Origin of the sequence: Fulvivirga maritima (assembly GCF_021389955.1) — a bacterium.
GTDB classification, from domain to species: domain Bacteria; phylum Bacteroidota; class Bacteroidia; order Cytophagales; family Cyclobacteriaceae; genus Fulvivirga; species Fulvivirga maritima.
Map to the genome: position 1 here is coordinate 2452790 of NZ_CP089980.1, position 115343 is coordinate 2568132.

The 115343-nt window shown below is 37.2% G+C and carries 117 protein-coding genes and 1 pseudogene (2 of these 118 running past the window's edge); 87 read left to right on the forward strand and 31 right to left on the reverse strand.

Annotated features, from left to right (window positions below; all coding sequences use genetic code 11):
• Both LVD15_RS10390 and LVD15_RS10395 read left to right on the forward strand, forming a co-directional pair.
• Window positions 1-790, forward strand: partial view of a pyridoxal phosphate-dependent aminotransferase gene (locus LVD15_RS10390; protein ID WP_233780232.1) — the 3' portion only. Its footprint begins 422 nt before the window's first position; 790 of the gene's 1212 nt are visible here — the last part of the coding sequence; the start codon falls outside the window, past its left edge; it ends in the stop codon at window positions 788-790.
• Between the two features lies 1 nt (window position 791).
• Entirely contained in the window at window positions 792-1784 is a 993-nt protein-coding gene (locus LVD15_RS10395; RefSeq protein ID WP_233780235.1) for a bifunctional heptose 7-phosphate kinase/heptose 1-phosphate adenyltransferase, read from the forward strand.
• A gap of 177 nt (window positions 1785-1961) precedes the next feature.
• Here LVD15_RS10395 and LVD15_RS10400 read toward each other — a convergent pair whose 3' ends face one another.
• On the reverse strand, window positions 1962-3179 hold the full coding sequence (locus tag LVD15_RS10400) for a carboxypeptidase-like regulatory domain-containing protein (RefSeq protein WP_233780237.1): 1218 nt from the start codon (window positions 3177-3179) through the stop codon (window positions 1962-1964).
• 222 nt (window positions 3180-3401) lie between these two features.
• Between LVD15_RS10400 and LVD15_RS10405 the strand changes: the two genes are divergently transcribed.
• Both LVD15_RS10405 and LVD15_RS10410 read left to right on the forward strand, forming a co-directional pair.
• A complete protein-coding gene (locus tag LVD15_RS10405; protein WP_233780239.1) occupies window positions 3402-4514 on the forward strand; it encodes a sensor histidine kinase in 1113 nt (370 codons plus the stop codon).
• 24 nt (window positions 4515-4538) lie between these two features.
• Entirely contained in the window at window positions 4539-5288 is a 750-nt protein-coding gene (locus LVD15_RS10410) for a LytR/AlgR family response regulator transcription factor (protein ID WP_233780241.1), read from the forward strand.
• Here the strand turns inward: LVD15_RS10410 and LVD15_RS10415 are convergent, their stop codons facing one another.
• Window positions 5289-5834, reverse strand: coding sequence for a hypothetical protein (locus LVD15_RS10415; RefSeq protein ID WP_233780243.1), 546 nt, complete (start codon window positions 5832-5834; stop codon window positions 5289-5291).
• Between the two features lie 193 nt (window positions 5835-6027).
• On the opposite strand from LVD15_RS10415, the gene LVD15_RS10420 reads away from it, so the two are divergent.
• Window positions 6028-7734: an alanine/glycine:cation symporter family protein gene (locus LVD15_RS10420; protein WP_233780245.1), complete on the forward strand. Its 1707-nt coding sequence runs from the start codon at window positions 6028-6030 to the stop codon at window positions 7732-7734.
• Between the two features lie 3 nt (window positions 7735-7737).
• Here the strand turns inward: LVD15_RS10420 and LVD15_RS10425 are convergent, their stop codons facing one another.
• Both LVD15_RS10425 and LVD15_RS10430 read right to left on the reverse strand, forming a co-directional pair.
• Window positions 7738-9081, reverse strand: a complete 1344-nt coding sequence (locus LVD15_RS10425) for an energy transducer TonB (RefSeq protein WP_233780247.1) — start codon at window positions 9079-9081, stop codon at window positions 7738-7740.
• Window positions 9071-9646, reverse strand: coding sequence for an RNA polymerase sigma factor (locus LVD15_RS10430; protein WP_233780249.1), 576 nt, complete (start codon window positions 9644-9646; stop codon window positions 9071-9073). Before LVD15_RS10430 ends, LVD15_RS10425 begins: the two co-directional genes overlap by 11 nt.
• A 102-nt stretch (window positions 9647-9748) precedes the next feature.
• Here LVD15_RS10430 and LVD15_RS10435 point away from each other — a divergent pair, with 102 nt between their 5' ends.
• A complete protein-coding gene (locus LVD15_RS10435) occupies window positions 9749-11578 on the forward strand; it encodes a vWA domain-containing protein (RefSeq protein WP_233780251.1) in 1830 nt (609 codons plus the stop codon).
• Between the two features lie 360 nt (window positions 11579-11938).
• A complete protein-coding gene (locus LVD15_RS10440) occupies window positions 11939-13450 on the forward strand; it encodes an ArnT family glycosyltransferase (RefSeq protein WP_233780253.1) in 1512 nt (503 codons plus the stop codon).
• Here LVD15_RS10440 and LVD15_RS10445 read toward each other — a convergent pair.
• The gene (locus LVD15_RS10445; RefSeq protein ID WP_233780255.1) at window positions 13439-14149 is read right to left on the reverse strand and encodes a lipopolysaccharide kinase InaA family protein; all 711 of its coding nucleotides are present in this window, start codon (window positions 14147-14149) and stop codon (window positions 13439-13441) included. The two genes, LVD15_RS10440 and LVD15_RS10445, sit on opposite strands and share 12 nt — an antisense overlap.
• A gap of 232 nt (window positions 14150-14381) precedes the next feature.
• Between LVD15_RS10445 and LVD15_RS10450 the strand changes: the two genes are divergently transcribed.
• The 5 genes from LVD15_RS10450 to LVD15_RS10470 all read left to right on the forward strand — a co-directional run bounded on the left by LVD15_RS10450 (window position 14382) and on the right by LVD15_RS10470 (window position 19121).
• Complete coding sequence (locus LVD15_RS10450) at window positions 14382-14963, forward strand: sigma-70 family RNA polymerase sigma factor (protein WP_233780257.1); 582 nt, start codon at window positions 14382-14384, stop codon at window positions 14961-14963.
• A gap of 8 nt (window positions 14964-14971) precedes the next feature.
• Window positions 14972-15265: an anti-sigma factor gene (locus tag LVD15_RS10455; protein ID WP_233780258.1), complete on the forward strand. Its 294-nt coding sequence runs from the start codon at window positions 14972-14974 to the stop codon at window positions 15263-15265.
• Between the two features lie 3 nt (window positions 15266-15268).
• A complete protein-coding gene (gene gmk, locus LVD15_RS10460) occupies window positions 15269-15838 on the forward strand; it encodes a guanylate kinase (protein WP_233780260.1) in 570 nt (189 codons plus the stop codon).
• Between the two features lie 16 nt (window positions 15839-15854).
• Window positions 15855-16427, forward strand: a complete 573-nt coding sequence (nadD, locus tag LVD15_RS10465; protein ID WP_233780262.1) for a nicotinate (nicotinamide) nucleotide adenylyltransferase — start codon at window positions 15855-15857, stop codon at window positions 16425-16427.
• 90 nt (window positions 16428-16517) lie between these two features.
• Window positions 16518-19121: a DUF5686 and carboxypeptidase regulatory-like domain-containing protein gene (locus LVD15_RS10470; protein ID WP_233780264.1), complete on the forward strand. Its 2604-nt coding sequence runs from the start codon at window positions 16518-16520 to the stop codon at window positions 19119-19121.
• Window positions 19122-19192: 71 nt separating this feature from the next.
• Here the strand turns inward: LVD15_RS10470 and LVD15_RS10475 are convergent, their stop codons facing one another.
• The 5 genes from LVD15_RS10475 to LVD15_RS10495 form a co-directional block, all read right to left on the reverse strand.
• Complete coding sequence (locus LVD15_RS10475; protein WP_233780266.1) at window positions 19193-20692, reverse strand: RagB/SusD family nutrient uptake outer membrane protein; 1500 nt, start codon at window positions 20690-20692, stop codon at window positions 19193-19195.
• Between the two features lie 3 nt (window positions 20693-20695).
• Window positions 20696-23908 (reverse strand): SusC/RagA family TonB-linked outer membrane protein, encoded by a 3213-nt coding sequence (locus tag LVD15_RS10480; RefSeq protein ID WP_233780268.1) that lies wholly within the window; start codon window positions 23906-23908, stop codon window positions 20696-20698.
• 372 nt (window positions 23909-24280) lie between these two features.
• Window positions 24281-24844 carry a ribosome recycling factor gene (gene frr, locus LVD15_RS10485; RefSeq protein WP_233780270.1) on the reverse strand — a complete coding sequence of 188 codons (564 nt, stop codon included), beginning with the start codon at window positions 24842-24844 and terminating at the stop codon, window positions 24281-24283.
• A gap of 24 nt (window positions 24845-24868) precedes the next feature.
• Entirely contained in the window at window positions 24869-25573 is a 705-nt protein-coding gene (gene pyrH, locus LVD15_RS10490; RefSeq protein WP_233780272.1) for a UMP kinase, read from the reverse strand.
• 78 nt (window positions 25574-25651) lie between these two features.
• The gene (locus LVD15_RS10495) at window positions 25652-26146 is read right to left on the reverse strand and encodes an acyl-CoA carboxylase biotin carboxyl carrier protein subunit (RefSeq protein ID WP_233780274.1); all 495 of its coding nucleotides are present in this window, start codon (window positions 26144-26146) and stop codon (window positions 25652-25654) included.
• A 374-nt stretch (window positions 26147-26520) separates the two neighbouring features.
• Here LVD15_RS10495 and LVD15_RS10500 point away from each other — a divergent pair, with 374 nt between their 5' ends.
• From LVD15_RS10500 to rodA, 9 genes are all read left to right on the forward strand, one after another.
• The gene (locus LVD15_RS10500) at window positions 26521-28965 is read left to right on the forward strand and encodes a TonB-dependent receptor (RefSeq protein ID WP_233780276.1); all 2445 of its coding nucleotides are present in this window, start codon (window positions 26521-26523) and stop codon (window positions 28963-28965) included.
• A gap of 67 nt (window positions 28966-29032) precedes the next feature.
• Window positions 29033-29914: a geranylgeranylglycerol-phosphate geranylgeranyltransferase gene (locus LVD15_RS10505; protein WP_233780278.1), complete on the forward strand. Its 882-nt coding sequence runs from the start codon at window positions 29033-29035 to the stop codon at window positions 29912-29914.
• Window positions 29915-29916: 2 nt separating this feature from the next.
• Window positions 29917-30483 (forward strand): phosphoribosylglycinamide formyltransferase, encoded by a 567-nt coding sequence (gene purN / locus LVD15_RS10510; RefSeq protein WP_233780280.1) that lies wholly within the window; start codon window positions 29917-29919, stop codon window positions 30481-30483.
• Window positions 30484-30528: 45 nt separating this feature from the next.
• A complete protein-coding gene (purH, locus tag LVD15_RS10515) occupies window positions 30529-32055 on the forward strand; it encodes a bifunctional phosphoribosylaminoimidazolecarboxamide formyltransferase/IMP cyclohydrolase (protein ID WP_233780282.1) in 1527 nt (508 codons plus the stop codon).
• 85 nt (window positions 32056-32140) lie between these two features.
• On the forward strand, window positions 32141-33166 hold the full coding sequence (locus LVD15_RS10520) for a rod shape-determining protein (RefSeq protein WP_233780284.1): 1026 nt from the start codon (window positions 32141-32143) through the stop codon (window positions 33164-33166).
• Between the two features lie 64 nt (window positions 33167-33230).
• Window positions 33231-34121, forward strand: coding sequence for a rod shape-determining protein MreC (gene mreC / locus LVD15_RS10525; RefSeq protein WP_233780285.1), 891 nt, complete (start codon window positions 33231-33233; stop codon window positions 34119-34121).
• Entirely contained in the window at window positions 34111-34632 is a 522-nt protein-coding gene (locus tag LVD15_RS10530) for a Rod shape-determining protein MreD (protein ID WP_233780286.1), read from the forward strand. Before mreC ends, LVD15_RS10530 begins: the two co-directional genes overlap by 11 nt.
• Window positions 34629-36440 (forward strand): penicillin-binding protein 2, encoded by a 1812-nt coding sequence (gene mrdA / locus LVD15_RS10535; protein WP_233780288.1) that lies wholly within the window; start codon window positions 34629-34631, stop codon window positions 36438-36440. The genes LVD15_RS10530 and mrdA overlap by 4 nt, the downstream gene beginning before the upstream one ends.
• A complete protein-coding gene (rodA, locus tag LVD15_RS10540; protein WP_233780290.1) occupies window positions 36440-37711 on the forward strand; it encodes a rod shape-determining protein RodA in 1272 nt (423 codons plus the stop codon). Before mrdA ends, rodA begins: the two co-directional genes overlap by 1 nt.
• A 78-nt stretch (window positions 37712-37789) precedes the next feature.
• On the opposite strand, the gene LVD15_RS10545 is transcribed toward rodA, so the two are convergent.
• Entirely contained in the window at window positions 37790-38782 is a 993-nt protein-coding gene (locus LVD15_RS10545) for a DUF8457 domain-containing protein (protein ID WP_233780292.1), read from the reverse strand.
• A 49-nt stretch (window positions 38783-38831) separates the two neighbouring features.
• On the opposite strand from LVD15_RS10545, the gene LVD15_RS10550 reads away from it, so the two are divergent.
• Genes LVD15_RS10550 through LVD15_RS10570 form a run of 5 tightly spaced genes read left to right on the forward strand, consistent with a single transcriptional unit; the run spans window position 38832 to window position 43418 of the window.
• Window positions 38832-39158: a 2Fe-2S iron-sulfur cluster-binding protein gene (locus LVD15_RS10550; protein ID WP_233780294.1), complete on the forward strand. Its 327-nt coding sequence runs from the start codon at window positions 38832-38834 to the stop codon at window positions 39156-39158.
• Window positions 39159-39200: 42 nt separating this feature from the next.
• Window positions 39201-39794, forward strand: coding sequence for a thymidine kinase (locus LVD15_RS10555; RefSeq protein ID WP_233780296.1), 594 nt, complete (start codon window positions 39201-39203; stop codon window positions 39792-39794).
• Window positions 39794-42055: a type IX secretion system anionic LPS delivery protein PorZ gene (porZ, locus tag LVD15_RS10560; RefSeq protein ID WP_233780298.1), complete on the forward strand. Its 2262-nt coding sequence runs from the start codon at window positions 39794-39796 to the stop codon at window positions 42053-42055. Before LVD15_RS10555 ends, porZ begins: the two co-directional genes overlap by 1 nt.
• Window positions 42056-42085: 30 nt before the next feature.
• A complete protein-coding gene (gene recO / locus LVD15_RS10565) occupies window positions 42086-42748 on the forward strand; it encodes a DNA repair protein RecO (protein WP_233780299.1) in 663 nt (220 codons plus the stop codon).
• 40 nt (window positions 42749-42788) lie between these two features.
• Window positions 42789-43418: a hypothetical protein gene (locus LVD15_RS10570; RefSeq protein ID WP_233780301.1), complete on the forward strand. Its 630-nt coding sequence runs from the start codon at window positions 42789-42791 to the stop codon at window positions 43416-43418.
• Between the two features lie 64 nt (window positions 43419-43482).
• Here LVD15_RS10570 and LVD15_RS10575 read toward each other — a convergent pair whose 3' ends face one another.
• Entirely contained in the window at window positions 43483-44718 is a 1236-nt protein-coding gene (locus tag LVD15_RS10575; RefSeq protein ID WP_233780303.1) for an NAD(P)/FAD-dependent oxidoreductase, read from the reverse strand.
• 140 nt (window positions 44719-44858) lie between these two features.
• Here LVD15_RS10575 and flxA point away from each other — a divergent pair, with 140 nt between their 5' ends.
• From flxA to LVD15_RS10855, 56 genes are all read left to right on the forward strand, one after another.
• Window positions 44859-46397, forward strand: coding sequence for a flexirubin biosynthesis tyrosine ammonia-lyase FlxA (gene flxA, locus LVD15_RS10580; protein WP_233780305.1), 1539 nt, complete (start codon window positions 44859-44861; stop codon window positions 46395-46397).
• 78 nt (window positions 46398-46475) lie between these two features.
• Complete coding sequence (gene flxB / locus LVD15_RS10585; protein WP_233780306.1) at window positions 46476-47201, forward strand: flexirubin biosynthesis SDR family reductase FlxB; 726 nt, start codon at window positions 46476-46478, stop codon at window positions 47199-47201.
• 14 nt (window positions 47202-47215) lie between these two features.
• On the forward strand, window positions 47216-48436 hold the full coding sequence (locus tag LVD15_RS10590) for a beta-ketoacyl-[acyl-carrier-protein] synthase family protein (RefSeq protein WP_233780308.1): 1221 nt from the start codon (window positions 47216-47218) through the stop codon (window positions 48434-48436).
• Window positions 48437-48451: 15 nt separating this feature from the next.
• Entirely contained in the window at window positions 48452-48700 is a 249-nt protein-coding gene (locus tag LVD15_RS10595) for an acyl carrier protein (protein WP_233780310.1), read from the forward strand.
• On the forward strand, window positions 48700-49584 hold the full coding sequence (locus tag LVD15_RS10600; protein ID WP_233780312.1) for a lysophospholipid acyltransferase family protein: 885 nt from the start codon (window positions 48700-48702) through the stop codon (window positions 49582-49584). The genes LVD15_RS10595 and LVD15_RS10600 overlap by 1 nt, the downstream gene beginning before the upstream one ends.
• Before the next feature lie 3 nt (window positions 49585-49587).
• Window positions 49588-50058, forward strand: coding sequence for a hotdog family protein (locus LVD15_RS10605; RefSeq protein ID WP_233780314.1), 471 nt, complete (start codon window positions 49588-49590; stop codon window positions 50056-50058).
• A gap of 3 nt (window positions 50059-50061) precedes the next feature.
• On the forward strand, window positions 50062-50481 hold the full coding sequence (locus LVD15_RS10610; RefSeq protein WP_233780315.1) for an acyl-CoA thioesterase: 420 nt from the start codon (window positions 50062-50064) through the stop codon (window positions 50479-50481).
• Between the two features lie 4 nt (window positions 50482-50485).
• Entirely contained in the window at window positions 50486-50671 is a 186-nt protein-coding gene (locus tag LVD15_RS10615; protein WP_233780316.1) for a hypothetical protein, read from the forward strand.
• Window positions 50634-51635 (forward strand): beta-ketoacyl synthase N-terminal-like domain-containing protein, encoded by a 1002-nt coding sequence (locus LVD15_RS10620; protein WP_233780317.1) that lies wholly within the window; start codon window positions 50634-50636, stop codon window positions 51633-51635. The genes LVD15_RS10615 and LVD15_RS10620 overlap by 38 nt, the downstream gene beginning before the upstream one ends.
• Window positions 51625-52242 carry a beta-ketoacyl-[acyl-carrier-protein] synthase family protein gene (locus tag LVD15_RS10625; protein WP_233780318.1) on the forward strand — a complete coding sequence of 206 codons (618 nt, stop codon included), beginning with the start codon at window positions 51625-51627 and terminating at the stop codon, window positions 52240-52242. Before LVD15_RS10620 ends, LVD15_RS10625 begins: the two co-directional genes overlap by 11 nt.
• A gap of 3 nt (window positions 52243-52245) precedes the next feature.
• Window positions 52246-52500, forward strand: a complete 255-nt coding sequence (locus LVD15_RS10630; protein WP_233780319.1) for a phosphopantetheine-binding protein — start codon at window positions 52246-52248, stop codon at window positions 52498-52500.
• Between the two features lie 7 nt (window positions 52501-52507).
• A complete protein-coding gene (locus LVD15_RS10635) occupies window positions 52508-53704 on the forward strand; it encodes a beta-ketoacyl-[acyl-carrier-protein] synthase family protein (RefSeq protein WP_233780320.1) in 1197 nt (398 codons plus the stop codon).
• Window positions 53701-54699, forward strand: a complete 999-nt coding sequence (locus LVD15_RS10640; RefSeq protein WP_233780321.1) for a beta-ketoacyl synthase chain length factor — start codon at window positions 53701-53703, stop codon at window positions 54697-54699. The genes LVD15_RS10635 and LVD15_RS10640 overlap by 4 nt, the downstream gene beginning before the upstream one ends.
• On the forward strand, window positions 54696-55460 hold the full coding sequence (locus LVD15_RS10645; RefSeq protein ID WP_233780322.1) for a polysaccharide deacetylase family protein: 765 nt from the start codon (window positions 54696-54698) through the stop codon (window positions 55458-55460). Before LVD15_RS10640 ends, LVD15_RS10645 begins: the two co-directional genes overlap by 4 nt.
• A gap of 2 nt (window positions 55461-55462) precedes the next feature.
• Window positions 55463-56095: a flexirubin biosynthesis/transport protein LolA2 gene (lolA2, locus tag LVD15_RS10650; protein WP_233780323.1), complete on the forward strand. Its 633-nt coding sequence runs from the start codon at window positions 55463-55465 to the stop codon at window positions 56093-56095.
• Entirely contained in the window at window positions 56076-56675 is a 600-nt protein-coding gene (gene lolB2, locus LVD15_RS10655; RefSeq protein ID WP_502798029.1) for a flexirubin biosynthesis protein LolB2, read from the forward strand. The genes lolA2 and lolB2 overlap by 20 nt, the downstream gene beginning before the upstream one ends.
• Window positions 56676-56677: 2 nt before the next feature.
• Entirely contained in the window at window positions 56678-57046 is a 369-nt protein-coding gene (locus LVD15_RS10660; protein WP_233780325.1) for an ApeI family dehydratase, read from the forward strand.
• A gap of 52 nt (window positions 57047-57098) precedes the next feature.
• Window positions 57099-58256, forward strand: a complete 1158-nt coding sequence (locus LVD15_RS10665; RefSeq protein WP_233780326.1) for a DUF2062 domain-containing protein — start codon at window positions 57099-57101, stop codon at window positions 58254-58256.
• Window positions 58257-58381: 125 nt separating this feature from the next.
• Window positions 58382-62164 (forward strand): 1-acyl-sn-glycerol-3-phosphate acyltransferase, encoded by a 3783-nt coding sequence (locus LVD15_RS10670; protein ID WP_233780327.1) that lies wholly within the window; start codon window positions 58382-58384, stop codon window positions 62162-62164.
• Window positions 62165-62167: 3 nt separating this feature from the next.
• Complete coding sequence (locus LVD15_RS10675; protein WP_233780328.1) at window positions 62168-63700, forward strand: phytoene desaturase family protein; 1533 nt, start codon at window positions 62168-62170, stop codon at window positions 63698-63700.
• Complete coding sequence (locus tag LVD15_RS10680) at window positions 63697-64380, forward strand: YdcF family protein (RefSeq protein ID WP_233780329.1); 684 nt, start codon at window positions 63697-63699, stop codon at window positions 64378-64380. Before LVD15_RS10675 ends, LVD15_RS10680 begins: the two co-directional genes overlap by 4 nt.
• A 6-nt stretch (window positions 64381-64386) precedes the next feature.
• Window positions 64387-66060: a C45 family autoproteolytic acyltransferase/hydrolase gene (locus tag LVD15_RS10685; RefSeq protein WP_233780330.1), complete on the forward strand. Its 1674-nt coding sequence runs from the start codon at window positions 64387-64389 to the stop codon at window positions 66058-66060.
• Between the two features lie 18 nt (window positions 66061-66078).
• Entirely contained in the window at window positions 66079-67365 is a 1287-nt protein-coding gene (flxY, locus tag LVD15_RS10690; protein ID WP_233780331.1) for a flexirubin biosynthesis putative acyl-CoA ligase FlxY, read from the forward strand.
• A 174-nt stretch (window positions 67366-67539) separates the two neighbouring features.
• Entirely contained in the window at window positions 67540-68172 is a 633-nt protein-coding gene (gene rplC, locus LVD15_RS10695; protein ID WP_233780332.1) for a 50S ribosomal protein L3, read from the forward strand.
• Window positions 68172-68801, forward strand: a complete 630-nt coding sequence (gene rplD, locus LVD15_RS10700) for a 50S ribosomal protein L4 (RefSeq protein WP_233780333.1) — start codon at window positions 68172-68174, stop codon at window positions 68799-68801. Before rplC ends, rplD begins: the two co-directional genes overlap by 1 nt.
• 2 nt (window positions 68802-68803) lie before the next feature.
• Complete coding sequence (gene rplW, locus LVD15_RS10705; RefSeq protein WP_233780334.1) at window positions 68804-69091, forward strand: 50S ribosomal protein L23; 288 nt, start codon at window positions 68804-68806, stop codon at window positions 69089-69091.
• Window positions 69092-69103: 12 nt separating this feature from the next.
• The gene (rplB, locus tag LVD15_RS10710) at window positions 69104-69934 is read left to right on the forward strand and encodes a 50S ribosomal protein L2 (RefSeq protein WP_233780335.1); all 831 of its coding nucleotides are present in this window, start codon (window positions 69104-69106) and stop codon (window positions 69932-69934) included.
• Window positions 69934-70212, forward strand: coding sequence for a 30S ribosomal protein S19 (gene rpsS, locus LVD15_RS10715; RefSeq protein ID WP_202244617.1), 279 nt, complete (start codon window positions 69934-69936; stop codon window positions 70210-70212). The genes rplB and rpsS overlap by 1 nt, the downstream gene beginning before the upstream one ends.
• 2 nt (window positions 70213-70214) lie before the next feature.
• Window positions 70215-70637: a 50S ribosomal protein L22 gene (gene rplV / locus LVD15_RS10720; protein WP_233780336.1), complete on the forward strand. Its 423-nt coding sequence runs from the start codon at window positions 70215-70217 to the stop codon at window positions 70635-70637.
• Window positions 70637-71374 carry a 30S ribosomal protein S3 gene (gene rpsC, locus LVD15_RS10725; RefSeq protein ID WP_233780337.1) on the forward strand — a complete coding sequence of 246 codons (738 nt, stop codon included), beginning with the start codon at window positions 70637-70639 and terminating at the stop codon, window positions 71372-71374. Before rplV ends, rpsC begins: the two co-directional genes overlap by 1 nt.
• 50 nt (window positions 71375-71424) lie before the next feature.
• Window positions 71425-71847 carry a 50S ribosomal protein L16 gene (rplP, locus tag LVD15_RS10730; protein ID WP_202244614.1) on the forward strand — a complete coding sequence of 141 codons (423 nt, stop codon included), beginning with the start codon at window positions 71425-71427 and terminating at the stop codon, window positions 71845-71847.
• Between the two features lie 5 nt (window positions 71848-71852).
• Window positions 71853-72047 carry a 50S ribosomal protein L29 gene (gene rpmC / locus LVD15_RS10735; protein WP_233780338.1) on the forward strand — a complete coding sequence of 65 codons (195 nt, stop codon included), beginning with the start codon at window positions 71853-71855 and terminating at the stop codon, window positions 72045-72047.
• Between the two features lie 7 nt (window positions 72048-72054).
• Window positions 72055-72312 carry a 30S ribosomal protein S17 gene (rpsQ, locus tag LVD15_RS10740; protein ID WP_202244612.1) on the forward strand — a complete coding sequence of 86 codons (258 nt, stop codon included), beginning with the start codon at window positions 72055-72057 and terminating at the stop codon, window positions 72310-72312.
• A gap of 2 nt (window positions 72313-72314) precedes the next feature.
• A complete protein-coding gene (gene rplN, locus LVD15_RS10745) occupies window positions 72315-72683 on the forward strand; it encodes a 50S ribosomal protein L14 (RefSeq protein WP_202244611.1) in 369 nt (122 codons plus the stop codon).
• Window positions 72684-72685: 2 nt separating this feature from the next.
• A complete protein-coding gene (gene rplX / locus LVD15_RS10750; RefSeq protein WP_233780339.1) occupies window positions 72686-73033 on the forward strand; it encodes a 50S ribosomal protein L24 in 348 nt (115 codons plus the stop codon).
• Entirely contained in the window at window positions 73026-73577 is a 552-nt protein-coding gene (rplE, locus tag LVD15_RS10755) for a 50S ribosomal protein L5 (RefSeq protein ID WP_233780340.1), read from the forward strand. Before rplX ends, rplE begins: the two co-directional genes overlap by 8 nt.
• 6 nt (window positions 73578-73583) lie before the next feature.
• Window positions 73584-73853: a 30S ribosomal protein S14 gene (rpsN, locus tag LVD15_RS10760; RefSeq protein WP_233780341.1), complete on the forward strand. Its 270-nt coding sequence runs from the start codon at window positions 73584-73586 to the stop codon at window positions 73851-73853.
• 94 nt (window positions 73854-73947) lie between these two features.
• On the forward strand, window positions 73948-74346 hold the full coding sequence (rpsH, locus tag LVD15_RS10765; RefSeq protein ID WP_233780342.1) for a 30S ribosomal protein S8: 399 nt from the start codon (window positions 73948-73950) through the stop codon (window positions 74344-74346).
• Window positions 74347-74356: 10 nt separating this feature from the next.
• A complete protein-coding gene (gene rplF / locus LVD15_RS10770; protein WP_233780343.1) occupies window positions 74357-74914 on the forward strand; it encodes a 50S ribosomal protein L6 in 558 nt (185 codons plus the stop codon).
• A 7-nt stretch (window positions 74915-74921) separates the two neighbouring features.
• Entirely contained in the window at window positions 74922-75269 is a 348-nt protein-coding gene (rplR, locus tag LVD15_RS10775; RefSeq protein ID WP_233780344.1) for a 50S ribosomal protein L18, read from the forward strand.
• A 6-nt stretch (window positions 75270-75275) separates the two neighbouring features.
• A complete protein-coding gene (gene rpsE / locus LVD15_RS10780) occupies window positions 75276-75794 on the forward strand; it encodes a 30S ribosomal protein S5 (RefSeq protein WP_202244604.1) in 519 nt (172 codons plus the stop codon).
• Between the two features lie 5 nt (window positions 75795-75799).
• Complete coding sequence (gene rpmD / locus LVD15_RS10785; protein ID WP_233780345.1) at window positions 75800-75979, forward strand: 50S ribosomal protein L30; 180 nt, start codon at window positions 75800-75802, stop codon at window positions 75977-75979.
• Window positions 75980-75991: 12 nt separating this feature from the next.
• Window positions 75992-76438, forward strand: coding sequence for a 50S ribosomal protein L15 (gene rplO, locus LVD15_RS10790; RefSeq protein WP_233780346.1), 447 nt, complete (start codon window positions 75992-75994; stop codon window positions 76436-76438).
• A gap of 2 nt (window positions 76439-76440) precedes the next feature.
• On the forward strand, window positions 76441-77754 hold the full coding sequence (gene secY, locus LVD15_RS10795; protein WP_233780347.1) for a preprotein translocase subunit SecY: 1314 nt from the start codon (window positions 76441-76443) through the stop codon (window positions 77752-77754).
• Between the two features lie 6 nt (window positions 77755-77760).
• Window positions 77761-78534, forward strand: coding sequence for a type I methionyl aminopeptidase (gene map, locus LVD15_RS10800; RefSeq protein WP_233780348.1), 774 nt, complete (start codon window positions 77761-77763; stop codon window positions 78532-78534).
• A 3-nt stretch (window positions 78535-78537) separates the two neighbouring features.
• The gene (gene infA, locus LVD15_RS10805; protein WP_202244599.1) at window positions 78538-78756 is read left to right on the forward strand and encodes a translation initiation factor IF-1; all 219 of its coding nucleotides are present in this window, start codon (window positions 78538-78540) and stop codon (window positions 78754-78756) included.
• A 5-nt stretch (window positions 78757-78761) separates the two neighbouring features.
• A complete protein-coding gene (gene ykgO, locus LVD15_RS10810) occupies window positions 78762-78878 on the forward strand; it encodes a type B 50S ribosomal protein L36 (RefSeq protein ID WP_002695078.1) in 117 nt (38 codons plus the stop codon).
• A gap of 3 nt (window positions 78879-78881) precedes the next feature.
• A complete protein-coding gene (gene rpsM / locus LVD15_RS10815) occupies window positions 78882-79259 on the forward strand; it encodes a 30S ribosomal protein S13 (RefSeq protein WP_233780349.1) in 378 nt (125 codons plus the stop codon).
• Window positions 79260-79303: 44 nt separating this feature from the next.
• Window positions 79304-79696, forward strand: coding sequence for a 30S ribosomal protein S11 (gene rpsK, locus LVD15_RS10820; protein ID WP_202244597.1), 393 nt, complete (start codon window positions 79304-79306; stop codon window positions 79694-79696).
• A gap of 22 nt (window positions 79697-79718) precedes the next feature.
• Window positions 79719-80324, forward strand: coding sequence for a 30S ribosomal protein S4 (rpsD, locus tag LVD15_RS10825; RefSeq protein WP_233780350.1), 606 nt, complete (start codon window positions 79719-79721; stop codon window positions 80322-80324).
• Between the two features lie 69 nt (window positions 80325-80393).
• Window positions 80394-81383 (forward strand): DNA-directed RNA polymerase subunit alpha, encoded by a 990-nt coding sequence (locus tag LVD15_RS10830; RefSeq protein WP_233780351.1) that lies wholly within the window; start codon window positions 80394-80396, stop codon window positions 81381-81383.
• 5 nt (window positions 81384-81388) lie between these two features.
• Window positions 81389-81922: a 50S ribosomal protein L17 gene (rplQ, locus tag LVD15_RS10835; protein ID WP_233780352.1), complete on the forward strand. Its 534-nt coding sequence runs from the start codon at window positions 81389-81391 to the stop codon at window positions 81920-81922.
• 96 nt (window positions 81923-82018) lie between these two features.
• Complete coding sequence (gene carA, locus LVD15_RS10840; protein ID WP_233780353.1) at window positions 82019-83125, forward strand: glutamine-hydrolyzing carbamoyl-phosphate synthase small subunit; 1107 nt, start codon at window positions 82019-82021, stop codon at window positions 83123-83125.
• A 30-nt stretch (window positions 83126-83155) separates the two neighbouring features.
• Complete coding sequence (eno, locus tag LVD15_RS10845; protein WP_233780354.1) at window positions 83156-84442, forward strand: phosphopyruvate hydratase; 1287 nt, start codon at window positions 83156-83158, stop codon at window positions 84440-84442.
• 76 nt (window positions 84443-84518) lie between these two features.
• On the forward strand, window positions 84519-84809 hold the full coding sequence (locus LVD15_RS10850; protein ID WP_233780355.1) for an FtsB family cell division protein: 291 nt from the start codon (window positions 84519-84521) through the stop codon (window positions 84807-84809).
• Window positions 84806-85327 carry a hypothetical protein gene (locus LVD15_RS10855; protein WP_233780356.1) on the forward strand — a complete coding sequence of 174 codons (522 nt, stop codon included), beginning with the start codon at window positions 84806-84808 and terminating at the stop codon, window positions 85325-85327. Before LVD15_RS10850 ends, LVD15_RS10855 begins: the two co-directional genes overlap by 4 nt.
• Window positions 85328-85346: 19 nt before the next feature.
• On the opposite strand, the gene LVD15_RS10860 is transcribed toward LVD15_RS10855, so the two are convergent.
• The 16 genes and pseudogenes from LVD15_RS10860 to LVD15_RS10930 all read right to left on the reverse strand — a co-directional run bounded on the left by LVD15_RS10860 (window position 85347) and on the right by LVD15_RS10930 (window position 104549).
• On the reverse strand, window positions 85347-86582 hold the full coding sequence (locus LVD15_RS10860; protein WP_233780357.1) for a hybrid sensor histidine kinase/response regulator: 1236 nt from the start codon (window positions 86580-86582) through the stop codon (window positions 85347-85349).
• A gap of 72 nt (window positions 86583-86654) precedes the next feature.
• Window positions 86655-86738, reverse strand: a pseudogene (locus LVD15_RS27270) (hypothetical protein); the annotation flags it as partial.
• A 10-nt stretch (window positions 86739-86748) separates the two neighbouring features.
• Entirely contained in the window at window positions 86749-88107 is a 1359-nt protein-coding gene (locus tag LVD15_RS10865; RefSeq protein ID WP_233780358.1) for a PAS domain S-box protein, read from the reverse strand.
• Window positions 88108-88154: 47 nt separating this feature from the next.
• On the reverse strand, window positions 88155-89501 hold the full coding sequence (locus LVD15_RS10870; RefSeq protein WP_233780359.1) for a sigma-54-dependent transcriptional regulator: 1347 nt from the start codon (window positions 89499-89501) through the stop codon (window positions 88155-88157).
• A complete protein-coding gene (locus LVD15_RS10875) occupies window positions 89501-90565 on the reverse strand; it encodes a glycosyltransferase family 4 protein (RefSeq protein ID WP_233780360.1) in 1065 nt (354 codons plus the stop codon). The genes LVD15_RS10870 and LVD15_RS10875 overlap by 1 nt, the downstream gene beginning before the upstream one ends.
• An 11-nt stretch (window positions 90566-90576) precedes the next feature.
• Entirely contained in the window at window positions 90577-91788 is a 1212-nt protein-coding gene (locus LVD15_RS10880; RefSeq protein ID WP_233780361.1) for a DUF1972 domain-containing protein, read from the reverse strand.
• Between the two features lie 131 nt (window positions 91789-91919).
• The gene (locus tag LVD15_RS10885; protein ID WP_233780362.1) at window positions 91920-92999 is read right to left on the reverse strand and encodes a glycosyltransferase family 4 protein; all 1080 of its coding nucleotides are present in this window, start codon (window positions 92997-92999) and stop codon (window positions 91920-91922) included.
• Window positions 92968-94230 (reverse strand): glycosyltransferase family 4 protein, encoded by a 1263-nt coding sequence (locus tag LVD15_RS10890; protein ID WP_233780363.1) that lies wholly within the window; start codon window positions 94228-94230, stop codon window positions 92968-92970. The genes LVD15_RS10885 and LVD15_RS10890 overlap by 32 nt, the downstream gene beginning before the upstream one ends.
• A gap of 1 nt (window position 94231) precedes the next feature.
• Window positions 94232-94945 (reverse strand): acyltransferase, encoded by a 714-nt coding sequence (locus LVD15_RS26990; protein WP_305038982.1) that lies wholly within the window; start codon window positions 94943-94945, stop codon window positions 94232-94234.
• Window positions 94945-97410 carry a hypothetical protein gene (locus LVD15_RS10900; RefSeq protein ID WP_233780364.1) on the reverse strand — a complete coding sequence of 822 codons (2466 nt, stop codon included), beginning with the start codon at window positions 97408-97410 and terminating at the stop codon, window positions 94945-94947. Before LVD15_RS10900 ends, LVD15_RS26990 begins: the two co-directional genes overlap by 1 nt.
• 117 nt (window positions 97411-97527) lie before the next feature.
• Window positions 97528-98811: an O-antigen ligase family protein gene (locus LVD15_RS10905; protein ID WP_233780365.1), complete on the reverse strand. Its 1284-nt coding sequence runs from the start codon at window positions 98809-98811 to the stop codon at window positions 97528-97530.
• On the reverse strand, window positions 98795-99928 hold the full coding sequence (locus LVD15_RS10910) for a glycosyltransferase family 4 protein (protein WP_233780366.1): 1134 nt from the start codon (window positions 99926-99928) through the stop codon (window positions 98795-98797). Before LVD15_RS10910 ends, LVD15_RS10905 begins: the two co-directional genes overlap by 17 nt.
• A complete protein-coding gene (locus LVD15_RS10915; protein ID WP_233780367.1) occupies window positions 99913-101157 on the reverse strand; it encodes a lipopolysaccharide biosynthesis protein in 1245 nt (414 codons plus the stop codon). Before LVD15_RS10915 ends, LVD15_RS10910 begins: the two co-directional genes overlap by 16 nt.
• A complete protein-coding gene (locus LVD15_RS10920) occupies window positions 101154-103301 on the reverse strand; it encodes a GumC family protein (RefSeq protein ID WP_233780368.1) in 2148 nt (715 codons plus the stop codon). The genes LVD15_RS10915 and LVD15_RS10920 overlap by 4 nt, the downstream gene beginning before the upstream one ends.
• Window positions 103298-103945 carry a polysaccharide biosynthesis/export family protein gene (locus LVD15_RS10925; RefSeq protein ID WP_306416978.1) on the reverse strand — a complete coding sequence of 216 codons (648 nt, stop codon included), beginning with the start codon at window positions 103943-103945 and terminating at the stop codon, window positions 103298-103300. The genes LVD15_RS10920 and LVD15_RS10925 overlap by 4 nt, the downstream gene beginning before the upstream one ends.
• 115 nt (window positions 103946-104060) lie before the next feature.
• On the reverse strand, window positions 104061-104549 hold the full coding sequence (locus tag LVD15_RS10930) for a response regulator (RefSeq protein ID WP_233780369.1): 489 nt from the start codon (window positions 104547-104549) through the stop codon (window positions 104061-104063).
• A gap of 213 nt (window positions 104550-104762) precedes the next feature.
• On the opposite strand from LVD15_RS10930, the gene LVD15_RS10935 reads away from it, so the two are divergent.
• From LVD15_RS10935 to LVD15_RS10950, 5 genes are all read left to right on the forward strand, one after another.
• A complete protein-coding gene (locus tag LVD15_RS10935) occupies window positions 104763-107342 on the forward strand; it encodes a WG repeat-containing protein (RefSeq protein ID WP_233780370.1) in 2580 nt (859 codons plus the stop codon).
• Between the two features lie 66 nt (window positions 107343-107408).
• Window positions 107409-109031: an alkaline phosphatase PafA gene (gene pafA, locus LVD15_RS10940; protein ID WP_233780371.1), complete on the forward strand. Its 1623-nt coding sequence runs from the start codon at window positions 107409-107411 to the stop codon at window positions 109029-109031.
• Window positions 109032-109112: 81 nt separating this feature from the next.
• The gene (locus tag LVD15_RS10945; RefSeq protein ID WP_233780372.1) at window positions 109113-110612 is read left to right on the forward strand and encodes a sodium-dependent transporter; all 1500 of its coding nucleotides are present in this window, start codon (window positions 109113-109115) and stop codon (window positions 110610-110612) included.
• Window positions 110609-110740: a hypothetical protein gene (locus tag LVD15_RS26835; protein ID WP_255763390.1), complete on the forward strand. Its 132-nt coding sequence runs from the start codon at window positions 110609-110611 to the stop codon at window positions 110738-110740. The genes LVD15_RS10945 and LVD15_RS26835 overlap by 4 nt, the downstream gene beginning before the upstream one ends.
• 225 nt (window positions 110741-110965) lie before the next feature.
• Complete coding sequence (locus LVD15_RS10950) at window positions 110966-113287, forward strand: DUF5723 family protein (protein WP_233780373.1); 2322 nt, start codon at window positions 110966-110968, stop codon at window positions 113285-113287.
• A 67-nt stretch (window positions 113288-113354) separates the two neighbouring features.
• Here the strand turns inward: LVD15_RS10950 and LVD15_RS10955 are convergent, their stop codons facing one another.
• The 3 genes in view from LVD15_RS10955 to hemC are tightly spaced (at most 8 nt apart) and all read right to left on the reverse strand, a layout consistent with a single transcriptional unit that may run on beyond the window.
• Window positions 113355-114254 carry an SDR family oxidoreductase gene (locus LVD15_RS10955; RefSeq protein WP_233780374.1) on the reverse strand — a complete coding sequence of 300 codons (900 nt, stop codon included), beginning with the start codon at window positions 114252-114254 and terminating at the stop codon, window positions 113355-113357.
• A gap of 3 nt (window positions 114255-114257) precedes the next feature.
• Window positions 114258-115118 carry a peptidylprolyl isomerase gene (locus tag LVD15_RS10960; protein ID WP_233780375.1) on the reverse strand — a complete coding sequence of 287 codons (861 nt, stop codon included), beginning with the start codon at window positions 115116-115118 and terminating at the stop codon, window positions 114258-114260.
• Window positions 115119-115126: 8 nt separating this feature from the next.
• Window positions 115127-115343: the end of a hydroxymethylbilane synthase gene (gene hemC / locus LVD15_RS10965; RefSeq protein WP_233780376.1), read on the reverse strand. The gene runs 716 nt beyond the window's last position; only the last 217 of its 933 coding nucleotides appear in the window; its start codon lies off the right edge, out of view; the stop codon is at window positions 115127-115129.

Genomic DNA, 115343 nt, shown 5'->3' on the forward strand with positions numbered 1-115343 from the left:
AGAAGGTAAGCCCGTGTTTATTAAAGGAGGAATAGAAAATGAATTTAAAGCCTCTGCTCAGCAATTAAGAGAGGCTATTACTGATAAAACAAAAGCGGTAATCTTTTCATCTCCATGTAACCCTACAGGTTCTGTATTTACCAGAAAAGAGCTTGAAGAAATGTCTCAGGTTATACTTGAGCATGATAATATCATGGTTATTGCTGATGAAATTTATGAGCACATCAACTATACTGAAGAGAAAGTGAGCATCGCTTCTCTACCTGGTATGGTAGATAGAACTGTAACTGTAAACGGTTTTGCTAAAGGTTTCGCTATGACCGGCTGGAGAGTAGGTTATATAGGAGCACCTGCATGGTTAGCTAAAGGCTGTACTAAAATGCAAGGACAGTTTACTTCTGCTAACTGCTCTATAGCTCAGAGAGCTGCACTTACTGCACTTACTAGTGATCTAGGTCCTACTTTTGAAATGAAAAAGGCCTATGAAGAGCGTAGACAATTAGTATTTGATCTGCTATCTGATATACCTGGCATTAAAACTAATATGCCTAAAGGAGCTTTTTACTTCTTTCCAGATGTAAGCAGCTATTTCGGTAAATCAGCTGATGGCGTTCAAATAAACAATGCTTCAGAGCTTTGTATGTACATTTTAGATAAAGCGCATGTTTCTTTAGTTACAGGAGAAGCCTTTGGAGATCCTAACTGTATCCGTTTATCTTATGCAGCATCTGAGGCAGAGTTGAAAGAAGCTCTTAAGAAAATTAAAGAAGTGTTGAGCCTATTATCATAAAATGTCGTACCGCTCAGTAGAAGAGATATTCGAGTCATTTAATAAACTAAAGGTATTAATTATAGGCGATGTTATGGTAGACGCCTATATATGGGGAGTGGTGGAGAGAATTTCTCCTGAAGCTCCCGTGCCTGTAGTGAGAACCACAAAGAGAGATTTTAGACTGGGCGGTGCAGCTAATGTGGCGCTGAATGTTCAATCATTAGGTGCCACTCCTTTATTATGTGCCGTAGTAGGTGATGATGATAGTGGTAAAAGATTTATTGGCCGGCTCGAAGAAAAGGTTATTTCTGCAGAAGGAATAGTAGTGAGCAGTAGCCGACCCACTACCGTTAAGACCAGGGTGATGAGCGCTCACCAGCACGTAGTGAGGGTAGATGAGGAGACAGACGCCTTACTTAATAAAAAAGAAGAAGCCGCTGTAGCGCAAAAAATTGAAGAGCTAATGCAGCAGGCCGATGTGGTGATCTTTGAAGATTATGACAAGGGTGTGCTCAGCAAAGGGCTTATTAGTAAGACCGTGGAGCTGGCTCGTGCCAAAGGAATACCTACCGTGGTGGACCCAAAAAAGAGAAACTTTCTGCACTATAAAAAGGTCACATTCTTTAAGCCTAACTTAAAGGAGCTGAAAGAAGGTCTGAAAGTGGATTTTGAAAAGCATGATCAAAAGGCCATTGAAAAATCTGTAGAGCAGCTCACTCAAAAACTTGAGAGCGAAGGTAGCCTGATAACACTTTCTGAAAGAGGTGTTTTTATATCCTATAAAGGCGAAAAACACTTAGTGCCTGCTCATATGAGAGAAATATCTGATGTTTCTGGTGCCGGTGATACTGTAATAAGTATAGCAGCTATGTGTGTGGCTCTGGGTTTACCACCATTTTTAATAGCCGCATTATCTAATCTGGGTGGAGGCTTGGTGTGTGAGCACATAGGTGTAGTGCCCATTAATAAAACTTCCCTTTTAAAAGAAGCTTCAAAACAAGGCTGGATCTAAAGCCTTTGTTAAAACCAATGGATTTAAAACAAAAAACATCCGCGGCCCTTGGCTCACGGATGTTTCTGTTGTCTATAGTTGGCTTTAATTGATACTAAGTACGTGTTTTCCTTTCAAACAGGGAAGTACTGATCGTCGGAGTGATTTTTTGTGACGTCGAGTGGCTGTATTTACCGATCAATAATCGAATTGATCTTCCAAATCCCCCTGTTTTTCTAAATCGGCCATTATTTCTTTATCCAGCGGTGTATCCTTAATTACGTTGTAGTTTTCCCAAAAGCTTTTGTTATACTTTTCGTCCTGATACTGGAGGCCGTATCTTCTCATCTTTTTAGTATTCGCTATGCGATGCTCTGGCGAGGTATGGATTTTATTGATGAGCAGTTCCTGATAGAGCTCCGTTTCAAACTTTAAAGTATCTGTTTTAGCATCATACCAGTTAACTTTAGAGATTAGCTTCATATAGTTGAGGTACATTTTACCTTCATATTCCTTAAAGTCAATCACCTTTTTATCACTGATGTATTTACTTACCGCTTTGTTTTTTCTTTTTATGATGTAGTCTTTAGGGTAGCGCTGATCCAGCTCCAGTCTTATGATAGCATATGACTTGGTATCGATATAAAGTTTTAAGGTATAATCCTTATTAGCAGCCACCACAAAAACCCGATGTCCATTATAATAGGTAATCCGTTCTCTTTTGAAATTCTTATAGAAGCCCTCGGTTTCAGGGAATTGACGATATCTTATATTGTTATTGAGTAGCAGATCTTCTAAAAGATTGTTTTGGTCAAAATAGTTAGTGAACTTATTATTATATCCAAAACTTTTTCTCACTTCTATAAGTGCCACGCGTTCTCTAAGGCGGTATTTATTTCTGGGTTCTTTGTAATCTTCATCATAAATTTTCACGGCAGCTTCCAGTAATGAATAATAAGTGCCTCCAATTTTTTTCAGGTCACGGTAAAAACCGTCCAGAAGAAAGGGCGTGGTGGGGTAGTTCTGATCTATTCTGGAAAATGCGATGCCTACAATATCACCACCACTGAGAGAATCCTGAATAACAATTTCATCTAGTAGCTGTACTGCTTTTTTGAGCGCAAATATTATTGTATCTTGTTGAGGAAGGCTACGGATATTGGTTTCAACATTTTCATACCCGAGCATTCTTATAACCAATAATTTATTTTTATAATCTGCAGGTATATGGAAGTCAAACTCACCCAGTGCGTTAGAAACCGTGCTAATAGATTCTCCTTTAATACCTACAGAGGCAAAGACGAGAGGATCATTGGTCTCTTCGTCTACTATTTTACCAGATATGGTTATAGTAGCCTGAGCTTGAGCTAGAACGGGTGATAAAAGTAATAATATTAGAAAGCAAAGCAGGCGCATACGATTATTTGCGATAGAACTTAAAGCCACATGTGACAAATATCAAAACGAAACCACAATTAATCAATATATAATCTCCTTATATTAAATCAAAATGATTGGTTTGCAAGTTTTTAATTATAATGATGTATTATAAAAAACGTCTTGAATAGATAAAGTTATATCTTTGAGTTTAACTTTAATTCTTTTTATTGAATTTATATTGAATAAAAATATTCCATCTTGAGAATTATAGAGAAGATACCCAGGATTTGGAAGATTGCCTATTTACTGATATGCGCCTGGTATGCTATTAATTATACCATAGGCTCTATTATGAAATGGCAGATACTGCAGCCATATAATAATGCAGTGCTGTGGAATGGGTTTTATCTTTTTGAGGCTATTTGTATTCTTATAGCCCTGACTTTTATCTATAGTAATTGGCTTTTTAAATTTCGTCTGCCTTTTCAGGTAGCAGGGCATATGTGCGGACTGGTCGTGTATTTTATGATCATAAGCTATTTTTCCTACTACTTTGATTATTATTTAGACGGAAGAGTTTATTTAGACGACTGGAAAGAGTACATGCAGGATCTGCTCAGCTTTGAAGCTATGCGGTTTTATGATCAGTACTTAATTACAGTGGCCGTGTATTACGTTATCCGGTATTTTGAAAGCCTGCAGAGGAAAGATCAGGAGAAGAGTGAGTTAGCCTTAAAAAATAAGGAGATGGAACTTTCTTTACTGAAATCACAGATTAATCCGCACTTTCTTTTTAATACGCTGAACTCTATCAGTACGCTAATCAGCTCAAATAAAGAGAAAGCAAGGAAAGTGATCACCCAACTTTCTGATGTTTTCAGGTATGCTTTGGATTCACATTCAGGGCAGAATGTCAGGCTTATTCATGAGCTGGATTTTATTGAAAATTATTTAAAGATACAGCAAGTGCGATTTGGCGAAAGATTACGTTATGTAACTGATGTTGAATCTACTTGTTTAAGTGTGGAAATACCGCCGATGGTATTGCAGCCGTTAGTAGAAAATTCAGTGAAGTATGGCATAGGTCCTAAAGAAGATGGAGGTACCATTTGGATGATTGTAAAACGGACTGAATTTGGAATCTACTTTGAAATTACTGATGACGGACTTGGGATTAATGCAAAGAAGGTGCTTGATGGGAAGTCATCAGGAGTAGGTCTCAAAAATTCTGATAAGAGATTGCAGAGTACTTTTGGGAAGTCTGCTTGTCTGCATATTAATGCAGGTAAATATGGTTATTCTGTTAGCTTTACTTTACCCTCTAACTGGGAAGAAGTGAGAGATAAACAGAGAAAACTGGAAGCGGTGTAAAGAAATTATTAAATTGAAGAACTTATGAAGATAGATTGCTTAGTTATAGATGATGAAAAATTGGCCCGGGATTTATTATTAGAATTTCTGGAGCCATACCCTGAAATAGAGGTGATAGCCGAGTGCTCTAAGGGCCAGGAGGCGGTAGAGAAAATAGATAAGCTAAAGCCTAAACTTATATTTTTGGATGTTCAAATGCCAGGTATGAACGGTTTTGATGTGCTTGAGGCTATTACCCACAAGCCATATGTGATCTTTACCACGGCATATGATCAGTATGCGATACAGGCGTTTGATAAAAATGCAGTTGATTATGTGTTGAAGCCTTTGGATGAGGAGCGGTTTAAGCTAGCCATAAAAAGAGCAACTGACAGAATATCAGCAGAGAAGTCAAATGTGGAAGACATATTGATGAACCTGCAAACTAATAAAAAGGAAGACGAGCAGTATAGCAGCCATCTCTTTGTGCAGAAATCTGAGAAGTTACTTAATCTGGATGTAAATGATATTGTGCATCTTGAAGCTTCAGGTGATTATACTGTGCTTACCACTAAGAATGATCAGTATTTGAGTTCTTCCGGTATTGGTAAGTTGGAAGAAAAGCTGGATCCTAATAAGTTCATAAGAATACACCGCTCTACCATTATTAACCTTAGCTATCTGAAAGAAATAGAGAAGCACTTTAATGGAGGCTTAATTGTGAAGATGGAGAATGGAAAGAGCTTCCCTGTAAGTAGAACTTATGCTAAGCAGATAAGGAAAAAAGTAGTCTGATTACTGACTACTTAGTTTATCTTTTATCAAAGTAGCCTCATCAGCAGTACTTACTTCTGGTGAGGACATATAGGTTACTATATAATCTACGATATCCTGACCCAACTCCTTTACATTGAGTTGGTCTAGATTTGCCATAATCACTTTTTTATCTTCCTTTATATTCTTGCTCATGCCCATGTAGCTGGGTATACTTCTTTGAATATAAAGTCTTAAAAAGCGTATTTCCAAATTATCATCATCTTCAGAAACGGCTTCAGAAAGTAAAGATTCACTTTCTCTTAGGTAAGAATATTTGCTAACCGGGTTCCAGCTGTATTTGGCAATCAGGGCTTCAGAAGCTGCCAGATAGGCCTTTATCACTGGCGATTTAGAATCCATATCTTCTATGGTATCATGAAACTCCCAGCATTTGTCCAGATCAAAGTCTGAATAGAAAAGGTCTTCTCTAATAGACTTAATATCACCATCTTTAGGCTGTGCGTAGAGGTGATGCGAAGTGCACAGAAGCACTAGCGCAAGGATGAGTGATAGGTGTTTTTTCAACTTTACAAATACTTAATAATTTTTTAAAACGGCCTTCATTTTAGAAAGTTTGCAACTTTAGTGATTTTTTGATTTACATCATACACATTATTTTCAGTTTGTACCTCATACGGCTCCGCATGCATAAAAAAACTTTGTTGTCTTGATTTATTTATTAGATTTGCCAACCTATCCTAAACTATAAACTTAAAGCATGCAGACACTTAACGATTTTCTTGTTCTAATTGATAGCTACATAGGTAGTGCTTGGTGGTTTCCATACGCCTTATTAGGAACAGGACTTTTCTTCACTCTTTACCTTGGTTTTCCTCAAATTAGATATTTTGGCCACGCCCTTCGCATAGTTACCGGTAAGTATGACAAAGACGGTGATCAGGGAGATGCCACTCACTTTCAGGCATTAGCTACCGCACTTTCTGGTACAGTAGGTACGGGAAATATAGGAGGGGTAGCACTGGCTATTCACCTTGGCGGTCCCGGAGCTCTGTTTTGGATGCTCATCACAGCCTTCTTAGGTATGACCACCAAATTTGTAGAAGTAACACTTTCTCACAAATACCGAGAAAAGGATGAAACAGGCAGAATTGCTGGTGGACCTATGTATTATATGAAGAATGCAGAGTTTAAGATGTTCGGTAAGAAATTTCACTTAGGATGGCTCGGAGGTATATTCGCATTCGCAACTATTCTTTCTTCTTTCGGTACAGGTAACTTACCTCAAATTAACCAGATAGCCAGTTCTATTTTTGCTTCTTTTGGATTAACACAATGGATCACAGGAGCTGTGTTATCCGTGATTTTGGCTTTGGTAATATTGGGCGGTATTAAAAGGATTGTTAAGGTTACTGAAAAGTTAGTGCCTGGTATGGCTATACTATATTTCTTAGGCGCATTAGCAGTTATATTCACTAACTATGAAAATATAGTGCCTTCATTTATCTCTATTTTTGAAGATGTACTTACCGGTTCTGCAGCTGCAGGAGGTTTCTTAGGGGCTAATTTTGCCTTTGCCTTTAACAGAGGTGTAAACAGAGGCCTTTTTTCTAATGAGGCTGGTCAGGGTTCTGCGCCTATTGCTCACGCCGCAGCCAAAGCGCATGAGCCTGTATCTGAAGGTATGGTAGCTATTTTAGAGCCATTTATTGATACTATTATTATCTGTACACTTACTGGTTTGGTGCTATTGTCTTCTGGCGCATGGAAAGATAAAGTTCACAATCAGTTTGAATATACAGAACTTGATATCCTCACCTCTAAGTTTGATGAAACTAAACCTGAAGATCGTAAGAAGCTTTATGACTACTTAGTGAATGATCAGGAAATGACTAAGTATACTGGTGATTTGGAGATTAAGGATGGTGAAATAATTAGTGATGTTACTTTAGTGCATTCACGTTCATTTGCTGACAATGTAGAGGTGCTTGGTGCTGATGGTCCTTACACTGGAGTATTGAAAGTAGAAGATGGAGATGTGATAGATCCGGACAGGTCTATAGCTTTCTGGGGAGAGTCGCTTGTACACAGTGCACCACTTACCGCGGAGGCCTTTAGAAGAAGCTTCTTAGGTAAATACGGAGAGTATATTGTAACCTTTGGGTTGCTCTTGTTTGCCTTCTCTACCGCTATTTCCTGGTCTTATTATGGAGATAGAGCTACTACCTTCTTATTCGGCAGTAAATACATAGTAGTTTATAGAATATTGTATATAGTAGGGTTCTTCCTGGCGTCGTTTGCTGATACCACTATAATATGGACGCTCTCAGGTATTACCATCGCGCTCATGACATTACCTAACTTAATAGGAATATTGCTTTTGAGCAAAGAAATGAAAACTACGGTAAAAGAATACTGGGAGGACTTTAAAACAGGTTGGCCTGATGATAAAGATTCTAAAAAATAATATTTAAGGCGTGGGGTTAAATTTGATTTTAACCTTCACGTTTTCCTTTTCAGAAACAGAATTGCGGCTAGCCGGTTTCCAGGCTGGCCCTTCTTTTATCAGGCGTATGGCCTCATCATCATAAGCTTTGCCTAGGCTCTTCTTTATTTCAAAATTAGATAGCTCACCATCGGCTACTACATCGAAGGTGATCACTACATTGCCTTTTAAGCTGTCTTTTGGGTACTGAATATTTTCTTCAATATATTGTTCAAAAGCATCCATGCCGCCTTCGGGCTCTACTTTGCTATACGATTTTGCTCTTTTTGTCTTACCATAGCCAGTAACCACTACTTCAGAAAGTTGTGCTATCTCATTCTTAAGTTCTACATCTATCTCACTTTGATCATCAATGGAGATCTCCTTAGAAGTAAGACCTATAGAGCTAAAAATCAGTGATCTGGACTGAATGTTATCAGGAGAGACAATGGTATATTCTCCGTTAGTGTCTGAAATTGTGCCGGTAGAGGTGCCCGCTATAATTACATTAACACCGGCCAGTGGAGATCCATTCTCATCTTTTATGACTCCTGTGATTACTTTAGGGAAGTTTTCTTTAGGAGTTTTATTAGGTAAGGGTTCTTTCACATCGGCGGAGGCCTTTACTAATTCATTACTTGGGATGCGTGTGCCGGTGAGCCTGCCTTGTAAGTTGGGAGTGGGAGCTATGAGGGTGTCAGCTTCAAAAGCAATTTCTGAAAGCTCAGCTTCTTCAACATCTAGCGTACTTACTTTAGGAGGTGCTGGTGTAGCTTCATCTTTTGATAATATTCTTTTTCTGGCTTTGATGGCTGGTTGAGAAGCAGCAGCAGGTGCTTGTGGCTCTATGCTTTCTTCTTCTATAGGTTCAGCGGCTAACGGCGTCTTTTGTAAGGCCAGTAAGGAATCGCTATTATCTTGTTCTGAAGTGTTTTGAGCAGGCTCTTGGTCTTCTGTTGTTTCCTTTTTTTCTAGCGAAGAATCACTGTTTTGGGCGGTGTTTTCTTGAGTAGGTACCCCTTCATATTGAAAAACGAAAGTGAGGGCAACTGCTATCAGAAGGAGAGAAGCGGCTACTTTTAGCCAGATAGGGAAGGTTTTTTTCTTGGTTTTAATGCGCGAATCTAGCTGTTGGTTAAGCGCTTGGAGGTCATTAGGCATATTTCCATCATACTGCTCAAAGCCTTCCATAGCTTCGGCTTCAAAGTCATTATTGAGCATAAGTTTTTCCACCCTGTTTCTTTCCATATGAGAAAGCTCATCATTGAGGTATTTCTCCATGAGTTCAGGGGTGAGTAAATCTTCAGTATGGTGATTATTATCTTTCACTATTCTTCTCCATGCATATTTTTAAATTCCTTTTACCGTTTTGAATATAGCTTTTTACCTTTTTTAAATCATAGGCTGTGGCTACTTCTACTTCTTTATATGATTTGTTTTCAAGATAAAACAATTCTATACACCTTTTCTGTTCATTTTGAAGTTCTTCTATACATTTTTCTAATTCCTGAAGATTATCCTCCAAAAGGGGCTCATCATTATGATGCACCATTAGGTCAGATTCCACATGAGTGGTGTCAATATCTTTGTTAGTTTGTTGATTTTTATATTTAGCAGACCTAAGCTGCATTAAACAGTGATTTTTGGTAAGCACATAAAGCCAGCTTTTAAAATTATCCACTTCCTGAGTTTGTAATTTCTCCACCAGCTTCTCGAAGATCTGCATAACCGCATCCTGACTTTCTTCTCTGTTTTTGAAATACTTAAGGCAGACACCATATACCAGATGCATATATTTTTTAAATAGCACGCCAAGAACCTGCATATCTCCTGAGTTTTTATACTCGAGAATAAGCGGAGCATCTTCATGTATGTCGGCTATTTGTTTTGGCATGTATTTGATCTTGCAGCTTTAAACTTAAAAAAAATCATTGGCATTTATGGAAAATTTTATGGCGCTGCATCCTAGGAGTAAGTTTCATTTAAATGTAGAGTCATGAAGAATATTATTATTGTTTGTTTATTGCTGATGAGCAGTATGCTTTACGGGCAGAAAAAAGTAACCGGAGAGGTGATAGATGCTAATGATGGTAGCCCTATGCCTGGTGTAAGTGTAATAATTAAGGGTAATACAGTTGGAGTTTACACAGATGTAGCCGGAAGATATGAGATAGAAGTGAACTCAGAAAACGAGCTTGTATTTTCTTTTGTGGGATATAAAACTAAAGAAGTGCAGGTAGGAACCAAGTCAGTAATTAATGTGGCTTTAGAAACCGATGAAGCTGAGTTAGAAGAAGTGATTGTTGCCGGTTATAGTCAGAAGAGCAAAGGGGTGACCAGGGCAATTAGCGGTGTGTTTAAAAGAAGGTCTCCAGCTCCTGCTTATGAGCCACAGCCTGTTGAATATAATACTGAAGGGTACAGTGCAATAGAAGAAAATGTATTTAAAGACGCATTTAAAAATCCATTATCTACTTTTAGTATTGATGTAGATGCGGCATCTTATAGTAATGTGCGTCGGTTTTTAAGTAATGGGCAGATGCCACCTAAAGACGCAGTGAGGGTTGAAGAGATGATAAATTACTTCAATTATGATTATACCGAGCCTACAGGAGATGATCCTTTTTCTATAAACGCAGAAATATCTTCGGCGCCATGGAATGACAAGCATAAGCTAGTTCATATTGGCTTGCAAGGGAAGAATATACCGGTAGATGATTTGCCGGCCGTCAATCTCGTGTTTTTAGTAGATGTTTCTGGTTCTATGAGTAGTGCTAATAAATTGCCTTTACTTAAATCATCTTTTAAAATGTTAACGCAGCAATTGCGCCCTCAGGATAGGGTAGCTATTGTAGTGTATGCTGGTGCTGCAGGCGTGGTACTTCCTTCTACTGCCGGTGATCAGAAAGATAAAATATTGAAAGCTCTTGATGGCTTGGAGTCAGGAGGTTCCACAGCGGGTGGTGAAGGTATAAAACTGGCCTACAAAGTGGCAAAAGAGAATTTTATTGAAGATGGCAATAATAGGGTGATTTTAGCTACCGATGGCGATTTTAATGTGGGGGAATCTAGTGATGCTCAGATGCAGCGCCTGATAGAAGAAAAGCGAGAGGATGGTATTTTCTTAACAGCACTAGGCTTTGGAATGGGCAATTATAAAGATTCCAAAATGGAGACTTTGGCGGATAAGGGCAATGGTAATTATGCTTACATTGATAATATACTAGAAGCAAAAAAAGTACTGGTAAGCGAGTTTGGTGGTACACTATTTACCATAGCCAAAGATGTGAAAATACAGGTGGAGTTTAACCCCGCAAAAGTAAAAGCATATAGATTAATTGGCTATGAAAATAGGCAGCTTAATGATGAAGATTTTAATGACGATAAAAAAGATGCAGGTGAGCTTGGTGCGGGACATACGGTTACAGCCCTATATGAAGTTATTCCGGCGGGAGTTAATAGCGAATTCTCTCCTATTGATGATCTAAAGTATCAGAAAAATGAATTATCTCAAAGTGCTGAAAGTTCTGATGAATTACTAACGGTAAAGCTGAGATACAAAGAGCCAAAGGGAAGCAAAAGTAAACTGATATCCACTGCCTTGAAAGATGAACAAATGAAATTAGAGGATACTTCTGATAATTTTAGATGGTCTGCGGCTATAGCTGGTTTCGGTATGTTGCTAAGAGAATCTGAATATGCTAATGATTTGAATTATCAGGAAGTTTTAGATATGGCCAAGTCAGCCAAAGGAAATGATGAAGAGGGCTACAGAACAGAGTTTATTCATTTGCTGAAAAGCTGTATGCTAATGGCTAGAAAGTGATATAAAAAAAGAGCATCTGACCGCTAGATGCTCTTTTTAGTTACCTAAATAAACTAATTTGAGTTTTTTGACCTATTGCTGTAGCAATTTTGAGTTTTTTGACCTTGTTGTTGTGTTGATTCATCTTATACTAAGAGTGTGCCAAAAATTGAAAATCTGCTTTAGATGACACTAAGGGCTTTTAGCCTGATTGTATAGTCGAGTTTTGTTCAAATATGAACACTTAGGTGACCGGAATTATCTGATGAAATTTAAGGTGGTAAAATCAGTTAAGGGATTGTTAATAATTGGATTAATCCGTAGTTAATTGTAATTTGTAAGCATATTTTTAAAGAAATCCTAAAACCTTACCTATTCTTAATGACTGCCAATTTTATTGCACATGCTCATGTGTTTAACAAGCGGTTTATCAGTGGCATCGCTCTGCTTTTATTCTCTATTTTGCTAATAAGTTTATACCATAGATATATTCAACAAGATGAACCTTGGTTTGGAGAGCAAGCCTATTGGTTGCTAAAGGAGGGTCAGGTTAAGCTTAAGAGTATGCCTGGCATGTTTAATTGGGATTCGCATATGCTAATCTATCATAAGTTATTTGTGTGGATTGGAGCTGTTATAATCTCTGTGTTTGGGTGGTCTCTGTACCTGTTTAAAACATTTATATTTCTTAGCTTTATAGGAACCCTGTATTTTGTGAGGAGATATTTGCTTAAGGTTGAGAACGGAGCAAGTTTATTGTTTTGGTATACCATTCTGGTTTTAATTACCATCCCTGAATTGATTCATAGAAGCTTTATGTTTCGGCCTGAGGTGCTGATCATGTTCTTTGGTTTTTTATCATTTTACTTTACTAGTGTGGGATTGAAAAGTGAAAAAACATATGCTATAATCTTGTCAGGGTTATTTGCCGGACTAGCTTTTCTCACGCACCTCAATGCCTTACTTTTTCCTGTAGTCGGCTTTTTATTCTTGCTTTTTAATAAGGAATGGAAGGCACTTATTTATTATTCTATTGTTTGCTTTGGCGTGTGTTTGTTTTACACCCATGAGTTATGGAATGAGGCTAATATAGAAACCTTTCTTTATCAGTTAAAACATTGGCCTACCCATCAGGAAACTTTTGGTGAGAAGGTTGATGGAGGCATTTTTATGGCTGTTTGGAATAATATTCTTCGCGTATTAAATGAACATAAACGATATTTTTGGGATCAGGATGTATGGGGCATTAGTGCGCTGTTCCTTTTAACATTGATAGCCCAATTTAAATACCTATGGAATAATTATAAAAGCCTCACTATTTATACGCTTTTGCTGATGTTTTTTCTGGCAGTACTTAGCAGTAGTCATGGAGCCAGATATCTGGTATATTTAATGCCCTTTATGTCTATTATTATAGGTTTGGGTGTTTATAGAGTAATGGCAAATGTCGGATTTAAGCTTTTAAAAGGAGTTTATGGCTTATTGTTTTTAGCACAATTCATTTTTGTAGGTATAACCTATAATTCCATTTTTAAAAAGAACTATGATCATGTAGAGGAACATGAAAAGTATCTGTCTAAGGTGGAGAAAGGTGCTCGTGTATTAGGCCCATGGGAGTTTATCTATAATGAAATAGACCAATACCATATTTTTTCATTTAAAACTTATGAGTACATCGAAGATCGAGAGCAAATAGAGCTTACTCAGCAGCAACTTTTAGAAAAGGCGGCATTAGATTTTAAAATGGATTACATCATTTTAAATGAAGAGAGGAAGAATAGTAAAGAATTCCCTTGGTTTAAAAACTGGGAAATTGTTCCTAATTCATATTATAAGGAAGTATTTAGAGATGAGAAGTATTTGATTCTGAGGAGACAGAACTCATCGGGATAAACCGATGAGCTTTTTCAATTTTCTCCTATTACGCACAAACTTCCTTTCATAAATGTCATAGTAATAGGCTAATTTATAAAGCCACCAATCATTAATAGCTCCGAAATATTTTTCTATACCAGGAGCACTTTTTCTTAAATAAGCAAATTCATAGGCCTTTGAAAAGTTAAACAGACCGGCAGGTTTAGGATTACTGTCAATTACATATACTTCATCCTCTTCTGCTTCATAGAGGAAGTTTCGTATTTGAGAGTCTCCATGTAAATAGCCTTTGTTATGTATTTGCTGGAGCTTATCTATTACACGCGGGTATAGCGGTTCATTATCCAAGCAAGGCTGGCCGTCTAGATATTCATAAAGTAACCAGGAATCTACTACCATTCCTTTTTGCCTTTTTTCAGCGGCCATAACGGGCTTGGTAGAGGGTATTCCTATTTTTTGATAGGTGAGCATTCCTTTAATATTCTTAAACGCTTCTCCATCTCTAAAAAGGGTGGTAAACCTAATCCACTTCTTTTTATTTTTCTCACGTGGTATCTTCAATACATATTTTTGATCACCTATTTTAACTACCCGAACCTTGCTCCTGTGGTTCTTTTTTAAGGTGCCTCTTTTTTTATATCTCTTTTTTTGTATCTCCTTGAATAAGTGTAAATCCTCGGGCTGACAGAGTATATTCCACTTTTTTTTCTTGTGCACATCCATGAAATACAAAATTACACTATAAAATTTATTTCCTTTTGATAAGACTTATTTTAACCAATCTATTAAATTGTTGTTTATAAAATAACTGTTCGAAAAAGCGGGAAATACGGAGGTGTAAATAAAATAAGTGCAAATAATAGCACCTATGCCTTTGGTTTTTCGTAGAGTAAGTTATTAAAGCTAGATAAGCTATTAATTAAAATGTATAATTATTACTTTTGAAGCAATGTCCGATAGCAACAGACAAAGTTATTCTCAGCGTGAAAAGGAAAAGACTTTTGAACAAGAGTTTTTACCCCACATTGACTCTATGTATAACTTTGCCTACCGGCTTACATTTGATGAAGATGATGCCAAGGATCTGGTACAGGATACTTACCTGAAAGCTTACCGTTTCATCCAATCATTTGAAAAAGGAACTAATGCAAAAGCATGGTTGTTTCGGATACTGAAAAATAGCTTTATTAACGACTTTAGAAAGAAAAGTAAGCAGCCTGCCAAGGTAGATTATCAGGAGGTTGAAACTTTTTATAATTCTGAAGATGTTGATAAGTCTATAACCACAGATTTAAGAATAGAGACTGTTCAGGATATGATTGGTGATGAAATCTCCAATGCCCTGAACTCACTGGATGTGGACTTTCGAACAGTAATTATTCTGTGTGACCTGGAAGGTTTTAAATATGATGAGATGGCTAAGATATTAGACATCCCAATAGGTACTGTACGATCCAGATTGCATAGAGCCAGAAACCTTTTAAAAGAAAGGCTTAAGGAATATGCACAAAAAATGGGTTATAAAAATTAATAGTTTATATGTCATTATCCTCTACAAATTCATTTGAAAACAGTCCGGTTGAAAAACCGACTGAAGGAACACCTGATCATAGTGAGTGTCTCAAAGTATTAAATCTGGTATTAGATCAGGAAGCTACAGATGAGGAGCAAGCTTACTTCAAACAGCATATAGAGAACTGCATGCCTTATTATGAGATCTACAATGTAGATAAAGCCATTAAAAGCATGATTAAAGATAAGTGTCTCAATCAGAAAACGCCTTCTGACCTGGTAGAAAGTATAAAATCAAAAATCTATCAACAGGCAGATTAAAACATGCATCAAGGGAAAGCTATTATATTTTCCGCTCCATCCGGATCGGGAAAAACTACTATTGTTAAACATTTATTAGAAACTAATCCTAAGCTGGGCTTTTCTATCTCTGCTTGTACCAGAGATAAAAGAGGACGAAAAGAAGAGCATGGCAAAGATTACTACTTTCTTACTCCAGATGAATTTAAGAAAAGCATCGATAATGATGAGTTCATAGAGTGGGAAGAGGTGTATGCCGGAAACTTTTACGGTACTCTTAAAGCTGAGGTAAACAGAATATGGGCTGAAGGCAGACATGTTATTTTTGATGTGGATGTAAAAGGAGGACTACACCTTAAAAACTATTTTGGAGATAAGGCTTTGGCTGTTTTTGTGAAGGTACCTTCATTAGAAGAGCTAAAAGAAAGGCTTCATGATAGAAAAACAGAAACAGAAGATAGTCTCTCTCAAAGAATATTCAAGGCAAAGTTTGAAATGAGCTTCGAAGATAAGTTTGATACTACTTTAGTAAATCAGGATCTTGATGAGTCTTTAAAGAAAGCAGAAAAGCTTGTAAATGACTTTATAGGCTAGCAAATTTCAAAGCTCAATGACAGTAGGTTTATTTTTCGGTTCATTTAACCCTATTCATATTGGTCATCTCATAATAGCCAATGTAATGGCTGAGGCACCAGAGATCTCTCAGGTTTGGTTTGTGGTTTCTCCGCAAAATCCTTTCAAGCAGAGAAAGTCGCTGCTGCATGAGTTTGACCGATTAGATATGGTAAATGCGGCTATTCAGGATAACTTTAGCCTTAGGGCCTCAGATATTGAGTTTAATATGCCCAAGCCTAGTTACACCATAGATACGCTTACTTACCTTACGGAAAAACATCCTGACTATACTTTTAAGCTCATCATCGGTCAGGATAATCTGAAGAGCTTCCCTAAATGGAAAAATTCTGATCAAATACTCTCCAAATATGGCCTTTACGTATACCCCAGGCCAAACTCTCAACCATCCGATTTGTTAGATCATGAGAATGTGAAAGTAATAGATTCACCAATGTTAGATGTTTCTGCTACTTTTATTAGAAATTGTATCAAAAAAAATCAATCTATAAGGTACCTTGTGCCTGCTGAAGTAGAAAAAATAATTCTAAGTAAGAAGTTTTATTTGTAACACTTTGGTGCTATAGTTCGTCATTTTTGAACTGTAATTATATTTTATGGTTGATAATTGACGTTGATTATTTGATCTTTCCCTTTACTTATGAAACAGTTTTTGTTGTTAATCTTTATCCTTTCAGCTTACTGTAGCTATGCAGGAGGTGTGAGAGGAGTGGTGAGAAATGAAAAAGGCGAACCTTTGCCTTATGCTACCATTTATGTGAAAGAAACGGGTAGTGGTACCACTACTAATGATCAGGCTTATTATGAAATCAATCTTGAGCCGGGTAATTATCAGCTAATTTTTCAGTTTGTGGGATATGCATCTTTAACTAAAGAAGTAATAGTAGAAGATGGTTTTGTAGAGCTAGATGTAAAGTTAGAGTCTCAGGTGATTATGCTGAAGGATATAGAGGTGAGAGCCGGAAAGGAAGATCCTGCTTACACCATTATGCGAAAAGCTATTGCTAAGAGTAAATTTCACACCCAGCAGGTAGATAAATATACCGCTAAGGTGTATATGAAGGGTACAGGAAAGCTAAAGGATTATCCTTTTTTAATGAAAGGCCAGATCAAAAAGGCAGGAATAGACCCTGACCGCGTTTTTATAACAGAGTCAGTAAGTGAAGTGGAGTACATTAGGCCTAACACCTATAATGAAAAGGTAATATCTATTTACACCACGGGCGATAATAGAAATACTATGCCTAATGCCTATATCAATGGATCTTTTTATGAGCCCGAGTTGGCTAAGTGTGTTTCCCCCTTATCTCCAAAGGCCTTTTCTTATTATAAATTCAGGTATGAAGGCACTTATCAGGATCAAGGTGTTGAGATAAGTAAAATCAGAGTAATACCACGATCAAAAGGTGATAATGTATTTAGAGGGACAATAAATATTGTTGAGGACTATTGGAGTATCTATAGCTTAGATTTACATGTGACCAAATTTGGCGTTGATTTTCATATAAAACAGGTTTATAAACCTATAGAGGAAGGTGTTTGGCTTCCTGTTACACATAAATTTCATGTAGAAGGTAAGGTTCTTGGTTTTGAGTTTGAAGGAGATTACCTGGCTACCGTTAGTAATTATGATGTTGAGACAAACCCTGATCTCGACATGGAAATAGAGGTGATAGATGAAAAGGTGGAAGAGGAGTTAGCCGAGGAGCTGGAAGATCAGGTGCAAGATGAAGATGAAAAGGAAATTCAGGAAATATTAACTTCCGGCAAGGAGGTGACGAGGAAGCAGCTAAAGAAAGTTCTAAAAGCCTATGAAAAGGATGAACTAAGAGAGACTGATAATGTAGATATTATATCCAATCGTACTTTTGAGATTGATTCTAATGCTTATTCACATGATTCTCTATATTGGGCGCAGATAAGACCGGTGCCGCTAAATAGGGGAGAGAAAAGAGGTTATGATATCTTGGATAGTCTGAATCAGGTAAGAGAAAGAGAGGAAAATGGAGATACGCTTCGTAATACAAAGAGAAAGGGTTTTCATGTTCAGGATTTGTTAGTAGGCAATAGTTATGATGTGGGAGATAAGGCCTATTTGAAGATTAGGAGTCCTTTTTTGGGATTTAATTACAACACAGTAGAAGGTTTTAATCTGGATTATAAACTTACCTATTCTAAAACCTTTAGTAAGAAAAGCTGGCTTAGTATTAGTCCGTTGCTGAGATATGCTTTTTCAAGAAAAAAGGTATCAGGTACATTAAAAACACATTATGGGTTTGGTGAGAATGACTCACGTAATAATTTGACAGTAACCGCCGGTAGGTATGTCAATCAGTTTAATAGAGATAACCCTATCCATCCTTATATAAATACTTTCATGAGCCTATTTACAGAGCGTAATTATATGAAAATATATGAGCAAGACTTCGTGAATTTGACCTATGAGAAGAACTGGAATGAGGAGGTGAGTCTAAAACTGTATTCAGAGCTAAGTAGAAGAAGACAGCTTTATAATAATACAGATTTTACAATTTTTGATTGGGACGGCGACCATTTTACGCCTAATGCGCCTGTTAATTTAGAACTTCCTGATACATCCTTTCCAGAGAATAATGCCTTGATAGTAGGGGGAGATATAGAGTATAAACCATTTATTAAGTATTCAATCTATAACGGTAGAAAAATAGAGATTAAAGACTCTTCTCCAATATTTGGAGTTTCATATAAAAAAGGAATTTCTTCAGTGTTCAATAGTGATGTAGATTATGACTTATTGGAGGTTAGCTACAAAGATCAATATAAAATAGGTATTAGAGGTTTAGTAGATGTCTATTTGAAAGCAGGAACTTTCCTCACTTCAGAGAAGATGTATTTTACCGATTATAAGCACTTCCTTGGTGGCAGAACGCCTTTCACTACATTAGATCCGGTAGGAAGCTTTCGCTTGCTAGATTACTATGCTTATAGTACCAATGAAGAGTATTTTGCTGGCAATTTACACTATCAATTCCGTCAGTTTTTAGTGACTAGAATCCCTATTGTACGACTTTCAGGAGTGAGAGAAAACCTTTTTGTAAACTACTTAGCTAATGATGTTTCATCTAACTATACTGAATTGGGATATGGAATAAACTACATATTTAGAGTATTTAGACTAGAAGTAGTTACCGCCTTCAAAGATGGCAAATATGAAGACTGGGGAGTGAGGGTAGGTATAGCTAGTAATTTAGCTAGTATATTTTAGGTAACAAGATGAAATGTATAAAAAAGGCTTACTTCAAGTAAGCCTTTTTTATACTAAAAATATTGAGTTTATTAGTTTATGAAAGGATTATTTTGAATTTCTGATTGTGGAATTTCAAAGCTTAATCTGTCATCATTATAATTGATTTCAAGGTTAGGGTATGTTAAATGATTAGAGCCAAGTTCTATAGTAAGCTTATTTCTTTTCATTGATAAATAACTTTTTCCTTCTCCCCATAATTCTATGCGAGTTTGAAGTATAGTCTCATCGATTAGTTCTTGTCCTGTCAGGCTACTAATGTATGAAGTGTCATCTGTTCTTTCTTCTAAAAGGGATCTCAATGCAAATTGAGCTTCAGTATCTCTTCCTAATTTCGCATTAGCTTCAGCATTAAGTAAATACATCTCTTCTATCCTCATATAGACATAATCCGTTTCAATATTTCTCTGTCCTTGAAGTTGTTTTGCCGGAGCAAAAAATTTGTTGGCAGGGAAGTAGTTACCTTGTCTAATAAGGCTATCCGGGTATTCAATAAATTGTCCTTTTCTAGAGTCAGAAGCGGGAATAGTTTCATAAAGATCATTATTAATAACCTTTCCATCACCAACAGAGGCATAACTATAAGTGTATATATCTACCTGCCCCCACCATGATACTAAGTCAAGGCTCATATTTAAGTCTATATTAAGACCCCACATCCAATTTGATGAAGATACATCATTAAAACCATTGGTGGTTACTTCCTCTTTCTCTAAGATAGAAAAAGGTGATTGATTGATTATTTCCTCAGTTATCTCTGCTACTTTCTCGTTTTCTCCTTGAGCAGCATAAGTGTATGCTAAAAGGCCTTTAGCTACATTGGCATCTATTTCATATTTGTAATCTCTAGAATAGTTCTCTAAGTATGATATAGCTGTTAATAAATCCTCTTCTATCAAAGTATAAACAGCAGCAGTAGTGCTTAAAGGTTTATTTGAATCACTTACACCTGTGTAAATGGGAAGTATTTCATCCGTTGGGATATAGTCAGTTGTTAACAGATTTGCTAGATAAAAATAGGCATAAGCGCGCATTGCTTTTGCTTGAGCCATAAACACTTTTGACTCCTCAGTTTCTGGAGTGGCATCTGTACCTCCTAATATATCAATAACATTATTAGCTGAATTAATTATTTTAAAATAATATGTCCATACTATGCTACTGTTTGGGGAGGTGTAGTCAGTAGTCGATTGTAAATCTGAAACATTACTATACCAGCCATAAGTTTTAGACTCCAGCACCATGTCAGATGAGAGTAAATCGGTGTAAATATCTATCCCTTTTTGACCAAAGTCATCGTGATCATAATCACCGGGATCAGTGCTTGGTGCAGTGCCACCTGCTCCTGGGGTAGACATAAGAGAGTAGATGCCTTTCAGAGATGCACGAATTGCGTTAGCATCTATTTCTCCGAGTTTTTCAAGACGATCTGATGAGATGTACTCTGTGGGCTCAGATTCTAAAAAATCATCACTACAAGCAAATAAAATTCCTGAGAGTAATGATATATATATATAATTTTTAATATTCATAGTTTAAAATTTAACGTTAGCTCCTATTGAAACTGTACTTAAAGGACTGTAGCTATAAGTGCTTGATGAACCGTCTATACTGGTTGATGGGTTGAAACCGTCTCTTTTTGATGATAACCATAGGTTGTCTCCAGATACAAAAATATTAAGAGTTTGAATTCCGATTTTGTTAATTAATTTTTCTGGCACAGTGTAGCCTAATCTAACATTTGAGAGGTTAATGTAATCTGCCTTCGTTAGGAACCTGGTTGATCTTGAATTAACGTGCAGGTCGCTGCCATTTGAAAGACGTGGCACATCTGTCTCATCATTTTCGTTTTGCCATCTATTGAGCATGTCTTTATGCCAGTTATTGCTACCAATCTGATCACTTCCCATTAAGCCTGCGTATACACCATCATAAGAATACCCGCCTATGCTATACAAGAATAATATACTCAAATCAAAGTTTTTATAACCTGCTGATAAGCTGATACCACCTCTAAGGTCAGGTATGGCTGACTTATTAACGAATTTCTGAGTAGCATTAGAATAAGTTGTTGTAGTGGTGTTAAGAATACTTTCTGAGCGGTTGGGGTTCTCTGCCAGGTAATCCGTTATAGATTTTATTTCTTCCCCTTCATCATATTGATTGTTTCCATTCAAATCATCATAGTTCATATTCCATAAAGCTTGACCGGTTTCTGAATCTACGCCAGCATATTCTCTTAAATAAAAATCATAAATAGAATGACCCGCTGCCCTACCATATACTCCTGATAAGTTTAATAGTTTTTCGGTATTGGTACTTGGGTCTATTGGTAAACTTTTTAATTCATTATTAATAATTTCCCCATTTAATCTTAGGTCGATGTACGCATCATTTGTGTTTAATAAATGTCCGGTAAGGTCAAATTCAATACCGGTATTGCGCAACATTCCTCCATTTACCATAACAGAAGAATAACCTACTGATGAGCCTACTTTTCTGTTGAAAATCAAGTCATCTGTGTTTTTTAGGTAATAATCAACAGATCCGTCTATATAGTTACCGATAGTGAATTCTGCTCCAACTTGAAACATTTTGGATGTTTCCCATGTCAAATCCGGATTTCCTTTAATTAAGAAAGATGCTGATGGTGTTCCACTTACAGGAATTACTTGATTTAGATCATGACCGGGGTAGTATCCAACACCTGCCTGGTCACCAGTGATACCGTAACTAGCTTTAAGTTTAAAATAAGTAAGGATATTGTTGTCCTTTAGAAAGCTTTCATTGCTGGCCACCCAAGCTGCGCCAAGAGCTCCGAATGTGCCCCACTTTTCTTTCAAGAATCGAGATGAACCATCTCTTCTTATAGAAGCGGTTAAATAGTAGGTGTCTTTGTAATCATAGTTTACCTGTCCAAAATAACTTTCAATAGAGTAGCCCTGAGAGTATGAATTTAATGATGTGGTTACTGATCCATTATTAAATTCAGTGGCAAAAGGGTCTAGTAGTTGACTTCTTGATCCGCTTAAGAATTTTTCTTCCCATTTATTATTTTCATGTGCAATTAGTGCTTCAATGGAGTTTGCCCCATATTGCTTACGGAATCTTATCAGATTGGTGAAGTTATAGGTGAAAATTTCAGTTTTTGCTTTGTAAATTGAGCCGTTTGAGCTTGCAGATGAACCATAGTAAGCTGAGCCTAATTGGTTGTTGCTGCTGTTTGCATATTGCCAGCCGTATCTGGTTTCGAAGCTTAACCAGTCGGTAAAGTCTACGGTCAAATTAGCATTTCCATTCAAATCATGTCTGATCGTTTCGTTTGTACTATTAGTGGCATCGCCGATAGCGTTGGTCTGTGAGGCGAAACCCCTTCCGTCACCATAATCAAAAATAGATCCTCCGTAATATGGGTCTTGAATTTTATTTCCATTTTCGTCTCTTAGGAAGAGTGGGTATATGGAAGGTATATTATCAACGAACCAGAATATACTTCCTGAGTCATTAGATTGTCCTGCATTATTAGATTCTGATCTTGCATATCCTAGGTTTACTCCTCCCGATAACCATTCTTTCACCTGATGGTTTACGTTTACTCTTGCAGAGTATCTTTCGTAGTCAGAATTGATTGAATAACCTATGTCATTCAGGTATCCAAATGAGGTGAAATAATTCACTTTTTCACTACCACCTCCCATTTTTACAGTTCCTTCAACTCGGTTGGAGGCTTGGAATGCATAGTCTTCCCAATCTTCAGGATTATATTTTCTAGTAACTCCAGACCTTACTTTTCCTGTAGTAGGGTCAATTAGTTCTCCTCCATTATTTACATTCCACAGGTTGTATTTAGTCGAAATTCCATTTCTGCCGAATAAATTTTCGTTAGCGTATGTTTCTGGAGAAGCATTGCCATTTATTAAACCTTGGTTGTAAAGTGATTCCCAGCCTAATTCAGCGTATTGCTCAGGAGAGGAAATGGTATTGTATCTAGGCAGAAGGTTGAAGTTTTGCCCATATTTAGCATCTACTTGAACAAAGCTCTCGCCTGCTTTTCCTTTCAATGTATTGATAAGGATAACACCGTTTGCTCCTCTGGATCCGTATATTGCAGTTGCAGTTGCATCTTTTAATACTGTTACAGAAGCTATGTTAGATGGGTTAATTGCATTGATACTTCCAAAATAGGGAACGCCATCTACCACATATAATGGGCTGCTATTGCCATTAACCGAACCTATCCCTCTAATTCTTACATTGGCCTCTGTGCCCGGCTGTCCGGAGCTATTTACTATGCGTACGCCCGCAACTTCTCCAGCTAAAGCCTGAGATACGTTAGATACACTCTTTTTTGATATTAGTTCAGCATCAACCTGTTTCATTGACCCTGCAAATGATTCTTTAGTGGTGGTGCCATAGCCAACTACTACTACTTCTGATAGTTGCTTTGCGTCATCAGACATTTCAACATTGATTGTTGAGCGGCCTCCAATTTCTATTTCTTGCGTGGCTAGTCCAATGAATGAAAAGACTAGAACGTTGCTTTCATTGGGAACAGATACAGTATAGTTTCCATTTATATCTGTTACTGCCCCTCTTGAAGTTCCTTTAACCATGACGTTTACACCCGGAAGGCTGCTCCCGTCGGTTGTTGAGGTAACTTTGCCTGAAATTGTGGTTTCTTGAGCCCATGTTTCATTCGATATGAAAGAGAACATCAGCAAGAAACTAACTAGTAAAAAGTTCTTCATGTGATCTTATTTTTTTAGAAAAATTTTAGAGCGCCAAACCTAAATCAAAAAAGTTTGATCACATAATATTTATGTAAGATAAATCTGTTTTAAGTATAAAAAGAGAAATATAATTCGGTGTAATCGATAGTTGAGTTGGATGGATATCTTAATTCTATTAAAGAAATGTGTTTATTTTTAGTTTATGTATGATATGATGAGAAATTAATACAAGTCAATATTATATTCTAATAAAAGATACATGTGTAATAAAAAAATTCTTTTATTATTAAAAAATAAGACTGAAAATTTGGTTTTGATTTTAAGTCAATTCAAAAAAAAGCAGCATTTTCTAAATGCTGCTTCTTGGTTTTGATCTTTATATCATAACAATTACACTGTCATGATTTCTTTTTCTTTTTTCTCGAGTAGTTCGTCGATTTTTTTGGTGAAATCATCAGTTAAGGCCTGTACTTTGTCTTCAGCTCTTTTGATTTCGTCTTCTGAAGCTCCATCTTTTTGAAGTTTCTTAAGGTTATCATTAGTCTCTTTTCTTACGTTTCTAATGCTAATTTTTCCTTGTTCGCCTTCACCTTTAGCTTGCTTCACAAGATTTTGACGTCTTTCTTCAGTAAGCTGAGGGATGCTTATGATCACTTGCTCACCATCATTTTGAGGGTTAAGACCTAAGTCACTATTAATAATAGCTTTCTCAATCTCAGGAATCACGTTTTTTTCCCAGGGTTTGATCATGAGTGATCGAGCATCAGGTGCTGTAATAGAAGCTACCTGATTGATAGGAGTGGGGTTGCCATAATATTGTACCATCAGACCTTCTAAAATGGCCGGGCTGGCTTTTCCTGCCCTTATTTTTACAAGTTCACCAGTGAAATGCTTTATTGCTTTGTTCATTAAGTCCCTGGCTTCATCCAGGTACATATTAATTTCTTCTTCCATGGGTGTTTCAGTGTTGTTAAATGATTAATTAATAAGTGTTCCAGCGTTATCTCCTTTTACTATTTTCATAAGGTTGCCAGGCTTGTTCATGTCAAACACGATTATGGGAAGGTTGTTTTCCTGACATAGCGTAAAGGCTGTCATATCCATAATATTCAGATTCTTCTCATAAGCTTCCTGGAAGGATAACTCTGAGTATCTGGTAGCACTTGGGTCTTTTTCAGGGTCTGCAGTGTAAACGCCGTCTACGCGGGTTCCTTTTAATACTACATCGGCCTGAATTTCTATAGCTCTTAAACTGGCAGTAGAGTCTGTGGTGAAGTAAGGGTTACCAATACCCGCTCCAAAAATCACTACTCTTCCTTTTTCAAGGTGTCTTATAGCTCTTCTGCGGATAAAAGGTTCGCAAACTTGCTCCATTTTAATGCCAGACATTAGTCTTGTGTAAAGTCCGACTTTTTCCAGAGCACTTTGTAATGCCATACCATTAATAACAGTGGCTAGCATACCCATATAATCTCCTTGTACTCTCTCTATTCCTGACCCCTCAGCCTGTACACCTCTGAAAATGTTTCCTCCGCCGATTACGATGGCCACCTCAATGCCCATTTCTTTAATGGCTTTAATTTCGTTACCGTACTGTTCTAATCTTTTTGGGTCGATACCATACTGACCTGATCCCATTAGAGATTCGCCGCTAAGCTTAAGTAAAATTCTTTTGTATTTCATGAAGAATAGAAAGGTGTAATATTAGATTTAAATCACTGCAAATATAAGAGGGATAAATGAATAATTAAGACCACAGGTTTAAAATTGAACTAATACCTGGTTTTTTTCTACGCTATCTCCTTCACTTACATTTACAGCTTTAATTACACCATCTCCGGGTGCTTTTAATACATTTTCCATTTTCATGGCTTCTAATATCATTAAAGGATCTCCTTCCTTTACTTCATCGCCTTCAGAAACTTTCACCTGCAATATGAGGCCAGGCATGGGAGCTTTTACTTCATTGATGTTTTGGGCAATAGCCATGTCCATACCTAATTTTTCAAGAAGCAGATCTAACTTATCTTTTACTTCAACCTCGTATTTATGGCCATTGACTTTTAATATGACTTGTTTGGTCTTGTAGTTTACTTGTGCTACTTCTATGCGGTAGGAGATATTATCTTTGATGATGTGGTATGAATGCTCATTTACTTTAGAGAGGTCCCAGGAAAACAGTTTGTCATTAATAAGCATGTCTCCTTCTTTAAGCTGGATGTTATACTCATTATCTCCAATAATAGCTTTGTACATAAATTCATGGTTTTATCTAATCAAATATAAGTTTTATTATCAAGAGAAGAGCTATGGAAAGTATGGTATTTAGAACTATGTTATTCTTAATGAGGAGGTAGCATGAATATTATTCCTCAATTAGAAAAAATAGTAGAAGTTAAACTAAAACAAATATTGAATTTAAATGATACCTTTTAGTATAGCATTATTTTTTGAATAACTTTGTCCTCAATATAGGGGTGCCCTAATATAACGGGCTGAGATTATACCCATGATCTGAAGAAAATCAGATTGCACCTGATCCAGGTAATGCTGGCGTAGGGATGGTATGTTAAAATTAAGTTGAGAAATCCCCTGTTCTCAATGGGTTTAACAAAAAAAATAAAATAATCATGAGATTAGGTATGCTGGCAGTAATACTACTGTCTATGGCTATGCATGTGTATGGCCAAAATTCAGTGACGGGCCGCGTTACTGATAAAGAAACGGGTGAAGCTTTGCCTGGAGCTACCGTAAGGCTAAGTAACAGAGCTACGGCCACCACAAGTGAGGGGGCTTTTAGTTTTAAAGGAGTCACGAAAGGTAAATATTATATTAAGGTCACTTTTGTAGGCTATCAAAGTCAGGAGAAAACGGTAGAGGTAAGTGATAGTGATGTGAGCGTAGATATAAGTCTGACAGAAGAGACATTAGTTACTGAAGAAGTGGTGGTGTCATCTACCAGGGCTAATGAAAACACGCCTACTACTTACAGTAATTTAAGTAAAGAAGATATTGAGGAGAATAATCTGGGGCAAGACTTGCCTTATGTGCTTAATATGACTCCGTCATTGGTAACTACTTCTGATGCTGGAGCTGGCGTAGGCTATACCGGTTTGAGAATAAGAGGTTCAGATGCTACCCGCATTAATGTTACTATTAACGGAGTGCCATTAAATGACAGTGAATCTCAAGGAGTGTTTTGGGTGGATATACCAGATATTGCCTCATCTACTCAAAGCATACAAGTACAAAGAGGAGTGGGTACTTCTACAAATGGAGGAGGAGCTTTTGGCGGTACTATTAATCTGCAGACCAACTCCAGAGAAATGAAGCCTTATGCGGAACTCATTAATTCAGTGGGTTCTTACGATACCTGGCGACATACATTAGGTTTTGGCACCGGCCTTATTAAAGATCACTGGTCTTTTGATGGTAGACTTTCTAAGATTAACTCTGATGGATATGTTGACAGAGCACAATCAGATTTGGATTCTTACTATTTGTCAGGAGGTTATTATAGTGATAAGACTATGATTAAAGCCATCATGTTTGGCGGAAAAGAGCGCACTTATCAATCATGGTATGGAACACCCGAAGCGGTATTGGAAAATGACCAGGAAGGGATAGAAGAAGTGATTGCTAACAATGGAGTGACGGAGGCTGAGGCGGAAAACCTTAGAGAAGGAGGCAGGACATTTAACTGGTATTTATATGATGATCAGGTAGATGATTATCAGCAAGACCACTACCAGCTTCATATTTCTCAATCTATCTTACCCAATCTGGTAGGGAATTTTACTTTACATTATACTTATGGAAGAGGTTATTATGAAGAGTATAAAAGTGGAGAAGACTTTTCAAACTATTCACTACCGGCTTTGCAGATAGGTGATTCTGTGATTTCTACTACTGACCTGGTTAGAAGAAGATGGCTTGATAATGACTTTTACGGAGCCACTACCTCATTTGAATATGTAAATGGAGGATGGACTTTAAATTTAGGGGGAGCTTATAATGAATATAGAGGAGATCATTTTGGTGAGGTAATCTGGGCAGAATTTGCTCCCGAGATCCCTAATGATTACCGTTATTATGATAACGACGGTGTGAAAAAGGATGGCAATGTGTATTTAAAGGCTAATTATGCGTTTACTGAAAACTTGCATGCTTATGGAGACTCACAGTACCGTTCAGTAAATTATGAAATTGAAGGCGTAGATAATGATTTAAGAACACTGGATATTAGTGATAATTATAACTTTTTTAACCCAAAGGTTGGTTTTGTGTATGACCTTAATAGCAATAGTAGAGTATATGTCAGCTATAGCGTGGCTAACCGAGAGCCTGTAAGAACAGACTTCGTAGATTCACCGACTACTCCTAAGCATGAAACACTATATGATTTGGAGGCAGGGTATAAATTGGAAAACTCAGATTATCAGCTATCGGCTAACTATTATTATATGGATTATAATAATCAACTAGTGCTAACAGGTGCGCTAAATGATGTTGGTAGCTCGCTTAGAACTAATGTGGAAGACAGTTATAGAATGGGTATTGAACTGGTTGGAGCCGCTAAACTAACCAATAAGCTGTATTGGCAGCTCAATGCTACTTTTAGCCAGAATAAAATAAATAACTTCACAGAAGTACTGTATGACTATGGTCCTAACTGGGATGAATATAATGAGGTGGAAATAGAACATAAAGATACTGATATTGCTTTTTCACCTAATGTTATTGCAGGTTCTCAGCTTTCATTTCTTCCGTTTAAAGGTGTAAAACTGAGTTTGCTAAGTAAGTATGTGGGCAAACAATACCTGGATAATACTTCTAATGATAACCGGTCTATCGATGCCTATTTTGTGAATGACCTCAGAGTAACTTATACGGTGAGAACAGATTTTATAAAAGAGATCAGCTTTACGTTTCAGGTAAATAATATTTTCGAAGAGTTATATTCTGCTAATGGCTATACTTTTGGCTATGCTGCTGGTGATTATGTGGTCAGAGAAAACTACTATTACCCTCAAGCTACCCGTAATTTTATGGCTTCGCTGAGTTTAAAATTTTAATATTCTAAGTTACATTGTTTAGGAGACTATCAGAAGTTAACTTTACACTGCCAAAGTATAACTTCTGATGGTTGCTGCATTAAAACCCAAACCAAACAATTTTTCCTTTTTAGGATTCATCCAGGTTACCCGATTTTGGAACCTGCTGATCATTCTATTGGCTCAGTATTTTACTGCTGTTTTTCTCATAGATACGGAGCAGGGCCTTTTGTTTTACCTGCAAGACTATCATTTGTTTTTGCTCTCGCTTTCTTCAGTGCTTATTGCTGCTGCTGGCTATATTATTAATGATTATTATGATGTTAAAATCGATCTCATTAATAAACCTGAGCGAGTAGTAGTAGGTAAAACACTGAAAAGAAGAATAGCCATGATCTCTCATACCGTGCTAAATTTCACTGGTGTAGGGCTGGGAGTATTGCTGTCTTACAAAATCGGAGTATTTAATTTTGTGTCTGCACTACTGCTATGGCTATATTCGAATCAGCTTAAAAGAATGCCTTTTATAGGTAATGTGGTAGTAGCTTTTTTGACAGGGCTCTCCATATATATAGTAGGAGTACTTTACCATACCACAGACATTTTAGTGATATCCTATTCGCTATTTGCTTTTGCATTTACCCTTATTAGGGAAATCATAAAAGATATGGAAGACCTGAAGGGAGATGCTTCTTTTGGGTGTAAGACTTTACCGGTGGTTTATGGCCTTCGGAAAACAAAGATTGTTATATATATATTGTGTGTCATATTTTTAGTATCACTTTCTATGATGGCACATTTGCTAGTAGGCCCGGAAATGACGTATTTTTGCATAGGGTTAATTCTGCCACTAAGTGCTCTGGTTTATAAGCTATATGTTTCAGACACGGTAAAGGATTTTAACTACTTAAGTAATTATTGTAAGGTAATCATGCTATTAGGTATACTGAGCATGATATTTTTTAAATAGAAATGACAAGAATAGCCATTTTTGCTTCGGGCAATGGATCTAATGCGCAGAAGATCGCAGAGTATTTTAAAGATAGCAGCACGGTAGAGATCGTGTTAATTTTATCAAATAAAAAAGAGGCCTATGTGCTGGAGCGTGCGAATCAGTTGGGCATTCCTTCTTTTGTATTTACTAAATCTCAGTTTAATAATACCCAAGATGTGTTAGCTGAACTGAAGAAATATGATGTTGATTTTATAGTACTGGCAGGTTTCCTTTTACTCATTCCGGAATATTTGGTGGAGGCCTATCCCGAGAAAATGATAAATATACATCCGGCGCTGTTGCCAAACTATGGGGGAAAAGGTATGTATGGTGAAAAGGTGCACCAGGCGGTATGTGAAGCTAAAGAAAAGGAAACCGGAATCACTATTCATTATGTGAATAATAAATATGATGAAGGTAAAATTATATTTCAGGCTAAGGTAGCTTTAAATGAAGGAGATACGCCTGAACAGGTCGCAGAGAAGGTTCATCGATTAGAATATGAACATTATCCGAAGGTTATAGAATCGGTGATTAATAATTAGGGGAAAAATTTATAGCTTTGCAGCTTCATTTTTAAAACAGCAAATATGTCTCTCTCGAAGATAAAATCAGCTTTAATATCAGTATTTTATAAAGATAACCTGGAGCCTATCGTAAAATTACTTCATGCGAATGGTGTTCAGATTTTTTCAACAGGCGGAACTCAAAAGTTTATTGAGGATTTGGGTATAGAAGTAACGCCGGTAGAAGACCTTACTAGCTACCCTTCAATATTTGGAGGAAGAGTGAAAACTTTACACCCTAAAGTTTTCGGAGGAATTCTTCATCGTAGAGAGCTTGCAGATGATGTAGAGCAGGCTAAAGAATTTGAAATACCTTCTATAGATTTAGTAATTGTAGATCTTTATCCTTTCGAAGAAACAGTAGCCTCAGGAGCTGCCGAGCAAGACATTATAGAAAAAATAGATATTGGCGGTATTTCTTTAATTAGAGCAGCAGCTAAGAATTTCAAAGATGTACTTATAGTTTCTTCAAGAGAGCAATATACTGACGTAGAGGAGCTACTTAGTAAAAATGAGTGTGCTACTACTATTGAAGATAGAAAGAAATTTGCAGCTAAAGCATTCGATATCAGTTCTCACTATGATTCAGCTATCTTTAATTACTTTAATGCTGATGAAGAGGTGCCTAGCTTTAAGCAAAGCTTCAGAGAGAAAAAGACATTGAGATACGGAGAAAATCCTCACCAGAAAGGTGCTTTCTACGGAGATCTTTCTTCTATGCTAGAGCAGCTAAACGGAAAGGAACTTTCATATAATAACCTGGTAGATGTAGACGCAGCCTTATCATTAATTGAGGAGTTTGAAGAAGAAACTACCTTTGCTATATTAAAGCATACTAATGCATGTGGAGTGGCCACAGGAGCTGATGTAAAAGAAGCGTATCAGAGAGCGTTTGCTGCTGACACTATATCTGCTTTTGGTGGTGTACTGATAACTAATAAAACGGTAGATAAAGCTGCAGCTGAAGAGATGCATTCACTTTTCTTCGAAATATTAATAGCTCCAGCTTTTGATAATGATGCTTTAGAGGTTCTAAAACAAAAAAAGAATCGTATTTTGCTAAAGCAAACGCAAAAGTTAAAAACTACTAAGCAATTCAAAACTTTATTGAATGGCGTGGTAGAGCAAGATCGTGATTTGAAAACCGATCAGATGGAAGATCTGAAGTCAGTAACTAAAAAGCAACCTACTGAGGAGGAGAAATTGTCATTATTGTTTGCCAGTAAAGTGTGTAAGCATACCAAATCTAATACTATAGTATTGGCAAAAGATGGTCAGCTGCTGGCAAGCGGAGTAGGGCAAACCTCGAGGGTAGATGCACTTAAGCAGGCAATTGAAAAGGCTAAGTCTTTCAATTTTTCGCTTGAAGGTTCAGTAATGGCTTCTGATGCATTTTTCCCATTCCCTGATTGTGTGGAGATAGCGCATGGTGAAGGAATCAGTGCTGTAATACAGCCCGGAGGATCAATAAAAGATCAAGATTCAATAGATTTTTGTGACAATAACGATATGTCAATGGTATTTACAGGCATACGTCATTTCAAACATTAAAAAAAACTTTAATTATAAAGTTAAAAAGAAACAAATTTGTAAATTTCACGCTTTATTCATAAGCCTAACCTATTGAAGACACAACATGGGATTGTTCGATTTTTTTTCAAGTGATATAGCAATGGACCTTGGTACAGCTAACACGCTTATCATTCATAAAGATAAGATCGTGGTAGATGAACCATCTATTATTGCTATTGATAAGAATGTTAATAAGGTTTTGGCCATCGGAAGAGAGGCCATGCAGATGCACGAAAAAACCCACGAAAATATCAAAACCATCCGCCCTCTTAAAGACGGGGTGATTGCTGATTTCCATGCTGCTGAGCATATGATCAGAGGTATGATAAAAATGATTGATAGTGGTAAAAAGCTTTTTCCTGCCTCACACCGAATGGTGATCTGTATTCCTTCCGGTATTACCGAAGTAGAGAAAAGGGCGGTAAGAGACTCTGCCGAACATGCAGGAGCCAAAGAGGTATACATGATATATGAGCCTATCGCAGCAGCCATTGGTATCGGTATAGATATTGAAAGGCCTGTGGGTTCTATGATTGTAGATATAGGTGGTGGTACTACTGAAATTGCTGTAATAGCATTGAGTGGTATTGTATGTGATCAGTCAATAAGAGTAGCTGGAGATACCTTCAATAGAGATATTCTTGATTATATGAGAAGGCAGCATAACCTGCTTATAGGTGAAAGATCTGCTGAAAAAGTTAAAATAGAGGTAGGATCAGCGCTTACTGAGCTAGATGATGGTCCTGAAGATTACGAGATTAGAGGTAGAGACCTGATGACAGGTATACCTAAAGTAATTAAAATCTCATATTCAGAAATCGCCTTTGCCTTAGATAAGTCAGTATCTAAGATAGAAGAAGCCGTGCTGAAAGCACTTGAGATTTCGCCACCAGAATTATCAGCTGATATTTATGATAATGGTATACACCTAACAGGCGGAGGAGCTTTACTCCGAGGCCTTGATAAGAGATTAGCCTTAAAAACTAAACTTCCTATCCACGTGGCGGAAGATCCGTTAAGAGCGGTGGTAAGAGGTACTGGCCAGTCATTGAAGAACTTAAATTCTTTCAAAGCCGTATTAATGACCTAAGTCTGGAAGAGACTGTTTTTTTGTTGGCACTGTTTATTTTTTGATTTTGAACCAATCTGGATAAATGCAGAGACTGTTTCTGTTTCTATATCAGTATAGAGCTTTTTTAATATTCCTGTTTCTGGAAGTGATCTGTCTTTGGTTGATAGTTCAAAACAACAGTTTTCAGAGTGCAGGCTTTTTTAATTCCTCTAACAGAGTAGCAGGAAACCTATTACAGTCTTCTGATAATGTGTCTGATTATTTTAATCTCGCAGATGTAAATCAAAACCTGGCATCAGAAAATGCCAGGTTAAAACAGGAGTTGGAAGCCTTAAACTCGCGCTTAGAATATCTGGAGCTAGATACCACTTACGAAACCACAGATACTACCTTAGTTACTGACATTGACACACTTACTCAAGACAGTGTGCAGATAGAAAAGTATAAATTTCTTAGTGCTAAGGTGATTAACAAGTCCGTAAGAAACTATAACAACTACATTACTATCAATAAAGGCCGAAGTGAAGGGGTAGAACCTGATATGGCAGTTATTGGTAATGATGGTGTAGTGGGTAAAGTGAAAACGGCCTCTCAGCACTTTGCAGTTATCACATCGGTGCTGCATAGTGATTTTCAGATATCATCAAAAATTGACAAAACAGGTGATTTATGTACTGCTAAATGGCCTGGTAATGATCCTTATCATGCTGAGTTACTATTTGTGCCTCGCCATGTAGAGGTAGCCGTGGGAGATAGCATAGTTACCTCTGGCTATAATGCCATTTTTCCTGAGGGTGTACCTGTAGGAGTGGTGAGTGATGTAGAAATCACTGAAGATGCCTTATTTTATAATATCACTATTGATCTTGCCAGTAACTTTAATGAGATAGGCTATGTCTATCTGATCAAAAATAGCTTAAAAACAGAGCAGGACTCAGTACAACAAGAAGCAGAAAAATTCTATGCTCAATAAAGGGATCATAACACAAATATTTTCATTCATCCTGTATGTGCTTGTGCAGGTATTGCTTTTGAAGAACATTGTCCTTTTTGACAAGTCATTCTGTTTTTTATATATCGCTTTTTTACTTCTCATTCCTGTAGAAGCTAAGGTATTAGGGCTCATGATCGTGGGTTTTATTACTGGTATAGCTGTTGATATTTTTTATGACAGTTTGGGAATTCATGCGGCCGCTTCCGTGTTTATAATGTTTGTTAGGAATTACTGGTTAAATATGCTTACGCCACAAGGTGGGTATGATTCCGGCACGGTACCTACCATTAGCTCTAATGGTTTGAGGTGGTTTACCTCTTATGTTCTGCCACTGATTTTTTTACATCATTGTGTGCTGTTCCTGCTAGAGTCATGGGGATTTGGCCTTTTAGGTTTTACACTTACAAAAGCCTTTTTTAGTACTTGGTTCACCTTTATAGTAATGCTTATTACCCAGTATCTTTTTTATAATAAGAAAAGATCATTATGAACGAATCTCGCAAAAATATTATCCAAATGGTCGTGGTTGCCGTAGCGGTAATTTTTTTAGTGAAACTGTTTTCTATTCAGGTGCTTGATGATAAATATGCTCAGGCGGCCACCAGTAACATTATCCATAAAGTAATAGAATACCCTTATAGAGGTACTATTAGAGATAGAAATGGTAAGCTGATAGTATATAATACACCGCAGTTTGACCTTACCATTACCCCTAAAGAGGTAAGAGTACTAGATACTGCCAAGTTTTGCGACCTGTTTGAAATAACCAAAGAAGAACTTAAGACCAAGTATGCGACACTGAAGGCTGGTAAAGGCTTTTCTTATGTGAAGCCCAATCCATTTATTAAACAGTTATCAGAACGCGATCTGGCCCGCATACAAGATTATCTTATAGATTTTCCGGGCTTTGATGTACAAGCCAGAACAAGCAGAGCCTATACTTATCCTGTTTTAGCCAATGCTCTGGGGTATGTAAGTGAAATTAATAAAAGGCAACTGGATAGAGATACTGCAGACTATTACCATCAAGGTGATTATATTGGTCAAAGCGGATTAGAAGCTTACTATGAAGATCAACTAAGGGGAAAACGAGGCGTAAGGTTTAAAAAACGAAATGTACGCGGTATAGAAATGGGAGACTTTGAAGACGGTAAGTTTGATACTCTTGCTGTGCGTGGAGAAAATCTCATAACTACTATAGATATTGACTTGCAGCGTTATGGCGAAGAGCTGATGAAAGGCAAGTCAGGCAGTATTGTAGCTATAGAGCCATCTACAGGTGAGATACTTTCATTGGTTTCAGGTCCTTCATATGACCCTAATGAGCTTTCAGGTAAGGAATACAGTAAAAACTATTACCGAATTAGCTCTGATAGTTTAAAGCCTTTATTTAATAGACCGCTGATGGCTCAGTACAGGCCGGGGTCAATTTTTAAAATTATTCAGGCTATGGTAGGCCTGCAAGAAGGGGTGATAACCAAGCAGACGTACATACCTTGCATAAAATATCCTATGAACTGCCATTATCATGGCGCGGGAGAAACCTTGGTGGGAGCCATAACACACTCTTGTAATCCTTATTTTTATAATGTAATGAAGAGGATGGTGAACCAGGGCGTGTCAGAAGATCCGTTTGAAGATACCCGTATCGGTATTAAGAAATGGAATGACTATATAGAAAGCTTTGGACTGGGCTCTCCATTAGGTATAGACTTACCAAGCGAGAAAAGTGGCATGGTGCCTAGTGTGGCATATTATGACCGTGCTTACAATGGCAGGCCTTGGAAGTTCTCAAATATCTATTCTATATCAATTGGTGAAGGGGAAAATCTGGTTGTGCCTATTCAAATGGCCAATTTTGCCGCTTTGGTAGCTAATCGAGGGTATTATTATATTCCTCATTTGGTGAAATCAGTAGGAGATTCAGGAGAACCCTTACCACGATTTAAAGAAAAGCATCATACCATGGTAGATGATAAGTATTTCGATATAGCAGTAGAAGCGATGGCCAATGTTATAAAAGAAGGAACAGGACAGTACCGGGCTAAGCTTAAAGATATTGAGGTTTGCGGTAAAACAGGAACAGTTCAAAATGATCCTCTTCCTGATCACTCCGTTTTCATAGCTTTTGCTCCTCGGGATAATCCTAAGATTGCAGTATCAGTATATGTAGAGAATGCTGGTCAGGGTGCACGTGCTGCTGCGTCAATTGCTAGTCTTATGATTGAAAAATACTTGCTTGGTGGTACCGAAAGACCAAATATTGAAGCATACGTTAAAAAAGGAGATTTTCTATAGTGAGAAGAGGTGATAGCATAGTTTCAAAAATTGATTGGCTTACCATACTTTTATTTTTCGTGATTGTAATGTTGGGCTGGCTCAACATTTATGCTGCTGTTTATGATGAGAATGCTGCTCAGAATATTTTCAGTATGTCTCTCAATAGTGGTAGACAGCTTATATTCATAGGAGTAATCATTGTGCTCATAATAGTGATGCTCGTTGTAGATTTCAAGTTTTACGACACATTTGCTTACATTATATATGGCGGAGTACTCTCCCTTCTGATATTTATTCTACTTTTCGGCCGAGAAGTAGCAGGTTCCAAATCATGGTTTGAGTTGGGGGCTTTTAGGTTTCAACCTTCTGAGTTCGCCAAATTTGCTACCTGTTTGGCTGTGGCCAAATTTATAGGCACAGGCGGCTTTCGCATGGATCAGTTGAGGAATCAAATAGTGCTTTTTGCTATTATCGCAGTTCCTGCGGTGTTAATTATACTTCAGGGAGATACAGGTACAGCCTTGGTTTATTCTGTATTTATACTGGTTTTCTTCAGAGAAGGAATGGCACCTACGCTTTTAATATTAGGTGTTTCCGCAGCCATAATTTTTATACTCACCCTAATGGTTGAAAATCATATCTATCTATATGGTGGGATTTTCCTCATTGCGGCCGCCGCCATAATTTTTGGTAAAAGAACCCGCAAGCGTATTATAATGGTGTTGTTGGGCGCAGCAGTAATAGTGAGTGTTATCAAAAGTGTGGATTATGTGATTTCTGATATCCTCAAGCCGCACCAGCAAAACAGGGTTAAAGCATTTATTAACCCAGATGCAGACCCATTAGGTTTTGGCTGGAACGTGACACAATCTAAAATAGCCATTGGTAGTGGAGGTGCATTTGGTAAAGGCTTTTTGAAAGGCACACAGACTAAATTTGATTTTGTGCCGGAGCAGAGCACGGATTTTATATTTTGTACCATTGCTGAAGAGCATGGCTGGTTTGGTAGTTTTGTTATTATAGGCCTGTTTGTGAGTTTACTGCTTCGGTTGATATTCGTGGCTGAAAGACAGAAATGGCGGTTTGCTCGGGTGTATGGATATAGTGTCGCATGCATTTTATTCTTTCACTTTGCTGTTAATATTGGTATGACTATCGGCCTGTTTCCTGTAATAGGTATTCCTCTACCTATGTTTAGCTATGGAGGGTCCTCGCTCATTGGTTTTACTATACTTATATTTATTCTAGTGAAATTAGATGCTCACCGTGGTCAGGTATTGGTACACTAAGTAGAAATGATCATTAAAAAAATAAGGCTTACCTTCTGGCAAGCCTTTTATTTTTTGTAGCAACAGTAAAGCCGTTAATTAATCCAGCCTCTTGTTGATAATTTCCATAAACTCCTGAACTTCTTCACTTTCATGATCCCAGAAAGGGTATTGAGTTGCTATAAACCCTTCGGCATCACGTTTATTGTCTAGTGTTTCCAGGTAATCTATTACACTATTGAAAGTACCTTCGTTACCGTCAAAAAGCAGGTTGATAAACATAAACCTTTGGTTAATGCTAATGCTTTTTTTGATGCTTTCAATTTTTTGACTCCTGTGCATGTCGGCCAGCGTCTGTTTGTTTTCAGAATGCTGATCATTTAAAATCGGCTTCTTAGCATCAAAACGGCTGTTAATTTGAGGCTTAACTTCTGGCTCAGAATCACCGTAATATTTTGAGTTGCCATAGATTACATTTTCATCCAGAGGCACAACTTGAGAAAACTTGTCAATGTAAACATCTACATCTTCCGGGCTTTCCAGGGTTTGTTCAAAGGCCTCGCTTAATAATTGAGCAGCCTCATCTTTAGAAATTTTCTGATAACCTCTTTCTTCTGCTTGTTCTATTATGCTAAGCAGCACATTTTGGTTGATCTTAACGTACTTAGAAATTCTTTTAAGATCTTTCACCATTAAGCTTTTAGACTTAGGGTTATTAATCAGGTGCGTGTAATAATCATAAGGAGAAAATATCAGTAAGATAGTTTCTTGTGTAGCCTGCAGCAGTAGCGGCCTGAAGTTTTCCTGAGTGATAGCTATATTTCTTGAAAGGATATTCATAAACTCCTTTTGAGCTTCTTTTACTTCAGGTGCATCATAGTTAAAGTATGGACTTTGAATTTTACTTGTCTCTTTTCTCCAGGCGTTGAGCAGGTTTTTCATTACAAACAGATTGATCTGCCTGATTTCCTGGAGCTCTAATATTTGAGGGCCGGTAATGACATCGTGCTGTGAAAAATGCTCTTGCAGCAGCTGTTCACAAAACTCATTACTATATCTTTTTATACCCTCTTGGTTTAGAATGTTTTCCATACTCTTAAAAATCCCTTAATTTACATTTTGCCTTATAAAGTTAAGAAATATGCCTAAGATCGTCATCAAAAATCTTTTTGATAAGACCATAAGTGTTGTGGAAGGGGATAAATCGGTGTTGAAAATTATGCAAGAAGATTTTCAGGATTGGATGCATGCCTGTGGAGGAAAGGGCAGGTGCACTTCCTGTAAAATGATAGTGCTGGAGGGGATGCAAAACCTCTCTGAAGTGAATCAATTTGAAGATAGATATAAGGAAAAAGGGGCTCTAAAGGCCAATGAAAGGCTTGCTTGCCAGAGTATACTTGAGCAGGGTGAGATAACCATGGAGGTGCCGGATAGAAATAAATTGCCGCACTTAACTTATTCATATTAAGTGGATGAGCTAAAAATACACTTGAATTCTTAATTTTGAAGTATGTTTATAGAGCCCAACTTTGGAAAGACTAAAAGGACCGGATGGATAGAGGTTATTTGCGGATGTATGTTTTCAGGTAAAACCGAGGAATTGATCAGGCGGCTCAATAGATCCATAATCGCCCGGCAAAAAGTAGAAATTTTTAAACCTACCATAGATAAAAGGTATCATGATGAAGACGTAGTGTCTCATAATAGCACTTCTATACGGAGCACTCCGGTAGATTTTGCTAATGATATTATACTTATGGCAGGCAATAGCGATGTAGTAGGCATTGACGAAGCACAGTTTTTTGATCCTGAAATAGTAAATGTTTGTAATACACTGGCCAATAACGGTAAGCGAGTGATCGTAGCTGGGCTTGATATGGATTTTGAAGGCAAACCATTTGGGCCTATGCCTAACTTGCTGGCTATAGCTGAGTTTGTTACTAAGGTTCATGCCATATGCGCCACTACCGGAGAGTTGGCGTCGTACTCATTTCGCCTTACTGATGAGCAGGGAAAAGTATTGGTAGGAGAAAAGCAAGAATATGAAGCACGCAGCCGGGCTAGTTTTTTTGAAGGCATGAAAGACAAGCAGAATTTAAAATAATGGTAAAACAGGTACTTTTCCTGGTTGTGTTTTCGTGGCTGAGCCTAAAGGCCGCCGCACAGGATATACCCATAGGTACCTGGCGTACTCACTTTTCTTATAACAGTATTTCTCTGGTGCTAAATACTCCCGATAGAGTTTATGCTTCTCCGGGAGAGGGCCTTTTTTATTTCGATAAATCGGATAATAGTTTTAACAGAGTCTCAAAGATTGACGGACTGCAGGATAATAACATTTCTGCCCTGGGCTTTACAGCATATGAGCAGGCACTTTTGATCGGCTATGCCTCTGGTAATCTTGATGTAATTATAGATGGAGAGGTGTATAGTTTTGATTTAAATACAAACTCTCAAATAGTAGGCTCAAGGCGGATTAATGCATTTGTGGCTTATGAAAATGATGTTTATATAGCCACTGATTACGGAATTTTAAAATTCGATATTGACAAGGTTGAGGTTCAGGAAGTTTACCGTGAAATGGGGGCTGAGGCTACTCAGGTAGCTGTAAGTGATGTGATAGTTTTTGATAACCAGTTATATGTAATTACTGATCAGGGGCTACTTTCTGGCGAGATAGATGATACCATAAATTTGCTTGATTATAGAAATTGGGATAACCATACCGAAGATTTAGACATGCCGGAAAATGGTCCGGATGTAATCAGTGTGTTGAATAACGAGCTGATCATCGGCACTAATAATGAAGGTTTATTCGCATTTCGAAATAATGAGTGGGTTGCCTTAAATATATTAACCGAGCAGACTTTTAATAGTGTCTACAGTAGCGGAACTACATTGCTATTGTCTCTTGATGAGGCTTTGGCTACAATTAATGCCACAGGTAATGTCCAGTTTATATATGATGCTTTGATAGAACAGCCATCTATGGCGGTAAGTGATGGTAATAATATTTGGGTAGCTGATGCTCAAAATGGCCTTTTATCTAATAAAGAAGGTGGTTTTAGTGTATTTATGCCCAACGGACCAGTAAGTAATGAGGTTTATAAATTGGAAGAATTAAGTGGTGTAATAGTCTTGTCTCCTGGAGGCTTTAATCAATCTATGGAGTCTCAAGGCATTAACTCTGGATATTCTGTGTTTGAAAATGGCACATGGTCCACTAATTCTTTGCAAGTGGCTGGTCAGTCAATATTTAATGATGTAACCGATGTAGCCTATCGCACTACCGGAGGTAATACCACTTATTATGTATCTTCAGCAGGATATGGTATGCTGATTCAGAATGAAGATGGATCGTATGATATCTATGATGAAAATACCGAGGGGTGTACCTTAGAAAATACTACTGGCGGTGAGCATGGCACTTTGGTGCCAGCCATAGCCGCTGTTAATGAAGGTATTTGGGTACTAAATTATGGTGCAGCAAGCCCGCTGCACTTTTTTAGCTATGATAATAATTGGACTGCCTATAGTATTCCTAATGCCATAGCCAGATATGCAGAAGATCTACTGGTAGTAGGTAATAGAATATGGCTTAGAATTAATGATGACAGAGGAGGCGGTATTGTTGTTTTTGATCCGGAAACAGGAGCAAGTAGAAGCTTAAGTTCTACTGTGGGAGAAGGAGGTATAACTAATAATATTGTGAATACAATGGTACTTGATAAAAGCGGCTATGTGTGGGTAGGTACAAATGATGGTGTTTCAGTTTTCACTAATCCTGCAGCAGTAATGGAAGGCTCAGTAGATGCCGTGGAACCTATATGGGAAGGTATGAGGCTGCTATCCGGTGAGGTGGTGAATACTATAGCTGTAGATGGAGGCAATAGGAAATGGATAGGCACCAACCGCGGAGCATGGCTTTTTAATGAAGATGGAGACGAACAACTTTCATTTTTTAATGTAGAAAACAGTCCTCTTTCGTCAAATGAAATTGATCACATTGCTATTGATGGCAATACCGGAGAGGTTTTTATGGCTTCAGAAGAAGGGCTTTTGTCTTACAGAAGTACCAGTTCTGAAGCAGAAGATGCTCATGGAGAGGTGAAGGTTTTTCCGAACCCTGTTACCAGAGATTTTACTGGTATGGTAGGCATTTCAGGTTTAGCTCAAGATGCTCAGGTGAAAATAACAGATATTAGCGGAAAGCTTATTTGGCAAACCAGAGCCAATGGCGGCACCGCCTCATGGAACGTGGCTGACTACAAAGGCAACAGAGCAGAAACAGGCATTTACCTGGTTTTTAGCTCTACTGATGATGGCGAAGATGCTTATGTGGCAAAAATAGCCGTGGTTAATTAATGCAAATTTACGATAAGAGATAAGTAGGGCATGTTACACAAAACAAGAGGTGTAGTTTTTAAGTACTTTAAATATCGTGATACATCTATTATAGTTAAGGTATTTACAGAAGCTTTTGGCTTACAGACCTATATTGTAAATGGCGTAAGGAGTAAATCATCTCGCAGTAGGATTGCGCTTTACCAACCTATTACCTTATTAGATATGGTGGTGTATAAAAAAAATGCCGCTGAGATTAACCGAATTTCGGAAGTTAAATGTAATCATCCTTTCTTAACTATTTCTACCGATATCAAGAAGACGTACATAGCTATATTTCTGGCAGAAGTTTTATACAAGTGCGTGAAAGAAGAGGAAGAAGATGTGTCTGACCTTTTTAACTTCATTTTTCATTCAATAGAAATCCTCGATCATCTGGAGTCTGGGTATGAGAATTTTCATTTACAGTTTTTACTCAAGCTATCGCACTATCTGGGTTTTGGAGTAGAGTCTCCCGAAGACCATTTTCTTACTATAGATAATGAAGAGTTGAAAATCCTGACTCACCTGGTTAATAATTCTTATGAGGAACATATTAAGATGTCTAACAACTTGAGGAGAAATCTTCTGGATCATATTGTCAGGTTCTATAAGGTTCATATTGAGTCTCTTAAGGAGATAAATTCATTAAATATATTGAAGGAGGTTATTTAAGTTATTACATTTGAATATTATTAATTAACCAATTTTAAATATGAAAAAATCATACTTTCTTCTAGCGCTAACATTCATTTGTTTGGTGGCGAAAGCTCAGGATAAGCAGGAGAAACTTTTTACTTCTGAAAGAGTAGTTTGGTGTGGGTTAGATTATTCTAACGTAAAATGCATAGGTAGTGAGGGGTTTACCGATCCTGAAGACATTACTCGCAGATTTTTTGATAGCTGGAACAAGTTGATGAAAGATGAAGCCAGTAAGTATAATTTTAGAGAAGAGTATGAATTTCAAGGCTTAACTTATGACTTAAGTGTAGTAGACGAGAGAAATCAAATGCCAAATGCTGATGAGTTAGTAATTGAGAGTGATTATAAATTGCCTGAAGGGAAGCTGGAAGAGATCGTAGCTAGTTATGATCTGGAGAAAGTTGATGAAGGCCTTGGTTTAGTGTACGTAATGGAAACCTTGAATAAAAATGAAAAACGGGCCTCTATATATGTAACGTTTTTTGATATAGCCTCTAAGGAAATTATTTGGAGTAAGAAATATTATGGTGCAGCTGGAGGATTTGGATTGAGGAACTATTGGGCCAGGCCAATACTAGAAGTAATGAAAGATAGCGCAAAAGAAATAACCAAGGAAAGGAAGAAATTCATAAAAGGCAAGTGATAATACCTGCCAGTAATTCTAAGCGCTCAACAAAAAAAGATATAAAAAGGGTAAGCTCTAAGGCTTACCCTACAAGTTGTGCTAAGTTAACGAGTAATCGTTCTGGCTTAGTTACGAAAGGGTTTTCTTTGTCCCACACATAACCTGCCAGCACAGAACATATCTGTGACTTAATTTTTTCATTAGGATTTTTACTAAAGAATATTTTTTGTAAATCTCCTCTATACCACGCTTCTATAAAAGCTTTGAATACTTTGGTGCCGTCTTTAAGATGCTGAGAATAGCTTTTGTCCCAGTCTACCACATTTCCATCTAGCTCTTCAGCTACCAGTTCAGCTGCTTTTGCGCCTGACTCAGTGGCCAACGTTACGCCCGAAGAGAATACAGGATCAAGAAAGCCAGAAGCATTTCCGGTAAGCACATAGCCTTTACCATGGAGCTGCGTCACATCAGAAGAATAACCAGTTATTTTACGAGGCTCAAAGATAAATTCACTATCAGTAAATCTTTCTCTTAATGCTTTATCATTAGCTATCCACTGCCGCATTTGCTCTTCCATAGTACCTGTGGTTTTATTCATTTCCTCGGTATCTCCTACCATACCAATAGATGAGGTGCCGTCAGAAAATGGAATAATCCAACCCCAAACATTATCACTATGCACTATGATAATAATGCGCATTCGCTCTGGGCTATCAGATACCTGCTTAGGTTTTACATGACAAAAGATAGACGTACGAGAAGGTAGATCAGAAGGACGCTCTAAATCCAGTAATCTGGGTAGTACCTTGCCATAACCACTGGCATCAACTATGTGGCGGGCTTTAATATGGTATTCAGAATCTTTGTTTTTTACGGTGGTAGTAGAAGAACCATCATCTTCAAACTCCACTGCAGTAACTTCAGTTTCATAATCTAAGGCAATGCCTCTCTTTACTACTTCGTCAGCCAGCACTTTGTCAAAATCAGCTCTTTGTACCTGCCATGTCCAGCCCCAACCTTTTGTAAACTGGTTGGCAAATTCGAAATCACAATTTTCAACTTCACTAACAAACTTAGCTCCGAATTTTTTCTGGAAATGGTTAGCCTCAATGGCTTCAATCAGATTGGCCTTCTTAAAATTCTCCATACAACGAGGAAGAAGGCTTTCGCCGATCACAAAGCGTGGGAATTTTTGCTTTTCTACAATATGAACCTTATAGCCTTTTTCATGAAGAATAGAGGCTGCGACAGTTCCTGAGGGTCCGGCTCCTATAATCAGGACGTCTACTGTTTTTGTATTGGTTTCAAAATCAGACATATAATTAAAAAAATGCTATTAGCTTTTACCTAAAAATTGACAATTTATGACATTGTTTGGTAATTGCTTAATAATTTGTTTTGTAATTTACCGGCTAGTTAAGATATTAATTTCATTTTTTAATAAAACGTTTCATATTAATGGTTAAAATAGAAGTCGGCTCATTGTCACTAGCTGATATTGAGAAGGTTGTGTTTGAAGATGAATCTGTAAAACTATCTGATGATACAGCTAAAGTAATTGAACAAAGCCATAATTTTTTAAGCGAATTTTCTAAGAATAAGGTCATTTATGGAATCAATACTGGTTTCGGACCAATGGCTCAGTATAAAATAAATGAGGCTGACCAGAAAGACCTTCAGTTTAATCTTATTAGGAGTCATTCTTCAGGTCAGGGAGAATTAATTGACCCTATGGCTGTACGAGCTTCTATGCTAGCCAGGTTAAATACCCTTTCATTAGGCTATTCTGGTGTGCATGAGTCATCAGTTAATATTCTTGTAAACCTTATTAATCATAATATAACCCCTGTTATTTTTAAACATGGAGGTGTAGGTGCTAGTGGAGATTTAGTGCAGCTGGCTCACTTGGCATTGGTTATGATTGGCGAAGGAGAAGTGGTTTATGAAGGCCAAAGACAGCCAACCAAAGGCGTATTTGAGGAGCTGGGTATTGAGCCTATGCAAATAAAACTCAGAGAAGGGCTGGCAGTAATGAACGGAACCAGCGTGATGACGGGTATCGGTATAGTAAATGCTGTGAATGCTCAGACAGCTATTGGTTGGTCCATAGCTATTACTGCAATGATCTGTGAAATGGTTGATTCTTATGATGATTATTTCTCCCCTCAACTAAATGGAGCTAAAAAGCACCAGGGGCAGCAGCACGTGGCAGGCCTTATGAGAGGTATTATGGAGGATAGCAAATACATCCGTAAGAGAGAAAAGCAGCTATATGAAACTCTGGTAGAAGAAGAGGTGATCTCCAATAAAGTGCAGGAGTATTATTCTCTGCGCTGCGCACCTCAAATCTTAGGAGCTATTTATGAAACTATAAAAGAAGCACAAAAACTTCTGGTAGAAGAAATCAATTCGGCTAATGATAACCCTATAGTGGATGTTGAAAACCAAAATGTGTATCATGGCGGTAACTTCCATGGAGATTATGTGGCCTTTGAAATGGATAAGTTGAAAATAGCGGTAACCAAGCTATCTATGCTGGCAGAGCGACAGCTAAACTTCTTGATGAATCCGCACCTAAATGGCATACTACCTCCTTTTGCCAATCTGGGTAAATTAGGTTTTAACTTTGGTATGCAAGGGGTGCAGTTTACGGCTACTTCTACCACAGCAGAAAATCAGATGCTTTCAAACCCTATGTACATCCATAGTATTCCTAATAATAACGATAATCAGGACATTGTGAGTATGGGTACTAACGCAGCTAGCTGTGCAGAAAGAGTAATAGAAAATACTTTTGAGGTGCTGGCTATAGAAGTGATATCTGTAGTGCAAGCTTTAGATCACTTGCAAAAGGTAGATGGCCTTTCTTCTCAGAGTAAAAAGATCTATGAGCAGGTGAGAGAAATTGTGCCTGTGTTTAGTGATGATTATCCTTTGTATGGTAAAATAAAGGAGGTCAAAGAGTTTATGATGAAAAATTCTTTATTGAAGGTATAGGCATTTATTGGAAGTGAAATATTATATGAATAAATTGCAAATCCTTTTTTTTGAAGCAAAAAACGAACAATCAGGGGTATGAGTTATGCATTAGTTACGGGAGGATCCAGAGGGATTGGAAGAGCCATTTGTGTGCAGTTAGCCAAACAAGGATATGATATTATAATTAACTATTCATCTAATAAACAAGCGGCGGAAGAAACCCAGACAGCAGTAGAGCAGGAAGGTAAAAAAGCGTCATTGCTTCCTTTTAATGTGGCTGATAGAGCAGCCTGCAGGGCGGCAGTAGAGCAGTGGTATGCTGATAATGCTGATGAAAAAATAGAGGTATTAGTAAATAATGCCGGTATCCGTAAAGATAATCTCATGGTTTGGATGAAGGATGAGGAGTGGGATGACGTGATGGATATTAGCCTTGGAGGTTTTTATAATGTTACCAAAAGCGTTTTGCCGGAATTGATAAAGGCAAAAAAAGGAAAGATTGTAAATATAGTATCCTTATCAGGATTGAAAGGCTTGCCAGGGCAAACCAATTACTCAGCGGCTAAAGCTGCAGTAATAGGAGCTACTAAAGCACTTGCCCAAGAGGTAGCCAGAAGAAATATTTCTGTAAATGCGGTGGCCCCCGGCTTTATCAGAACAGAAATGACTCAAGATATTGATGAGAAAGATGTGAAAGGCCTGATCCCTATGAGAAGGTTTGGAACAGCAGAAGAAGTGGCCAGTGTGGTTGGATTTTTAGCTTCAGATGCTTCTTCTTATATTACGGGAGAGACAATATCAATTAATGGAGGCCTATATTAGTAAGTTGGAGTTAAATGAAAAGAGTTGTTATCACTGGTATTGGTATTTACTCGTGTATAGGTAAAAATCTTGAAGAAGTAAAAGATTCGCTATACCAAGGTAAATCAGGTATTGGAATAGATCCGCAAAGGAAAGAAATGGGATTTAGATCCGGGCTTACTGGTATTTTAGACAAGCCGGATTTAAAAGGTAGCCTGACCAGGAGGCAGAGAATAGGGCTTGCTGATCAGGGAGAATATGCCTATGTCTCTACTATCGAGGCCATGAAACAGGCCGGTATGGATGAAGATTTTCTGGCCTCTGGTGATGTTGGTATAATCTTCGGTAATGACAGTTCGGCAAAACCATGTATTGAGGCGGTAGACACACTCAGACTGAAAAATGACACAGCACTAATAGGTAGTGGCTCTATTTTCCAGTCTATGAATAGTACGGTTACCATGAACCTTTCTACCATTTTTAAGCTCAAAGGCATTAACCTTACCGTAAGTGCGGCTTGTGCCAGCGGCTCTCATTCTATTGGCTTAGGCTATATGATGATTAAAAGTGGTCTTCAGGAAAGAATTATCTGCGGAGGAGCTCAGGAAGTAAACTATCAGTCTATGGGTAGTTTTGATGGTCTGGGTACATTCTCAGTTATGGAAAAAGACCCTCATACGGCTTCTAAGCCCTTTGATAAAAATAGAGATGGACTGGTGCCTAGTGGAGGTGCCGCTACAGTAATTATAGAGAGCCTGGAGTCTGCTCAGGCACGTGGCGCTAGGATTTATGGCGAAATTTTAGGTTATGGTTTTTCTTCTAACGGAGATCATATCTCTCACCCTAATGTGGAAGGACCTACCAAATCATTAGAAATGGCGATAAAGCAAGCTAATGTTAAACCTTCTGACATTGAGTACATCAACGCGCATGCTACCTCTACTCTGGCAGGAGATTTAAACGAAGGCCGTGCCATACTCAATGTATTTGGTGAAAAGCAGCCTTGGTTAAGCTCTACCAAATCTATGACTGGTCATGAAATGTGGATGGCTGGCGCTAGCGAAGTGGTTTATTCTCTATTAATGATGCATAATTCATTCATCGCTCCGAATATTAATCTCAAAGACCCTGAAGATGAACTTAAATCTTTGAACTTTGTGTTTGATACGGTAGATAAAGACTTTAACATATTTTTATCCAACTCATTTGGGTTTGGAGGAACAAATTCTAGCTTAATCATTAAAAAATTTGATTAATATTTTTACGACGAGATGAACAAGGAAGAAATCATAGAAAGAATAAACGGATTCTTAGTAGAAGAATTTGAGGTGGAACCTGAGGTGATAGAGCCTGAGGCCAACTTAAAAGAAACCTTAGATCTGGATAGTTTGGATTATGTAGACCTGGTGGTAGAGATTGAAAGTAATTTTGGCTTCAAGGTTAATCCTGAAGATTTTGGTGGCATCACCACCTTTCAGGATTTTTATGACTATGTAATTCAGAAAGCCGAAGCAGTGTAATGTCATCCTGGAAAGGGAAGACCCGAGGCGGCCTTCTTGGTTATCAAATATTTATTTTCCTTATAAGGAAGTTAGGGTTGGGAGCGGCTTATCTGCTTCTTCGTTTTGTGGCTATGTACTACGTAGCCTTCGCCCCTAAATCTACAGCGGGTATATATAAGTACTTTCGCACTATTAAAATGCCCTGGCCCAAAGCTATGTTGTCGGTTTACCGAAGCTACTATGTGTTTGGGCAAACCCTTATAGACAAGATAGCGATTGGATCTGGCAGTGCTGATAAGTTTGCTTATACTTATGATGGTATTGAGCACCTGAGAGGATTAAAAGATACCGGCGGTATTTTACTTGGAGCACATTTTGGTAATTGGGAAATAGCCGGCTTCTTGCTTAATGACATTAACTTAACCACTAATATTCTTATTTATGAAGCGGAGCACGAGAAGATAAAAAATTTTCTCGATAAGGTGATGAATAGCAAACATGTGAAGATCATTCCTATAAAAAATGACCTTTCACATCTGTTCAAAATCAATAATGCGCTGCGAAATAAGGAAGTGATATGTATGCATGGAGATAGGTTTGTAGATGGTGCCAGAATAGTGGAAAAAACTTTTATGGGTAAAAAGGCCTATTTCCCTTTAGGTCCATTTAGTATGCTTACTAAGCTAAAAGTGCCTTATACTTTTGCCTATGCTGTAAGAGGGAAAGGAAGAGTTTATCACCTTTCTGCAACTCCAATACATGAAGTAACTACCTCTGCAGAACAGATATTAGATGATTATATAAAACATTTGGAAACCAAAGTGCTAAGCCACCCCCTTCAATGGTTTAATTACTATGATTTTTGGAGTAAGGATGTGAAAGGTGCCAGTGTACAATCATAAATAATGATAGAGATAACAAAAGAAAAGATTGCTAGCCTTTCTCCTCAATATGAAGGAGATGATATTCTTAAGTTTATTCCCCAAAGGAAGCCTTTCGTTATGGTGTCTTCCTTTTACCAATACGATGATAACTCGGTGCTTTCTGGTTTTGACATTGAGGAAAATAATCCTTTAGTGAAAAGCGGAATTTTTACTGAAGCAGGACTTACTGAAAATATGGCTCAGACAGCCGCATTATTTGCAGGTAGCACGGCTCAGGCACAAGGCGCAGCGGCTCCCGTGGGCTTCATAGCTTCTATCAAAGACTTACAGATAGTAAAAAGGCCTAAAGTAGGGCAGCATATTTATACTACCATAGAGATAGTGAATGAGGTAATGAATGTGCAGATAGCCCGAGCTCATGTTTTTGATGAAAACTTAGAAACCTGGGCTAAAAGTGAGATAAGAATTTTTCTGCAGTCTACAGAATCATAAATAATGCTAATAGATAATACGAAAATAAAGGTACGGTTTAGTGAAGTAGATAGTATGGGTATTTTGTGGCATGGCCATTATATTAAATACTTTGAAGACGGTAGAGAGAGTTTTGGAGAGAAATATGGGATAGGTTATATGGATGTGTATAATAACCATGGCTATATGATACCCATTGTGAAGGTAGATTGTAATTATAAAAGGCCGATAAAATATAATGATAAGGTGTCTTTAGAGACTACCTTTGTTAATACGCCAGCGGCTAAGCTCATTTTTACTTATCGTCTTTATAATACTGAAAATAATGAAACTTACGCTACTGGCAGGTCTGAGCAGGTTTTTCTTACTGAAGATAACCAGCTGTACCTTACAGTTCCTGATTTTTTAGTGGAATGGAAAAAGAAGTGGAAGGTTGAAAGCTAAGCATATGAAGATTTATTCCATTGCAGATAACATAACCAGCCCACTTGGCATTACTACAGCCGATAATTTTGAGGCATGTGTTAATAACGAGTCTGGTATTAAAACCATAGAAGATACTGCTCTTTACCCTACTCCCTTTTTAGGTGGGTTAATTGAAGAAAAAGGAATATCCTACGCTCTTTCAGAATAAAGATTATACACATCTGGAGCATCTCTTCATCCATTCAATTACTGATGCTTTACAACAAGTGCCTGAAATTGATAGAAAGAAGACTGCCTTAGTTATATCTACAACCAAGGGTAATATTGATTTGCTGGCTCCATCTTACAACGGTGAAATTCCTGCTGAGCGGGCTTTATTATCAAGCATAGCAAAAACCGTTTCTACATATTTTGGACTTGATCATGCCGGTGTAGTAGTGTCTAATGCTTGTATTTCTGGGGTTTCTGCTATACTTACAGCAAAAAGTTTTATAGAAGCCGGCTTATATGATCATGCCATAGTGGCCGGAGGAGATATTTTAAGTGAGTTTACGATAAGTGGATTTCAGTGCCTGAAAGCTATGAGTGATGAGCCATGTCAGCCTTATGACGCGGATAGGAAAGGGATCAGTCTAGGAGAAGCATGCGGCACCATGATTTTGAGTAATGACCTTGAGCTAGCTAAAGATGAAAATCAGGTGATAGAAATATTAGGTGGAGGTCAGGCCAATGATGCTAATCATATCAGTGGGCCTTCCAGAACAGGAGAGGGGCTAAAGGCTGCGGTAAACAAGGCCGTGCAAGCATCAGATATTTCTATTGAGGATATTGATTATATTAATGCTCATGGTACAGCCACTTTATTTAATGATGAAATGGAAGCCATTGCTTTTGATACATTAGGTATGGCTCAGGTGCCATTAAATAGCTTAAAAGGATTTTTTGGTCATACTTTGGGTGCTGCCGGGGTAATTGAGTCTATCATGACTACCGAGCAGATGAAAAGAAATTTACTCATCGGTACCAGGAATTTTAAAAATATGGGGGTGAGTAAGCCACTAAATATCATTGAAGCCGCAGTGCCAGGGATTAAATCTACTTATGGATTAAAAACCACTTCAGGGTTTGGAGGTTGTAATGCCGCTGTAATATTTGAGAAATATGGGAATTAAAGTATTAAAATACGCAGAGATAAGCATGTCTCAAGCCAATAAAAATGGTGAGGTCATAGCGGAGAACATCAACCATCTTTCTGCTAAAGAATATTTTAAGGAAATATATAAGACGTTAGAGCTGAAGTACCCTAAGTTCCATAAAATGGATGGGCTTTGTCAGCTCGCCGTGCTGGCTACCGAGTTGCTCATAGGAGAAGGCGATTATACAGGTAATAAAACAGCAGTTATACTAGGGAATAAAAATTCATCTTTATCTTCTGATACTCAGCATTATGAGGCTATATCTTCCAAGGAAAACTATTTCCCTAGCCCATCGGTTTTTGTTTATACCTTGCCTAATATAATGCTGGGCGAGATTTGCATTAAGCATAAAATTACTGGTGAGAACTCCTGCTTTATGATGGAAAACATGGATGCGGAATTTTTGCATACTTATGTTACCCATCTTTTTGAAGCAGATAATTACAAATATTGTATTACAGGTTTTGTGGATTTTACTGAAGAAAATTACATTGCAAAACTTTTTCTTACAGGGAGAGTAGATGGTTCAGTAACGGAACCTACTTATGAATTCGATATAACATTCAACAAAATTATACCTTAATTAATGGAACAGCTGAAGGAAAATTTAAAGGTAGCTATTATAGAAGCCCTTAACCTTGAGGATGTAAGCACAGAAGAAATTGATAATGATGCCCCGCTTTTTGGCGCCGGCCTGGGCTTAGACTCTATAGATGCGTTAGAGCTAATAGTACTTTTAGAAAAGGAATATGGTGTAAAGGTAGAGAACCCCGAAGAGGGGAAGGATATTTTCCAATCTATCAATACCATTGCAGCCTTTATAGAAAAGAATAAAAAGTAAGTTTATAATGTCTAAGGTATACATTACCGGTTTTGGGATAGTTTCTTCATTAGGAATTGGGGTAGAGATAAACCTGACATCACTAAAAGGGTTTAAGAGTGGTATTAGTATGCCTTCATTTTTACAGACAAGTCATAAAGAGCTGCCTGTAGGAGAACTGAAGTTCTCTAATGTTGAGCTTTGCGAAAAGCTCGAAATAGAGAAATGCAAGTATTTATCTCGTACTACTTTATTAGGGCTTTTGGCCGCTAAAGAGGCTATTGAAATGTCTTCTTTAAAGGAAAGTGATCTCAAACGAACCGCATTAATTAATGGTACCAGCGTTGGGGGTATGGATATATCTGAGCTGGCTTATCCTTCTGTTTTAAATAGTACGCTTGAAGAATATCGTAGAACTTTTCAAAACCATGATTGTGGAGCTATTTCGCAGTATATGGCACGCCACCTTCATGTTCATGGACATATAGAAACCATAAGCACGGCTTGTTCGTCTTCTGCTAATAGTATAATGAATGCCGGCCGGCTTATTAAAGCAGGCATGGCTGATCAGGTAATTGCTGGCGGTACAGATGCCCTTTCTTTATTTACATTAAATGGTTTTGGCGCCTTAAAAATATTAGACCCCAAACATTGCAAGCCATTTGATGCTACCAGAAAAGGACTTAACCTGGGAGAAGGGGCTGCTTTTTTAGTTTTAGAATCTGAACGATCAGTAGAAAAGCGTGGGGTGCCAGTGCTAGGGCAGTTGGTGGGGTATGGAAACTGTAATGATGCTTACCATCAGACGGCTTCATCTCCTGAAGGTCTGGGGGCTTACCTGGCAATGGATAAAGCGCTGAAAGTGGCCAATTTATCACCTCAACAAGTAGATTATATAAACGCTCATGGTACGGGCACACAGAATAATGATATGTCTGAAAGCCAGGCCATAAAAAAGATATTTTCTGACAATATTCCTGTTTATAGCTCTACCAAAGCATTTACAGGACACACTTTAGGTGCTGCCGGAGCTATAGAGGCAGTGTACTCATTATTATCTATCAGGGAGCAAATAGTATTTCCTAGTTTAAATGTAGAAGAGCCAATGGATGTACTTCCAGATCCTATCACTGAATTGCGACCTACTAAAATTCAGAACGTTTTATCTAATTCTTTAGGCTTTGGAGGCAATAGTACATCATTAATTTTTTCAGCAGCTTCATGAAAATTTACATCAATTCTACATCGGCCATTACTCCGCAGCAGTCATTTGATAAGGAGCTGTATTTAAAAGATTGGGCTAGCCAGGAGGGAGCTTACCTCAAGGCACTAGAGCCAGTCTACAAAGATATAATCAACCCCAGGCTGCTTAGGCGCATGAGCAGGATCATTAAAATGGGTGTAGCTACCAGTCTTACCGCTTTGAAGGAAGCCGGAGTGGAGCAGCCCGGAGCTATAATAGTAGGCACGGGTTTAGGCTGTATTCAGGATACAGAGAAGTTTTTAGCTGATATTGTCACTTCTGAGGAAGGAATTCTTTCTCCTACAGCTTTTATTCAGTCTACTCATAATACTGTGGCTGGTCAGATAGCCTTGTTGCTGGGCTGTAATGAAGATAATTTTACTTACGTGAACAGAGGCCATTCCTTTGAAAATGCACTTATGGATGGAGTGCTAAGAATAAAGGAAGGCAATAATCATATTTTGGTAGCCGGGGCCGATGAAATGACTGAAGAAGTGGCGGCCATAATAAAGGCTATGAATTATGATCAAGTAGATATCTGGGGTGAAGGAGCTAGTGCTTTTGTGCTGTCCTCAGGGAGCCAGGAGTCATCTGTGGAGCTAAGAGGCGTGTCAGCACTTAATCACTTGTCAGAAGCAGAGGTGAGTGAAGAGTTGATACAATTTCTTAATGCTCATGAGCTTACTCCTGCAGATATTGATGCCGTAATTGTAGGCGTGAATAAAGAAGATGACAGCTATCTGAAGGCTGTAAAAGAAGTAATTCCGGATGCAGCAATGGCTAATTTTAAAAGAGTTACTGGTGAGTACTTTACAGCGGTAGCATATGGATATCAGCTCGGGGTGAATGCACTTTTAACAGAATCAATCAGTGGACAATTGATTATAGAGAAGGGGAAAAAAGACTCTTTTAAAAACATACTGGTATATAATCATTACTTTGGTTTTAACCATTCATTTGGTTTATTATCAAAATGAGTAAGTTTCAAAAGCTCCGGATAGTATTCATTATTACCCTGATCCTATTAGTAGCTTGTGACTATTTTTTGTTTTTTATTCCCTGGTGGGGATACCTAATACCTATCAGCTTTTTTATTGGTAGTATTGCAGTAGGGTCTTCCGTGCTGAGGTTTAATTTTTTTGTTCATAGTAATAACTACTCAGAAGGAAAGCAAAATAAAATAGCTTTAACTTTTGATGATGGACCAACCGAATACACTGAAGAAATATTATCCCTTTTAGATCAATATGAAGCCAAGGCTTCTTTTTTTGTAATTGGTAAAAAAGTAGAAGAGAGGCCTGAGTTAGTTAAAAAAATATTTGATGCTGGCCATGTGGTGGGTAATCATTCGTATTCACATCATTTTTTCTTTTCTCTGTTTTCTAAAAAAAGAGTTATATCAGAAATAAGGAAAACTAATGAGCTGATAAAGAACATCACAGGTCAAGATAAAACTTATTTCCGTCCGCCTTATGGTGTTACCAATCCTTCGATTGCGGCTGCACTAAAGGAGGTAGAAATGCCGGTAATTGGTTGGAATATCAGATCTTTTGATACCGCCACAGACGATGCAAAAAAGGTGTCGGCTAAAGTAATTTCTATGATTAAACCCGGGAGCGTTATACTTTTGCATGATAGTCTGCCCCATGCGGCTGAAATTTTGGACGAAATTTTGCAGTATAGCAAAAGAAATAATTATAAATGTGTGACCGTAGAGGAGGTCTTTAAGCTTAAGTAGTTATGTATAAGTTAGTTATTGGTTTGTTGCTTGTTTCTGTTACAGCATTACATGCGCAGAATGAAGAGTTTGCAGCCATGAAAAATATAGAACCTTTCAAAAAGGGAATTAGTGAGATGGCCCAGAGCACTACCTCTATTAAGGCGTCTTTCAGACAGGAAAAATATTTAAGTATTCTTTCAGAGGCAGTGGTTTCTTCAGGAGAGATGTACTTTAAAAAGCCAGGAAAGCTCAAGTGGGCCTATACAAATCCTTATAATTATGCCATAGTTCTTAATGGCGAAGAAATAAAAATTAATGACGAAGGAAAGGTAAATTCTTTTGCTATCAATAATAGTAAAGTATTTAAAGAAGTTAATGACCTGATAATTAAGAGCGTTCAGGGAGATGTGCTTCAAGAAGATCGGTTCGATATAGTTTTTAAAGAGAGCAAGAATTTATACCTTGCGCAACTTACTCCAATTAATAAGAACATTAAAGACTATATCACTCACATAGATGTATATTTTGAAAAGGATGATTTCAGTGTAAATAAACTTCAGCTTTTTGAATCTGAAGAAGACTATACTTTGATCACATTTCAGAAAAAACAATTTAATGTGAGTATTCCTGACAATGAATTTTCTTTCCAGTAAACTTTTCAGAGTAGTTTTATTCTTTTCCCTTTGCATCTTTTGTAGTAAAATAAGGGCGCAGGAGTTATTAACCCCAAAGTCGTTTCTAGATTCTGGCAAGCCCTTGTTATATAATGCTGTATTCCAGTATAAAGAATATAGCTTTAGCGGATTAATGGTGCTCAAAAAGCAAGGGCAAAATTACCGAGTGGTATTGCTGTCTAAACTGGGACCAACTATTATGGATTTTTTACTTACCGAGAATGGTTTGGAATACATTACCGCCCCTGATGTGATGAAAAAGAAACTGGTGGCTAAGCTTATGGAGCAGGACTTTGACCTGCTGGTATTACATAAGCTGGATGATAAGCAGAAGGTAAGAAAAAGAGGTAATGGATTCAAAGTGAAAGGAAAACAAGCCATAAAGCTTAGGTTAGATAATGAATCCAGAATAATAAAAGCTAGAACAAATAATTTCTTCTCCACATTTAAGAGTAGGGCAGTATTTTACTATACTAATGATGATGCCATACCTGATGAGATGTGTCTTTCTCATAAATTTGTGAAAATGAAGATAGAAATGAATTTATTAAGGCAGTAGATATGTTAAACGGGAGTTTATATACAATTAGCAAGTGCGAAGGAGCTGATGGACAGATAGAGTCAGAGCTGGCTTTAGATCAGAATCATCCCATTTTTGAAGGGCACTTTCCGGGGCAGCCAGTATTGCCAGGAGTTTGTTTATTGGAGATGCTTAAAGACTTGCTTAGCACTTATAATGGCACTGAATATATGCTTAATAATGGCAGCAACATAAAATATATGAAGATGGTAGACCCAAGGCAGAGCCCGGGACTCACTTTTAAAATCACACAGAAGGTTGATGGTGATCAGCTTCAGGTAAGTGCGACTTCATTTATGACTAATGGTGATGCTAATTTTAAATTCAAAGGCCTTTTTGTAAAAGAATAGTCGTTTAATGAATTACAAGTCGCGCTTCAAGGCACATAAGTGCTGCATCATTATGCCTACTTATAATAATGACCAAACACTGGAACAGGTCATTGAGAGCATATTACCTTATACTGATGATTTAATAGTGGTAAATGATGGAGCTACTGATAATACTGCTAACATTCTGGGAAAATTTACGGGGCAGATTCAAGGCATAACCCATGAAGAGAATCAGGGTAAAGGTATTGCTTTGCGCAATGGTTTTAAATATGCATTGGAGCAAGGCTATGAATATGCCATAACCATTGATAGCGACGGACAACATTTTGCTGATGATTTTTCTTCCTTTTTACAGGAAATAGATGATAATCCTAATACGCTGGTAATAGGAGCCAGAAATATGACACAGGAAAATGTGCCAGGCAAAAGTAGCTTTGGTAATAAGTTTTCTAATTTCTGGTTTTGGGTAGATACTGGTATCAAGCTTACAGACACTCAGTCTGGCTTTAGGCTTTATCCTATTAAAGCTATGCAAGGTACGCGTTACATTACTTCTCGTTTTGAGTTTGAAGTGGAGGTAATAGTAAAAGCAGCCTGGAGGGGAATTGAAGTGAAGAATATTCCTATTAAGGTCCATTATGAGCCAGGCAAGAAGCGTATTTCACACTTTAAACCAGCGAAAGATTTTACTAGAATAAGCATCTTAAACACCTGGTTTTTTATTCTGGCATTAATCTACTACATCCCTAAGCGTTTTATTCTATCGCTTACCAGAGAGAACATCAGGAAGTTTTTAAAAAAGCATTTGTTCAATAAAGAGGAGCCTGTTAGAACTAAAGTTTTTTCTATAGGTTTTGGAGTGTTTATGAGCATCTTTCCCGTTTGGGGTTATCAGATGATTATTGGGGTAGCGATATCTCATCTTTTAAAGTTGAATAAGGCTTTGGTTTTAGTTGCTGCTAATATTAGCTTGCCTCCTTTTATTCCTTTCATAATTTTTGGAAGCTATAAACTTGGTGGCCTTTTTATGGAAAACCCTAAAAATAATTTACTTTTTAGTTCAGGAATATCATTTGAGAATATAAAAGATAATTTGTTTCAATATTTAGTAGGAGCAGTAGTGCTTTCTGTTATTATGGGAACCTTTGCCAGTGTAGTAACCTGGTTATATTTTTTAATAAAAGGCTCTAATGAACATGAAAAGGAAAATTCTATTACATCTCACTGATAATCTCCTTACATTTACGAGCATTTTTGCGGCACTTTTTTGATCATCAAATTTGAATGTCTACTCTATTTCATCGGATATATAACCTTATAAGAACAAGGGAACTCATATCAATTTCCTTGCTTGTGATCATCCTTGGTCTTGCTGTTTTTGCTTCCATGAATATTCGCATGGAGGAGAACATCATTAATATAATGCCTAAAGATGAGAAAGTAGTAGAGGTTAATGAGGTCTTTGAGGGCATTAAGATTAACAATCGAATTGTATTTCATTTATATAATGCAGATAGTACTTTAACCACACCTGATTCATTGGTGGAGGTGGCTAGTTTATTAGCAGATTCATTACAGAGTAATTATTCAGAGTATTTTACAGAAATAAAATTAGAAGTGCCAGACCAGCAGTTGCTGGATATGTATGAGTATTACTACAATAATCTTCCTTATTACCTTCTTCCTCAGGATTATGCCCATCTTGACAGCACTTTATCTCAGGAGGCCATCAATGGTTCTATTGAGAGAGTATATAAGCAGGTACTTTCTTCTATGGGTATTGCTTCTAAGTTTATGATAAAAGATCCGCTGGGTATAACTGGCAGGCCACTCCGGCGGATACAGGATAATCAGATGGATAGTAACTTTGGCTTGTATCAGAATCATATTGTTACTAAAGATCGAAAGCACCTGGTTTTCTTTGTGGTGCTAAGTAATCCTCCTAATGAGACTTCTAATAATGGTAAATTCATTGAGGGTATCAATCAACTTCAGAAATCATTTCAAGAATCACACCCTCAAATAGTAGTTGATTATTTTGGACCTGCAGCGGTGGCTGTAGCCAATGCAACCAGAATTAAAACAGATGTTTTTATGACTGTAGGGATAGCTATGGCCGCTCTTTTTATATTCATATCGCTGTTTTATCGTAATATAGGTACCTTTTTTATAGTAGTTACACCTGGCCTTTTTGGAGGTATAATAGCTATAGCATTTTTAAGCATTGTTCGGCCTGCGGTTTCTATTATTTCTTTAGCAGTAGGCTCTGTGCTTTTGGGTATAACCATTGACTATGCTCTACACTTTTTTACTCATTATAAGAAGGAAAAGGATCTTCAAAAGCTTTTTAAAGATATTACCACTCCGCTGCTAATGAGTAGTCTCACTACTTCATTTGCCTTCTTTTCTTTGATTTTCATACGGTCTTCAGCACTTCAGGATCTAGGCATTTTTGCCGGCGTTAGTGTGTTGGCCTCTGTGTGTTATACTTTAGTTATTTTACCTCATGTGGTGAGCAGGCTCACTATTAAAGAGGAAGATGATAGTAAAATGAACCTGGTGGAACGAGTGGTAGATAGAATAGCCAATTACCCGTTTTATAAAAGAAAATGGGCGATAAGCGCTTTTGCTCTACTATCTGTGGTAAGCTTGTTCACCTGGCGGCAGGTTACTTTTGAAAGTAATATGCTGGAGCTAAATTATATGCCTGATCATCTGCAGGAAAGCCAGGATCGAATAAATACAATATCTAATTTTACTGCAAATAATATTTATGTAGCATTTAGAGGGGCTAATCTTGATGAGGTACTACAAAAGAATGCTAGCCTGAATAAACAGTTACAGGAGCTGAAAGAAGATAGAGCCATTTTAGATTTTTACTCGTTAAACCAAATTATTCCAGCCCCTGACTTGAGAAGAGAAAGGCTTACTCAGTGGAATGGTTTCTGGCTAAAGCATGCTGAAGACAGTGTAATGACTCATGTCAATAGAGCGGCTAAGAAATTTGGTTTTAAAGAAAGTACCTTCAAGTCATTCGATAATTTGCTGAATAAAAATTATGATGATATTTCAGAGGAAGATAGAGAATCTATATTGGGTTTATATGGCAATGAATTCATTATAAATGAAAGGGCCGATCGTGTTTCAGTACTTACTTCTATAACACTGAGTATAGAAAATAAAATAGCCATACTTAGCGAATTAGAGAAGATACCTGGTATTATCATTCTTGATAAGTCATACCTTACCAGCAAGTTAGTGGCATTATTGCAACAGGACTTTGGGAGGTTGGTGAATATCTCGCTTGTGGTGGTTTTTATACTCATATTAATAAGCTATGGCCGTATAGAGCTTACTTTAATTACCTTCACACCAATACTTTTGAGCTGGTTATGGGTGCTAGGACTTATGGGGTGGCTAGGACTCAGCTTTAACATTGTAAACATAATCATTTGTACTTTCATATTTGGGCTGGGTGTAGATTACAGCATTTTTGTAATGCGTGGTTTAACTCAAAAATATGCTTATGGAGTATATAACCTGGCTTCATACAAGAAGTCCATCATTCTTTCCGTAGTAACTACACTGCTTGGGATTGGAGTTTTGGCGCTTGCTAAGCACCCTGCTTTGCAGTCAATAGCACTTTTAGCTATAATCGGCATTCTTTCCGTTGTCTTCATCACCTTCACTGTAGAACATTTACTCTATAATATTTTCATCCTTCGTAGAAAAAAGAAGGGCTTAGTGCCTTTTACTCTAAGTGCTTTTCTTCTTAGCTGTTTTGCTTTTGGGTGTTTTCTATTCGGGTGCCTGATATTATTTTTTGCCAGCCTATTATTTAGAATACCCTTTGCCTCTTTAAAATGGAGAAAGAGGAATTTCCATAAAATCATCATGTTTTTTTCGTATTTCGTGATGTATGCTATGGGCAACATAAAGAAGGGAATAGAAGGGAAAGAGCATATGGATTATGACCATCCTTCGGTAATAATAGCTAACCACCATTCTTTTATAGATATTTTAGTATTACTGATGCTGAACCCCAAAGTGGTAATGATTACCAATGATTGGGTTTATAATTCTCCGCTTTTCGGCAGATCTATCCGTTATGCAGACTTTATACAAGCCTCTAAAGGTATAGAAAGCCAGATGGATAAGATAAAGGATTTGGTAGCAGATGGATACTCCATTATTGTTTTCCCAGAAGGTACCAGAAGTAGAACTGCGGACTTAGGTCGTTTTCATAAAGGAGCTTTTTTCTTAGCCGAAACTTTGGAGCTGGATATTCAGCCTGTGGTGCTACATGGCACCCATATGGCTATGCCTAGAGGAGATGATTATTATTTAAGAAGTGGCCCCGTTACTATTAAATTTTTGCCAAGAATAAAGCACTCTGATAGTTCATTTGGGAACGGCTATAGAGAGAGAGCTAAGGCTATAACTAAATACTTTAAATCTGAATACCAATTATTGAGAGAGCAGCAGGAAACTATTGCTTACCATAAGGGGAACCTGATTAAAAATTATTTATTCAAAAGCCCTGTTATAGAGTGGTACATAAGAGTAAAGTACTTTCTGGAAGGTGGTTATAAACTTTTTGATGAACTGGTGCCAAAAAAAGGCAAGGTGGTAGATGTAGGTTGTGGTTATGGGCCAATGTCATATGCGCTGGGCTTCAGCAGTCCGGAGCGTGAAATTTTCGGTATTGATTACGATGATCTGAAAATACGGTTGGCCAACAACTGTCCTGTAAAACCTGCTAATATTCATTTTGAGGTGTGTGATGCACTTAATTATGAGTTTAGTGAGTCTGATGTTTATATTATTAGCGATGTATTGCATTATTTAACATCTCAGGAACAGAAACAGCTGTTAGAAAATGTAGAACGCAACCTCAGTGCAGAAGGTAAGATTATTATTAGAGATGGAGATAGTTCCAAGCGAGAAAGGCATAAAGGAACGGTACTAACAGAAATTTTTTCTACCGGAACAGGGTTCAATAAAACAAGGAATAAGCTTTCATACATTTCATCTGATATGATTTCAGATTTTGCTAAGGCTAATCATTTACATTTAGAAATAATAGATAACAGCAGGAGAACCTCAAATACCATCTTTGTGTTAAGCAGAAATTAGACAATGGAGAAATTTGATATCATAATAATAGGGAGTGGGCTTGGAGGCTTAGAATGTGGTACCATACTTAGTAGAGAAGGGTATAAGATTTTAGTGCTCGAAAAGAACAAGCAGATCGGGGGTAACTTACAGATTTTCTCTAGAAATAAGCGAATTTTTGATACCGGTATTCATTATATAGGCGGGCTTGATGAAGGCCAGAACCTTAACAGGTATTTTAAGTACCTGGGAATTATGGATGACCTCAAGCTAAAAAAGATGGATGAAGATGGCTTTGATATTGTATCTTTTGAGGGCGATGAGCAGGAGTACAAATATGCTCAGGGCTATGATAAGTTTATAGATACGATGACCAGCTACTTTCCTGAAGAAAGGGAAGGGATAATAAGGTATTGTGATAAAATAAAAGAGGTCTGTGCTCATTTCCCCATGTATGGCGTACAACCTATGAGAAATGCTCCGGGAAGTGCCGCCTATCTGGATGTTAACGCTCGGGATTTCATTAACTCATGTACTAGTAATAAGAGGTTACAGCAGGTATTAGCAGGTACCAATGTTCTGTATGCGGGTGAAGGAGATGAAACACCTTTGTACGTACACGCCTTGGTGATCAACTCTTATATAGAAAGTTCTTATAAATGCATTGATGGTGGGGCTCAATTAGCTCGCTTATTATCAAAACAAATAAGAGATGCAGGCGGAAAGATTGTGAAGCGAGCTAAAGCAACAGGGTTTGGCTTTTCAGGAGATAAAATAGAATATGTGGAGTTAGAAGATGGTAGAAAGTATTATGCAGATACTTTCATTTCTAATATTCATCCTACGCTTACCCTGGATATGATAGAAGAAGGCAGAATAAGAAAAGCTTACCGAAAAAGAGTAACTAGTCTGGAAAATTCTGTTTCTGTGTTTATTGTATTCATCGTTCCTAAAAAGGGTACTATAGAGAATTTTAACTATAACTATTACCACTACATAGATCATGACGTTTGGGGCAGTGCGCATTATGAAAAAGAAGAGTGGCCCAAAAGCTATGCTCTTTTTTCAGGAGCCTCAAGCAGAGATGAAAAGTATGCCGAGAGCTTAATAGTAATGTCATACATGAACTTTGAAGACACAGAAAAATGGTCTGATAGCTATAATATTGTTTCAAAGGAATCATACAGAGGCGATGATTATGAACAGTTCAAAAAGGAAAAGGCAGAATTACTGATTGATGAATTAGAAAAGAAATTTCCAGGTATAAGAAATAACATTGAAGCCTATTACACCTCTACGCCACTTACTAACCGAGATTACATAGGTACCAAAGACGGAGCGCTTTATGGTATTAAAAAGGATTACAAAAACCCGATGAAATCTTTCATATCTCCCAAAACTAAGGTTCCTAACTTGTTGTTAACAGGTCAGAACCTAAATATGCATGGTGTCTTGGGAGTAACAATAGGAGCAATAACCACTTGTTCAGAAATCTTAGGGCATCAGGAGCTTATGAAGAAAATAGCAGAAAGTACCGCAGCCTTACAAGATGGATGATTAAAAAGTTTTTCAAATATAAAGTAGTAAGAATTATTCTATGGTTGCACGTAGCAGCCATAGTGATCATTGCCGGGCTTATTCTTTATTTGACTCATTTTACTGATAAAGCATATAAAGCTGGAATTGAACAGGCACCTTATGATGCTATTATAGTTCCTGGTTATCCTTACACAGGCTCATGGCATGATATTATGAAAACCCGTGTATACTGGGCAGCTCACCTTTGGGAGACTGGCGTAACAAAGCATATTATATTTTCTGGTGGAGCAGTATATTCCCCTTACGTAGAAAGTGTAATAATGAAGCAATATGCAAAGGAGCTGGGAGTTCCAGCGGAGGTTATTTTTACTGAAATGGAAGCTGAACATAGCACTGAAAATCTCTTTTATTCTTATCAGATAGCACTCAAACAAGGATTTGAAAAAGTGGCACTAGCTACAGATCCTGTTCAGTCATTTTTTTTAAACCAATATGCTGATAATAAAGCCTATAATTTAGGTTATTTGCCTATCCAATATAATACAATTGAAGCCAAAGAGCTCAAAGATTTCACAATTGATGACAAAGTGGCCTTTATTGAAAATTTTGAGGCCCTGCCTGATAGAGAAAGTTTCTGGACTCGCATGGAAGGAACTTTAGGAGGAAATATTGAGTATTTGGAGGTAGATCCGAGATAGTAAGGAATGAAGAAAAAGCTTTTAATAATATTCACTGTACTGGTAGTCATTTGTGTAGCACTAGTTACAGTTTACTACCTGATGGTAAAGATTAATCCACCGGTAGAAGAAGATGAATTACCCGAAATATCTATAGTAAGAAATACGGGTGACTATTACCAAACCTCAGACAGTAGCTGGATACAAAAAAATGACCAGGGTTTATGGGAACTCTATGTGCACGGAGGCCCATTACAAAGAGGAGTAGCCTTTGGAGAACTTTGTAAACCATTACAAAAAGAAAAGGAAGCGGCCTTTGTAGGTGAAATAAAAAACAGGGTGCCATCAGAGTCTTATTTAAACTTTTTGAAATATTTGGTGGGTTGGTTTAACCGTGACTTAGATGAGTATGTGCCTGAAGAATATCTAAAAGAAATCTATGCATCTTCTCAGTACATGCCTGATGCCTACGATTATATTGCTCCTAAATTTCAAAGGGCTTTAAGTTATCATGCGGCTCATGATATTGGTCATGCCTTGCAAAACATGAACTTGGTAGGTTGTACGGCCTTTGCCGTAAAAGGAGATAAAACGGCTAACGGAAAGCTATTATTAGGAAGAAACTTTGACTTTTACTTTGGTGAAGACTTCGCTAAAGATAGAATGGTGGCCTTTTATAATCCTGATAAGGGCTATAAATTCATGTCTGTAACCTGGGCTTGTTTTAGTGGAGTGGTTTCCGGAATGAACGAGAAAGGGTTAACCATTACGCTTAACTCAGACAAGTCGGCCATTCCATCTAAAGGTAAAACGCCGGTATCCTTAATGGCAAGAGAAATATTACAGTATGCTTCTAATATCGAGGAGGCTTATGATATTGCCCAGTCTTATGAAACCTTTGTAGCAGAATCTTTTTTAATAGGTTCTAAAGAAGACGGTAGAGCGGCAGTTATAGAGAAGACGCCAGAAACTACCGCTATTTATGATGAAAAGGATAATGATTTAGTAGTCACTAACCATTATCAGAGTGATGCTTTGAAAGATGATCCTTTAAATCAGGAGTATCTTGCAGAAGGAGTATCTGATTATCGATACGAGCGTGTACAAGAGCTATTGGATTCGCTCTCTCCACTCACACCTGAAAAGGCCGCTTTTTTACTGAGAAATAAAGAAGGACTTGGTGGAGAGTTTATTGGTTTAGCTAATGAAAAGGCCGTTAATCAGCTCATTGCTCATCATTCTATCATTTTCTCTCCTGAGGATATGATGGTTTGGGTTTCTGCACCGCCTTATCAATTGGGTAAATATGCTGCGTACGATTTAGAGGAGATATTTAATAATGAAGATGATGATATACATTTCACTTATACTGATTCAGCCAGTATAGATCAGGATCCATTTTATTCTTCAGGAGCTTATAATGAATTTAAAGACTTTATTTTAATTAAGGATCGTATACAACAAAACCTGGCAAAGGGCGATGGAAACACCATTACAGAGCAAGATCAGCAAAAATTTATAGCGTCTAACCCTAAAGGATATTTAACTTACTATTACTTGGGAGACTATAATAAAAGCCTGGAGTTGTGGAGTAAAGCAAAAAAATATTATAATATTGCCCTGCAGTTAGAAATTGCCAGAAAGAGTGAAAGAGATCATATCCTGGAAGGAATAAAGGAATGTGAAGCTCATTTAAATTAAGATTCAGCGGTCAGATAAATGTTTATCCCTTCTTTAGATACTTTAGATAATAGTCAGGTTAGTGCTTATCAACTTGATGAATTAAAAAAGTTATTGGTATATGTAAGTGAGTCATCTCCTTATTACAAAAGACATTTTAATGAGGCAGGAATCAACATTAATAGTATCGCCTCTTTTCATGATTTTGAAAAGATACCTCCTACTGATAAAAGTGACCTGCAGAAATTTCAAAGGGATTTTTGGTGTGTAGGAACTGACCAAATACTTGATTATTGTAGTACTTCTGGCACAGAAGGCAAGCCGGTAATAGTACCGCTTACCGCTAAAGATTTAGATAGACTTACCTATAATGAATCTACCTCGCTAACTTGTGCAAATGGTAGTCATAAGGATATTTATCAGCTCACCACTACTATTGATCGTCAGTTTATGGCAGGTTATGCTTATGCTATGGGCGTACGGGCTATGAATGCCGGTATGGTTAGAGTAGGTCCTGGTTTACCAGAGCTACAGTGGAGAATGATAAATGAAATTAAACCTACCACGCTCATAATAGTACCATCATTTTTAAATAAGTTGATTGACTATGCTCTGGCTAATAATATAGACTTTCAATCAAGCAGTGTCACTAAGGCGGTATGCATAGGTGAACCTATTAGAGGTGCTCAGTTTGAGCTTAACGCTATTGGCAAAAGAATCACAGAAAGATGGAATATAAGTCTTTTCTCTACTTATGCCTCTACAGAAATGGGAGCTGCTTTTACTGAATGCGAAGCCGGGAAAGGCGGACATTTGCGCCCTGAGCTTTTAATTGCAGAGATTTTAGATGAAGATAACCAACCAGTTAAGCCTGGAGAAACTGGTGAACTGACCATTACTACCTTAGGAGTAGAAGCCATGCCTCTTATCCGCTTTAAGACTGGAGATCTTTGCTACTTCGACTATGAACCTTGTTCTTGTGGAAGAAATACACCACGTTTAAGCCCCATCCTTGGCAGGAAATATCAACTTATAAAGTATAAAGGAACCACTTGCTATCCTCCGGCTATTTTTGATCTTTTAGATTCCGAAAAGGAGATATTACACTATCAGGTAGTAGTGGAGGCAGATGAATTTGCCAATGATATTCTAAAAGTAATGTACTGTGGTAAACCTGGCTTTGATGCAGGCCTTTTATATAAAAAATTCAAGGCAATTTTGAGGGTTACACCGGAATTATATGAAATACCTGAGGCTGAATTGGTAGCAAGCGTCTATCCTAAGTCCAGCAGAAAGCCCATAAAATTCCAGGATAAGAGGAAATAAGCAAAATTCTACATAGTTTTGCACCACTCACACGGCTATTCAGATTTCCTGTTTGAATAATGCAAAAATTTAATAGGGAGTATTTGCTTACTCGCATTAAATTACTATCTTTGCAGTCCTTTTGCGGAAAAACCGTAAGAGATATAGCTAAATTATGCTTATAAAGATTTTAAAATGTCTGGTATTATAGGAAAGAAAATCGGGATGACTAGCGTATACAGTGCCACTGGGAAAAATATCCCATGCACGGTGATAGAGGCTGGTCCTTGTGTGGTAACACAAGTAAAAAATGATGAGACAGACGGATATACGGCTGTTCAGTTGGGCTATGGAGAGCGTAAGGAGAAAAATACTCCTAAAGCTTTACAGGGTCACTTCAAAAAAGCTGGTACTACTCCTAAGAAAGAAGTTGCTGAATTTAGAGACTTCAGAGTTGAGTTTGAAGGAGGCGTGCAACTAGGACAAGAAATTAAAGTTGGCGATGTATTCGTTGAAGGAGATTTCGTAGATGCTATTGGAACCTCTAAAGGTAAAGGTTTCCAAGGTGTTGTAAAAAGACATGGATTTGGTGGAGTTGGACAAAGAACTCACGGACAGCATAACAGAGAGAGAGCACCTGGTTCAATAGGTGGTGCTTCATTCCCAGCTAGAGTTTTCAAAGGAATGAGAATGGCTGGAAGAGCAGGTGGTAACAGAGTTAAAGTTATCAACCTTCAGGTAGTGAAAATCATACCTGAAAAGAATTTGGTATTAATAAGTGGTTCTGTACCAGGAGCAAATAATTCAACTGTAATTCTCGAGAAGTAATGGACATTTCAGTAGTAAAATATAGTGGTGAAGATACCGGAAGAAAGATAAGTCTTTCTAACGAGGTTTTTGGTGTTGAGCCTAATGATCATGCAATTTACCTTGACGTTAAACAATATTTAGCTAATCAAAGACAAGGTACGCATAAGTCAAAAGAAAGAGGTGAGATTAGCGGATCTACCAAAAAGATAAAGAGACAAAAGGGTACTGGTACTGCCAGAGCAGGTAGTATAAAATCACCTGTATTCAGAGGTGGTGGTAGAGTATTCGGTCCTCAGCCAAGAAACTATTCTTTCAAACTAAACAAAAAGTTGAAAGAACTAGCTCGTAAGTCTGTACTTACATATAAGGCTAAGGATAACAGCATCGCAGTAGTAGAAGACTTCAACTTTGAAGCTCCTAAAACTAAGGAGTATCTTAAAATGTTAGAAGCTCTTTCATTAGGAAATAAGAAGACATTACTGGTTCTTTCTGAGGGTAATAAAAATATCGTATTGTCAGGAAGAAACGTGCAAAACACGAAAGTGATAACAGCTGATAGCTTAAACACATACGATGTATTGCATGCTGATAATCTAATATTGAGTGAAAGCTCTCTTGAGAAGATTGATAACTTATTGAAGAAATAAAAATGAGCGTTTTAATAAAGCCATTGGTTACAGAGAAAGTTTCTGCTTTAAACGAAACAGGCAAGTATGGTTTCATAGTAGACCGCAAAGCTAATAAAGTAGACATAAAAAAGGCTGTAGAAAAGATGTACGGGGTAACCGTAGAAGAAGTGAACACAATGAATTATTTGGGTAAAACAAAATCCAGATATACTAAATCAAAAGTGATCACAGGAAGAACTCCGTCGTTCAAAAAGGCTATCGTTACCGTAGCGGATGGTGAAGTAATCGATTTTTACAGCGAAATTTAATCATTAGAAAAGATGGCAATTAAGAAATTAAGACCGATTACTCCAGGACAGAGATACAGAATTGCTCCAGCTTTTACTGAGGTAACTAAATCTACTCCGGAGAAATCTTTGGTCTCTACTAAAAAGAGATCAGGAGGTAGAAATAACAGCGGTAAGATGACCATGAGATACATTGGTGGTGGTCATAAGAAGAAAAACCGTATCGTTGATTTCAAAAGAAATAAGTTTGATATACCAGCTACTGTAAAGGCTATAGAGTATGATCCTACTAGATCAGCTCGTTTAGCTTTATTATATTATGCTGATGGTGCTAAAGCATATATCTTAGCTCCTGAAGGATTAACAGTAGGTACTGTATTAACAGCAGGCGAAAGTGTAGCTCCTGAAGTGGGTAACGCTCTTCCTCTGTCTAAAATACCTTTAGGTACTATTGTTCATAACATCGAATTGAAGCCTGGTAAAGGTGGTGCTTTAGCAAGAAGTGCAGGATCTTACGCTCAGTTAACTGCTCGTGAAGGAAAATATGCTACTTTAAAGCTTCCTTCAGGTGAAACAAGAAGAGTATTAGTTACTTGTTTAGCTACTATTGGTTCAGTATCTAACTCTGACCACATGAATGTGAAACTTGGTAAAGCAGGTAGAAACAGATGGTTAGGTAAGAGACCTAGAACAAGAGGTGTAGCCATGAACCCGGTTGATCACCCAATGGGTGGTGGTGAAGGAAGATCTTCTGGAGGTCACCCTAGATCAAGAAAGGGCTTGTTAGCTAAAGGTAAGAAAACAAGAACGCCTAAGAAATATTCAAACAATCTTATAATTAGTAGAGGTAAGAAGAAAAAATAATGGCTAGATCACTTAAAAAAGGACCATATATAGATTTCAGGCTCGACAAGAAAGTCGATGCTATGAACGATTCAGGAAAAAAATCTGTGATCAAGACCTGGTCAAGAAGGTCAATGATCTCGCCAGATTTTGTAGGACATACTTTTGCTGTACATAATGGTAATAAGTTTATTCCTGTTTATGTAACTGAAAATATGGTAGGGCACAAACTTGGTGAGTTTGCTCCTACTAGAAACTTCAGAGGTCATGTTGGTAAAAAAGACAAAGGTAAAAGATAATTATGGAGGCAGTAGCTAAATTAAAGAATGTACCTACTTCACCTCGAAAGATGAGATTGGTTGCCGATCTTATCAGAGGAGAGAGAGTTAATAAGGCACTTAATATATTGAAATTTGAGCCTAAGCAAGGTGCTGCCAGGCTCGAAAAGTTATTACTTTCTGCTATTTCAAACTGGCAGCAAAGTAATGAGGACGTAGACCTAGAAGACGCTGATCTTTATGTGAAAAGCATTCAGGTTGATAGCGGTAAAATACTTAAGCGTTTAAGACCTGCACCTCAGGGAAGAGCGCACAGAATAAGAAAGAGATCTAATCACGTAACTTTAGTCTTGGATAGTCTTGCCCCTGTTCAGGAAGAGGTTGAAAAACCTGCAAAGAAGGAGACCAAGAAGACTAAAAAATCAGACAATAAAGAAGATAAATAATGGGACAAAAAGTTAACCCTGTAGCTTTTAGATTAGGTATCATCAAAGGTTGGGATTCCAGCTGGTATGGTGGTAAAGATTTTTCTGATAAATTGGTTGAAGACCATAACATCAGAAACTATATAGCAGCTCGTATACCAAAAGGGGGTATATCTAAAGTTGTTATCGAAAGAACTCTCAAAAGAATCACACTTACAGTTCATACTGCACGTCCAGGAGTAGTTATTGGTAAAGGAGGAGCAGAAGTTGATAAGATTAAAGAAGAGTTAAAGAAATTAACAGGTAAAGATGTTCAAATTAATATCTTCGAAGTTAAACGTCCTGAACTCGACGCTAAATTAGTAGGTGAATCAATCGCACAGCAGTTACAAGCTCGTATTTCTTACAGAAGAGCTATGAAGCAAGCCATTGCTTCTGCAATGAGAGTTGGAGCTCAGGGAATTAAAATAAAAGTTTCTGGTCGTTTAGGCGGTGCTGAGATGGCACGTACTGAGCAGTATAAAGATGGTCGTATACCATTGCATACTTTAAGAGCTGATATTGACTATGCTATTAGTGAAGCTAATACAGTATACGGAAAGATTGGTATCAAAGTATGGATCTTCAAAGGTGAAGTGTACGGTAAGAGAGATCTCTCTCCTAACGTAGGTCTCGGAAATTCAGGATCAGGTAATTCTGGAAGAGGAGGAAGAAAAAGAGGCGGAGACGGCGGTCCTAAGAGAAGAAGAAATAAATAGTTTTTAATTGGAAGAAGTGCGAAGGCACGGTCTAAATTTCATAAAATATTATGTTACAGCCAAAGAGAGTTAAATTCAGGAAAAAACAAAAGGGTAGAATCAAAGGAATTGCCCAAAGAGGACATAGAATAGCTTTCGGTGCTTTTGCAATAAAGGCATTAGAGCCAGGATGGATCACATCAAGACAAATAGAGGCGGCAAGGATAGCCATGACTAGAGCAATGAAACGTGAAGGTCAGGTTTGGATTCGTATTTTTCCTGATAAGCCTGTAACCAAAAAGCCTGCAGAGGTAAGGATGGGTAAAGGTAAAGGTGCTCCTGAATATTGGGTAGCTGTTGTTAAACCAGGTACTATCCTCTTCGAAGCAGGTGGTATTAAGAAGGAGCTTGCACAGGAGGCGTTGAGATTAGCACAACAGAAGCTTCCAATTAAAACTAAATTTTCAGTACGCAGAGATTACGTAGAATCATAAGAAAAATGAAAAATTCGGAAATAAAAGCACTAAATATAGAAGAGCTAAACCAAAGGTTAGCTGGTGAGGAAGAGGCGTACCGAAAAATGAAGTTTGCTCATGCTATATCACCTATAGAAAATCCTAGTAAAATTCAGGAGACTCGTAGGTTAATTGCCAGATTGAAGACTGAATTAACGGCTAAAAAACTTGCTAAATAATATTTAAATGGAGTCTAGAAAATTAAGAAAAGAAAGAATAGGGCAGGTTGTAAGCAACAAAATGGAGAAATCCATCACTGTAAGTGTACAACGTAAAGAAAAGCACCCTATCTATGGTAAGTTTGTTAATAAAACTACCAAGTTTACGGCTCATGACGAAAAGAACGAGTGCGGAATTGGCGACACCGTTCGTATAATGGAAACTCGTCCTTTGAGTAAAAATAAAAGGTGGAGATTAGTTGAAATCATCGAAAAGGCTAAATAATAATGATACAGCAAGAGTCTAGATTAAATGTAGCAGATAACAGCGGAGCAAAAGAAGTTCTTTGTATCCGTGTGTTAGGAGGTACTGGAAAGAAATACGCTTCAGTTGGAGATAAAATTGTTGTATCAGTTAAGTCTGCACTTTCTTCCAGTAACTTAAAAAAAGGTACGGTTTCTAAAGCAGTAATTGTTCGTACCAAAAAAGAAGTGAGAAGAAAGGATGGTTCTTACATCAGATTTGAAGATAACGCGGCAGTTCTTTTAACAGCTAATGATGAGCCTAGAGGTACTCGTATTTTTGGACCTGTGGCTAGAGAATTGCGTGAAAAGCAATTCATGAAAATAGTTTCACTAGCACCTGAAGTATTATAATCATGGAGAGATCAAAAAATAAACAAACTAAACTTCACATAAGAAAAGGAGACACTGTAAGAGTTGTTTCTGGAAACTCTAAAGGTAAAGAGGGTGAAGTGTTAGAAGTAATTACCTCTAAGCAAAGAGCTATTGTGCAAGGTGTAAACATTGTTACTAAACATGTGAAGCCTTCTGCTGATAACCCTGAGGGCGGAATTAAGAAAACTGAGGCTGCTATCCATATTAGTAATTTGAAGCTTATTGATCCTGCTACTGGTGAAGCAGTAAGAACAGGAAGAAAGCTAAATGACGACGGTAAGCTTCAAAGATATTCTAAGAAAACTGGAGAATTTATAAAAAATGGCTAATCCAAGATTAAAAGATAAATACCAAAATGAAATTGTGTCTGCTTTAAAAGACAAGTTTCAGTATAAGTCAATAATGCAGGTACCTAAGGTTGTTAAGGTTTGTATTAACAAAGGTATAGGTGCAGCTGTTGCTGATAAAAAATTAGTTGATATCGGTCTTGAAGAATTGACAACTATTTCTGGTCAGAAAGCTGTTGCTACGAAGTCTAAAAAATCAATCTCTAACTTTAAGTTAAGAGATGGTATGCCTATCGGAGCGAGAGTAACACTAAGAGGTGATAAAATGTATGAGTTTATGGACCGTTTGATGTCTATTGCTTTACCTCGCGTGAGAGACTTTAGAGGAATTAGTGATAAAGGTTTTGACGGAAGAGGTAACTATACCTTAGGCGTTAAGGAACAAATCATATTTCCTGAAATTAGTATCGATAAGGTAAATAAAATCAGTGGTATGGACATAACATTTGTTACTACTGCTGAAACAGACGAAGAAAGTTATGAATTGCTAAAGGCATTCGGTATGCCATTCGCAAATAAAAACTAAAATATTATGGCAAGAAAAGCTGTTATAGCAAGAGAAAGAAAAAGAGAGAAATTAGTAGCTAAGTATGCTGCTAAGAGAAAAGCTCTTAAAGAAGCTGGTGACTATGAAGCATTGGATAAATTACCAAGAAATGCTTCTCCAGTAAGGTTACACAATAGATGTAAGCTTACCGGAAGACCTAAGGGTTACATGAGAAAGTTCGGAATTTCTAGGGTAACATTTAGAGAGATGGCTTCTGAAGGGAAAATACCTGGTGTTACAAAGGCCAGTTGGTAAAAAATTCTCTTTTATTTTTATTCAAAGAAATTGTTCTGTATCTTTGCAGGCCTGTTTGAGCAGGGTTGCAATTTTACGTTAGATAAAGAAGAAAATGACAGATCCAATAGCAGATTATTTAACCAGGCTTAGAAATGCAATCAAAGCCCGTCACAGAATAGTAGATATTCCGGCTTCTAATATTAAGAAGGAGATGACGAAAGTGTTGCATAATAAAGGATATATCCTTAACTATAAGTTTGAGGAAACTGATAATCATCAGGGAAATATCAAAATAGCTCTGAAATATAATTCAGAGACTAAAAAGCCCGCTATTTACCATATAGAAAGGGTAAGTAAGCCTGGTTTAAGAAAGTATGCTCAGGCAGATGCACTTCCAAGAGTACTGAATGGTCTTGGTGTAGCTATTTTATCTACTTCTAAAGGAGTAATAACAGATAAAGAAGCTAAAGACCTTCACATTGGTGGTGAGGTATTGTGTTACGTATATTAATTAAATAATAATGTCAAGAATAGGGAAAAAACCGATCAAGCTCGTAAATGGTGTTACTTACACATACGACAAAGAAGCTGGAGTCGTTACAGTAAAGGGACCTAAAGGAGAGCTTACGCAAGAAATTGATCCTTCCTTCAAATTGGTTGAAAATGAAGGCGAGTTGATTCTGGACAGGCCAACTGAGCAGAAGAGACATAAAGCAATGCATGGCTTGTACCGTTCGTTAATAAACAACATGTTTGTTGGTGTTAGCGAAGGTTATCAAAAGAAATTAGAATTAGTTGGGGTTGGTTATAAAGCTACTGCTCAAAACAACGTATTGGAATTAAGTCTTGGATATTCACACAATATCTTTCTTGCTATTCCAGCTGAAATTTCTGTGAATGCTGAAACAGAAAAAGGAAAGAATCCTGTTGTTACCTTAGAAGGATCTGATAAGCAATTAATTGGTCAGGTAGCAGCTAAAATTAAATCACTTAGACCTGTGGAACCATACAAAGGTAAAGGTGTAAGGTTTGTAGGAGAAATAGTAAGACGTAAAGCTGGTAAGCAAGCTGCTAAATAATTAGGATATGGCATTAAATAAACATAAAAGAAGACTTAGAATAAAGAAAGGTATCAGAAACAAAATTTCTGGTACTGCTGAAAAGCCAAGATTGTCTGTTTTCAAAAGCAATAAAGGAATATATGCTCAGTTAATAGATGATACAAAAGGTCATACATTATTGGCTAGCTCTTCAAAAGATATTGACGGAGAAGGTCTTAATGTTGATGTTAGTAAAAACGTAGGTCTTAAGCTTGCTGAAAAGGCTAAGGCAGACGGAATAGAAAAAATTGTATTTGATAGGAGTGGTTATCTTTATCATGGTAGAGTGAAAGCTTTAGCTGAAGGTGCCAGAGAGGGAGGTCTAAAATTTTAAAGCGATATGTCTCAGAGTAATATAAGATCAGTAAAAGCTAGCGAAATAGACCTTAAAGAAAAGGTTGTTGCCATAAAAAGGGTAGCTAAAGTAGTAAAAGGTGGTAGAAGATTTAGTTTTTCAGCTATTGTAGTAGTTGGTAACGGTAATGGAGTTGTTGGTTATGGATTAGGTAAAGCTAATGAAGTAACAGATGCTATTACTAAAGGTATAGATGATGCTAAAAAGAATCTTGTACAAGTACCTATTATTAAAGGAACCGTTCCTCACGAATCAATTGGTAAATTTGGTGGTGGTTTCGTATTATTGAAACCTGCTGCGCCTGGTACGGGAGTTATAGCTGGTGGTGCAATGCGTGCTGTATTAGAGAGTGCTGGTGTACATAACGTACTAGCAAAGTCTAAAGGATCATCTAACCCTCATAACGTGGTGAAGGCTACTTTCGATGCCTTAACTAATATGAGAGATCCATTTACAGTAGCTCAAGACAGAGGAGTTTCTTTATCAAAAGTTTTTAACGGTTAATTAGAATGGCAAAAGTTAAAATATCTCAGGTGAAAAGTGCCATAGGCAGACCTGAAAGACAGAAAAGAACGATACAAGCTCTTGGTTTAGGTAAGATCAGTAAATCAGTAGAGGTAGAATTAACACCGCAGATCCAAGGTATGATCAATAAGGTGAGCCATTTGGTATCTGTAAGTGAACTATAACCGATTGAACAGATGAAATTAAATACATTAACACCTGCAAAAGGTTCAGTAAAGAATAAGAAGAGAATTGGTCGTGGACAAGGTTCTGGTAAAGGTGGCACTGCTACAAGAGGTCACAAAGGAGCTAAGTCCCGTTCAGGATACTCTAAAAAATTAGGATTCGAAGGTGGTCAAATGCCATTGCAAAGAAGAGTTCCTAAATTTGGATTTACTAATCCTAACAAGGTAGAGTATAAAGCGATTAATTTAGATACTATCCAGTCACTTATTGAAAGTGCAAGTGTAGAAACAATCAAATTCAATGATTTGGTTGAGCACGGATTGGCTGGTAAAAATGATAAAGTTAAAATATTAGGTAGAGGTGAATTGAAATCTAAGGTTGATGTTGAAGCGCACGCGTTCTCTTCCTCTGCTGCCAAGGCTATAGAAGCTGCTGGTGGTAAAGTTACTCAACTATAATTATGAAGAAGTTTTTCACTACAATACGGAATATATTCGCAATAGAAGATCTTAGAGTAAGAATTCTAAATACTATCGGTTTTCTGATAGTATTTAGACTCGGATCATATATTGTGTTACCTGGTGTTGATACTGATGCTTTAGGAGCTGGTCCTCAAGGTGGTATATTTGATTTATTAAATACTTTCCTAGGAGGTTCTTTTAAGAGATCATCAATTTTCGCGCTAGGTATAATGCCTTATATCTCGGCATCAATTGTTATTCAGCTATTAACAGTGGCTGTTCCGTATTTTCAGAAACTACAGAAGGAAGGTGAATCTGGGCGTAAGAGATTAACTCAGATTACTAGGGTACTTACTATTTTAATTACACTTGCTCAATCAGCAGGTTATTTGGCCACTACTATACCAGGAGAGGCTATTATGTATTCTCCATCATTCTTCCAGGTTACATCAATGATTATTTTGGTTGCTGGAACAATGTTCTGTATGTGGTTAGGTGAAAAAATTACGGACAAAGGAATTGGTAATGGTATATCGATGTTAATTATGATCGGTATCATTTCAAGATTACCAGGATCTTTGCTTAACGAAATGCTTGATAGAGGTATGAGTGGAGCATTGATGTTTGTACTTGAAATTGTTGCCTTATTCTTTATAGTAGTGGGCGTTGTAGCATTAACACAAGCTACTAGAAGAATACCGATTCAATACGCAAAACAAGTTATAGGTAATAAATTATACGGTGGTAAAAGGGATTACATTCCTTTGAAAATTAATGCCTCAGGTGTTATGCCTATCATCTTTGCTCAAGCATTGATGTTTATACCGCCTTTAATTGCTGGTATATGGAAGGAAAGTGAAGTGGGGTCTTATATAGGGTCTACCTTCTCAAATCCATATTCATGGCAGTACAATTTATTGTTCGGTTTATTAATATTGATATTTACTTTCTTTTATACAGCAATTACGGTTAATCCGAATGATATAGCTGATAATTTGAAAAGAAATGGCGGGTTCATACCAGGTATAAAGCCAGGAAAACAAACTTCTGATTTTATAGATGAGGTTTTAACCCGAATAACATTACCCGGTTCAATCTTTTTAGCTATAGTAGCTATACTTCCGGCATTTGCTGTTCAAGCAGGAGTAAGCGCCAATTTCTCTCAGTTTTATGGAGGTACTTCTCTTTTGATTATGGTGGGTGTTATCTTAGACACTCTTCAGCAAATTGAAAGTTACTTACTAATGAGACATTATGAGGGAATGATGAAGTCTGGAAAAGTGAAAGGTAGATCTCAAACAGTAGCAGCATAGCTATAAATGGTATATTACAAAACTCGAGAAGAGGTTGAATTAATAAAAGAAAGTGCCCTTATATTAGGTAAGGCGCACGGAGAAGTAGCCAAAGCTATTAAGCCAGGAGTAAAGACTATAGAGCTTGATAAGATAGCTGAGGAGTTTATAAGAGATAATGGAGGTGTACCTTCATTTAAGAATTATAACGGCTTCCCTTCTTCATTATGTATTTCTGTTAATGAAGATGTAGTGCACGGGTTTCCCGGAGACTATGAATTGAAAGATGGAGATATAATATCTGTAGATGGGGGAGTTTTTTATAAAGGTTTTCATAGTGATTCCGCTTATACTTATCCAATAGGAGAAGTAGATGAAGAAGTAATAAAACTTTTAAAGCGTACTAAGGAATCTCTTTATAAAGGTATTGAAAAAGCTGTATTTGGAAATAGAATAGGTGATGTAGCCTACGCTATTCAGGAGCATGTAGAGGCTTTCGGATATGGAGTAGTTAGAGAATTGGTAGGACATGGAGTAGGAAAAGATTTACATGAAAGTCCAGAAGTACCTAACTATGGTAAAAGAGGCAAAGGGCCAAAGTTGAAAGAAGGTCTTGTGATTGCAATTGAGCCCATGGTTAATTTGGGGACTCGAAATGTAGTACAAGAATCAGATGGTTGGACCATAAGAACTGCCGATAGAAAACCTTCAGCTCATTATGAGCATACAGTGGCAATATTTAAAGAAGGAACTGAGGTCTTAACGACCCATAAGTTTATAGAAGAAAACTTTAATTTTTAATATATGGCAAAGCAGAAATCTATAGAGCAAGATGGCACGATTACCGAAGCGTTGTCCAATGCTATGTTCAGAGTAGAATTGGAAAATGCTCACGAGGTAATAGCTCATATCTCTGGAAAGATGCGTATGAACTATATTAAGATTTTACCCGGTGACAGGGTTAAATTAGAAATGTCACCATATGATTTGACAAAAGGACGAATTGTTTATCGATATAAATAAGAGACATGAAAGTTAAAGCGTCAGTAAAGAAGCGTAGCGCTGATTGTAAGATAATCAGAAGAAAAGGAAAGGTTTACGTGATCAACAAAAAAAATCCTAGGTTTAAACAAAGACAAGGCTAAGCTATGGCAAGAATTGCAGGAGTAGACATCCCAGATAACAAAAGAGGTGTAATCGCCCTTACCTATATATTTGGTGTAGGTAAAAGTAGTGCTCAGAGAATATTGACTGAGGCTGGAATTGATTGGGACAAAAAGGCACAAGATTGGACAGACGACGAGTCAACTGCCATCCGAAACATTATAAGTGAAAACTTTAAAGTAGAGGGTGTATTGAAATCAGAGGTTCAAATGAGCATTAAGCGATTAATGGACATTGGATGTTATAGAGGGTTAAGACATAGAAAGAGTCTACCTGTAAGAGGACAAAGGACTAAGAACAATTCCAGAACCAGGAAAGGAAAGAGAAAGACTGTAGCCAATAAGAAGAAGGCGACTAAATAATAAATAAAGTTATAAGGTACTAACCGAATAACCAAAAGAATACAATGGCACAAAAAAGAAAAGATAAAGCAAAAAAGCGTGTAGTTGCTGTGGAGGCGATTGGCCAAGCACACATCAAGGCTTCTTTCAATAACATAATTATCTCTTTGACTAACACTACAGGTCAGGTAATTTCATGGGCTTCAGCTGGTAAAATGGGATTCAAAGGTTCTAAAAAGAATACTCCTTATGCAGCTCAAATGGCAGCTCAAGATTGTGCACAAAAGGCATACGATCTTGGGTTAAGAAAAGTGGAAGTTTTTGTTAAAGGACCTGGAGCAGGTAGAGAATCAGCTATCAGGACTATCCAAAATTCTGGTATCGAAATCACCACTATTAAAGATGTGACTCCATTACCTCATAATGGATGTAGACCACCAAAAAGAAGAAGAGTATAACATTTCTAAAGAATAGTATATAATGGCAAGATATAGAGGTCCAAAGACAAAAATAGCCAGACGCTTTAATGAGCCTATTTTCGGCCCAAGCAAGGCATTGCAAAAGAAAAGTTATCCTCCAGGTCAGCATGGACGTGGAAGAAGACGTAAGCAATCTGAATATGCCATCCAGTTGATGGAGAAGCAAAAGGCCAAATATACCTATGGTGTGTTGGAGAAGCAATTTGCTAATCTTTTCGATAAGGCTTCAAGAAAGTCAGGTATTACAGGTGAAGTTTTACTTCAATTACTGGAAACCAGGCTTGATAATACTGTGTTCCGTTTAGGAATAGCTCCTACAAGAAGAGCTGCCAGACAACTTGTGCTTCATAAGCATATTGTTGTGAATGGTGAGGTTGTAAATATACCATCTGTGGCTATTAAGCCTGGTGATACTGTAGGTGTTCGTGAGAGATCTAAATCTTTGGAGGCTATCACTGACAGTTTAGCTACACATGGAGTAAAGAGATTCCCTTGGTTAGAATGGGAGGGTAGTGAAATGGTAGGTAAATTAGTAACTTTACCACAAAGGGATGAAATACCTGAGAATATCAACGAACAATTAATCGTTGAACTTTACTCTAAGTAATTTATAACTTAATAATATTATTAGCCTTACTACTTGGTAGTAAGGCTATAACTATAAAAGCAAAAACCTATGTCAATTTTAGCATTTCAAATGCCTGACAAAGTCGTAATGGAAAAAGCAGATGATTTCCACGGCTTATTTACTTTTAAACCATTAGAAAAAGGGTATGGGGTTACCATAGGTAACGCTTTGAGAAGAATATTACTTTCTTCATTGGAAGGTCATGCTATCACAGGAATTAAAATACCTGGTGTATTACATGAGTTTTCTACTATTGAGGGCGTTGTAGAGGATGTTTCAGAGATTATCTTAAATCTTAAGATGGTTAGATTTAAGAAAATAGGTGAGTCTTTTGATAATAAAATAACAATAGCCATAAAGGGACAAAAGGAATTTACGGCTGGTGATATTGCCAAGAGTACATCTGCTTTTGAAGTGTTAAATCCTGATTTGGTAATTTGTAATCTTGACGAATCAGTAGATATTGAGGTAGAATTGAATGTGGAGAAAGGTAGAGGATACTTGCCTGCTGAGGAAAATAAACCATCAGAACAAGTATTTGGATACATTCCAATTGATGCCATATTTACGCCTATCAAGAACGTTAAATATAGTATCGAAAATACAAGGGTAGAACAAAAAACTGACTATGAGCAGCTTGTGCTTGACATAGAAACAGATGGTTCTATTCACCCAGAAAAGGCTTTGGAAGGAGCCGCTCACATACTTATTCAGCACTTCATGCTGTTCTCAGATAAGTCAATAGAGCTTGAGACAGATAAAGGAGGAGAAATTGAGCAAGTTGATGAGGAAATGCTTCACATGAGAAAGCTTCTCAAAACTCCATTGAATGATCTTGATCTGTCTGTAAGAGCATATAATTGCTTGAAAGCTGCAGATGTGAAAACATTAGGAGACTTAGTTAAGCTTGAAATTTCTGACATGATGAAATTCAGAAATTTCGGTAAAAAATCATTAGCTGAATTAGAACAGTTGGTTCAGGATAAGAACCTTACTTTTGGAATGGATCTATCCAAGTATAAACTTGAAGAAGAATAATTAAAATGAGACACGGGAAAAAATTTAATCACTTAGGTAGAACAGCTCCTCATAGAAAGGCAATGCTTTCTAACATGGCTGCTTCTTTGATTATAAACAAAAGGATAACAACTACGGTAGCTAAAGCTAAAGCGCTTAGAAAGTACGTAGAGCCTTTAATTACCAGAGCTAAAGCTGATACTACTCACTCTAGAAGAATGGTATTCTCTTATCTAAATGATAAGCAGTCTGTAAAAATGTTATTTGACGAAGTAGCTGAAAAGATAGCAGACAGACCAGGCGGATATACTAGAATACTTAAAACTGGAAATAGACTTGGTGATAATGCTGATATGTGTATCATCGAATTAGTTGATTATAACGAATTGTTATTACAAGGAGATAAGCCAGCTAAGTCTAAAACTAGAAGAAGTAGAAGAGGTGGAAAGAGTAGTACTGCTGAAACTCCAAAAGCAGAAGCTACGGCAGAAACTAAAACTGAAGAGCCAAAAGCTCAGGACGAAGCTTCTGAAGAATCTACTGATGAAAAGAAAGATTGATAAGATATCATCGTTGAAAAAAGTTTATAAAAAAGAAGGGATTAGATTTTTATCTAATCCCTTTTTTTATTTTTGTAACTGTAAATCTAGAGAGTAATGAAACTACAAAAACGAGAAAAAGCCTATTTATTATTAGCCGATGGGATGGTGTTTGAAGGAACAGCCATTGGAAAAAAGGGCACTCGCGGAGGAGAAATCTGCTTTAATACAGGAATGACGGGGTATCAAGAGATATATAGTGACCCGTCGTACTACGGTCAAATTATTGTTAATACTAATAGCCATATTGGTAACTACGGAACTATTGAGGAAGAACAAGAATCTAATGGAGCAAAAATTAGTGGAATAGTTGTTAATGACTATTCATACTTATTTAGTAGAAAGACTGCAGAGGGGAGCTTGCAGGAGTATTTAGAGAAAAATGAAGTTGTTGGTATAGCTGATATAGATACTCGCATGCTGGTTAGGCATATTAGAAATAAGGGAGCTATGAATGCCATTATTTCATCGGAGCTTTCTGGAGATGCATTGCAAAATGAGCTAGACAAGGTACCTTCTATGGCAGGATTGGAACTTTCATCACTAGTTAGCACTAAGGAACCTTATTATGAAGGTGATGAAAATAGTGAAATTAAAGTAGCTGTGCTTGATCTGGGAATTAAGAAAAACATACTCAGAAACTTATGTAGTAGAGGTATTTATTGTAAGGTTTTTCCAGCAAAAACTTCTTTTGAAGAGATGCAAGAATGGGGTGCAGATGGATATTTTATATCCAATGGCCCAGGAGATCCTTCGGCAATGCCTTATGCTGTAGAAACTGTAAAGAAAATAATGGATAAGGATGTTCCTCTTTTCGGAATATGCTTAGGCCATCAGATTATGGCAATTGCTTGTGGTATATCTACTTATAAGATGCATCATGGGCATAGAGGGTTGAACCACCCTATTAAAAACGTGAAGAGCGGTTTGAGTGAAATAACTTCTCAAAACCATGGTTTTGCTATCAGTGAGAAGGATGTTGAAAATTCAGAATTGGTAGAGGCGACACATATACATCTAAACGACAAAACTATTGCGGGAATTAAAGTGAAGGGTAAGAAAGCTTTTTGCGTTCAGTATCACCCGGAATCTTCACCGGGTCCACATGACTCAAGATACCTATTTGATCAGTTTATAGAATTGATCAGAGAAAGTAAAAGTTAAATATATATTTTAATTGAAAATTAATATACAATGAGTGTAATTGAAAGTATTCACGCAAGACAAATACTCGACTCTAGAGGTAACCCTACCGTTGAGGTGGATGTAGTAACAGAAAATGGTGTGCTAGGAAGAGCAGCCGTTCCTTCAGGAGCATCTACAGGAAAACATGAGGCCGTTGAATTGAGAGACGGAAACAAGAAGGTTTTCATGGGAAAAGGTGTTTTGAAAGCTGTTGACAATGTGAACTCTATCTTAGCGGAAGAACTTGTAGGTTTTTCTGTATATGATCAGAATTTATTAGATAAAATCATGATTGAAGCTGATGGTACCGATAACAAGGCTAAGCTTGGTGCCAATGCTATCTTAGGAGCTTCTCTTGCTATTGCAAAAGCTGCGGCTAAAGAATCAGGTCAATCATTATATAGATATATAGGTGGTGTAAATGCTAACACGCTTCCTGTGCCTATGATGAACATCTTGAATGGTGGTAGCCATGCAGATAACGCTATTGATTTTCAAGAATTCATGGTAATGCCTGTTAAAGCTGATACTTTTTCAGATGCTTTAAGAATGGGTACTGAGGTATTCCATAACCTTAAAAAAGTACTTTCTGATAAAGGGCTTTCTACAAACGTAGGTGATGAAGGTGGTTTTGCTCCTAACATTGGCTCAAATGAAGAAGCTATCGAAGTGGTACTTCAAGCTATTGAAAAAGCTGGTTTTAAACCAGGAGAGGATATCTATATTGCTATGGATGCAGCTTCTTCTGAGTTCTATGATAGCAAAAAGAAAGTATATGACTTTGCTTCTACAGGAAAACAATTAACTTCTGACGAAATGGTTGAATTCTGGACTAATTGGGTGAATAAATACCCTATTATTTCTTTGGAAGATGCCATGGAAGAAGATGATTGGGACGGATGGAAAAAACTTACTGAGAATGCTGGAAATAAAGTACAGTTGGTAGGTGATGATTTATACGTAACTAACGTTAAAAGATTGCAAGATGGTATTAATCAAGGAGTAGCAAACTCTATCCTTATTAAAGTAAACCAAATTGGTTCTTTAACTGAAACTATCAATACAGTGAACCTGGCTACAAGAAACTCATACACTAGTGTGATGTCTCACAGATCAGGTGAAACTGAAGACAGTACTATTGCTGACTTAGCAGTGGCTCTTAATACAGGTCAAATTAAAACAGGATCTGCTTCAAGATCTGACAGAATGGCTAAGTATAACCAATTGCTAAGAATAGAAGAGGAATTAGGAGAAACAGCTTACTTCCCAGGCATAAAAGCCTTCAACATTAAATAAACTCAAAAGCCCCATGAGTTGGGGCTTTTTTTTTATCCTTACTTTTTAATATCTTAATATACTAAAGAGTTATACTATGAAACTTCCTAAGTTCACTAAAAGCTTTTATTTTTTATTTAGTTTATTCTTCTTGGTCTGGATGCTTTTTATTGATGCAAATGATCTTATTACTCAATTTCAATTAAAAAGCCAGAAAGACAATTTGGAAGATGAAAAGGCGTATTATCTGGAAAAAATAGAAGAAGTGAAAAAGGATAGACAAGAGCTGCTGAGCAATGATGAGCTACTGGAGAAGTTCGCACGTGAAAAGTACTTCATGAAGAAGGAATCTGAAGATTTGTTTGTAATAGTAGAAGAAGAGGAATGAAAAGAATATTCACCTTTGTTGTTTTAAGTTTTTTAACTTTTGGTGCATTTGCCCAAAAACAAGTTGATTTTGAAACGGAACCTTCTTTTTGGGACCGTGTATACTTTGGGGGTGGACTAGGTTTTTTTTCTAATAATACACAAACCAATTTATCTGTATCACCAGTACTTGGTTATATGATCACGCCTAATCTTTCTGCAGGTGTAGGGCTTACCTATCAATATATAAAGTGGAAAAATCTCAATACTAATACTAACCTATATGGTGGAAATACTTTTGTGAGATATAATATCAATCAATTCTTTCTCCAGGGTGAGTACAATCTCATTAATTATCCTAGTTATGATTCAGACTTTCAGGATAGGGAAAACACGAGTAGGGTACTATTTGGAGGAGGAATATCTCAACCTGTAGGTCAGAGAGCGGCCATTAATTTTATGGCCTTATACGATTTTGCTTATGACGTAAATGGTATTTATAGCTCTCCTTGGGAATTTAGAGTCTTTGTTTCATTCTAAATTTCGCATAGCATCTTTCTTAAGAAAGATGATCCTCTCTTATTTTATTTATTACTCCTTCTAAAGAAGTTTTAGAGAAGTAAATCTTTTTTCCTAGCAGTTCCCAATCCTGATTTTCCTCCCAAATTTCGATTTCTCTGATAGTTTCGCTGGCACTAATTTTAAGATTCAGTAGACTAGGTTTTATTTTATGGGCAACTGATTTAACAGTTTTCAAATCTTTATTTTCATAAGCTGATTCCAGCTTGGAAATTTCTTCAGGAACAGTATCTACGACTGTTTGTAGCATTTTTGAAATGAAGGCCATATCACCTCTAGCCATCTCTTCTAAAATGGTGATATCATATTGAGCTTCCTCCTTTTCATTATTTGTAGTCGCATTCACTTTAGTCATCTTTTTGCGTTTGTTAATTACTTTTAAAATTTTATTAATGAGCTTTTGCTCTTCAAATGGTTTTGATATGTAATCATCCATGCCGGCATTTAAGCACTTTTTATCTTCCCCTTTTACTGCATTGGCTGTTTGAGCAATAATTGGGATGTTTTTATCAATGTTTTCTCTGATATAGATTGCAGCATCATAGCCATTCATTATTGGCATTTGTATGTCCATCAGTATAATATCAAAAGAAGCGCTCTTAGCTGTTTTGGTGGCCTCTAAGCCATTAGATGCCTCAGTAATACATGCTCCATGGTTAGAGAGAATAGTTGTGGCCAGAAGCCTGTTAAATTCATTATCTTCTACTAGCAGAATGTTTAATCCGGCAAGTGGCTTTTTCATTTCTGTAGTTTGTGATACTACGGATTCAGAGCACTTTTGGATACCAATTTTTAATGGTATAGAAAATGAAATGGAAGTTCCTTCACCTTTTTTACTTTCAATTTCTAAAGAACCCTGCATTAATTCAGTCAATCTGCTGGAAATAGCCAGTCCCAGACCGGTTCCTCCATATTTTCTGGTTATTCCGGGATCTTCCTGGCTGAAATTTTCAAATAATCTTTTTTTGTATTCAGCATCCATACCAATACCAGTGTCAGAGACTTTAAATCTCACGGTATACTGATCTGATTTAATTTTATGCAAATTAACAGAAACAGAAACTTCTCCTTTATTTGTAAACTTGATAGCATTACCTACCAGATTAATAAGAATTTGATTAATCCTATAAGGGTCTCCAATGAAATTTTCTGGTAAATCTAATGAGTGACAGATGTGATAAAGAAGTCCTTTTTCCTGAGCCTTATACATGAACATTTTTTCTAGTTGTTCTAAAGATTCTTTCAGGTTAAAGTTTACAGCTTCTATTTTTAATTTGCCAGCTTCTATTTTTGATAGATCAAGAATGTCATTAATTATTACCAGTAGATTCTCTCCAGAGGTGTTAATGGCTTTTAAATAATTCTGCTGCTCTTGGTCAAGGCTAGTCTTTTTTTAATAGGTTACTCATCCCTAAAATAGCATTCATTGGAGTTCTTATTTCATGACTCATATTGGCCAAAAAGATTTCTTTAGCTTTCACTGATTCTTCAGCCACTATTTTAGCTTCTCTTAACTCACTTTCAAGCTTTTTTTGAGCGGTAATGTCCAAATGTATCCCTATTGATCCTGTTTGATGCCCCTCAGTGTTATATAGAGGAGCACCACTGATCAAAAGCCATTTCATTTTTCCTTTCTTATCTTTTATCGGAATCTCATACATATTTGAGATCCCCTGCTTTCTGGATTTATTTACTTCTCGCATTACACCGATGTTCTCTTCCTTCAGTAAATAATCAGAAGCAACATTTCCTTTAAGCTCGGTCAGCCCATAGCCTGTTATGTCACAAAAGCATTGATTGGCATGTAATATTCTCTCCTCATTATCTACCTCAAGTAAACCAAGCTTCATGTTGTCTATTATGCTTCTATACTTCTCTTCACTAGCGCTTAAAAGTTTTCGAGATATTTCACGATGAGTAATGTCTCTATATTTCCATAGATGGCCTATATATTGATTTTCTAGAATTACAGGAATGAAATCCCTTTCTAGAATTCTACCATCAACCATTTCAAGGACTTCACCTATTACAGGCTTTTTGTTGGAAAGTAATGTATCAATATTTTTAGCAAAATCATCAGGTTGTTTAAAAAGGCCTTTTACCTGCTCTGCAGATTTAGAACAGTCGCTTCCTATCAATAAATCTGGTTCTACGGGTATATTGAAGAGATCACAAAACTTCTGATTAGTGATGATTATTTTCCGGTTCTCATCTTCAAGCAGAACGCCATTATTTAATCTGGCAATAGTAGTTTTGAGCCTTAAATTGGATTTGTTAATATCAAGTTCAGTATTCTTAATGCCAGAAATATCGGAAAATATACCTGTTATAATTGTAGGGGTATTAGATGCATCTACTTCAGATACAATGCCTCTCAGCATTATCCACTTATAAGCTTCGGAAGGTGTGCTTAGCCGGATTGTGAGGTTTAATTTATCATTCTTTTTTAGATAGGTGTTCTGAATAGTTTTGAGGAAATTAGTTCTATCGTCAGCATGTATATATTCAGACCAAGTGAATAGATCTTCTATTTTATCCTCTTCATGAAACTTGAAGGTAGAGTCGTGCTTGGAAAGTTGTATAGTATTGTTAGATAAATTTACTTCCCAAAAATTATCTTCTAGCTCTCTAATAGTTTTAAGCCTACGTAAACTGGCTTCTAGTTGACACGTATTGTCCTTAGCCGCTACTGAGGCCACTTTTTCTTTATGCTTCTTTATAGTGAATAACTTTGCCTTCATATACCCAACTTCACTATTTCCCAATCCTTTATTCACCCTGCTTTCCACTACAATTCTCCTTCCTTAATCATTTTATATATGGTTGATTTACCTATGTCTAATTTTTTGGCCACTTTCAAAACATTGTTGTCATACTTTTCTAAAAAGTGACGTATGATATCTTTATTATATTCCTTCATGGTTTTCTCTTCCGTAACGAAGCTATCTTTTTTATCTGTAGGAATAAAAGAGATATCCTTTTCTGTAATGGTGTTGTCATCGCACATTACAGCTGCCAGTTCTATTATTGATTTTAGCTCACGTATATTGCCAGGAAAACCATAGCCCATGAGCTTTTTCTTTGCATGTTTATCTATAGTGATTGTATCTAACTTATTCTCTTTGCTAAACTGTTTTAGGAAATATTCTGCCAGCACAAAAATGTCGTTACCACGCTCTCTAAGCGGTGGGGAGGTAATAGGTAGCCCAACTATTCTATAATAAAGATCTTCTCTGAAATTGCCTTCATTTACTTCTGCAGCTAAATTTTTATGCGTAGCTATTATTACTCTTATGTCTAGCTGTATGCTTTTGTTACTACCAAGTCTGGTAATTTCTCTTTCTTGCAGAACCCGGAGCAGTTTGCTTTGAAGTTCTAAAGGCATCTCACCGATTTCATCCAGGAAGATGGTTCCCTTATTGGCTTCTTCAAATTTACCAGGCTTGCTGCCAACGGCACCGGTAAAGGCCCCTTTTTCATATCCAAAAAGCTCGCTTTCCAATAGGTTAGCAGGGATTGCAGCCATGTTTACGGGTACAAAGGCCTTGTTTTTTCTGGGTGAGTTATAGTGAATGGCTTGAGCTACTAACTCCTTTCCTGTACCGGTTTCGCCCGTGATTGAAACATTAATGTTTGTTTTGGCGGCTTTATTCATTACCTCAAATAGTTTAGTTACCTGAGGGCTATTGCCTTTGATCAACTTATCAAAGTCATACTTTTCATCTAACTGCTGTTTGAGACTTTTAACCTCTTCTCTTAAATCTTGTGTTTCCTTGATTTTTCCTACTGCATTCCAAACTAGTTCTTTAGTGTCATCATTCTTAATGAAATAGTCAGAAACCCCCATTTTGAGCAACTTTAAAGCGATGCCTACCTGCTCTTGGCCACTTACCACAATAACAGGCGTATTAGGGAGCTTGCTCTTTATCTTAGAAAAGAGCTCATCTCCATCGATATCTGGCAGAGAGTAGTCCAGAGTAATAAGATCTGGATTTTTTGATAATGAGGCCAACACTTCTTTTGCGGTTTTAAATAATTCTACTTCATGATCAGGGTTTTGAGATAGATGATACTTTAGCATTTCGCCAAACCAAGGGTCATCTTCAACAATAAATATTCTGTATGTTTGGGGCATTAGCCGTCCTCCTCACTATAAGCCAGATATTTGCTATCTGTTTTGGTTAATAATCTTTTATATCTATACCAAAAGATACATAAGATGTATTCAATTATCAATAATGAGGCTAAAATAGATAAAGACTGTCGTGTACATAATAAAGCTGTAATTACAAAAGTGGTATGAATCAAATAGATTTTGTAAGATGCTTTCATGTGATTAGCACTGTTATTTAAAATGAGGTGATGGATGTGATTTTTGTCAGCGGAAAAAGGAGATCTTCCTTGAACAATTCTTTCCATAAACAACCTCAGAGTATCAAAAACAGGTAGAGCTAATAGACCGATTACTAAATTTATATTTACTTCAATAGGGTAAATATTATGAATGTCAGTAGTGATGATATGAATGCCTAACACGGCGAAAATAAATCCCAGAACTAATGATCCGGAATCTCCCATAAAAATCTTTGCGGGATGGAAGTTGTAAATCAAAAAGCTAAATAGTAGCCCGCTAACGAGAGCACAGAATAAAGCTAAGTCAGTTTGACCAATCATATAAAATACTACAGAAAGTACAGTGGTGTTAATGAAGGATAAACCTCCGGCCAGCCCATCAATCCCGTCAATAAGGTTAAAGGCATTGGTTACACCTGCTATTATAATGATGGTAAAAGGAATTTGCAGCCATGGAGCTACCTCATAGATTCCTAAAATGCCGTGTAATGATTCTACCTTAATGCCAGCAAAAGCAATGGCACCAGCGCATAGTAATTGTACCGCTAATCTTACTATTGATGAAATGTCAAATTTATCATCAAGCAACCCAATCATAAAAAGCATGGATATGGTGATGATGAAAACATTCCATTGTTCTAAATATGTTTGAGAGGGAAGTATTGCATAAAAGGCAGAGATTCCCAGAAAAACGGCAACGCCGCCCAGAGCTGGTATTGGGGCTTTGTGCACTTTTCTGTGGTTGGGCTTATCTACAAACTTATAGCGTATACCCCAATATCTGATTAGTGGTAATAATATGATTCCAACTATAAACCCTATTGATGCATATATTAATGTATTCATAATTTCAGGTTTTATTGTTTGTGTATTGATTCAAGTGAAGAATAGTGAGCCATTTCATACTGGAGCAGATCGTCAGTCTGAACGGCAGAAGATAACTGTGGAGAGACTTTTCCTTTCGTTTTTTTGAAGGCTAAAGTGTCAACCAGGTATCCATACTTATTAGCTATAACCTCCCATGTATATCGTCTTTTCGCAATATTCTTCATGGTAGTGCTTAGTTGCTTTAGCTCCTCGTTACTGGTTGAAGCCAATAGTTCTTGCAGCTCATAAGTGTTTTGGAAATATTTGGCTTTATTTTCCGTAGTAGCCCTATTGTAGCAAACATCAAAACAGAAGATGGCTCTTTCCAGGTACATGGCTTCTACAAGTGATGGGTTGGTGCCGCCGGCACTATGGCCGTGGATGTAAACCTTGCAGTTTCCTCTTAGTACATCCAGACTTTCTTGCTCATAAATAGGATCCAGAAGGTGTAGATGTTCATATTTTTGGTAACGCTCTCTACAAGAGGTTCCATATTCACTGTTTTTCCAATTACCTACTAGCACCAGAGCTAAATTGCTTTGCTTAGCAAAACTTTCAAGTACCATCTGTATATTGTTCTCAGGTTCTATTCTACAAACCTTAAAGGCATAAGGAGAAGCTAAAAAGGGATATTGTCTGATGTGCTCCTCTTTGATTTCTCTTTTAAGTGTGTGGTCTCCGCCATATTCAATTACATTGCTCAGGGTTTTATATTCTGTAGCAGTATAGTCTTGAATAGCCTCATTGTCTGATATGTCTACGTGAGAATATTTTACTGCAAGCCGCTCGCAAAACCTCAAATATTTTTTAACGTACTTACCCCATTTATCTCGCTTCCACTCTACTCCATCAATGGAAATAATTATTTTCTTATTAGTAAACCACTTTACAAAGGGCAAAACAATAGCTCCTGGCACACCCAATACCAATAATACGTCAGCATAAAATATCGCATGTAATATTGATATGATGTCATAAATAATGCTTTGTGCTCCATTGGCATCAAAAGGTAAGTAAACTAATCTCGCTCCGTTATATTCCTTTAATCGTTCTGCTTTAGTATACTTTTTTGCACTGCAGTATACTGTAAGATTGTATTTTTTGTTTAGGAATTGAGTAAGGTAACTGACCAGTGTTTCAAAGCCGCCGTAATTGGCTGGTAAACCGACGGTTCCTATAATGGCTAATTTTTTCGTTTTCATGGTAGTTAGTTTTATTACTACTATCTATGCTCAATTTGTGCCAACAACCAAAAGGGCTTTAATAGCCCAAATAATGGGTTTTTGTATAGCTTTAATTCCATTGTATGGAATAGCCTCTAGCAGCTAGACTTCTAAATGAATACTTCTTTTACTGCTTTTTGGAATTGATTGGGGTGGAAATTAAGCGCGGTCTCAAAGGCTTTCTTAGAAAAGGATTGGTAAAGCCCCCCTTCACTTTTAAGTTGGTGAAGTGTGGCCTTTAATGTTTCGATGTTTTTTCCATCAATATGATATCCGTTCTTATGATTTGTAATAAGTTCACTAGCTCCACCTTTAGTAGGTACTATGCACGGCTTGCCGTAATACATGCCTTCAAGTACGGTCATTCCAAAAGTTTCTAACCACTCATCTGTACGAGAAAGATTAACTACCACATCAGCTTTTTGATAGAAGGGATGTACATCTTTTTGCGCTGGATAGGTCTGTATATTTTTACTTAATTTCTTACCGTTGAAGTACTCTTCTATTTGCGAAGGAGTAGCATTAAGAACCAGATCAAAATGCATGTCAGGTAATTCTGAGGCAAGCTTAGTGAACTCAGGAATACCTTTGAAATCTTTTAAAGAGCATATCATTAGAATATTAAATGAAGACGAAGCTTCAGGAACCTGTGTGTAGCTGGTTGCTTTTTGAATAAAATTATGAGGGAGGCTGTTATGTATGACACGTTGATCAGCCACTTTTAAATTCAATATATCTTTAAGGAAATATGACACATGAATGCACGTAGAAGAGCATTTGTTAACTATTGTCATTAACCATTTTTTGAGTGCTTCTGGCTTTATAGATACCTCATGCATATGGTATATAACCTTTGCTTTTTTTATCTTACCTGCTATAGCCGCTCCAAACGGAAGTATGGAATTGATATAGATGACATCCTTTTTCTTGGCTTTGAATAATAAAACCAACAATAGAAATAGGTTTACTTTAATAAAGTTGAATAACGTTAATAGCTTTATTTTACTCCATTCGTAATTAATATACTTATAGTCTATATCTGCAATCCCCGAAAGGAATCCATCTTCAGATGCAGAGGTGAAAAGTATGATTTGGTGCCCCTCTTTTTGTAGTGCTTCTAATGACTGTCTAAATACAAATGGGCTACCGCTTCTATCATTAAGCAAATGAATGGCTAATATTCTGCTCATAGGTAAATAGGTCTTGGTATATGGTTTTATATTGATTTCCTCTTACATTCCAATGAAGCCAGTTGTTGAAATGTTCCTTAGCCATTTTACTCTCGGCCTCTATTAGCGGTGAAGAATAAAATAGTTTTAATAATTTGGTCTTGAAAGATTCTACTTCAAGCTCATATCCATTCATAGGCACTTTTAATGCTGACCGTAACGGAACCAGCTCTCCAGGACCATAGTTGTCATAACAAAGTACTGGTACTCCAAAGGAAAGAGCCTCGGCCACTACCATTCCCGCCCCTTCATGTGAAGGAAATAGGAATACAGATGCCTTCTGGTATAGTTTCATTAAGGAGTCTCTGTTTATCCATGAAATAAACGTACAGTGATCTTTAAGGTCGAGAGTGTCACATAATTTCATTAAAGCATCTTTTTCCGGGCCACTGCCTATCAATAATAGATTTACTTTCTTCTGACTTTCTTCTGGTAAACTGTTTTTGAAAGCAGAAAAGGCTTTTATAGCCACATCAAACCCTTTTAGAGGAACCATTCTGGCGGCCATCATTACGGTGAACTGCTCATTTGATTCGGATGATGAAGCCATTGGTTTTTCTACGGCTACAGAAGGAATAATTTCATATTTACATGCGGGCAGTTTAAGCTTTTTGGCTACTGAAGAATTCATGCATAATATCTTTTCTGCTTTTCTTTTGGTGATCCATAAAAATGGGTCAAAATGCCAGAAGATGTTCTTTATTACCCATAGCATTCTATCTTTTAAATAGGCAGATTTACCATATTTCATCAGATGCTCTTTTGGTATTTTAGGATGATGTCCTATCGGTCCCCAAACAAATGGTTTTGATAGTAGCCACAAAAAGGAAGGTGACCAGTCATTATGGAAGTTGAAATTATGAGCCACATCAAACTTTGCTCTTTTAAACCAAAGAAAGAACGGCATACCCAGCTGCCACATGTAAAAATAGATCATAGACAATAACGGGCCTTTTTTCCACCACCTGGTCCATTGGGGCCAGTCATAGTACAAAAAGGTAATAGAATTGAGATCTTTGATAAGACATTCATTTTCTTTAATATATTTTTCAATATCAGGTCTATTGTTTTTCCTGGTAACAGCTATTACATGATTATGGCGTGCTACCTGCAGTATTCCATTCCAGCCCATACCATCTTCTGAGCCTTTGTAAGGGTTCACTGCATATGCGGTAATAAGTATGGTTTTCATATCAGGCTACTATTAGTTGATCTTGAGGAGTTCTACTTTTTATTAATTTGGCTGGTACACCACCTATAATGGAATATGGAGGGAAGGATTTAGTAACTACTGCCCCTGCAGCTATAACAGAACCATGGCCTATTTCTACCCCATCTAATATTGTCACCTTACTTCCTATCCAGCAATCTTTCTCTATATGAATACCTTTTCTTGAGACTCCCTGATCTTTAATAAGCAGATCGAGATCATCATAATTATGATTTTCCGGGTGACAGCTGAAATATTGACCTATTATGCAGTTGTTTTCTATGCTAAGACCTCCTGCACCGCCCAGGTAAGCATATTCACCAATTCCTACATTATCGCAAATAGAAATGTGGCTGCCGGGGTCTTGTAATGTAGTAGATACTACTACTCTGCTAAAAGCCCCTATACTTACGTTGTTGCCTATTCTTAGACCTCTTTTTGATAATCCGTTTAGCTCAACTCTATCGCCTAACTTCATGAATTTGCCAAAGTCTATTTTGCTGGAAAATTTGAAACTCACGCCTTTTCCTAGCATGGCACCTTTTGGTTTCTTAAATAAAAGAAGCAGTTTAAAACCTCTTAATATTGAAAATAAAGTGTAGCTAATAAAAGATAAGAGAATCCTCATATCTACAGTAGGAGCTAATTGAAAGTTAGGGTTTCTTTTCTGAATTGCTTTTTCTACTAATCTTATCATTACAACTTAGTTTTAATAGTGTTCATAATACCACTTAGAGTGGCTTCCAGCTGAATGTTTTCCATAGGGAGGAATTTTGCTCTGCTATATTTACTTGAGAACTGATCGAACAGGCTTAAGTACTTGTTAGTCAATTCTTCAATTACAGGCTTTGATAATTCTTTCTTTCTGTTAGTTATTGTTTCAGCATCTGCGTATAGAAAGAAATTATAATCTGGTTTGGCAACAAAGGCGTAGAGAGATTTTACAAAAGACTCTGATAAATGAATGTTAGATCTTTTGCCGTCATTAATAAAGTCATAATAATAACGATCATATAAAACTATATATCCTCTACGTAAGTATTTGAAGTATACTATCCACTGACCGAAAACGTAATCCATGTAATAATATAGGAACCTCAGAGCCGATGAAATTCTACTTTTATTCTCTCCTTGTCTAGGCAGTGTTGATACAGCTCTTGCTTCTGCCTGTGCTTTTCCATATCTCCAGGCACTGAGAATAGGTAAAATAGAAGGTCTATGTCTAAGCACTATTACATTTTTCCTGTATACCTTCTCTAAGTCATGCTTTACATGGCTTATTACTGTAGACTTACCTGCGCCATCTACTCCGCTAAAAGTGATGATAATACCAGAGTTGTTAAAGAGTTGCCTGAAACTATCCAGCAGGTAATTAATATTATTGTTCCATTTTTTTAGACCTCTGTTAAAAGGCTGATCAGCTAGATGCTTTGTCAGCTTTGCATTATTGTCTTCAGAATATTTCCCCAGCTTATTAAAGTCAGTCTGTTCTATTTGTAATTTGTCAAATAAGCTCTTCATGATCTGGCTTTTAAAACCAATTTTTAGTTGGTTATAATACTTGATGTATTTTTCAGGAATATCTGTTTTGTTAAGGATGTAAAATGAATAAACATACAAGAAACCATCTGTTAAATGAGGTAATTTAATGCCTGATGAGCTTCTCTGCGCATTGTTTAAAACCATCTTTGAATCTGCCATCAATAGGCTGGTTCTTTTGAGATCATAAATAAGATCTATTGAGAAAAACCCTCCATTTTTGGTGAAGCAATCAAGAGAAGTCATAAATGATTTCTTTCGGATTCTTAACTTTTCAATAGCAGGATGCTCTTTTACATATTTAATAATTTCTTGTGCTGACGTCTTTTCAATACATACATCCAGATCAGATTGCAAGCTAAGTTGATATGGATTTTCGTTAATGGATTTTAATAAAGCATGATCAGTAGCGTGAATTCTGTCAAGAGTATCAGAAACCAATAGTTCTCTCATATTTCCACTGCTAATAGAAATTTCTGTAAGGGCATCATTCCAGACTTTTATGAGCCAGTTAATCTGAACATGCCAGTTTTTTTGTTCTTCATAAATCAATAAAGAGTGAGTTACATGCTGGAGCAGGTATAGTTCTATGTAATTATAAAGCGTTTCTTTATTCTCAATATTTAAGAATTCCGCTATCTTTTTACAGATATCAAAACCATTGAAATTGTGCCTTACTAATACCTCTTCCTGAAAGTGGAAGTGGATAAGATCATAGTATAAAGGGGCTTCTGTTTTACTAAATTCCAGGTCATATAAGTAAAACTGGTCATTTCTAATATAACTGTTCCAAGGAGTAAAATCTCCATGTGAGTAGGTGAAACTGGTTTCTACAGACTCATTAAGCTGATTAAAACGATCTGCTAACTTCTGTTTTATCCCCATAGGGATTTTATTATTATCTAATTCTTTAAGCTTTTCTATGTCCTTTGCTAAATCATGATAATAATTAGATGAACCTAAAGTCATAACTTGATGACTACCCTCAATTAGTTTGTTATGGTAATTGATAAGGTTAGGGCCATATGCTTTTATTTTAGTGGAGTCCTCTGTTTTAATCGATCCAATGGTGATTTTGGAAGGGTTAGAGTAATCTATGATATCAGGTGTAATGATGCCTGCAAATTTGTTTTCCCAAGTGAGTAAGCCTTTATATTCTTTAGCCAAACAGACTAAAGAAGAGCCAGTGAGAGCTACTTTACTAAATACAGCCTTTTCCGTCTCTAAATGAAAACAAACCGCTTTCCTATATTTTCCCGGGGTTCCAGTAAATACGGTGAATTGGTTAAATTTTAATATTTTCCAATTCATGATATCATTAACATGTACCTGTAGCTTGGTTTGCTTAAAGCACCATGATTGTAATTTTATCAGAAATATAAATTTGACCAATATGGTAAATAGTCTTGCCTTAAAGTTATTGACGCTATAGAATTCCAAAAAGGAAGGACTTTCTGCGCTTGAAGGCCAAATCCATCTTAATGAGCCATCAGGATTGTAAAATGTATAAAATGACTCTTCCTGAAAGTTAGTTTTGGTGCTTTGCGTTATTCTGATGTTGAAGGCAGCGAATACTTGCTCAACAATATAATAGTCTTCGGTATGTAGTTGTTGGTTTTTCATGTCAATGGAAATACTAACAAGGTGCCATCCTAATTAATGTTTTTAAATGTCTGTATTTCAGTTAATTAAGATTTTTTAATTGAGGTTTTGCTTCCTTTGAATGGAGTTGATTCCTATTTATGGAAAGGAAAGATCTGGTCTGGTTCTTTTTAGGAACAGTTTTTCAGAACGTGTGAGTATGGGATGGTACTTAAAGGAGATACCAAAAATAAGAAGTTGGTAAAAAAGAATGCCGTAGTTGGTTTCACCAAAAATGCCAAATTCTGTAAATGAATTTATAAGGATAGGAATTAGTATTCCTAAGAGCATCAACTTTTTTTCTTTGTCTTCAAAATTTAGAAAACCTCTGATAGTGGCGATCATTTGTAGCAGAACCAGGCCAAAGCCAACAAAGCCAAGGTTCATAAGTACTTGTATGAAGGTATTGTGGGTCATCTGACCTGCGTAGGTGTGCACGCCTTTGAAATAGTCTTTATAGGCAATACGCATAAATCCAAACCCGAACCAGGGTTCTCTGGGTAAGCCTTCATTTAATAGAGCTGTCCAGAATGGGAGCCTTCCGGTCATGCTAAGTACTTCTTCTACATCACCTTGCTTAATAAAAATGGTCTGCACTATAACGGGAATAGAAAATACGGCTCCTACATTAATAGCTAGTTTAAGTTTGATGTTATCTGACTGTCTAATGTGGAAGAAAACAACCAATAAAAAGCCAATCATAGATGACCTAGATCCTGTGAGTATCAAAGCATAGAGTACTAAAAGAATTTTTATAATGGTCCATACTTTTCTGTGATTTCGGTACAGATTAAATATATAGCAGCATATGCTCACCACACAGAGCATTCCCAGTTCATTGGGGTTCATCATATAACCACCCAACCTGGCTTCTTCGCCTCCATGAGTCATCCTATAAAATTCATCTGGAGCTATCATTAGCCCTATGATGAAAATAAGAATGATAAGGAAGGAGGCATTGGCTAAAATATGATAGAATTTGACATTGGCTTTAGGGAAGAAAACCTCTAAAACTTCAAAGCTCTTCATGTAGTAATAGCAAAAAACAAAGCTTTCCAAGTCCATAAACCACTGCAGCGAACTATGGCTGGGTTTTGTAGACCACATGAAGGATATGAATCCTAAAAGCAAATAACCTCCATAAAGTAGGGGCGAGAAAACATTATTCCATTTAAATGAATCAACACCTCCTTTTTTAAGGATATGCTTAAAAACATAATATGCCGCTATAGTCATAGCTATGCGGCTAAAAACTTTAAATACCCTGGTGATAGCCACATTCTCACTCCAGGTGAAGAATCCGGCTATCTTTACTGCCATAATTATGGTCAGTATCAGATATATTTGTTTTGAAAACTTCTCTATGTCAAGCTGCTTCTGCATTATCAGCGGTATACATTTTAGCGTAGCCGTTTAAAAGTGTAAACCAGTTAAAGGTTTCTGTTACCATTTTTCTGGCATTAGCTTTTACCTCATCTTTTTTGGTAGATAGTTCCTGCTTCAGGATATTGAGTCCTTCGTACAGTTCAATTCCTTTAGTCTGCTCCATTACAAAACCACAGTTGTAGTTTCTTACGGCATCACCTAAATTGGTAGCTTCTGTAATTAAAGTAGGTATGCCTAAGGAAGCGGCTTCTAATACAGCGGTGGGTAATCCTTCATTTCTGGACGGGTGCGCAAAAACATCTAATTGGCTTAGTAAATTAAATTTCTCCTCTCCGTATTTACTGCCATGGAAAATAACCTTACCATTGCCGAAAGGTGCGATTTCCTTTTTTAGTGATTGAAGATCTTGCCCATCACCAATAAGCCATAATTCAGCATTTGGGTTTTCGTTAGAGAATTTCAAGAAGCCTTCCGTTAAGGCATCGAGCCCTTTAGTGTAGGCGTCCATACGACCACAAAAGCCTATTATAAACTTATCTGGTTGAGGCTCTCTTTTATATACCTCTTCAATAAGATTGAAACCATAAGGAATAAGACAAGTGTTAGCATTTTTGAATAGCTTTTTGGTGCCAATCACTTCACTTTTGCCTAAGCAGTGTACATATTGAGCATTTTGAGCCAAGTTCTTTTCGAAGATTTTCAAATAGATCTTTTTCAGATAGAAGCTTCTTCTCAGTGCTATTTCATTATAACTACCATGTGGAGTAAAAACATAAGGGATAGTGTTTTTTACTAAGCTTTTGGCTAATGTGAAAAACGTAGGGATAAAGCCACCGTGTAAGTGCACTATAATATTATTTTTTGAATGCTCAGATACGAGTGCTTCTACCAGATTACTATCTACCTTATAAAGGTTTCTATACGCCTGAAAAAGGCGGAGGCTGTACTCTCGGCTTGGTGTTTCACTATGAAGATCACGCGTAATACCCCAAACCTCTACGTCCCATCCGGCTAAAACTTGGTGTGTAGCCAATTCATGCACTACTTTATTAACCCCGTTCATCCTGGCCGGATTGGCTTTTCCTAATACGATGTGAATTACTTTAGTGTCCAACTTAATTGCTTTGTTTTAGTGATAATAATGGTCCAATACAGGTTAATGAGTACCTGGCTGAGGAGCCAGCCCATCACCACACCTACAGCATTCCATTGCTCTATTAGCCACTGGGCACAAAGAACGGAAGCTGTCATACTGATTGCATATCCTATAAAGTAATGTCTTGAATCTCCTAATACCCTTATGAATAGTTTAACAGGAAAAGAAGATAGAATAATGATATATAAGAGGCAGCACCACCTGAGTAAGGAGGCATAAGCCACATATTCTGTGTTAATGAATGAAAGGATCTGGCTAGAAAATATGGCTGCCAGAATAAGTATAGGCGCTGTTAGGAGTCCTATTTTTCTAATCATTCTGAATGTGAACTGTAAGGCCTCATCAACGCTATTAGATATTAGCCTGCTGAGGTATGGAAGAAAATAATTTTCCAGTCCTTGAATGGCCACATTGAAAATACCCATGGTGGTTTGAGCTAAGCGTAGTACACCAAGTACTGCATTACCGGCAATAACGGCTGAGGCAGCAAGCAAATAGTTAGCAGCTCCCCATTGTATTAAAGCGGTAGGTACTAGCCAGCGAGCACTGATCCAATGTTCTTTTACATATTTTATCAATTCAGCACGATGTTGGAACGTGCGCCTTTCCGAAATAAGTGATAATACGATAGCAGGTAGGGTGGTGCCTCCAATGGTTAAAAATAACTGTATTAGAGTAGGAGATATACTCTGTACCCAAAATAGAGAAAGCACAATGAGCTGGCCTAATGAAGAAATAAGGTCACTGAGTAAGGCGATTTTTAATTTTCCTTTAGCTATTAAATATCTTCTTAAATGTTCTTGGGCAAGCTGCATAGAAGCAAAGAATGCAAAAGCGTAGCTTAGCTCTCTTTGAAACATGCCTGAAATAGTGTTGAATGCTATAAAACCAAAGGCTAGTAGCAAAATGAAAACCAATTGCATAAAGTGAACCGAGGCAGAATATTGCTTGATTTCTTCTGCATTCTTTTTACCTAGGAATACTTGCATAGGCTGACTTAATACTGCAATTTGTAAAGCTAAAACCAGCATTACAGCTATTTGCCAAGCACTGAAGGCTCCAAAAATACTTACCCCACAAAGCGCCACCATTATGATATTAGTTAAAAAAGTGGTACCGCTCACGGCCACCTGATTTGTAACTACTATCAGCTTATCGTTATTCAATATTTTAAGGATCAAACTCATGCTTGTGCTGCTTTTTTATTTTTAATCATGCGGAGCAATGGTAGATAGTACCGCTTCCCCCATCTAGATATTTTTCTGAAAATTAGTTTTATGATGCTCGGATTATAATCAGCCCTGTTAAGACCGAAAAAGGTATTAGGCAGCGAATATTCATCGTGTATGAGGTTAAATTCATTTACTCTCTTAGCTGGTGTTACTCTGCTATCCAGCATAAATAAATTCATGTCTGCAGCAGACATTAGCATCAGTGAGTAATTATCCTCATCTAATGACACATTGTCTATGATTTTGATTGTATTGGCGTTGAGATTTTGAAATACTAATCTTTGCTCATCTCTATCAAAGTGGGTGTCATAAGCATCTACTTTCATTACATTGAACCCTCTCTTTTGTAATGATTTAGCTAAATGTTTTACAAAAAATGAACGGCCTTCAGGATCAGTAAAAGAGCTTACACATACTATGTTACCTGCTCTGAAAAAGCCTTTTAACTCCAGCTTAATCCCTAATTGCTGAAACCCTTTTTCTATGTTAGATTCTTTTATGAATTTGGGGATTTCAATAGCAATAGGTATCTCTGAATTTTTCTCTATAGTGTGAGTGTCGTTCACCTTAGCCTTCATAGAATGAACCACCAAAATTGCAGCGACTCCGAAGCCTAGACCTAAGATCCCAGTCACAAACATGATAAGGGTTTTGTTAGGAGAGACGGGCTTAGATGGCACCTCGCCATAAGAAATAATGCGGTGAAAGGATATTGAGGCAGCTCTTGCTATTTCTGCTTCAGTACGTTTTTCATGTAAGAAATTATAAATTTTCTGGTTGAGCATAAAGTTCCTTTCAAGTATGGTAAGATCCTTTTCTCTTGTAGGAAGACCGATGAAGGCCGTTTCTGCCTTTTTTATAACTTGCTCTATCTGGTTATGCTTTATAGCCAGGTTGTTTCTGGTATTTTTAATGCTCTCTACCAGATAGTCTGAAATATCATTGATCTTTTCATTGACCAGTTTTACTTTTTCATCTTCGCTGGTGTAAATGGTTAGTAGCTCTTTTCTCTCAGCTTGTAGGTTTTTGAGGTTCTTCACCATTTCTGTAGAAAGCAAGTCGTTAAACGCCTCAAAGGTGGGAGCCAACTCCAAAAAGTTAGACTTGCCCACATTGATATAGTTATACAATGAATCAATGGCCGTTAAATTCATTTTTAAATTGGCCAGTTGTATTCTCATTTGAGAAATTTGTCTTAGGTCCGTTTCCGTCTCTTGCCTTACATTGATGATGTCATTTACATTTCTATAGGTCTCTATTTCTTCTTCAGAATCTTTTAATCTCTGGCCTATTTCGGTTAATTGTTCATCTAAAAAGGAGACAGTAACATCAGTGGCTTTATATTTTTCTTCTTCGTAATCTTCTATATAAGCTCGGCACAAACGGTTTACCATGTCCGCCGTTTTTTGAGGAACTTCACTTTCGTAACCCACTCTTAAAATGGCTATGTCTTTATCTATGGATATAATGTCGAGACCACCAGCAACTTCTTTCACCAGCTTTTCTCTATCTTTTACTTTAAACTGATATTGATCTACAAGTTGTAGATATGGTTTAGACTCTAGTAATGCATCATTTTTAGTGATGATAAGCTTGCTGCCTTCAAAGCGAATAGTGTCTCCAAAAACTGTCCTGATATCTTTTCCAGGCCCTAAAGAGAGTTTTATGGAGTCCTTAGAAATAATATTAAGGGAGAACATTTTCTCTCTCCATTCTTCTTTCAGGCTGTCATAATTTACTATGAATGGGCACTCGTGGTAAAGCTCGGTAGTGCTCATTTTACCTATTCGGAAGGTTTGTATATCAAAGTCAAGGCTGTCTAATGCACGGTTTATAATCCTGCTAGACTGAATAACTTCTATTTCAGCGCCAATTTTGTTTTTGTTAGTGAATATGTCAAAGTCCTTATAAAGCATGGTGCTGGTAGGACCTTCATTATTATCGGCAAGGCGTATTTTGGCGGCACTTTCATATTTTGGGGTCGCATATTTCAGGTATCTTGAGGCAATATTAACCGCACCTAAAAAGCAGATTGCTATGATAGGAAGCCCTCTTAAAAGTGGCCTAAGTAGACGAAAATTTTTAGTTAGCTCTTTCATGGTTCGAATATGAAACTTGCGATGATGGCCAAAGTACTTACTGCAGAACCTATCGGAATTAAGGTCGTTACTTTCTTGTCGAAAGTTTTTCCTTTACGGGAAGGAGCGTATACTACATCGCCAGGTAAGATGGCAATGTTTTTTTCATGATAATGATCAAGAGTAGTAAGATCTATGTGGGCTACATAGGTCTCTCCGTCTATTTCACGAATTACCTGTACATCAGATTTATCGGCATAAAAATCGAAATCTCCAGCGGAGCCAAGTACATCTATAAGTCTGTTTTTGTCTCTTTCTAATCCTAGCTTGCCAGGACTGGTAAATTCACCTAGTACAGTTATTTCTTTATTAAGAACTTTAACATTGATAATAGGATCTTTAATCCAGGTGCTAAAGTTTTTGGTAAGTGTTATTTCAGCCTCTCTAACAGAAAGACCTTCAATTAAGAATTGACCTAATTTAGGTACATCAATAAACCCATTTTCATCAACCATGAGCCATTTTCCATATACCTCATTGGAGTTATATATTCCATAGATGGAGCCTACCCCCAGGTCATCATGTCCCCAAATACTAATGCTGATCTTATCATCTTTTTTAATAGTGTAAATGAGGCTGTCAGATTGATAAAAAACAGGATCTATACCCTTTCTTTTTGATTGAAATAGGTTCTGGGTGCATGAACCTAAAAAAAAAGGGCATGAGTATACAAATAAATATTTGGTAGTTGGTTTTCATAGGTTTGAGGTGTTGTTTTTTCTATTGAAGAAACTGATATACAAAGCCGCATATGATGGCAGCAATGACCATTATACCTACAAGAGAATGAACACGGTTGGGCTTAGGGTTATTCTTCTCTTGTAAGAGGGTGTTTACTTTTATTATTTTTTCAACCACCTCTTCTATGCGGGTTAGCTCCTCTTCCTCTTTTATAATATAATCAAAAGCACCGATTTTCAAAGATTTAACTGCTACTTCCATAGACTGTTGTCCGCTTATAAGCACCACATATATGTTAGGATTAAATCTTTTAATTTTTTGCAGCACTTCCAGACCGTTCAAATCATCCATATGATAATCGAGGAAAATGATATCAGGTTCTTCTGTGAGTGCATTAAGACAGCTAGTGCCTGTGTGATAGATATTAATGTCTGTGAAACCAAGGTTTACCAGGTGTTGTTCGTATAGATATGTTCTGAAGATATCGTCATCAACAACAAATACTTTCATTTTTTCTTTCGCTTTCATATTCTTTTCCAGTTTTGTTAAGTCATTATTCTAAGAATATGCCAAAGGAAGGTTTATTGTTAAGTATCTGAAAATTAAATAATTAATATGTGTGGGTTTGTTCAGGTTTTCCATTTGGTGGAAAGGGTTCCTTAGAAAGGAGTTCGAAAGTTTTTTTTAAACTTGTGTTTTCTGATCATATTTGGGGTCTTAAAAAATGGCCATATTAGCCTTATGAGGATATTTCTGATTGTTATTTTTAGTGTTATAGGTTTTGGAGTACAGGCACAAGTAGGTCTGAGTGGCAGAGCGATGAGTCAGTTTGAGAAAGGGAATGTTGCCAAAGCGGAGGAGCTTGTTCAAAAGGCCTTGGAGAAGGATAGTGCGCTGAGTTCTCCATATTATGTAAAGGCATTTATTTTATATGAAACAGATTCATTATACAAGCAAATAGATTCTGCTTATTTCTATATGAAGTCAGCCTTAGGGCGCTTTTCTGCCATGGATGAGAGGGAAGTGCAAAAGCATAAGAAAGAAGGAGTGGATAGTGTAAGTATGCTGGCATTAAAGCAGAAAATTGATAGTGTCGCTTATAATCGTGCGGAGGAAGTGAATACTGAGAATTCCTATATTTATTTTATAGAAAACTATGCCGGGGCTTTACAAGAAGGGGAGGCGATAGAAAACAGAAATGCGCTGGCCTATATAAAGGCCAAAGAGATAAACACTTATGAAAGCTACAGGAATTTTATGGAAAAGTATCCTGATGCTAAGCAAGTAGTAGAGGCAGAAGAGAAGTACGAAAGGCTATTTTATGATAAAAGCACTCAGGATGAGCACTTGGATAGTTATCTGAGCTTCTTGAAGAAAAACCCTGATACTCCGTACCGTAATGAGGCTGAGGAAAACATTTTTCAAATTATTACAGCTGATAATCAGCCTCAGAGTTATAGGAGGATAATTGGTATGTTTCAAAAAGGTTTGGCCAGAAAGAAGGCTATTGATTTTTTATATCACTTACTCAAACAACGTGGGCAAGAGATGGAGCCGAACCTGATGAATGATTCTCTCAAATATATTGATAAGTGGGATAAGCGTGTAATATTTCCTATTAGAGAGAATGGGAAATATGGCTTTATGGATGCTTCTGGCGAGTTGGTTATTACACCTATTCTTACTTCTGTAGGTGAAGAAATGCTGTGTGGAAATATTGATAATGGAGTCTATAAAGCGGAAGGAGGCTTGTTTGGGCTAAATAATGCTCCTGTTTATAAAGGCGAATTAGATAATTGGGATGATTTAGGTGGAGGCCTTATTAAGGTAGAATATGCTGGAAAATATGGGGTGATTCATAAGGCAGGATATTCGATTTTACCTATTGAATATGATGCCATTAAGGTAATAGATAGTACTTTTCTTCAATATAAGAAAGGCAACTTTTGGGGCATTTCCACTTATAGTGGAAAAATTTTAACAAAGCCTCTTTTTAATGATATAATATGGCAAGGTGATTTTGTGGTGCTGGAAAATGGAGAAAAATATTCCATTAAAAGTATAGGTAAGTTGTTTGCGGCTGCCAATGGAGTACCACTGTATTTTGATATGCCTTATGATGATTTTTTGTGGGGAGGTGATGAAATAATGTGGGTAGCACGTGATGATGCCGAAGCTTTGTTTAATGAAAGATTAGAGCAGGTAACACCACTCACGCCTCAAAAGATAAAGATGCTAGATAAAGGGTACTACATAGAGACAGGAGATGAAAAGTATGTTATGAAAGAAGATTTCAGTGTAATTGATGCTGATTCTATTCAATCGGCCTCTTTTAATAAATATTGGGGCACACTTTCTCGTTCCGGATATTATTCTTTATACAACATTCAAAAAGAGCAATTAGAAAGTCATCACATTGATTCAGCCACGCTCATCGGTGGTCATTTTGCAGTGTCTTACTCTGCTGATACGGTTTTTCTGCATACGCCAGATTCTACGATTCAAATCAGTAAAGGAGATCAGCTATCATTAATTCCGGCTGCAGACTCCAAAGAATATATTATCACTCAGGGAGTAGGCGCTAAAGTAATTATTGATGAAAGAGGTAGGAAAATTTACTCAGGCAGTTTTCAGGAGGCTAAAGCTCTGGGAGATCAAATGATAATTATTTCCAAAATGAATAAAGGCCTTATTTCCAATGAAGGGAAATCACTATTACCTTTTGTTTATGAGGCTATTGGTAATTATAATAATGGATATATTTCACTGCTCAGAAATAAGAAATTCGGAATTTATAACTACAAAAAGGAGCTGCTTATACCTACAGAATACAACCAGAATATTAAGCCTTATAATCAAAGTCTCCTGGTTGTAGAGCAGGGTGAAGGCTTTGGCTTTGTAGATGTGACCAACAAAAATTATGGAGACACCAGTTTTGATGAAATCACCTACTGGAATGATAGCATTGCTTTGGTAAAACAAGAGCTGGTATGGAAGCTGTATGATATTTATAATGATGAAATTGTAAATGATAATATCAAGTCTATTCATTTTATAAAGCAAGAGCCAGCAGAGACGGTAGCTGTATTTTTAAAGGAGAAAGGTTATGGCGTTTATAGTAGTATTTTAGGCGAGGTGTTATCTCCAACGTATAATGATATTATTAACGTGGGTACTAAAGATACTCCGGTTTACTTTACAGAGAAGCATGTGGTGGAGGCGGAATTTTATATAGCAATATATTATAGTCAAAAAGGAGATATGTTATATAAGCAGGTGTATGAAGCGGAAGAATATGCTGAAATTTACTGTGATAACTAGGATTTAGGGACTTAGTCTTCATTATTTCTTATAATTGTAACCCACAATATCAATTTTAGATTCAAAATGAAGAAAATTAAATTAATTGTAGGGTTCTTTTTACTGTCTGTAGCAGCTTATGCTCAAGGCCAAAAACCGAAGCTAGTAGTAGGTATTGTGGTCGACCAGATGAGGCAGGAATATCTTTACAGGTTTAATGATAAGTTTGGTGAAGATGGTTTTAACCGTCTTATTGATGAGGGTTTTATGTTTAAAAACGCTCATTTTAATTATGTTCCTACCTACACGGGCCCGGGGCATACCTCTGTATATACAGGATCTACTCCTGCTATACATGGAATAATTGCTAATAACTGGTATGCCAAAGAATTGAAGCTTGATATTTACTGTGCTTATGATAGTACAGAGCAAACAGTAGGTAGTAGTTCTTCAAAGGGTAAAATGTCACCCAGAAATCTTTTAACTACTACTATTACAGATCAATTAAAGCTGGCGACTCAGAAAAGAGCCAGAACCATTGGGATTTCTATGAAAGACCGGGGCGCTATTTTCCCGGCAGGACATTTGGGCGAAGCTTATTGGTATGATACTCACACCGGTGATTTTATAACCAGTACTTACTATAAAAACCAATTGCCTAAATGGTTAGATAATTTTAACGATAAGAAATTAGCTAAGAAGTACTTATCAGGAAAATGGGAGCCCATTAATAAAATCAGCACTTATACGGCAGCAGGGTCTGATGATAATAATTATGAAGGCGACTTTTATGGTCAGGGAAATGTTCTTAGCAAAGGCTATAAGCTAGATAAGAAGAACTTTGGACAATTACCTGCTACGCCTTTTGGAAATGACATATTAAAGGATTTGGCTATTGCTACTATTGAGGGAGAGAACCTTGGTAAGGGTGCTGAGACTGACTTTTTAGCAATAAGCTTTTCTTCTACTGACTATGTAGGCCATAGGTTTGGACCTAACTCAGTGGAAGTGGAAGATACTTATATTCGACTTGACAAGAGCATCGCAGAGATATTAAAAAAGCTTGATGAGCAAGTGGGGGAAGGAAACTATACTGTTTTTCTTACTGCTGACCATGCGGTGGCAGATGTTCCTCAGTTTTTTGTAGATAATAAAATACCTGCTGGTTATTTTGTGCACCGTCTTCCTCAGGAGTTAGACAGTGTTTTATCTCAGAAATTTGGAAATGGTGATTGGGTTGAAAATGTGAGTAATATGCAAGTATTTCTTAATCAGGAAACCGTTGCTAAAAGCAAGTATAGCCTTCATGAAATACAAGAAGCAGCAGCTCACTATTTAATGACTTTAGAGGGTATAAAAGAGACATACCCTGCTTATGTGATTCATAATCTTAATTATGAAACTCAGGGCATTAAAGGTCTTTTAACCAGAGGATATAATCAAAAAAGATCTGGAGATGTGTTATACGTGTTAGAGCCTTCATGGCTGGAGTCTGGCCGTTTAGATGGTAACACAGGTTCATCTCATGGATCTACTTATACTTACGATACTCACGTGCCTATGCTGTTCTTTGGAAATGGTGTGAAGCATGGCACTTCTGTGAAGTATCATCCTATTACAGACATAGCGCCTTCAATAGCCATGATGTTAAATATCATGTTGCCAAATGGGGCTACTGGTCAACCTGCCGCAGAGCTTTTCGCTGAATAAGTTCTGCAGCACTCGTTTTAGTCTAGTTTTAAATTTTAACATTTTTAAGCCTATATTTTAAAGAAACACTTTATATAATTTATGTCGAAAACTGAAGAATTTAGTAATCGTTGGGGTATTGTTTTAGCATCTTTAGGTATGGCCATTGGGGCGGGAAATCTCTGGAGGTTTCCGCGGCTGGCAGGTCAGTACGGAGGTGCTTTTTTAATTTTATGGATAGTCTTTTTAATGGTGTGGTCCGTGCCTATACTTATGGCGGAGTTTTCCATTGGGAAGAAATTTAAAAAAGGAGTAATCGGATCTTTCGGCCGGGTTACAGGCAAAGGCCTTACCTGGGGAGGTTTCTTCATTACTATGTGTACCCTCATGATTGCTTTTTATTATTCAGTAGTAACAGGCTGGGCGTTGCGCTATTTAGGTCTGTCTGCTGAGAATTTGTTAGATTTTTTTCAAGGTCAAAACACGCTCGCGGCTGATCTTAAAGCTAACCCTGAGTTTATGGAAGAGTTTTGGCAATCCATTGCTTATAAGAGTCCGTGGACTCTGGGACTTTATGTGTGTGCCATCTTTGTAAGTCTTTATGTATTAATAAAAGGAGTACAAAATGGTCTGGAAAAAGCGAATAAGATTCTTATTCCTACCTTATTCGGTCTTTTAGTGGTTATTACTGTAATGGCACTTACCATGGATAATGGTTATAAAGGACTGGAGTATATGTATTCTATAGATACTAAGCACTTTTCTAATCCTACTATTTGGATAGAAGCGTTATCACAATCGGCCTGGTCTACAGGAGCAGGATGGGGGCTCATCATGACTATTTCTTCTTATTCTAGAGAGAGAGAAGATGTAGTACTAAATACTTTTATTGGTGGATTTGGAAACAACACGGCTTCACTTATGGCAGGGATGGCTATTTTACCAGCTGTATTTGCTATGGCGCCTACAGAGGGAGCGGCTATTGCTTCGCTGCAAAGCGGAAATCAGGCATTAACCTTTACCATTATCCCAAGGCTGTTTGCCACTATACCTGGTGGTCCGGTATTGTCATTTATATTCTTTTTTGCCTTCTTTTTAGCGGCTTTTAGTTCATTGCTACCTATGCTTGAATTATTAATAAGTAACTTGAAAGATATTGGTCTTACCAGAAAGAGAGCTGGTTTGGCTACTATGGTATGCTGCATAGTTTTTGGTCTTCCTTCCGCATATTCTCTTGATATTTTCAATAACCAAGACTGGGTATGGGGTATTGGCCTTATTATTTCAGGGCTATTCATTGTTGTGGCTGTACTGAAATATGGAATAGGGTCTTTCAAAAAGGATTTTATAGATACTGATTCTGATTTTAATGTGCCTGTTAAATTTTTCAAGGCAGCATTAATATTCAACTTACTACTAGGTGTTATTCTAATATACTGGTGGATGTCTCAGGGGTATTCAGAGTATCCTTGGTTTGATGCTGATGGAAACTGGAATGTTTTTGACATTTACAGTAATGCATCAATTATAACTCAGTGGGCCGTAATAGTGGTGATAGGCCTGGTATTAAATAATTATTTATATAAAAAATTCGTAAAATGAGTATAGGAGCAATAGTATCAATGGTATGTATTTTAGGAACAGTAGCTGGTGGTTTTGTTTACTTTCTTACACTAGCTCTTAAGAACGAAGCTCGGCATAAGAGAGAAGCCGAGGCTAACGGAGAATAAATTCGAAATAAATAAGAAAAAATATAAGGTCTGGACGCTTAATGTTCAGGCCTTTTTTTATATGCATAGGTCTGATTATCTGTGATTTACTGTATATCATGAAGATTCTTACATGTTTGCTTTTTAGAGTAAATGCAATCAAAATTTTATGAAAAATAGGGTTACTTTTTAAGTCTCAGAATAATGTAAAAATTGTTATATAGTATTTTTTTAAATAAAGGTTTTATGGTGAAGTTTTACTCATTTTTTATTTTATTCATATTTTTCCATTTAGGACTCCAAGCACAGGGATGGCTGGGGTTTCATTCTAGTAACTACGCAGGAGTTCAAGGCATAAGTCATCAGCCAGCTTCTATTGCAGATAGTAGGTATAAGTTTCAGTTGAACTTAGTTTCTTTTGATGCTTTTGCAGCCAATAATTATTACTCAATTCCTAATGAAGATTTTAAGAAGTTCGATATAGACACAGATCGGCTGATTGAAAGCTCAAAGAGTAATGGCAAGGGCGTTTTTATGGCTTCTGAGGTTTATGCACCTTTTTCATTTTTGCTTACTATGAGTCCAAAGCATGCGCTGGCTGTTACTGCTAGAGTTCGTATGATGGCCAATGTTGACGGAGTAAATGAGGATGTTGCCAATTTCCTGGATAGACTGGAAGATGAGGATGGCTTCGTTATTGACCCGGGAGAAAGTTATGACGTAAGTGACCTCTATGTACAAAGCCATGTTTGGGCTGAATATGGCCTTACTTATGGTAGAGTGGTAATGGATAAAGGAGATCACTTTTTAAAAGCAGGAGGTACCTTTAAATTGCTTGATGGCATCGCTTCAGGATATGGCTATGTAAACAGCCTGCAGTATGACGGGCTTCAAGATGATAGAGTGAATGTTCCTAATGTGGATGTATACTCTGGTTTTAATGATGAATTTGATGAAGATGATTTCGAATACAAGCCTTTATCTAACCTTGGTGTAGGGTTTGATTTGGGAGTGGTGTATGAGTTCAGGCCAAATATTGATTCATACCAGTATAGTATGGATGGGGAAGATGGTTTGTGGAGAAGAGATCAGAATAAATATAAATTTAGAATAGGCCTTTCCTTACTTGATTTAGGAGCAATAAAGTATAATCGAAGTAATGATAGTGGTCATATTACTGGTAGCGAAGATAATATTGATGTCAATAACCTTGAAGGAGATGAGGCAGATATTATAGAAAGCCTTTTTAATTTTGAAAGAGGAGGCGAGTATACCATGAACCTGCCTACGAGGTTAGTAGGAGATTTTGATTATAATGTACATAAAGGTATTTACTTAAACTTCACTTCTCAGATAGCTTTTAAAGGAGGTAGTGGTGATTTGGAAAAGACCCGCTATGTGAGCACGGTATCACTAACTCCAAGGTGGGAAAAGAAGGGTATAGAGCTCGGTTTGCCTTTCTCTTATGATAAGTTTGCTAATTTAAATAGTGGATTCTATTTCAGAGCCGGTCCGGTAGTGTTAGGTTCCAGAGATTTGGTGAGTACTTATGTTTTTGGTAAGGATCCTACCAGTGCCAATGTGTATTTCGGATTAAGGTTTGGGATAAAGTATAAGAAAAAGAAAGACCGTGATAATGATGGTGTTTCTAATAAAAAGGATGTGTGCCCTAAAGTGCCTGGTGTTTGGGCTTTTAAAGGCTGTCCTGATACTGATGGAGACGGAGTGCAGGATAGTGAAGATAAATGTCCTGAAGTAGCTGGAGTAGCTGAACTAAACGGTTGCCCAGATAGCGATGGTGATGGAGTAACTGACAGTGAAGATGAGTGTCCGCAAGTAGCCGGCCTTAAAGAATTTAATGGCTGTCCTGATACAGATGGAGACGGAATTAAAGATGCTGATGATGAATGTCCTGAAATAGCTGGTAAAGCAGAGTTCAATGGCTGCCCTGATACTGATGGAGATGGTGTGAAAGATAGCGAAGATCTATGTCCTAACTTGGCCGGGCCTGTGGCTAAAGGTGGTTGTCCTGATACAGATGGAGATGGTATTTATGATAATGAAGATAAGTGCCCGAACCAGCCAGGACCAGTAGAAAACTCAGGATGCCCTTATGCGGATACTGATGGTGATGGAGTAATTGATGCGGCAGATGAATGTGTGCTTATCCCCGGAGTACCAGAAAATAACGGTTGCCCTGCTATTAAAGAAGAGGAGCAGGAGATATTAAATACTGCTTTTAAAAATCTTGAGTTTGAAAGCGGAAGTAATAAAATCAAGGTGTCTTCTTATAGTGCTTTGGTTGAGCTAGCCAACCTTTTAAAAGCTAAGCCTGAGTGGAGATTGCAGATTTCTGGTCATACTGATAGTCAGGGTAGTGCGGCTACTAATTTGAGATTATCTAAAAACAGAGCTCAAGCTGTGGCTGATTTCTTGACAGAGCAAGGCTTGGAAAAGGATCGTTTTGAAGTGCAAGGTTTTGGAGAAACTCAACCGATCACAGAAAATGATACAGCAGAAGGAAGAAAGCAAAACAGAAGGGTAGAATTAGAGGTATTAATGAAATAGGTAATTCTATTTTGATAAAAACAAAAGGGCTGGAATTAATTCCAGCCCTTTTGTTTTTATATCCTGCTTAAGCTAATTGACTTTTTAATACTTCCAGTCCTTCTTCAAAAGAATGAGGCTGATACCCTAAGTCATTTTGGGCTTTACTTATTACGAAGCCTGTTTTGGGAGGCCTTTTTGCTGTTTGCTTAAATTTGGATCCATCCGTTTTTGTTATCAGGGACTGATCTAATTTGAAAAAGTCAGCAGTTTTTATGGCCATTTCATAAGGAGAAAGCATCTCTTTTCCACTAATATGGTAAATGCCTTTTGCTTTGTTCTTGGCTATTAAGAAACAGCCTTTTGCCAGGTCTTCAGCCAGTGTAGGAGTTCTCCACTGATCATCTACTACCTGTATGTTCTTTTTGCTTTCTAAACTATTTTTAACCCATAAAATAATATTGGATCTACTCATGTCATGGGCAATACCATAAACAAGCACTGTTCTGGCTATGCTCCAAGAAATGTTACTTTCTATGATTAGTTTCTCTGCAGCCAGTTTACTTTCACCATAAAAATTAACAGGAGCTGGTTCTGCATTTTCTTCAAGAGGGCCGTAGGTGCCATCAAAAATAAAGTCTGTAGAAACATGAACCAGGTGTGCTCCACTTTTTTCTGCAGCAGCTATAAGGTATTCTACGGCATGTACATTTAACTGCCAGCAACCATCCTTATCAGTCTCGCACTGATCTACGTTAGTCATGGCTGCTGTGTTTATGATCACCTCAGGTTTGTGTTTGGCAATTACTGCACTCACTTCCTCTTCAATAGAAATATCCATTGATTCGTAAGTATACTGATTGTCAAAAGAAGGGAGTCTGTTTTCTCCTCTGGCGGTGGCTATAAGTTCAATGTCCGATTCGCTAGTAAGGAGCTTAACAAGTTTTTGACCAAGAAGGCCGTTAGATCCGGTAATTAGTATTTTCACTTTTTAATTAGGGTTAGGGTATTCGTATCCGTATAATTTAGTAATTTTTTTCTTAGGAATTTGTTCAACTTCTACGGACATTTTTAAATCCTCAACCGGACGGTCTCTGCGATCTGTGGGCTGTTCAGCTATTTTGTCTATAATGTCAAGCCCATCTATTACTTTACCGAAAACAGTGTATTCATCGTCTAAATGAGGGGCACCGCCTATAGTGGTATAAGCTTCTAGTCTCTCTGGGCTTACTGTTTTGGAAAGATCTACAGCCATTACCTCTTCTATATAATCTTTCATTTCCATTAGCTTTTTGCCGTAAGCTTCGGGGCCTTCATTTTGATAAACGTTAAAGAGCATTTCTTTTACAGAATCCTGATCAGCACGGGCCATGAGTTGCTGAGCAGTGGCTCCTAGCTTTTCCATATCAGTGGTAAGCTCCTCTTTAGTCCAGGTTTTACCTTGAACTATATAAAACTGACTTCCACTGGATTCTTTTTCAGGGTTAATTCTATCACCCTGACGCGCAGCAGAAAGTGCTCCTTTAGCATGATAGTGGTTCTTATTAATCTCTGCAGGAATATTATATCCAGGCCCACCAGAACCGAGAGGCACATTCTTTTTTGCATTTTTAGAATCTGGGTCTCCTGTCTGAATCATAAAGTCTTTAATTACTCTATGAAATAACAAGCTATCATAGAAGCCATCTTGAGCCAGTTTAACGAAGTTTTCCTTGTGTTCAGGGGTGTCGTCAAACAAGACGGCGTGCATGTCACCATAGTCTGTGTGGATGGTTACAAGGTAGTCTTTTTCAGAAGCACACGAGCCCATGGCTAATAGAAGGCATGCTAGAATTAGGATTCTGTTGGTCATGAGTGTAATTAAAGTTGATTAAGTTTTTCTCTAATATCAATAAGGATTTCTTCTCCACCTGCGGCTAATACTTCTTCAGCCAGCTCTTCTCCAGCCAGTTCTCCATCTTCTATTTTGTGCATCATGCGCTTTCTAATGATCTTGTCACCTTCAAGGTTTACAATACCTCCTTTTACGGTGATGGTTTCATCATGCACGTCTGCAAGCGCAAATACAGGTATGCTA

Bases quoted from the DNA above. Each gene is read 5' to 3' on its own strand.
- LVD15_RS10395 (WP_233780235.1), top strand. From the start codon at position 792: ATGTCGTACCGCTCAGTAGAAGAGATATTCGAGTCATTTAATAAACTA.
- LVD15_RS10400 (WP_233780237.1), bottom strand. From the start codon at position 3,179: ATGCGCCTGCTTTGCTTTCTAATATTATTACTTTTATCACCCGTTCTA.
- LVD15_RS10410 (WP_233780241.1), top strand. From the start codon at position 4,539: ATGAAGATAGATTGCTTAGTTATAGATGATGAAAAATTGGCCCGGGAT.
- LVD15_RS10420 (WP_233780245.1), top strand. From the start codon at position 6,028: ATGCAGACACTTAACGATTTTCTTGTTCTAATTGATAGCTACATAGGT.
- LVD15_RS10430 (WP_233780249.1), bottom strand. From the start codon at position 9,646: ATGCCAAAACAAATAGCCGACATACATGAAGATGCTCCGCTTATTCTC.
- LVD15_RS10435 (WP_233780251.1), top strand. From the start codon at position 9,749: ATGAAGAATATTATTATTGTTTGTTTATTGCTGATGAGCAGTATGCTT.
- LVD15_RS10440 (WP_233780253.1), top strand. From the start codon at position 11,939: ATGACTGCCAATTTTATTGCACATGCTCATGTGTTTAACAAGCGGTTT.
- LVD15_RS10450 (WP_233780257.1), top strand. From the start codon at position 14,382: ATGTCCGATAGCAACAGACAAAGTTATTCTCAGCGTGAAAAGGAAAAG.
- LVD15_RS10455 (WP_233780258.1), top strand. From the start codon at position 14,972: ATGTCATTATCCTCTACAAATTCATTTGAAAACAGTCCGGTTGAAAAA.
- gmk (WP_233780260.1), top strand. From the start codon at position 15,269: ATGCATCAAGGGAAAGCTATTATATTTTCCGCTCCATCCGGATCGGGA.
- nadD (WP_233780262.1), top strand. From the start codon at position 15,855: ATGACAGTAGGTTTATTTTTCGGTTCATTTAACCCTATTCATATTGGT.
- LVD15_RS10470 (WP_233780264.1), top strand. From the start codon at position 16,518: ATGAAACAGTTTTTGTTGTTAATCTTTATCCTTTCAGCTTACTGTAGC.
- LVD15_RS10475 (WP_233780266.1), bottom strand. From the start codon at position 20,692: ATGAATATTAAAAATTATATATATATATCATTACTCTCAGGAATTTTA.
- LVD15_RS10480 (WP_233780268.1), bottom strand. From the start codon at position 23,908: ATGAAGAACTTTTTACTAGTTAGTTTCTTGCTGATGTTCTCTTTCATA.
- frr (WP_233780270.1), bottom strand. From the start codon at position 24,844: ATGGAAGAAGAAATTAATATGTACCTGGATGAAGCCAGGGACTTAATG.
- pyrH (WP_233780272.1), bottom strand. From the start codon at position 25,573: ATGAAATACAAAAGAATTTTACTTAAGCTTAGCGGCGAATCTCTAATG.
- LVD15_RS10495 (WP_233780274.1), bottom strand. From the start codon at position 26,146: ATGTACAAAGCTATTATTGGAGATAATGAGTATAACATCCAGCTTAAA.
- LVD15_RS10500 (WP_233780276.1), top strand. From the start codon at position 26,521: ATGAGATTAGGTATGCTGGCAGTAATACTACTGTCTATGGCTATGCAT.
- LVD15_RS10505 (WP_233780278.1), top strand. From the start codon at position 29,033: ATGGTTGCTGCATTAAAACCCAAACCAAACAATTTTTCCTTTTTAGGA.
- purN (WP_233780280.1), top strand. From the start codon at position 29,917: ATGACAAGAATAGCCATTTTTGCTTCGGGCAATGGATCTAATGCGCAG.
- purH (WP_233780282.1), top strand. From the start codon at position 30,529: ATGTCTCTCTCGAAGATAAAATCAGCTTTAATATCAGTATTTTATAAA.
- LVD15_RS10520 (WP_233780284.1), top strand. From the start codon at position 32,141: ATGGGATTGTTCGATTTTTTTTCAAGTGATATAGCAATGGACCTTGGT.
- mreC (WP_233780285.1), top strand. From the start codon at position 33,231: ATGCAGAGACTGTTTCTGTTTCTATATCAGTATAGAGCTTTTTTAATA.
- LVD15_RS10530 (WP_233780286.1), top strand. From the start codon at position 34,111: ATGCTCAATAAAGGGATCATAACACAAATATTTTCATTCATCCTGTAT.
- mrdA (WP_233780288.1), top strand. From the start codon at position 34,629: ATGAACGAATCTCGCAAAAATATTATCCAAATGGTCGTGGTTGCCGTA.
- LVD15_RS10545 (WP_233780292.1), bottom strand. From the start codon at position 38,782: ATGGAAAACATTCTAAACCAAGAGGGTATAAAAAGATATAGTAATGAG.
- LVD15_RS10550 (WP_233780294.1), top strand. From the start codon at position 38,832: ATGCCTAAGATCGTCATCAAAAATCTTTTTGATAAGACCATAAGTGTT.
- LVD15_RS10555 (WP_233780296.1), top strand. From the start codon at position 39,201: ATGTTTATAGAGCCCAACTTTGGAAAGACTAAAAGGACCGGATGGATA.
- porZ (WP_233780298.1), top strand. From the start codon at position 39,794: ATGGTAAAACAGGTACTTTTCCTGGTTGTGTTTTCGTGGCTGAGCCTA.
- recO (WP_233780299.1), top strand. From the start codon at position 42,086: ATGTTACACAAAACAAGAGGTGTAGTTTTTAAGTACTTTAAATATCGT.
- LVD15_RS10570 (WP_233780301.1), top strand. From the start codon at position 42,789: ATGAAAAAATCATACTTTCTTCTAGCGCTAACATTCATTTGTTTGGTG.
- LVD15_RS10575 (WP_233780303.1), bottom strand. From the start codon at position 44,718: ATGTCTGATTTTGAAACCAATACAAAAACAGTAGACGTCCTGATTATA.
- flxA (WP_233780305.1), top strand. From the start codon at position 44,859: ATGGTTAAAATAGAAGTCGGCTCATTGTCACTAGCTGATATTGAGAAG.
- flxB (WP_233780306.1), top strand. From the start codon at position 46,476: ATGAGTTATGCATTAGTTACGGGAGGATCCAGAGGGATTGGAAGAGCC.
- LVD15_RS10590 (WP_233780308.1), top strand. From the start codon at position 47,216: ATGAAAAGAGTTGTTATCACTGGTATTGGTATTTACTCGTGTATAGGT.
- LVD15_RS10595 (WP_233780310.1), top strand. From the start codon at position 48,452: ATGAACAAGGAAGAAATCATAGAAAGAATAAACGGATTCTTAGTAGAA.
- LVD15_RS10600 (WP_233780312.1), top strand. From the start codon at position 48,700: ATGTCATCCTGGAAAGGGAAGACCCGAGGCGGCCTTCTTGGTTATCAA.
- LVD15_RS10605 (WP_233780314.1), top strand. From the start codon at position 49,588: ATGATAGAGATAACAAAAGAAAAGATTGCTAGCCTTTCTCCTCAATAT.
- LVD15_RS10610 (WP_233780315.1), top strand. From the start codon at position 50,062: ATGCTAATAGATAATACGAAAATAAAGGTACGGTTTAGTGAAGTAGAT.
- LVD15_RS10615 (WP_233780316.1), top strand. From the start codon at position 50,486: ATGAAGATTTATTCCATTGCAGATAACATAACCAGCCCACTTGGCATT.
- LVD15_RS10625 (WP_233780318.1), top strand. From the start codon at position 51,625: ATGGGAATTAAAGTATTAAAATACGCAGAGATAAGCATGTCTCAAGCC.
- LVD15_RS10630 (WP_233780319.1), top strand. From the start codon at position 52,246: ATGGAACAGCTGAAGGAAAATTTAAAGGTAGCTATTATAGAAGCCCTT.
- LVD15_RS10635 (WP_233780320.1), top strand. From the start codon at position 52,508: ATGTCTAAGGTATACATTACCGGTTTTGGGATAGTTTCTTCATTAGGA.
- LVD15_RS10640 (WP_233780321.1), top strand. From the start codon at position 53,701: ATGAAAATTTACATCAATTCTACATCGGCCATTACTCCGCAGCAGTCA.
- LVD15_RS10645 (WP_233780322.1), top strand. From the start codon at position 54,696: ATGAGTAAGTTTCAAAAGCTCCGGATAGTATTCATTATTACCCTGATC.
- lolA2 (WP_233780323.1), top strand. From the start codon at position 55,463: ATGTATAAGTTAGTTATTGGTTTGTTGCTTGTTTCTGTTACAGCATTA.
- lolB2 (WP_502798029.1), top strand. From the start codon at position 56,076: ATGAATTTTCTTTCCAGTAAACTTTTCAGAGTAGTTTTATTCTTTTCC.
- LVD15_RS10660 (WP_233780325.1), top strand. From the start codon at position 56,678: ATGTTAAACGGGAGTTTATATACAATTAGCAAGTGCGAAGGAGCTGAT.
- LVD15_RS10665 (WP_233780326.1), top strand. From the start codon at position 57,099: ATGCCTACTTATAATAATGACCAAACACTGGAACAGGTCATTGAGAGC.
- LVD15_RS10675 (WP_233780328.1), top strand. From the start codon at position 62,168: ATGGAGAAATTTGATATCATAATAATAGGGAGTGGGCTTGGAGGCTTA.
- LVD15_RS10680 (WP_233780329.1), top strand. From the start codon at position 63,697: ATGATTAAAAAGTTTTTCAAATATAAAGTAGTAAGAATTATTCTATGG.
- LVD15_RS10685 (WP_233780330.1), top strand. From the start codon at position 64,387: ATGAAGAAAAAGCTTTTAATAATATTCACTGTACTGGTAGTCATTTGT.
- flxY (WP_233780331.1), top strand. From the start codon at position 66,079: ATGTTTATCCCTTCTTTAGATACTTTAGATAATAGTCAGGTTAGTGCT.
- rplC (WP_233780332.1), top strand. From the start codon at position 67,540: ATGTCTGGTATTATAGGAAAGAAAATCGGGATGACTAGCGTATACAGT.
- rplD (WP_233780333.1), top strand. From the start codon at position 68,172: ATGGACATTTCAGTAGTAAAATATAGTGGTGAAGATACCGGAAGAAAG.
- rplW (WP_233780334.1), top strand. From the start codon at position 68,804: ATGAGCGTTTTAATAAAGCCATTGGTTACAGAGAAAGTTTCTGCTTTA.
- rplB (WP_233780335.1), top strand. From the start codon at position 69,104: ATGGCAATTAAGAAATTAAGACCGATTACTCCAGGACAGAGATACAGA.
- rpsS (WP_202244617.1), top strand. From the start codon at position 69,934: ATGGCTAGATCACTTAAAAAAGGACCATATATAGATTTCAGGCTCGAC.
- rplV (WP_233780336.1), top strand. From the start codon at position 70,215: ATGGAGGCAGTAGCTAAATTAAAGAATGTACCTACTTCACCTCGAAAG.
- rpsC (WP_233780337.1), top strand. From the start codon at position 70,637: ATGGGACAAAAAGTTAACCCTGTAGCTTTTAGATTAGGTATCATCAAA.
- rplP (WP_202244614.1), top strand. From the start codon at position 71,425: ATGTTACAGCCAAAGAGAGTTAAATTCAGGAAAAAACAAAAGGGTAGA.
- rpmC (WP_233780338.1), top strand. From the start codon at position 71,853: ATGAAAAATTCGGAAATAAAAGCACTAAATATAGAAGAGCTAAACCAA.
- rpsQ (WP_202244612.1), top strand. From the start codon at position 72,055: ATGGAGTCTAGAAAATTAAGAAAAGAAAGAATAGGGCAGGTTGTAAGC.
- rplN (WP_202244611.1), top strand. From the start codon at position 72,315: ATGATACAGCAAGAGTCTAGATTAAATGTAGCAGATAACAGCGGAGCA.
- rplX (WP_233780339.1), top strand. From the start codon at position 72,686: ATGGAGAGATCAAAAAATAAACAAACTAAACTTCACATAAGAAAAGGA.
- rplE (WP_233780340.1), top strand. From the start codon at position 73,026: ATGGCTAATCCAAGATTAAAAGATAAATACCAAAATGAAATTGTGTCT.
- rpsN (WP_233780341.1), top strand. From the start codon at position 73,584: ATGGCAAGAAAAGCTGTTATAGCAAGAGAAAGAAAAAGAGAGAAATTA.
- rpsH (WP_233780342.1), top strand. From the start codon at position 73,948: ATGACAGATCCAATAGCAGATTATTTAACCAGGCTTAGAAATGCAATC.
- rplF (WP_233780343.1), top strand. From the start codon at position 74,357: ATGTCAAGAATAGGGAAAAAACCGATCAAGCTCGTAAATGGTGTTACT.
- rplR (WP_233780344.1), top strand. From the start codon at position 74,922: ATGGCATTAAATAAACATAAAAGAAGACTTAGAATAAAGAAAGGTATC.
- rpsE (WP_202244604.1), top strand. From the start codon at position 75,276: ATGTCTCAGAGTAATATAAGATCAGTAAAAGCTAGCGAAATAGACCTT.
- rpmD (WP_233780345.1), top strand. From the start codon at position 75,800: ATGGCAAAAGTTAAAATATCTCAGGTGAAAAGTGCCATAGGCAGACCT.
- rplO (WP_233780346.1), top strand. From the start codon at position 75,992: ATGAAATTAAATACATTAACACCTGCAAAAGGTTCAGTAAAGAATAAG.
- secY (WP_233780347.1), top strand. From the start codon at position 76,441: ATGAAGAAGTTTTTCACTACAATACGGAATATATTCGCAATAGAAGAT.
- map (WP_233780348.1), top strand. From the start codon at position 77,761: ATGGTATATTACAAAACTCGAGAAGAGGTTGAATTAATAAAAGAAAGT.
- infA (WP_202244599.1), top strand. From the start codon at position 78,538: ATGGCAAAGCAGAAATCTATAGAGCAAGATGGCACGATTACCGAAGCG.
- ykgO (WP_002695078.1), top strand. From the start codon at position 78,762: ATGAAAGTTAAAGCGTCAGTAAAGAAGCGTAGCGCTGATTGTAAGATA.
- rpsM (WP_233780349.1), top strand. From the start codon at position 78,882: ATGGCAAGAATTGCAGGAGTAGACATCCCAGATAACAAAAGAGGTGTA.
- rpsK (WP_202244597.1), top strand. From the start codon at position 79,304: ATGGCACAAAAAAGAAAAGATAAAGCAAAAAAGCGTGTAGTTGCTGTG.
- rpsD (WP_233780350.1), top strand. From the start codon at position 79,719: ATGGCAAGATATAGAGGTCCAAAGACAAAAATAGCCAGACGCTTTAAT.
- LVD15_RS10830 (WP_233780351.1), top strand. From the start codon at position 80,394: ATGTCAATTTTAGCATTTCAAATGCCTGACAAAGTCGTAATGGAAAAA.
- rplQ (WP_233780352.1), top strand. From the start codon at position 81,389: ATGAGACACGGGAAAAAATTTAATCACTTAGGTAGAACAGCTCCTCAT.
- carA (WP_233780353.1), top strand. From the start codon at position 82,019: ATGAAACTACAAAAACGAGAAAAAGCCTATTTATTATTAGCCGATGGG.
- eno (WP_233780354.1), top strand. From the start codon at position 83,156: ATGAGTGTAATTGAAAGTATTCACGCAAGACAAATACTCGACTCTAGA.
- LVD15_RS10850 (WP_233780355.1), top strand. From the start codon at position 84,519: ATGAAACTTCCTAAGTTCACTAAAAGCTTTTATTTTTTATTTAGTTTA.
- LVD15_RS10855 (WP_233780356.1), top strand. From the start codon at position 84,806: ATGAAAAGAATATTCACCTTTGTTGTTTTAAGTTTTTTAACTTTTGGT.
- LVD15_RS10860 (WP_233780357.1), bottom strand. From the start codon at position 86,582: ATGTTCATGTATAAGGCTCAGGAAAAAGGACTTCTTTATCACATCTGT.
- LVD15_RS10865 (WP_233780358.1), bottom strand. From the start codon at position 88,107: ATGAAGGCAAAGTTATTCACTATAAAGAAGCATAAAGAAAAAGTGGCC.
- LVD15_RS10870 (WP_233780359.1), bottom strand. From the start codon at position 89,501: ATGCCCCAAACATACAGAATATTTATTGTTGAAGATGACCCTTGGTTT.
- LVD15_RS10875 (WP_233780360.1), bottom strand. From the start codon at position 90,565: ATGAATACATTAATATATGCATCAATAGGGTTTATAGTTGGAATCATA.
- LVD15_RS10880 (WP_233780361.1), bottom strand. From the start codon at position 91,788: ATGAAAACGAAAAAATTAGCCATTATAGGAACCGTCGGTTTACCAGCC.
- LVD15_RS10885 (WP_233780362.1), bottom strand. From the start codon at position 92,999: ATGAGCAGAATATTAGCCATTCATTTGCTTAATGATAGAAGCGGTAGC.
- LVD15_RS10890 (WP_233780363.1), bottom strand. From the start codon at position 94,230: ATGAAAACCATACTTATTACCGCATATGCAGTGAACCCTTACAAAGGC.
- LVD15_RS26990 (WP_305038982.1), bottom strand. From the start codon at position 94,945: ATGATAAGATTAGTAGAAAAAGCAATTCAGAAAAGAAACCCTAACTTT.
- LVD15_RS10900 (WP_233780364.1), bottom strand. From the start codon at position 97,410: ATGAAAAACCAACAACTACATACCGAAGACTATTATATTGTTGAGCAA.
- LVD15_RS10905 (WP_233780365.1), bottom strand. From the start codon at position 98,811: ATGCAGAAGCAGCTTGACATAGAGAAGTTTTCAAAACAAATATATCTG.
- LVD15_RS10915 (WP_233780367.1), bottom strand. From the start codon at position 101,157: ATGAGTTTGATCCTTAAAATATTGAATAACGATAAGCTGATAGTAGTT.
- LVD15_RS10920 (WP_233780368.1), bottom strand. From the start codon at position 103,301: ATGAAAGAGCTAACTAAAAATTTTCGTCTACTTAGGCCACTTTTAAGA.
- LVD15_RS10930 (WP_233780369.1), bottom strand. From the start codon at position 104,549: ATGAAAGCGAAAGAAAAAATGAAAGTATTTGTTGTTGATGACGATATC.
- LVD15_RS10935 (WP_233780370.1), top strand. From the start codon at position 104,763: ATGAGGATATTTCTGATTGTTATTTTTAGTGTTATAGGTTTTGGAGTA.
- pafA (WP_233780371.1), top strand. From the start codon at position 107,409: ATGAAGAAAATTAAATTAATTGTAGGGTTCTTTTTACTGTCTGTAGCA.
- LVD15_RS10945 (WP_233780372.1), top strand. From the start codon at position 109,113: ATGTCGAAAACTGAAGAATTTAGTAATCGTTGGGGTATTGTTTTAGCA.
- LVD15_RS26835 (WP_255763390.1), top strand. From the start codon at position 110,609: ATGAGTATAGGAGCAATAGTATCAATGGTATGTATTTTAGGAACAGTA.
- LVD15_RS10950 (WP_233780373.1), top strand. From the start codon at position 110,966: ATGGTGAAGTTTTACTCATTTTTTATTTTATTCATATTTTTCCATTTA.
- LVD15_RS10960 (WP_233780375.1), bottom strand. From the start codon at position 115,118: ATGACCAACAGAATCCTAATTCTAGCATGCCTTCTATTAGCCATGGGC.